The organism is Lentzea alba, from assembly GCF_047445655.1.
GTDB lineage: Bacteria > Actinomycetota > Actinomycetes > Mycobacteriales > Pseudonocardiaceae > Lentzea > Lentzea alba_A.
On the sequence record NZ_JAJAEG010000009.1, the window covers coordinates 110,287 to 225,319 of the forward strand.

Annotated in this window: 105 protein-coding genes, 2 pseudogenes and 1 riboswitch (2 of these 108 running past the window's edge); of the genes and pseudogenes, 49 read left to right on the plus strand and 58 right to left on the minus strand. The window is 68.6% G+C overall.

Going from position 1 to position 115,033, the window contains the following annotated elements; translation table 11 throughout:
- Positions 1–180 carry the final stretch of a VWA domain-containing protein gene (locus LFM09_RS16585; protein ID WP_414097338.1) on the plus strand. It extends 786 nt beyond the left edge of the window, so the window shows 180 of its 966 coding nt (coding positions 787–966); its start codon lies beyond the left edge, outside the window; the stop codon is at positions 178–180.
- A 135-nt stretch (positions 181–315) separates the two neighbouring features.
- Here LFM09_RS16585 and LFM09_RS16590 read toward each other — a convergent pair whose 3' ends face one another.
- The 3 genes from LFM09_RS16590 to LFM09_RS16600 are packed head-to-tail and all read right to left on the minus strand — an operon-like array spanning position 316 to position 3,140.
- Complete coding sequence (locus LFM09_RS16590; RefSeq protein WP_414097339.1) at positions 316–1,179, minus strand: TAXI family TRAP transporter solute-binding subunit; 864 nt, start codon at positions 1,177–1,179, stop codon at positions 316–318.
- The gene (locus LFM09_RS16595; RefSeq protein WP_414097340.1) at positions 1,176–2,480 is read right to left on the minus strand and encodes a sensor histidine kinase; all 1,305 of its coding nucleotides are present in this window, start codon (positions 2,478–2,480) and stop codon (positions 1,176–1,178) included. Before LFM09_RS16595 ends, LFM09_RS16590 begins: the two co-directional genes overlap by 4 nt.
- Positions 2,481–3,140, minus strand: a complete 660-nt coding sequence (locus LFM09_RS16600) for a response regulator transcription factor (RefSeq protein ID WP_414097341.1) — start codon at positions 3,138–3,140, stop codon at positions 2,481–2,483.
- 116 nt (positions 3,141–3,256) lie between these two features.
- Between LFM09_RS16600 and LFM09_RS16605 the strand changes: the two are divergent.
- Positions 3,257–4,546: pseudogene (locus LFM09_RS16605) on the plus strand (MFS transporter).
- Between the two features lie 52 nt (positions 4,547–4,598).
- Here the strand turns inward: LFM09_RS16605 and LFM09_RS16610 are convergent.
- From LFM09_RS16610 to LFM09_RS16630, 5 genes are read right to left on the minus strand one after another with little or no spacing between them, the layout of a single operon-like run.
- Positions 4,599–5,021, minus strand: coding sequence for a hypothetical protein (locus tag LFM09_RS16610; RefSeq protein WP_414097342.1), 423 nt, complete (start codon positions 5,019–5,021; stop codon positions 4,599–4,601).
- A 2-nt stretch (positions 5,022–5,023) separates the two neighbouring features.
- Complete coding sequence (locus LFM09_RS16615) at positions 5,024–5,446, minus strand: hypothetical protein (protein WP_414097343.1); 423 nt, start codon at positions 5,444–5,446, stop codon at positions 5,024–5,026.
- 2 nt (positions 5,447–5,448) lie between these two features.
- Positions 5,449–5,853 (minus strand): hypothetical protein, encoded by a 405-nt coding sequence (locus LFM09_RS16620; RefSeq protein WP_414097344.1) that lies wholly within the window; start codon positions 5,851–5,853, stop codon positions 5,449–5,451.
- A gap of 1 nt (position 5,854) precedes the next feature.
- A complete protein-coding gene (locus tag LFM09_RS16625; RefSeq protein ID WP_414097345.1) occupies positions 5,855–6,274 on the minus strand; it encodes a hypothetical protein in 420 nt (139 codons plus the stop codon).
- A gap of 39 nt (positions 6,275–6,313) precedes the next feature.
- Positions 6,314–8,890, minus strand: a complete 2,577-nt coding sequence (locus LFM09_RS16630; RefSeq protein WP_414097346.1) for an FAD-binding and (Fe-S)-binding domain-containing protein — start codon at positions 8,888–8,890, stop codon at positions 6,314–6,316.
- Positions 8,891–8,998: 108 nt separating this feature from the next.
- Between LFM09_RS16630 and fabG the strand changes: the two genes are divergently transcribed.
- From fabG to LFM09_RS16655, 5 genes are all read left to right on the plus strand, one after another.
- Positions 8,999–9,703: a 3-oxoacyl-ACP reductase FabG gene (gene fabG, locus LFM09_RS16635; protein ID WP_414097347.1), complete on the plus strand. Its 705-nt coding sequence runs from the start codon at positions 8,999–9,001 to the stop codon at positions 9,701–9,703.
- Positions 9,704–9,734: 31 nt separating this feature from the next.
- A complete protein-coding gene (fabI, locus tag LFM09_RS16640) occupies positions 9,735–10,502 on the plus strand; it encodes an enoyl-ACP reductase FabI (protein ID WP_414097348.1) in 768 nt (255 codons plus the stop codon).
- A 135-nt stretch (positions 10,503–10,637) separates the two neighbouring features.
- The gene (locus tag LFM09_RS16645) at positions 10,638–11,663 is read left to right on the plus strand and encodes a ferrochelatase (protein ID WP_414097349.1); all 1,026 of its coding nucleotides are present in this window, start codon (positions 10,638–10,640) and stop codon (positions 11,661–11,663) included.
- A gap of 34 nt (positions 11,664–11,697) precedes the next feature.
- The gene (locus tag LFM09_RS16650) at positions 11,698–12,420 is read left to right on the plus strand and encodes an ABC transporter ATP-binding protein (RefSeq protein WP_414097350.1); all 723 of its coding nucleotides are present in this window, start codon (positions 11,698–11,700) and stop codon (positions 12,418–12,420) included.
- The gene (locus tag LFM09_RS16655; protein WP_414097351.1) at positions 12,417–13,151 is read left to right on the plus strand and encodes an ABC transporter permease; all 735 of its coding nucleotides are present in this window, start codon (positions 12,417–12,419) and stop codon (positions 13,149–13,151) included. Before LFM09_RS16650 ends, LFM09_RS16655 begins: the two co-directional genes overlap by 4 nt.
- On the opposite strand, the gene LFM09_RS16660 is transcribed toward LFM09_RS16655, so the two are convergent.
- Both LFM09_RS16660 and LFM09_RS16665 read right to left on the minus strand, forming a co-directional pair.
- On the minus strand, positions 13,148–13,945 hold the full coding sequence (locus tag LFM09_RS16660; RefSeq protein WP_414097352.1) for a hypothetical protein: 798 nt from the start codon (positions 13,943–13,945) through the stop codon (positions 13,148–13,150). The two genes, LFM09_RS16655 and LFM09_RS16660, sit on opposite strands and share 4 nt — an antisense overlap.
- Positions 13,946–14,005: 60 nt before the next feature.
- Positions 14,006–14,428, minus strand: a complete 423-nt coding sequence (locus LFM09_RS16665) for a hypothetical protein (RefSeq protein WP_414097353.1) — start codon at positions 14,426–14,428, stop codon at positions 14,006–14,008.
- A gap of 142 nt (positions 14,429–14,570) precedes the next feature.
- On the opposite strand from LFM09_RS16665, the gene LFM09_RS16670 reads away from it, so the two are divergent.
- From LFM09_RS16670 to LFM09_RS16685, 4 genes are all read left to right on the plus strand, one after another.
- Positions 14,571–16,664 carry a N,N-dimethylformamidase beta subunit family domain-containing protein gene (locus LFM09_RS16670; protein WP_414097354.1) on the plus strand — a complete coding sequence of 698 codons (2,094 nt, stop codon included), beginning with the start codon at positions 14,571–14,573 and terminating at the stop codon, positions 16,662–16,664.
- A 55-nt stretch (positions 16,665–16,719) separates the two neighbouring features.
- Positions 16,720–18,111 (plus strand): ATP-binding protein, encoded by a 1,392-nt coding sequence (locus tag LFM09_RS16675; protein ID WP_414097355.1) that lies wholly within the window; start codon positions 16,720–16,722, stop codon positions 18,109–18,111.
- Complete coding sequence (locus LFM09_RS16680) at positions 18,108–20,036, plus strand: vWA domain-containing protein (protein WP_414097356.1); 1,929 nt, start codon at positions 18,108–18,110, stop codon at positions 20,034–20,036. Before LFM09_RS16675 ends, LFM09_RS16680 begins: the two co-directional genes overlap by 4 nt.
- Before the next feature lie 366 nt (positions 20,037–20,402).
- On the plus strand, positions 20,403–20,765 hold the full coding sequence (locus LFM09_RS16685) for a hypothetical protein (RefSeq protein ID WP_414097357.1): 363 nt from the start codon (positions 20,403–20,405) through the stop codon (positions 20,763–20,765).
- Here the strand turns inward: LFM09_RS16685 and LFM09_RS16690 are convergent.
- On the minus strand, positions 20,753–21,289 hold the full coding sequence (locus tag LFM09_RS16690; protein ID WP_414097358.1) for a DUF4240 domain-containing protein: 537 nt from the start codon (positions 21,287–21,289) through the stop codon (positions 20,753–20,755). The two genes, LFM09_RS16685 and LFM09_RS16690, sit on opposite strands and share 13 nt — an antisense overlap.
- Before the next feature lie 75 nt (positions 21,290–21,364).
- On the opposite strand from LFM09_RS16690, the gene LFM09_RS16695 reads away from it, so the two are divergent.
- From LFM09_RS16695 to LFM09_RS16705, 3 genes are all read left to right on the plus strand, one after another.
- A complete protein-coding gene (locus LFM09_RS16695; protein WP_414097359.1) occupies positions 21,365–22,177 on the plus strand; it encodes an SCO6745 family protein in 813 nt (270 codons plus the stop codon).
- An 81-nt stretch (positions 22,178–22,258) separates the two neighbouring features.
- A complete protein-coding gene (locus tag LFM09_RS16700) occupies positions 22,259–26,575 on the plus strand; it encodes an amino acid adenylation domain-containing protein (RefSeq protein ID WP_414097360.1) in 4,317 nt (1,438 codons plus the stop codon).
- Positions 26,568–28,328: a beta-ketoacyl synthase N-terminal-like domain-containing protein gene (locus LFM09_RS16705; RefSeq protein ID WP_414097361.1), complete on the plus strand. Its 1,761-nt coding sequence runs from the start codon at positions 26,568–26,570 to the stop codon at positions 28,326–28,328. Before LFM09_RS16700 ends, LFM09_RS16705 begins: the two co-directional genes overlap by 8 nt.
- Here the strand turns inward: LFM09_RS16705 and LFM09_RS16710 are convergent.
- Complete coding sequence (locus LFM09_RS16710; protein WP_414097362.1) at positions 28,252–29,667, minus strand: flavin-containing monooxygenase; 1,416 nt, start codon at positions 29,665–29,667, stop codon at positions 28,252–28,254. The two genes, LFM09_RS16705 and LFM09_RS16710, sit on opposite strands and share 77 nt — an antisense overlap.
- A gap of 49 nt (positions 29,668–29,716) precedes the next feature.
- On the opposite strand from LFM09_RS16710, the gene LFM09_RS16715 reads away from it, so the two are divergent.
- The gene (locus LFM09_RS16715; protein ID WP_414097363.1) at positions 29,717–30,310 is read left to right on the plus strand and encodes a TetR/AcrR family transcriptional regulator; all 594 of its coding nucleotides are present in this window, start codon (positions 29,717–29,719) and stop codon (positions 30,308–30,310) included.
- Between the two features lie 52 nt (positions 30,311–30,362).
- Here LFM09_RS16715 and ctaD read toward each other — a convergent pair whose 3' ends face one another.
- From ctaD to LFM09_RS16730, 3 genes are read right to left on the minus strand one after another with little or no spacing between them, the layout of a single operon-like run.
- Complete coding sequence (gene ctaD / locus LFM09_RS16720; RefSeq protein WP_414097364.1) at positions 30,363–32,126, minus strand: cytochrome c oxidase subunit I; 1,764 nt, start codon at positions 32,124–32,126, stop codon at positions 30,363–30,365.
- Between the two features lie 37 nt (positions 32,127–32,163).
- Positions 32,164–33,489, minus strand: a complete 1,326-nt coding sequence (locus tag LFM09_RS16725; protein ID WP_414097365.1) for an esterase/lipase family protein — start codon at positions 33,487–33,489, stop codon at positions 32,164–32,166.
- Positions 33,490–37,407, minus strand: a complete 3,918-nt coding sequence (locus tag LFM09_RS16730; RefSeq protein ID WP_414097366.1) for a caspase family protein — start codon at positions 37,405–37,407, stop codon at positions 33,490–33,492.
- Positions 37,408–37,578: 171 nt separating this feature from the next.
- Between LFM09_RS16730 and LFM09_RS16735 the strand changes: the two genes are divergently transcribed.
- A complete protein-coding gene (locus LFM09_RS16735; protein ID WP_414097367.1) occupies positions 37,579–38,433 on the plus strand; it encodes a hypothetical protein in 855 nt (284 codons plus the stop codon).
- Between the two features lie 118 nt (positions 38,434–38,551).
- On the opposite strand, the gene LFM09_RS16740 is transcribed toward LFM09_RS16735, so the two are convergent.
- Positions 38,552–39,511, minus strand: a complete 960-nt coding sequence (locus LFM09_RS16740) for a slipin family protein (protein WP_414097368.1) — start codon at positions 39,509–39,511, stop codon at positions 38,552–38,554.
- A 62-nt stretch (positions 39,512–39,573) separates the two neighbouring features.
- Positions 39,574–43,836, minus strand: a complete 4,263-nt coding sequence (locus LFM09_RS16745; protein ID WP_414097369.1) for a glycoside hydrolase family 2 TIM barrel-domain containing protein — start codon at positions 43,834–43,836, stop codon at positions 39,574–39,576.
- A gap of 135 nt (positions 43,837–43,971) precedes the next feature.
- Here LFM09_RS16745 and mshC point away from each other — a divergent pair, with 135 nt between their 5' ends.
- Positions 43,972–45,210 (plus strand): cysteine--1-D-myo-inosityl 2-amino-2-deoxy-alpha-D-glucopyranoside ligase, encoded by a 1,239-nt coding sequence (gene mshC, locus LFM09_RS16750; RefSeq protein ID WP_414097370.1) that lies wholly within the window; start codon positions 43,972–43,974, stop codon positions 45,208–45,210.
- Here mshC and LFM09_RS16755 read toward each other — a convergent pair.
- The 5 genes from LFM09_RS16755 to LFM09_RS16775 are packed head-to-tail and all read right to left on the minus strand — an operon-like array spanning position 45,207 to position 47,455.
- On the minus strand, positions 45,207–45,698 hold the full coding sequence (locus LFM09_RS16755; protein WP_414097371.1) for a hypothetical protein: 492 nt from the start codon (positions 45,696–45,698) through the stop codon (positions 45,207–45,209). The genes mshC and LFM09_RS16755 overlap by 4 nt on opposite strands.
- 10 nt (positions 45,699–45,708) lie before the next feature.
- Positions 45,709–45,951: an ATP-dependent Clp protease adaptor ClpS gene (locus tag LFM09_RS16760; protein WP_414097372.1), complete on the minus strand. Its 243-nt coding sequence runs from the start codon at positions 45,949–45,951 to the stop codon at positions 45,709–45,711.
- Between the two features lie 7 nt (positions 45,952–45,958).
- A complete protein-coding gene (locus LFM09_RS16765; RefSeq protein WP_414097373.1) occupies positions 45,959–46,705 on the minus strand; it encodes an ATP-dependent Clp protease adaptor ClpS in 747 nt (248 codons plus the stop codon).
- A gap of 16 nt (positions 46,706–46,721) precedes the next feature.
- Entirely contained in the window at positions 46,722–47,216 is a 495-nt protein-coding gene (locus LFM09_RS16770; RefSeq protein ID WP_414097374.1) for a hypothetical protein, read from the minus strand.
- Entirely contained in the window at positions 47,213–47,455 is a 243-nt protein-coding gene (locus LFM09_RS16775; protein WP_414097375.1) for an ATP-dependent Clp protease adaptor ClpS, read from the minus strand. The genes LFM09_RS16770 and LFM09_RS16775 overlap by 4 nt, the downstream gene beginning before the upstream one ends.
- Positions 47,456–47,488: 33 nt before the next feature.
- Here LFM09_RS16775 and LFM09_RS16780 point away from each other — a divergent pair, with 33 nt between their 5' ends.
- Entirely contained in the window at positions 47,489–48,568 is a 1,080-nt protein-coding gene (locus LFM09_RS16780) for a hypothetical protein (protein WP_414097376.1), read from the plus strand.
- 21 nt (positions 48,569–48,589) lie between these two features.
- Here LFM09_RS16780 and LFM09_RS16785 read toward each other — a convergent pair whose 3' ends face one another.
- Together LFM09_RS16785 and LFM09_RS16790 are read right to left on the minus strand one after the other, a co-directional pair.
- Positions 48,590–48,982 (minus strand): hypothetical protein, encoded by a 393-nt coding sequence (locus tag LFM09_RS16785; protein WP_414097377.1) that lies wholly within the window; start codon positions 48,980–48,982, stop codon positions 48,590–48,592.
- A gap of 156 nt (positions 48,983–49,138) precedes the next feature.
- Positions 49,139–50,935, minus strand: coding sequence for a S8 family serine peptidase (locus LFM09_RS16790; RefSeq protein ID WP_414097378.1), 1,797 nt, complete (start codon positions 50,933–50,935; stop codon positions 49,139–49,141).
- 410 nt (positions 50,936–51,345) lie between these two features.
- On the opposite strand from LFM09_RS16790, the gene LFM09_RS16795 reads away from it, so the two are divergent.
- The 3 genes from LFM09_RS16795 (at position 51,346) to LFM09_RS16805 (ending at position 54,526) form a co-directional block, all read left to right on the plus strand.
- Positions 51,346–52,446 (plus strand): S1 family peptidase, encoded by a 1,101-nt coding sequence (locus LFM09_RS16795; RefSeq protein WP_414097379.1) that lies wholly within the window; start codon positions 51,346–51,348, stop codon positions 52,444–52,446.
- A 163-nt stretch (positions 52,447–52,609) separates the two neighbouring features.
- Entirely contained in the window at positions 52,610–54,121 is a 1,512-nt protein-coding gene (locus LFM09_RS16800; RefSeq protein WP_414097380.1) for a DUF4185 domain-containing protein, read from the plus strand.
- Positions 54,122–54,154: 33 nt separating this feature from the next.
- Positions 54,155–54,526, plus strand: a complete 372-nt coding sequence (locus LFM09_RS16805; protein ID WP_414097381.1) for a peptidase inhibitor family I36 protein — start codon at positions 54,155–54,157, stop codon at positions 54,524–54,526.
- Between the two features lie 46 nt (positions 54,527–54,572).
- Here the strand turns inward: LFM09_RS16805 and LFM09_RS16810 are convergent, their stop codons facing one another.
- A complete protein-coding gene (locus LFM09_RS16810) occupies positions 54,573–55,067 on the minus strand; it encodes a GbsR/MarR family transcriptional regulator (protein ID WP_414097382.1) in 495 nt (164 codons plus the stop codon).
- A gap of 83 nt (positions 55,068–55,150) precedes the next feature.
- Here LFM09_RS16810 and LFM09_RS16815 point away from each other — a divergent pair, with 83 nt between their 5' ends.
- Together LFM09_RS16815 and LFM09_RS16820 are read left to right on the plus strand one after the other, a co-directional pair.
- Positions 55,151–56,038 (plus strand): ATP-binding cassette domain-containing protein, encoded by an 888-nt coding sequence (locus LFM09_RS16815; protein WP_414097383.1) that lies wholly within the window; start codon positions 55,151–55,153, stop codon positions 56,036–56,038.
- Positions 56,035–57,618: an ABC transporter permease gene (locus tag LFM09_RS16820; protein ID WP_414097384.1), complete on the plus strand. Its 1,584-nt coding sequence runs from the start codon at positions 56,035–56,037 to the stop codon at positions 57,616–57,618. The genes LFM09_RS16815 and LFM09_RS16820 overlap by 4 nt, the downstream gene beginning before the upstream one ends.
- Here LFM09_RS16820 and LFM09_RS16825 read toward each other — a convergent pair.
- From LFM09_RS16825 to LFM09_RS16835, 3 genes are all read right to left on the minus strand, one after another.
- Complete coding sequence (locus LFM09_RS16825; RefSeq protein WP_414097385.1) at positions 57,548–58,708, minus strand: MFS transporter; 1,161 nt, start codon at positions 58,706–58,708, stop codon at positions 57,548–57,550. The two genes, LFM09_RS16820 and LFM09_RS16825, sit on opposite strands and share 71 nt — an antisense overlap.
- A 145-nt stretch (positions 58,709–58,853) precedes the next feature.
- On the minus strand, positions 58,854–59,234 hold the full coding sequence (locus tag LFM09_RS16830; protein ID WP_414097386.1) for a hypothetical protein: 381 nt from the start codon (positions 59,232–59,234) through the stop codon (positions 58,854–58,856).
- Positions 59,235–59,571: 337 nt separating this feature from the next.
- Entirely contained in the window at positions 59,572–60,474 is a 903-nt protein-coding gene (locus tag LFM09_RS16835; protein ID WP_414097387.1) for a PAC2 family protein, read from the minus strand.
- A gap of 48 nt (positions 60,475–60,522) precedes the next feature.
- Here LFM09_RS16835 and metH point away from each other — a divergent pair, with 48 nt between their 5' ends.
- On the plus strand, positions 60,523–64,062 hold the full coding sequence (gene metH / locus LFM09_RS16840; RefSeq protein ID WP_414097388.1) for a methionine synthase: 3,540 nt from the start codon (positions 60,523–60,525) through the stop codon (positions 64,060–64,062).
- On the plus strand, positions 64,055–64,711 hold the full coding sequence (locus tag LFM09_RS16845) for an HAD family hydrolase (protein ID WP_414097389.1): 657 nt from the start codon (positions 64,055–64,057) through the stop codon (positions 64,709–64,711). Before metH ends, LFM09_RS16845 begins: the two co-directional genes overlap by 8 nt.
- Here LFM09_RS16845 and LFM09_RS16850 read toward each other — a convergent pair.
- A complete protein-coding gene (locus LFM09_RS16850; protein ID WP_414097390.1) occupies positions 64,708–65,040 on the minus strand; it encodes a CU044_2847 family protein in 333 nt (110 codons plus the stop codon). The two genes, LFM09_RS16845 and LFM09_RS16850, sit on opposite strands and share 4 nt — an antisense overlap.
- 156 nt (positions 65,041–65,196) lie before the next feature.
- Here LFM09_RS16850 and LFM09_RS16855 point away from each other — a divergent pair, with 156 nt between their 5' ends.
- Both LFM09_RS16855 and LFM09_RS16860 read left to right on the plus strand, forming a co-directional pair.
- A complete protein-coding gene (locus LFM09_RS16855; RefSeq protein ID WP_414097391.1) occupies positions 65,197–66,708 on the plus strand; it encodes a S1 family peptidase in 1,512 nt (503 codons plus the stop codon).
- A 10-nt stretch (positions 66,709–66,718) separates the two neighbouring features.
- Positions 66,719–68,290: a hypothetical protein gene (locus LFM09_RS16860; protein WP_414097392.1), complete on the plus strand. Its 1,572-nt coding sequence runs from the start codon at positions 66,719–66,721 to the stop codon at positions 68,288–68,290.
- Between the two features lie 8 nt (positions 68,291–68,298).
- Here the strand turns inward: LFM09_RS16860 and LFM09_RS16865 are convergent, their stop codons facing one another.
- The 7 genes from LFM09_RS16865 to LFM09_RS16895 form a co-directional block, all read right to left on the minus strand.
- Positions 68,299–69,357 (minus strand): hypothetical protein, encoded by a 1,059-nt coding sequence (locus tag LFM09_RS16865; RefSeq protein WP_414097393.1) that lies wholly within the window; start codon positions 69,355–69,357, stop codon positions 68,299–68,301.
- Positions 69,354–69,830 (minus strand): hypothetical protein, encoded by a 477-nt coding sequence (locus LFM09_RS16870; RefSeq protein ID WP_414097394.1) that lies wholly within the window; start codon positions 69,828–69,830, stop codon positions 69,354–69,356. Before LFM09_RS16870 ends, LFM09_RS16865 begins: the two co-directional genes overlap by 4 nt.
- Positions 69,830–71,266, minus strand: a complete 1,437-nt coding sequence (locus LFM09_RS16875; protein ID WP_414097395.1) for a WXG100 family type VII secretion target — start codon at positions 71,264–71,266, stop codon at positions 69,830–69,832. Before LFM09_RS16875 ends, LFM09_RS16870 begins: the two co-directional genes overlap by 1 nt.
- Positions 71,263–71,724, minus strand: coding sequence for a YbaB/EbfC family nucleoid-associated protein (locus LFM09_RS16880; protein WP_414097396.1), 462 nt, complete (start codon positions 71,722–71,724; stop codon positions 71,263–71,265). The genes LFM09_RS16875 and LFM09_RS16880 overlap by 4 nt, the downstream gene beginning before the upstream one ends.
- 60 nt (positions 71,725–71,784) lie before the next feature.
- Complete coding sequence (locus LFM09_RS16885) at positions 71,785–72,540, minus strand: CbtA family protein (protein WP_414097397.1); 756 nt, start codon at positions 72,538–72,540, stop codon at positions 71,785–71,787.
- A gap of 21 nt (positions 72,541–72,561) precedes the next feature.
- Positions 72,562–72,750 carry a CbtB domain-containing protein gene (locus tag LFM09_RS16890; RefSeq protein WP_414097398.1) on the minus strand — a complete coding sequence of 63 codons (189 nt, stop codon included), beginning with the start codon at positions 72,748–72,750 and terminating at the stop codon, positions 72,562–72,564.
- A 53-nt stretch (positions 72,751–72,803) separates the two neighbouring features.
- Positions 72,804–72,938: riboswitch (cobalamin riboswitch) on the minus strand.
- Positions 72,939–73,008: 70 nt separating this feature from the next.
- Positions 73,009–73,659 carry a (2Fe-2S)-binding protein gene (locus tag LFM09_RS16895; RefSeq protein ID WP_414097399.1) on the minus strand — a complete coding sequence of 217 codons (651 nt, stop codon included), beginning with the start codon at positions 73,657–73,659 and terminating at the stop codon, positions 73,009–73,011.
- 108 nt (positions 73,660–73,767) lie between these two features.
- On the opposite strand from LFM09_RS16895, the gene LFM09_RS16900 reads away from it, so the two are divergent.
- From LFM09_RS16900 to LFM09_RS16910, 3 genes are read left to right on the plus strand one after another with little or no spacing between them, the layout of a single operon-like run.
- Positions 73,768–74,031 (plus strand): phosphoribosyl-ATP diphosphatase, encoded by a 264-nt coding sequence (locus tag LFM09_RS16900; RefSeq protein WP_112261573.1) that lies wholly within the window; start codon positions 73,768–73,770, stop codon positions 74,029–74,031.
- Between the two features lie 14 nt (positions 74,032–74,045).
- A complete protein-coding gene (hisG, locus tag LFM09_RS16905) occupies positions 74,046–74,906 on the plus strand; it encodes an ATP phosphoribosyltransferase (protein ID WP_414097400.1) in 861 nt (286 codons plus the stop codon).
- Entirely contained in the window at positions 74,903–75,214 is a 312-nt protein-coding gene (locus LFM09_RS16910) for an antibiotic biosynthesis monooxygenase family protein (RefSeq protein WP_414097401.1), read from the plus strand. Before hisG ends, LFM09_RS16910 begins: the two co-directional genes overlap by 4 nt.
- Here LFM09_RS16910 and LFM09_RS16915 read toward each other — a convergent pair.
- Entirely contained in the window at positions 75,175–75,792 is a 618-nt protein-coding gene (locus tag LFM09_RS16915; RefSeq protein ID WP_414097402.1) for a phosphoribosyltransferase, read from the minus strand. The genes LFM09_RS16910 and LFM09_RS16915 overlap by 40 nt on opposite strands.
- Entirely contained in the window at positions 75,789–76,184 is a 396-nt protein-coding gene (locus tag LFM09_RS16920; protein ID WP_414097403.1) for a DUF4345 domain-containing protein, read from the minus strand. The genes LFM09_RS16915 and LFM09_RS16920 overlap by 4 nt, the downstream gene beginning before the upstream one ends.
- Positions 76,185–76,251: 67 nt before the next feature.
- On the opposite strand from LFM09_RS16920, the gene LFM09_RS16925 reads away from it, so the two are divergent.
- The gene (locus LFM09_RS16925) at positions 76,252–76,809 is read left to right on the plus strand and encodes a TetR/AcrR family transcriptional regulator (RefSeq protein WP_414097404.1); all 558 of its coding nucleotides are present in this window, start codon (positions 76,252–76,254) and stop codon (positions 76,807–76,809) included.
- Between the two features lie 228 nt (positions 76,810–77,037).
- On the opposite strand, the gene LFM09_RS16930 is transcribed toward LFM09_RS16925, so the two are convergent.
- Entirely contained in the window at positions 77,038–77,802 is a 765-nt protein-coding gene (locus LFM09_RS16930) for a thioesterase family protein (protein ID WP_414097535.1), read from the minus strand.
- Positions 77,799–78,656, minus strand: a complete 858-nt coding sequence (locus LFM09_RS16935) for a RecB family exonuclease (RefSeq protein ID WP_414097405.1) — start codon at positions 78,654–78,656, stop codon at positions 77,799–77,801. The genes LFM09_RS16930 and LFM09_RS16935 overlap by 4 nt, the downstream gene beginning before the upstream one ends.
- Before the next feature lie 175 nt (positions 78,657–78,831).
- Here LFM09_RS16935 and LFM09_RS16940 point away from each other — a divergent pair, with 175 nt between their 5' ends.
- The 3 genes from LFM09_RS16940 to LFM09_RS16950 all read left to right on the plus strand — a co-directional run bounded on the left by LFM09_RS16940 (position 78,832) and on the right by LFM09_RS16950 (position 81,187).
- Positions 78,832–79,950: a site-2 protease family protein gene (locus LFM09_RS16940; RefSeq protein WP_414097406.1), complete on the plus strand. Its 1,119-nt coding sequence runs from the start codon at positions 78,832–78,834 to the stop codon at positions 79,948–79,950.
- A 15-nt stretch (positions 79,951–79,965) separates the two neighbouring features.
- Positions 79,966–80,790, plus strand: a complete 825-nt coding sequence (locus LFM09_RS16945) for a tRNA (adenine-N1)-methyltransferase (protein ID WP_414097536.1) — start codon at positions 79,966–79,968, stop codon at positions 80,788–80,790.
- Positions 80,791–80,893: 103 nt separating this feature from the next.
- Positions 80,894–81,187, plus strand: coding sequence for a hypothetical protein (locus tag LFM09_RS16950; protein WP_414097407.1), 294 nt, complete (start codon positions 80,894–80,896; stop codon positions 81,185–81,187).
- A gap of 60 nt (positions 81,188–81,247) precedes the next feature.
- Here LFM09_RS16950 and LFM09_RS16955 read toward each other — a convergent pair whose 3' ends face one another.
- Positions 81,248–82,120, minus strand: coding sequence for a hypothetical protein (locus LFM09_RS16955; protein WP_414097408.1), 873 nt, complete (start codon positions 82,118–82,120; stop codon positions 81,248–81,250).
- Positions 82,121–82,834: 714 nt separating this feature from the next.
- Between LFM09_RS16955 and arc the strand changes: the two genes are divergently transcribed.
- Together arc and LFM09_RS16965 are read left to right on the plus strand one after the other, a co-directional pair.
- Positions 82,835–84,631, plus strand: a complete 1,797-nt coding sequence (gene arc / locus LFM09_RS16960; protein WP_414097409.1) for a proteasome ATPase — start codon at positions 82,835–82,837, stop codon at positions 84,629–84,631.
- 201 nt (positions 84,632–84,832) lie between these two features.
- Positions 84,833–85,336: a hypothetical protein gene (locus tag LFM09_RS16965; protein WP_414097410.1), complete on the plus strand. Its 504-nt coding sequence runs from the start codon at positions 84,833–84,835 to the stop codon at positions 85,334–85,336.
- Here LFM09_RS16965 and LFM09_RS16970 read toward each other — a convergent pair.
- Positions 85,333–85,962, minus strand: coding sequence for a response regulator (locus tag LFM09_RS16970; RefSeq protein ID WP_414097411.1), 630 nt, complete (start codon positions 85,960–85,962; stop codon positions 85,333–85,335). The two genes, LFM09_RS16965 and LFM09_RS16970, sit on opposite strands and share 4 nt — an antisense overlap.
- Positions 85,959–87,026, minus strand: a complete 1,068-nt coding sequence (locus tag LFM09_RS16975; RefSeq protein ID WP_414097412.1) for a sensor histidine kinase — start codon at positions 87,024–87,026, stop codon at positions 85,959–85,961. Before LFM09_RS16975 ends, LFM09_RS16970 begins: the two co-directional genes overlap by 4 nt.
- A 111-nt stretch (positions 87,027–87,137) precedes the next feature.
- Here LFM09_RS16975 and LFM09_RS16980 point away from each other — a divergent pair.
- The 5 genes and pseudogenes from LFM09_RS16980 to LFM09_RS17000 form a co-directional block, all read left to right on the plus strand.
- Positions 87,138–87,779, plus strand: a pseudogene (locus LFM09_RS16980) (ABC transporter ATP-binding protein); the annotation flags it as partial.
- 56 nt (positions 87,780–87,835) lie between these two features.
- On the plus strand, positions 87,836–88,591 hold the full coding sequence (locus LFM09_RS16985; RefSeq protein WP_414097413.1) for an ABC transporter permease: 756 nt from the start codon (positions 87,836–87,838) through the stop codon (positions 88,589–88,591).
- Positions 88,592–88,688: 97 nt separating this feature from the next.
- A complete protein-coding gene (locus LFM09_RS16990) occupies positions 88,689–89,738 on the plus strand; it encodes a glycoside hydrolase family 5 protein (RefSeq protein ID WP_414097414.1) in 1,050 nt (349 codons plus the stop codon).
- A gap of 162 nt (positions 89,739–89,900) precedes the next feature.
- Positions 89,901–90,929, plus strand: coding sequence for a glycoside hydrolase family 5 protein (locus LFM09_RS16995; RefSeq protein ID WP_414097415.1), 1,029 nt, complete (start codon positions 89,901–89,903; stop codon positions 90,927–90,929).
- 15 nt (positions 90,930–90,944) lie between these two features.
- On the plus strand, positions 90,945–91,820 hold the full coding sequence (locus LFM09_RS17000) for an aldo/keto reductase (protein WP_414097416.1): 876 nt from the start codon (positions 90,945–90,947) through the stop codon (positions 91,818–91,820).
- On the opposite strand, the gene LFM09_RS17005 is transcribed toward LFM09_RS17000, so the two are convergent.
- Positions 91,807–92,301, minus strand: coding sequence for an NUDIX hydrolase (locus tag LFM09_RS17005; protein WP_414097417.1), 495 nt, complete (start codon positions 92,299–92,301; stop codon positions 91,807–91,809). The two genes, LFM09_RS17000 and LFM09_RS17005, sit on opposite strands and share 14 nt — an antisense overlap.
- A 107-nt stretch (positions 92,302–92,408) precedes the next feature.
- Between LFM09_RS17005 and LFM09_RS17010 the strand changes: the two genes are divergently transcribed.
- From LFM09_RS17010 to prcA, 5 genes are all read left to right on the plus strand, one after another.
- Complete coding sequence (locus LFM09_RS17010) at positions 92,409–94,817, plus strand: FtsX-like permease family protein (protein WP_414097418.1); 2,409 nt, start codon at positions 92,409–92,411, stop codon at positions 94,815–94,817.
- A gap of 73 nt (positions 94,818–94,890) precedes the next feature.
- Positions 94,891–96,384: a depupylase/deamidase Dop gene (gene dop, locus LFM09_RS17015; RefSeq protein ID WP_414097419.1), complete on the plus strand. Its 1,494-nt coding sequence runs from the start codon at positions 94,891–94,893 to the stop codon at positions 96,382–96,384.
- Between the two features lie 79 nt (positions 96,385–96,463).
- Positions 96,464–96,658: a ubiquitin-like protein Pup gene (locus tag LFM09_RS17020; protein ID WP_065920406.1), complete on the plus strand. Its 195-nt coding sequence runs from the start codon at positions 96,464–96,466 to the stop codon at positions 96,656–96,658.
- A gap of 48 nt (positions 96,659–96,706) precedes the next feature.
- On the plus strand, positions 96,707–97,555 hold the full coding sequence (gene prcB / locus LFM09_RS17025; RefSeq protein WP_414097420.1) for a proteasome subunit beta: 849 nt from the start codon (positions 96,707–96,709) through the stop codon (positions 97,553–97,555).
- A 35-nt stretch (positions 97,556–97,590) separates the two neighbouring features.
- The gene (gene prcA, locus LFM09_RS17030) at positions 97,591–98,358 is read left to right on the plus strand and encodes a proteasome subunit alpha (protein ID WP_414097421.1); all 768 of its coding nucleotides are present in this window, start codon (positions 97,591–97,593) and stop codon (positions 98,356–98,358) included.
- Between the two features lie 316 nt (positions 98,359–98,674).
- Here the strand turns inward: prcA and LFM09_RS17035 are convergent, their stop codons facing one another.
- Genes LFM09_RS17035 through LFM09_RS17050 form a run of 4 tightly spaced genes read right to left on the minus strand, consistent with a single transcriptional unit; the run spans position 98,675 to position 103,752 of the window.
- Positions 98,675–99,862, minus strand: coding sequence for a GNAT family N-acetyltransferase (locus LFM09_RS17035; protein ID WP_414097422.1), 1,188 nt, complete (start codon positions 99,860–99,862; stop codon positions 98,675–98,677).
- A gap of 10 nt (positions 99,863–99,872) precedes the next feature.
- The gene (locus LFM09_RS17040; protein ID WP_414097423.1) at positions 99,873–102,509 is read right to left on the minus strand and encodes an FtsX-like permease family protein; all 2,637 of its coding nucleotides are present in this window, start codon (positions 102,507–102,509) and stop codon (positions 99,873–99,875) included.
- Complete coding sequence (locus LFM09_RS17045) at positions 102,506–103,210, minus strand: ABC transporter ATP-binding protein (protein WP_414097424.1); 705 nt, start codon at positions 103,208–103,210, stop codon at positions 102,506–102,508. The genes LFM09_RS17040 and LFM09_RS17045 overlap by 4 nt, the downstream gene beginning before the upstream one ends.
- A complete protein-coding gene (locus LFM09_RS17050) occupies positions 103,207–103,752 on the minus strand; it encodes a PadR family transcriptional regulator (RefSeq protein WP_414097425.1) in 546 nt (181 codons plus the stop codon). The genes LFM09_RS17045 and LFM09_RS17050 overlap by 4 nt, the downstream gene beginning before the upstream one ends.
- A 46-nt stretch (positions 103,753–103,798) precedes the next feature.
- On the opposite strand from LFM09_RS17050, the gene LFM09_RS17055 reads away from it, so the two are divergent.
- Complete coding sequence (locus tag LFM09_RS17055) at positions 103,799–104,494, plus strand: GNAT family N-acetyltransferase (protein WP_414097426.1); 696 nt, start codon at positions 103,799–103,801, stop codon at positions 104,492–104,494.
- On the opposite strand, the gene LFM09_RS17060 is transcribed toward LFM09_RS17055, so the two are convergent.
- Positions 104,484–105,092: a maleylpyruvate isomerase family mycothiol-dependent enzyme gene (locus tag LFM09_RS17060; protein ID WP_414097427.1), complete on the minus strand. Its 609-nt coding sequence runs from the start codon at positions 105,090–105,092 to the stop codon at positions 104,484–104,486. The genes LFM09_RS17055 and LFM09_RS17060 overlap by 11 nt on opposite strands.
- 79 nt (positions 105,093–105,171) lie before the next feature.
- Between LFM09_RS17060 and LFM09_RS17065 the strand changes: the two genes are divergently transcribed.
- Entirely contained in the window at positions 105,172–105,591 is a 420-nt protein-coding gene (locus tag LFM09_RS17065) for a MarR family winged helix-turn-helix transcriptional regulator (protein WP_414097428.1), read from the plus strand.
- Between the two features lie 14 nt (positions 105,592–105,605).
- Positions 105,606–106,424 (plus strand): hypothetical protein, encoded by an 819-nt coding sequence (locus tag LFM09_RS17070; RefSeq protein ID WP_414097429.1) that lies wholly within the window; start codon positions 105,606–105,608, stop codon positions 106,422–106,424.
- A 153-nt stretch (positions 106,425–106,577) separates the two neighbouring features.
- Here the strand turns inward: LFM09_RS17070 and LFM09_RS17075 are convergent, their stop codons facing one another.
- From LFM09_RS17075 to LFM09_RS17115, 9 genes are all read right to left on the minus strand, one after another.
- Positions 106,578–107,015 carry an NUDIX hydrolase gene (locus tag LFM09_RS17075; RefSeq protein ID WP_414097430.1) on the minus strand — a complete coding sequence of 146 codons (438 nt, stop codon included), beginning with the start codon at positions 107,013–107,015 and terminating at the stop codon, positions 106,578–106,580.
- Positions 107,015–108,538 (minus strand): FAD-dependent oxidoreductase, encoded by a 1,524-nt coding sequence (locus tag LFM09_RS17080; protein WP_414097431.1) that lies wholly within the window; start codon positions 108,536–108,538, stop codon positions 107,015–107,017. The genes LFM09_RS17075 and LFM09_RS17080 overlap by 1 nt, the downstream gene beginning before the upstream one ends.
- A complete protein-coding gene (glpK, locus tag LFM09_RS17085; RefSeq protein ID WP_414097432.1) occupies positions 108,531–110,015 on the minus strand; it encodes a glycerol kinase GlpK in 1,485 nt (494 codons plus the stop codon). Before glpK ends, LFM09_RS17080 begins: the two co-directional genes overlap by 8 nt.
- Positions 110,016–110,069: 54 nt before the next feature.
- Complete coding sequence (locus tag LFM09_RS17090) at positions 110,070–110,825, minus strand: IclR family transcriptional regulator (RefSeq protein WP_414097433.1); 756 nt, start codon at positions 110,823–110,825, stop codon at positions 110,070–110,072.
- A gap of 43 nt (positions 110,826–110,868) precedes the next feature.
- Positions 110,869–111,390: a dCTP deaminase gene (dcd, locus tag LFM09_RS17095; protein WP_414097434.1), complete on the minus strand. Its 522-nt coding sequence runs from the start codon at positions 111,388–111,390 to the stop codon at positions 110,869–110,871.
- 25 nt (positions 111,391–111,415) lie between these two features.
- A complete protein-coding gene (locus LFM09_RS17100) occupies positions 111,416–111,931 on the minus strand; it encodes a dCTP deaminase domain-containing protein (RefSeq protein WP_414097435.1) in 516 nt (171 codons plus the stop codon).
- Complete coding sequence (locus LFM09_RS17105) at positions 111,928–112,497, minus strand: hypothetical protein (RefSeq protein WP_414097436.1); 570 nt, start codon at positions 112,495–112,497, stop codon at positions 111,928–111,930. The genes LFM09_RS17100 and LFM09_RS17105 overlap by 4 nt, the downstream gene beginning before the upstream one ends.
- Positions 112,498–112,516: 19 nt before the next feature.
- Positions 112,517–114,406 (minus strand): hypothetical protein, encoded by a 1,890-nt coding sequence (locus tag LFM09_RS17110; RefSeq protein WP_414097437.1) that lies wholly within the window; start codon positions 114,404–114,406, stop codon positions 112,517–112,519.
- A 124-nt stretch (positions 114,407–114,530) separates the two neighbouring features.
- Positions 114,531–115,033, minus strand: partial view of a bifunctional phosphatase PAP2/diacylglycerol kinase family protein gene (locus LFM09_RS17115; RefSeq protein WP_414097537.1) — the 3' portion only. Its footprint extends 862 nt past the window's final position; 503 of the gene's 1,365 nt are visible here — the last part of the coding sequence; its start codon lies beyond the right edge, outside the window; its stop codon occupies positions 114,531–114,533.

The following is a 115,033-nucleotide window of genomic DNA, read 5'->3' on the forward strand; positions in this document are numbered from 1 at the left end:
GGTGAATTCTTCAAGGCGGCTTCCGCCGAGGAGCTGCGTCGCGTGTACGACACGCTCGGCGAGCAGATCGGCTACGAGAAGAAGCAGGCGGACGCGTCCAAGCCCTGGCTGCTGCTCGGGACCTTGACCGCGATGTTCGCCGCGGCCGGAGCGCTGATCCTGGGTCAACGCCTGCCGTAGCGCAGCTCCACGACGCCGTTTCCGAACGCCCTGGTGCTCTTGAACGCCAGGGCGTTCGGCTTCTTGAAGAACGGCGTGCCCGCGCCGATCGCGACCGGGTTGACGGACAGGCGGACCTCGTCGATCAGGTGATGATCATCCGTGCAGCCTCCGGTACTCCGTTGCCGCGCCGGGATGCAGTGGCACCTTGCCCGTGTCGATGAGGCTGCGCACGTCGAGGTACTGGGTGCCGAGCGCCTGGTCCGGCACGAGCTGCGCGGCCTTGGCGATGAGCAGGCGCACGACGGCGCCCGCGTACTCGGTGCTCAGGTCGGGGCGGCACACCAGCAGGTTCGGGGTGCCGATCGTGGGGATGTCGACCTGGGAGCCGTACACGCCCATGCGGACGTCCACGCGCTCGTAGACCTTGCCGTAGTCCTGGCGCAGCCTCGGGAGGAACGTGTCGAGCGGCAGCAGCCTGATGCCGCTCGCCTTGTTGAGCTCGGGGGTGGGGACGCCGCCGGACCACAGCAGCGCCGCGATCTCGCCTTTCTTCAGGGCGTCGATGGCGTTGCGCAGCGGGTAGTGCTCTTCCTGAACGCCCAGCGCGAGCCGTTCGCCCTGGAGTGCGGCGCCGGACCCGGCCGCGCCCAGGGACACGGGTTTGCCGATCAGGTCGGCCGGGGTCCGGTAGGGCGAGGAGTCGAGGACGACCAGCTGCAGGTAGTTCTCGTAGACGCGGCCCAGGGCGACCAGGCCGGACTCCAGGTGGGCGCTGTCGCTCAGCGTCAGGGCGAGGTCGGCGGTGCCTTCGCGGAGGTGTTTGAGGTTGTCGGCACTGCCGCCGGTCTCGATCGGGGTGATGGTCAGGGGGCTGGGGGAGAGGCGGGAGAGGAGGGCGGCGAAGTCGTTGTAGAAACCGCCGGGTTCGCCGCCGGCGATCCGGATCGTGCCGCTCGGCTCGCTCGTCCCGCACGCGGTCAACGCGAGCAGACCTACGAGGAAGGTTCGCCGCCTCATAGCAGCGGCTCCTTCGGCAGTTCCACGGTGACCACCAGCCCGCCGTCCGTGTGCAGCTTCAGCTTTCCGTCATGCGTCGTCACGATCCGATCCGCGATCGCCAGCCCCAGCCCGGTCCCGCGCTGGGAGTCGTCGCCGCGCCAGAACCGTTCGGTCGCGTGTTTGATGTCCTTTTTGGACAAACCGGGCCCGTTGTCCCGCACCGTCAGCGTCGCCCGGTCGCACACCACCGTGACCTGCGACCCGCCGTACTTGATGGCGTTGTCCAGCAACACGTCCAGCACCTGCGCCAGATCCGACACCGCACACCGCACCAGTCCCGGCGCGCGGTCCTCGACCGTGATCGTCACCCCGGCCGAACTCGCCGCCGCACGCCACGCGTCGACCCGGTCATGCGCCACCACTTGCAGGTCAGCTAGTTCAGGCTCGACACCGCCCGCCGCGCGTTCGGTCGCGGTGCTCTCCGCCGAGGCCAGCGCCAGGAGTCCGTCCAGCAGCGACTCCAGTCGTTCGACCTCGGTCAGCAGCGAGCCGTTGGACGGCAGCATGTCCACCCGGAGCCGCAGCGCCGCCATCGGGTTGCGCAGCTGGTGGGAGGCGTCGGCGATCAGGCGTCGTTGCTGGTCGGCGGCCTCAGCCACGGCGTCCGACATGCGGTTGAACGACTCGGACAACGCCCGCAGCTCGGCCGGCCCCGCGGTGTCGGCGACGTGCGTGCGCCGCTGCCCCTCCGCGACCGCCCGGACACCCCGGTCGAGCTCCTTGAGAGGCCGCAGCAGCCACCGCGCCACCACCAACGCGAGCAGCACGCACGCACACGCCGCCAGCAGGGCTCCTGCCAGCACGAACGCCCACCGCCGTGCGACGTCCAACGCGGCAACCTCAGTGGACGCTCGCAGCACGACAGCGCCCGCGACCTTCGTTCCGGTGCCGACAGGACGGGCGAACAGGACATCGCCGCCGCTCCACGGCATCACGGTCGGCACAGGTGCGGCGGGCTGGTTGCGCAGCGCGGCATCGATCTGCGTGGAGACGTCGGCGACCGTCATCCCGGCCTCGACGACGGGCGCGCCGGCCGCGTTGACGACCACGACCTCCTCGCCGTAGATCTCGTTGTACCGCAACGCCTCGGACACCACGACGTCGGCGGGCAGGGTGGCGAAGCGGTCGAGGTCCGCGGTGCGGCTGATCACGAACTGCTGGGTGCGCTCGGACGCCGTGCTCATCAGCAGCGGCAGCGCGAACGCGGTGACCGCCGACAGTGAGAACAGCAGCAGCACCAACAGAAGCCGTTGCCGCATCTATTCACCGAGCCGGTAGCCGAAACCGCGGATCGTGTGCAGCAGCCCCGGCCGGTCGAGCTTCGCCCGCAGCTGCGTGAGATGGACGTCCAACGTCCGGGACACCGCGACGAAGGCGTTGCCCCACACCTCGTCCATCAACTGCTGCCGGCTCACCGCCGTGCCAGGCCTGCGCGCCAGCACCGCCAGCACGTCGAACTCCTTGGTCGTCAACGAGATCTCGCGCCCGCCGACCACGACCTGACGGCTCTGCAGGTCTATCTCCACGTCGGAGACCCGCACGACGTCGTCCGGTTCCTGCGACCGGGCCGCGCTGCGCCGGGCGACCGCGTCGATGCGCGCCAGCAACTCGGCCAGCCGCACCGGCTTGACCAGGTAGTCGTCCGCTCCCAGCCGCAGCCCGCGCACCACGGTCCGCTCGTCGCCGCGCGCGGTCAGCACCAGCACCGGCACCGGGTCGATCTTGCGGAGCTTGCGCAGCACCTCCAGGCCGTCCTGATCGGGCAGGCCGAGGTCGAGCAGCACCACGTCCGCGTCCCGATGCGCGATCAACGCGTCGGCGCCCCTGCGCACACGGGTGGGCCGGTGGCCGTTCGCCCGCAGCGCTTCCACCAGGGCGTCGGCGACACCGTCGTCGTCTTCGACCAACAGCACCCGCATTTGAGAAGTATCGCCCCATAAGGTCGTTTCGTGCGCGAGGCGACGCGCTTAAGTGACTGTAAAGAACCTACAGCCCAGGTTGTGAGGGGTGTCCGTCCGCCGAGATCGTGTCGGCCATGACAGTCGTTCAGGAAAAACGCGCCGAGCGCCGAGTGGTGGCGAACGTGCTGCGCGGATCAGTCGGAAACTTGATCGAGTGGTACGACTGGTACGCCTACACCGCGTTCAGCATCTACTTCGCGGCCGCGTTCTTCCCCAAGGGCGACCAGACCGCGCAGCTGCTCAACACCGCCGCCGTGTTCGCCGTCGGCTTCCTGATGCGACCGCTGGGCGGCTGGTTGCTCGGCCGCTACGCCGATCGCCACGGCCGCCGCGCCGCGTTGACCCTCTCGGTCACGCTGATGGCGTTCGGTTCGTTGATCATCGCGTTGACCCCGTCGTACGCCACGATCGGCGTGGCCGCGCCGATTCTGCTGGTCCTGGCGCGGTTGTTGCAGGGGCTGTCGGTCGGTGGTGAGTACGCGACCTCGGCGACCTATCTGTCCGAAGTGGCCTGACCGGCGCGTCGCGGTTTCTACTCGAGTTTCCAGTACGTGACGCTGACGGCCGGTCAGCTGGTCGCGCTGGGCGTGCAGATCGTGCTGCAGCAGTTCCTGTCCAAGCCCGAGATGACGGAGTGGGGCTGGCGGATCGCGTTCGTCATCGGGGCGACCGGCGCGATCGTCGTGATGTGGCTGCGCCGCGGGATGGACGAGTCGGAGAACTTCGAGAAGCAGAAGGAAAACCCCGAAAAGGGCACCTTCAAGGCGTTGCTCAAGCACCCCAAGGAATGTCTGCTCGTCGTCGGCCTGACGTTGGGTGGCACGGTCGCGTTCTACACGTACACGACCTATCTGCAGAAGTTCATGGTGAACACCAGCAAGATCGACGCCGCGACCGTCAGCTGGATCAACTTCGGCGCGCTGCTGGTGTTCGTGGTGCTGCAACCGATCGCGGGCGCGCTGTCCGACCGGATCGGCCGCCGTCCACTGCTGCTCGGGTTCGATGTGCTCGGCACGCTGGCAACCGTGCCGCTGCTGTCGACGCTGGCTCGCACCTCTGAAGCGTTCCCGGCGTTCCTGCTCATGCTGGGCGGCCTGGTGATCGTCACCGGTTACACGTCGATCAACGCGATCGTGAAGGCCGAGCTGTTCCCGACGAACATCCGCGCGCTGGGCGTCGGCCTGCCGTACGCGCTGACCGTGGCGATCTTCGGCGGCACCGCGGAGTACGTGGCGCTGTGGTTCAAGCAGGCCGGCATGGAGTCGGTGTTCTTCTACTACGTCGCCGGGTGCGTGCTGATCTCGTTGCTGGTCTACGGGTTCATGCGCGAGACCTCCAAAGACTCGGTCCTGGACAAGGACTGATGAGCCACGCGGAGGGCGGTCTTGCGGCGACTGCCCTCCGCCTTCTTCAGGACTAGCAGCGTTCGTCGGTCCAGTCGCCGGCGCTGAAGGTGGAGTTCCAGACCCCACCGCCCGCCCTGGTGCACTCCTTCAGCGTGTCCGCGCCGGAAGACCACAGCTCCTGCTTGTTCCAGGTCTTCACGTAGTCGACGGAACTCTCGCTGATCCGGGTCGAGACGCCCGCGCTGATCTCGAACGGCTCCTTGTGCTTGGCCAGCCACGTGTCCCAGACCCAGACGTAGGCCCAGTTCTTGTTGCAGCCCTTGAACTGCTTGACCGACGCGACGGTCTCCGTGCGCCACTTGAGGATCTTCGTCGACCCGATCTGGGTGACGCCGCTCGGGCACTTCGGGTTGTACTCGGCCTGCGCCGTACCGGTGAAGGTCACGGCGATGGCGGCGGCCGCCAGCACGGTGGCACCGATCTTCTTCAGCATGATCAGCACCTCACGTCGGTGCTGTCGTGCACGCTGTAGTTCTGCGAGAAGACGTTGCCGGCGGCGTAGGTGCAGTACTTCAGCGTGTTCGCGCCGTTCGACCAGGCCTCCTGCGTGCGGCCGTCGACTCCGGCGTAGTCGGCCGCTTCGGAGCCGGTGCTGGTCCAGATCGCCACGCGGATGTGGAAGGTCTCCTTGTGCTTGGCCATCCACGAGTCCCAGACGTACACGTAGGCCCAGTTCTTGTTGCACCCCTTGAACTGCTTGAGCGACGCGACGGTCTCGGCGCCCTTCTTGAGGTAGGTCGTCGACCCGATCTGCGTCACCCCGGTCTTGCACTTGGGGTTGTACTCGGCCTGCGCCGTGCCGGTGAACGTCATGGCGATCGCGGCGGCGGCGAGCACTGCTGCGCTCAGCTTCTTCATGTTCAGCAACGCTCCTCGGTGAAGCCGGCGTGCCCGCCGGAGACGGTTCCGTAGACCTGGGTGCAGACGTTCAGCGTCCTCGCGCCCCGGGACCACACTTCCTGCTGGCCACGCGCACCGCTGTCGGTGTCGATCCCGCCGTCGCCGGTGGTGACGGCCACCGTGGCGACGAAGTTGGGGTGGTCGGCCTTCCACGAGTCCCAGACGTAGATGTAGCCCCAGTTCTTGTTGCAGCCCTTGAACTGCTTGACCGAGGCGACGGTCTTGGAGCCGCTCTTGAGGTACTTGGTGTCGCCGATCTTGGTGACGCCGGTCGAGCACCGGGGGTTCGTCTCGGCCTGCGCGGTGCCGGTGAACGTCACGGCGATCGCGGCGGCGGCGAGGACGGTCGCGGTCAGCTTCCCCATGTCAGCAGCGCTCCTCGGTCTCGACGCCGCCGCCGTAGTTCTCCGCCTGGATGGAGCCGTATCCCTTGGTGCACTTGTCCAGCGTCTTCGTGCCCTCGGACCACAGCGCCTGCTTGTTCTCGGCACGGGTGTAGCCGCTCGGGAACTCGGCGCCGCGGACCTGGACACCGGCGAAGATGCTGTAGCGCTTGTGGTCGGCGCGCCACGAGTCCCAGACGTAGATGTAGCCCCAGTTCTTGTTGCAGCCCACGAACTGCTTGACCGACGCGATGGTCCTGCTGCCGCTCTTGATGTACTTCGTGGCGCCGATCTGCGAGACGCCGGTGGAGCACGACGGGTTCGTCTCGGCTTGCGCCGTCCCCGTGAAGGTCACGGCCAGTGCCGCGGCCGCCAGCACGACGGCACCAATCTTCTTCTGCATGCCCACGACCCTGGACCGGGCCGGTTAGGCAGCGGTAAATCACACGTCGTCGACCAGGGTTGCGAGCACGGTGGCCAGGTGGACCGGCCTGCGGTCGGTCGTGTGCCGGATCTGCGTGCGGCAGCTGAAGCCGTCCGCGATGACCAGCGCGTTCTCGTTGTCCCGCAGGGCAGGGAGCAGGTCCTGCTCGGCGCACGCGATCGACACGTCGTAGTGGCCCTGCTCGAACCCGAAGTTGCCGGCGAGGCCGCAGCAGCCCTCGACGATCTTCGGCCGCAACCCCGCCTTGGTCATCGCCTCGCGGTCCGGTTCGAAGCCGAGCTCCGCGTACTGGTGGCAGTGGGTCTGCACGACCGCCTCCCGCGCGCCTTCCAGTTCCGGCAGCTTCGGCGCGACGTAAGACGCGAAAGTGCGGGTGGCGTCGGCGAGAGCTTTCACGGCTGGATCGTGCGAGAGCTTCGGGGCCTCGGTCTTGAGGAACGCCGTGCAGCTCGGTTCCAGGCCGATCACCGGTACACCCTTGCTGGTCCACGGAAGGAGCGCGCGTGCGGTGCGTTCGATCACCCGGCGGGCCTTCGGCAGCTGCCCGGTCGAGTGCCACGTCAGTCCACAGCAGACGTTCACGGACGGGATCTCGACGCGGTTTCCCAGGTGTTTCAGCACGTTCGCGGCGTCGAGGCCGATGCCCGGCTCGAAGAAGTTCGTGAACGTGTCGGGGAACAGCAGCACCGGATCGCCCTTGCCGAGCGGGTGCAGCTGACGGACCAGGGGAGTGGTCGGCGTGGGCAACGACCGTTCCGGCGTGATCCCGGCGAACCGGCTCAGCTTGGCGGTGAACCTGTTGACCAGCCCGTACTTCAGCCACGTCGGCAGCCAGCCCATGGCGTAGTGCGACCGCGGCCGGAGGCGTCCTTTGTAGTGCTCGTGCAGGAACTCCGCCTTGTAGCTCGCCATGTCGACGTCGACAGGGCAGTCGCGTTTGCAGCCTTTGCAACCCAGGCAGAGGTCAAGCGCCTCGGCCACCTCCGAAGACCGCCAGCCGTCCTTGATCACGTCACCGTTGAGCATCTCGAACAGCAGGTGCGCACGCCCACGCGTCGAGTGCTTCTCTTCTTCAGTAACCCGATAGCTCGGGCACATCACGCCGCCCTTGGTGTTCAGGCATTTGCCGACACCGACGCACCGCCGTGTGTCGGCCGCGAACTCCGCCCGCGTCGGGATCTTCGGTGGCGCGACGAGGATCCGCAGGTCGTCGTCGAGCTTCAGCGGTTCGACGATCCGGCCGGGGTTGAGCAGGTTGCGCGGGTCGAACGCGTGCTTGAACTCCTGGAAAGCGTTCAGCGCCTCGGGCGGGTACATCCGGCTGAGCAGCTCGGAGCGCGCCTGCCCGTCGCCGTGCTCGCCGGACAACGAGCCACCGTGGCTCACCACGAGATCGGCCGCGTCCTCCAGGAACGCGCGATGGCCTGAGGCGAGGTCGAAGTCGATGCGGACGTGCAAGCAGCCCTCGCCGTAGTGGCCGTAGGTGATGCCACGCCGCCCGTACCGCGCCAGCAGCTGGTCGAACTCGCGCAGGTAGGTGCCGAGCTGTTCGGGTGGAACCGCCGCGTCCTCCCAGCCCGACCACGCCTCACCGCCGTCGGGCATCCTCGTGGCCAGCCCCGCGCCGTCCTCGCGGATCCGCCACAGCGCCCGCTGCTGCGCGGGGTCGTGGATGATCATCGAGTTCTTGCTGATCCGCGCGACCCGCTCGGGGTGGTCCTCGACCTCCACGAACAGCCAGCTGCGGCCTTCCGGCAGGTCAGGGCGCACGCGAACGTTGCGGACCAGAGCCTCGTCGATGCCCTCGACCGCGAGTGCGTCCTCGATCTGGGTGACCTGGTCGGCGGCGTCGTAGGTGTCCGCGAAGCCGAGCACGACCAGGATGCGGCGCTCCGGGCGCCTGACCAGCTTCAGCTCGGCACCCAGCAGCACGACGCAGGTGCCCTCGGTGCCGACCAGCTGCTGCGTCAACGTCGGTGCGTCCAGCGCGTAGCCGCTGACCCGGCGGCTGAGCTGCGGAAACCACGCCGGGTCGTGTTCCGGCAGGGTCAGCTGAGGCGGGCTCGTGGTGTCGAACGTGCGGCCGTCCGCCATGAGCACGCGCAGATTGGCGACGTTCTCGCTGGTCTTACCCCACTTCACCGAGTGCGCGCCGCACGCGTTGTTGCCGATCATCCCGCCGATGGTGCAGCGCGAGTGTGTGGACGGATCCGGCCCGAAGATGTACTCACCGGCTTGGGAGTTCACGCGGTCGAGCACCGCGCCGGGCTGCACGAACGCGCGGTCGCCGGAGATCTCGATCTCGTTCAGGTACCGGCTGAAGTCGATCACCAGGCCGGTGCCGCACGCGTTGCCCGCGATGGACGTCCCGGCGCCGCGGCTGGTGATCGGCACGCCGTGTTCCGCAGCCAGCCCAACGGCCGTGACCACCGCGTCTGTCGTGCGTGGACGGACGATCACGCGCGGCACGTGGCGGTAGTTCGACGCGTCCGCCGAGTAGAGGGCCCGGCTCGCCGGGTCGTCGAGGACGTCGCCGTCCACGGCACGACGGAGTTGATCGAGAAACGCCCGCATCACCCGATCATGCCTGTCCGGATGTGACATGGCTCCGCCGATGCCGGACTACCTGCCGGTAGCCGATAGCCTCAGCCGGTCAACCAGCGGCGATTGCAGGGAGAGCTAGTGAGTAGGTCCGTTCTGGTCACCGGAGGCAACCGCGGTATCGGCCTCGCCATCGCGCAGGCGTTCGCGGCGCAGGGCGACAAGGTCGCCGTCACCCACCGCGGGTCCGGCGCTCCCGAAGGCCTGCTCGGCGTGAAGTGCGACGTCACGAACTCGGAGGAGATCGACGCCGCGTTCACCGAGGTCGAGGCCGCGCACGGCCCCGTCGAGGTGCTGGTCTGCAACGCCGGCATCACCCAGGACACGCTGCTGCTGCGCATGAGCGAGGAGCAGTTCACCCAGGTCGTCGACGCGAACCTGACCGGCGCGTTCCGGTTCGCCCAGCGCGCCTCCCGCGGCATGCTGCGCAAGAAGTTCGGCCGCATCGTCTTCATCTCGTCCGTCGTGGGCTTCACCGGTGGCGCCGGCCAGGTCAACTACGCCGCGTCCAAGGCCGGCATGGTCGGCATGGCGCGCTCGATCGCGCTGGAGCTGGGTTCGCGCAACATCACCGCGAACGTCATCACGCCCGGTTTCATCACCACCGACATGACCGCGGAGCTGCCCGAGGCCGTCCGCGAGGCCGCGCTCAAGCAGATCCCGGCCGCTCGCTACGGTGCTGCCGAGGAGATCGCCCGCGCGGCCACTTTCCTCGCCGCCAACGAGGCCGGTTACATCAACGGTGCCGTGCTGCCGGTCGACGGCGGCCTCGGCATGGGCCACTGAAGTTTCCGTTACTGGGAAAGGGTTGGATCAAGTGACCGGACTTCTCGAAGGCAAGCGGCTGCTGATCACCGGTGTGATCACCGACGCGTCGATCGCCTTCCACGTCGCACGTGTCGCCCAGGAGCAGGGCGCGGAGGTCGTGCTGACCGGGTTCGGCCGGATGAGCCTCGTGCAGCGCATCGCCCAGCGCCTGCCCAAGCCCGCGCCCGTGGTCGAGCTCGACGTGCAGAACCAGGAGCACCTCGACACGCTGGCCGAGCGCGTCGGTGAGCACGTCGACGGCCTCGACGGCGTCGTGCACGCCATCGGCTTCGCCCCGCAGAGCTGCCTCGGCGCGCCGTTCATGGACGCGCCGTGGGAGGACGTCTCGGTCGCGATGCACGTGTCGGCGTACTCGTACAAGGCGCTGGTCCAGGCCGTCCGCCCGATGCTGTCGCACGGCTCGTCGGTCGTCGGCCTCGACTTCGACGCCCGCCAGGCGTGGCCCGCCTACAACTGGATGGGCGCGGCGAAGGCGGCGTTCGAGTCGATCAACCGGTACATGGCGCGCGAGCTCGGCCCGGACGGCATCCGCGTGAACCTGATCTCGGCCGGCCCGGTCCGCACCATGGCCGCGAAGTCGATCCCGGGCTTCGTCGAGCTGGAGAAGATGTGGGGCGAGAAGGCTCCTCTCTCGTGGGACGTCGACGACCCGACGCCGGTCGCGAAGTCGGTTTGCGGTCTGCTGTCCGACTGGTTCCCGGCTACCACGGGCTCGATGGTGTTCGTCGACGGCGGGGTGCACTTCCTCGGTCTTTAGTTGCGGCGGTCGCCGACCTCTACCGTGCCTTTCGGCGCTCAGCAGGGCACTTCGCGACGCGATGCACCCGTCTGAACGTCGAAACGCAGGGCAGGGGGTCGGCGACCACCGCACTGGCCGTGATTGGATGGGGCGGTGAGTTTCGACGCGCTGCTGTGGCTGTCTTTTGGCGGCCCGGAGGGTCCTGAGGACGTCCGCCCCTTCCTGGAGAACGTTGTTCGCGGACGTGGCGTGCCGCCGGAGCGACTGGACGAGGTCGAGGCCCACTACCAGCACTTCGGCGGCGTGTCGCCGATCAACCGCCTGAACCACGAGGCCATGGACGCGGTGCGCGCCCGTGGTTTCGAGCTGCCGATCTACTTCGGCAACCGCAACTGGCATCCGATGGTCGAGGACACCGTTGCGCAGATGAAGGCGGACGGTGTTCGGCGCGCACTTGTGTTCCCGACGAGTGCCTATGGCGGCTATTCCGCGTGCCGGCAGTACGACGAGGACATCGTTCGCGCTCTGCAGGCGGTTCCGGACGGCCCCGAACTGGTGAAGCTGCGCCAGTTCTTCGACCACCCGCTGTTCATCGCGGCTTTCGCGGACGGTGTTCGTGCCGCGGCTGCGTCTTTGTCCGGTTCGTACCGGCTCGTCTTCACCGCGCACTCGGTGCCGGTGTCCGCCGACAAGGCCGCCGGCCCGCCCGCCGAGGGTGGCTACCGGTACTCGCGCCAGGTCGTCGAGGCTTCCCGGCTGGTCGCTGCTGAGCTGGGTGTCACCGAGTACGACGTGGTGTGGCAGTCGCGTTCTGGTCCGCCGCAGATCCCGTGGCTGGAGCCGGACATCGTCGACCACATCGACGCGTTGCACGCCAAGGGCGTCACCGGTGTCGTGGTGTGCCCGATCGGGTTCGTGTCCGACCACCTCGAGGTGGTGTGGGACCTCGACACCGAGGCCCGTGACCGCGCCGCCGAGCTCGGCATGGAGTTCGCCCGCGCCACCACCCCGAACGGCGACCCGCGCTTCGCCGAGCTCGTCGTCGAGCTGGTCGCGGAGCACACCGAGGGCGTTGCTCCCCGGAAGCTGTCGTCGTTCGTGGCCGCTGGCTGCACGGTGAACGGTGCGCCGTGCGCGCCGCTGTGTTGCGAACCGGTCAAGAGGCCCGTCCGCAGCTAGACTTTCATTTTTCAACGGGCGAAGAATTGGTCGCATGACCAGTTCCGCGGCCGTTGAGGTCACCGGGCTCCGGGTCCGCCGGGGCAAGCGTCTGGTCCTGCGGGACGTGAGCTGCGCGATCCCGCAGGGCAGTGTCACCGGGCTGCTCGGCCCGTCCGGCTGCGGCAAGACGACCCTGATGCGCTCGGTCGTCGGCGTGCAGATCGTGGAGTCCGGCTCTGTCACGGTGCTCGGCGCGCCGGCCGGGAGCCCTGGGCTGCGCAACCGCATCGGGTACGCCACTCAGAACCCGGCCGTCTACGGAGATCTTTCCGTCGTCGAGAACCTGCGCTACTTCTGCGCCGTGCTGCGCGCTCCGAGGTCCGACGTTCAGCGCGTGATCGACGAGGTCGGGCTGGGCGGCCACGAGTCGCAGCTCGTGTCGTCGTTGTCGGGAGGCGAACTGTCCCGGACGAGCCTGGCCGTGGCGTTGCTCGGCAAGCCCGAACTGCTGGTGCTCGACGAGCCGACAGTGGGGTTGGACCCGTTGCTGCGCGACGAGCTGTGGACGTTGTTCCGCACGTTGGCCTCGCGCGGCGTCACGTTGTTGGTGTCCAGCCACGTAATGGACGAGGCCGCACGCTGCTCACGTCTCCTGCTGATGCGCGACGGCGAACTGCTCGCCGACTCCGCGCCCGAAGCGTTGCTGGCCCGGACGGGCACCGGCGACCTGGAGCAGGCGTTCCTGCACCTGGTCCGGGCGAAGGAGGCGGCGTGAACACCTCCATCCTGCTCGCCACGACCGCGCGCATCCTGAACCAGTTCCGCCACGACCACCGCACCGTCGCCCTGATGATCTTCATGCCGACGCTGCTGCTCATCCTGCTGCGCTTCGTCTTCAACTCCGAACAGGCCTTCAGCCGTGCCGCACCCGCACTGCTCGCGGTCTTCCCGTTCGCGATCATGTTCATCGTCACGTCGATCACGACGCTGCGCGAACGCACCACGGCGACCTTGGAACGTCTCATGACGATGCCGATCGCCAAGCTGGACCTGCTCTTCGGCTACGCGCTGGCGTTCGGTCTCGTCGCCCTGGTCCAGGTGCTGGTCGCGGTCGGCGTCTCGTTGAGCTGGCTCGGGCTGTCGATCGACGGCTCGGTGTGGCTGCTCGTGGTGATCGCGGGCCTGGACGCGTTGCTGGGCACGGCTTTGGGCCTGTTCGCGAGCGCCTTCGCCCGCACGGAGTTCCAGGCCGTGCAGTTCATGCCGTTGTTCGTGATGCCGCAGGTGTTGTTGTGCGGGTTGTTCTCGCCGCGTGAGGAGATGACGCCCGTGCTGGAGTGGCTGTCGAACGTCATGCCGCTGTCGTACGCGGTGGACGCGCTGACCGCGGTGACGACGTCGAGCGACATCACCGCGGAACTCGTGCGCGACCTCGCGGTCGTGGCGGCGTGCGGACTGCTGGCGTTGGTACTGGGCGCCGTGACGTTGAGGAGGCGCACGCCTTAGTGGCGGCCGGCTCCGCTGTCCGCCAGCACCCGCACGGCCTCGTCCACAGCAGCACAACGCGCCCGCCGCACCGCCTCCGCCACCGGCTTGAGCGCCTCGGTCCGCGCCGACATGGCCGACGCCGACATCGCCCCACCGGGCGAGTCGAACCGGGCCACCGACACGATCGCGTCCACCTCGGCGGCGCGCTGCAGCACGCGCAGCGCCCGCGGCGGCATCGCGTCGGGCCACGGCAGCGTGGAGTTCGACGCCGCGAGCTCGGCGATCTCCTTGCGCACGTTCGGGCGGTGCTTGGCCACGTCCAGCGACGCGAGAGCAGCGGTCGCCTCGCGCAGTGCCGCGCCCAGGCCGTGCTCGGCCTCGCCGATCGGGATGTGCTCCAGGCCGTTGGACGACGGCAGGTCGAACACGGTCCACCGCATCACGCCGTCCGCCACGATCTTCGGCACCAGGCCGACGTGCACGGACGGGATCACGAGCGCCTCGCCCGAGCGCAGCGCGCACGTCGCGAGCGGGCCCTTGCCGCCGAGTCCGCGCACGTCGCCGGGTACCGGTAGCACCAGCCTCGCCGAAGTGGCACCCGCGCGCCGCAGGGCGGCCAGCAGCAGGGCGGGCCCCACGGGGGCCTCGTCGGGACCGGGGAGGTCGAGCGCCGTGGCGGTGCCGTCGTCGTCGGCCACCACCTCGTGTTGCTCGGCCCACGTGTGCAGGGCGTCGAGGACGTCGTCGGAGGCGGCCAGACCGTGCAGCCATCCCGACGTCCACACGACCAGCGTGGCACTCGCACAGGACACGGGACGAGATTACGTGGCCTCGCCCGGAACGCCCCACCCGGTGTGCCCGATCCGAGACACCTAGTTCGCCGGACCGATGTGCTGTTCGAGCAGGCCGCGGAACGACGCGCGGTCCTCATCGGACGCGAACGCCCGGTGCGGCACCGACAGCGACGCCGCGCCCTCGTCCAGCGTCTCCAGCACGAAGCCCTGCCGCGTCTCGGTCCAGCCCGGCAGCTCCTGCCAGACGATCTCCTCGCGCACCGAGGAACCCACGGCCATCCGGAACGACTGGTCGTCCGCGCTGCCCATCACGGTCCGGCTGATCATCTCGTCGGACGAGAAGCGCCACCACACCGCCACCGGCTCCATGAACCCGATCACCAGCGCGGACAGCAGCCCGAACCCGGCGACGAGCACGTTGCCGTCGAGGAGGAACAGCAGCAGCGAGAACACGCCGAACGCGAGCGCGAACCACGGGGCCCACCGGAACATCGGCACCATCGCGCGCAGGCTGGCTCGCCAATCCGCTGGTGAGGGCGCCCACCTGAAATCAACACAGTTGCTCATAACGCCCCGCATTCTGCTGCACGACGACGCCATGCATCTGGGGGATGACGAAAAGAGAACACTTCCGCGCAGAACCGTGCTGAAAGGAACCGCGGCGGCGGTGGTGTTGGCCGCGGCCGGCCAGGGAACCGCGCAGGCCGCACCACTCGAAGACCCCGAGCAACGCCTGCTGCAGATCGTGCCCGGCGGCAACGGCGTGATCTACGCGCTGTACGCCGACGGCCGGCTGAAGTGGTTCAAGCACCTCGGCCGCGACAACGGCACGTACAGCTGGGCGGACGGCAACGGCCGGGAGATCGGCTCCGGCTGGCAGATCCACACCACGGTGCTCGCCTCACAGGACGGCCAGGTCTTCGGCTTCTGCGGTGATGGCACGCTCTGGTGGCACAAGTGGGTTCTCACGAACGCCGCCACGGGCGCGGGCTACTGGGCGCCGGGCACGAACAACATCATCCACCGCGGCTTCGGCCAGTACTCGTACGTCTTCGGCGGCTGGGACGGCATCTTCTACGCCGTCGACGCGCGCGGCGACATGTACTGGTTCCGCTACCTCGCCGGTGACGGGTCGAACGGCCCCGGCGCGTGGGCGCACAACGGCGTCGGGCAGAGGATCGCGAGCGGGCAGCGCCAGTACGACGGCTACTTCGCCGACCAGAACGGCGTGATCTACGGCCAGCGGCACGGCGCGGTGCTGGACTGGTTCCGCTACCTCGCGGGCGACGGGTCGAACGGCCCCGGCGCGTGGGCGAACAACGGCGCGGCGGTCCAGATCGGCAGCGGGTTCGACTGGGGCGGGTGCACCGAGCGGTTCGCGGAGAACGGCGTCGTCTACGTCGTGTGGGTCAACCGGGACCACACGCAGCCTGATCACCAGCTGGCCTGGTACAGGCTCAAGAACCACCTGGTCGTCGACCGGGCTCCCGGCGACGTCGAGTGGGTCGACGGCAAAGGCGTGCTGGTCGGCACCGGCTTCACCGTCACCAGGGCGGCGAACCTGCAGGGCTACGCGAGCTGGTCGGTCGGGGCGGGGGAGCAGCTCCCGGTCAGGGTGTCGACGACGTTCGACAGCTACCGGGCGAGCGTGCTGCGGCTGACCGGGCCGATCGAGCAGGGTGGCGCGCACGAGGTGTGGGCGCCACGGACGTTCGCCGGTCGCAGGCAGCTGCTGCGGCAGGGCTACCGGGCCGACGGCTGCAACTGGCAGACCGACTTCAGCGTGCCGACTGATTCCTGGCAGTCGGGGTTCCACGTCGTGAAGCTCGAAGGCGCGCACGGCCTGCGGCAGTACATCCCGTTCGTGGTGAAGCCTTCACGGCCGTTGCAGAAGGTCGCGTTGTTGCTGCCGTACCTGACGCACAACGCCTACAACCACTGGGGCGGCCACTTCCAGTACAGCTGGGACGAACGGGCCGGGCGCCGCCAGATCACCACGCGCCGCCCGTTCGCGAACGCCTGCGTCGAGGCGCCGGGGTTCATCGACGTCCGGTTCTACGGCGACCTGCTGCTCATGAAGTGGTTCGCGGACAACCAGATCGCCTACGACACCTACCAGGACCTCGACCTGCACAACCCGTCGTGGCTCTCGCAGTACAAGGTGCTTGTACTGGCCACGCACCCCGAGTACTGGACGCCGGAGATGCGCGAGGCCTTGGAGACGTACCTCGCCAACGGCGGTCGTGTCGTCTACACCGGCGGCAACGGCATGTACGAGCGCGTCGACCACAACGCCGCGGGCGGGTTCGTGCTGCACCGCCGCGAGAACGGCACCCGGTATCTGTGGCGTGAGCAGGGCCGTCCCGAGTCGCAGGTGCTCGGCGTGGCGTACGACAGCTACTCCTACATGGACATGCATCCGTACCAGGTGGACGCCGACCACCCGTTCCTGGCGGGCACCGGGCTCGGGATCGGTGACACCTTCGGGCACACCGGGTACAACTTCGCGGCCAGCGGCTGGGAGGTCGACACGCGCACCGCCGCCGGCCCCGAGGCGCCGGGCGTGGTGCGGTTCGCTCACGGCGTACAGGACCACGGCGCGGAGATGTGCGTGCTGCCCAAGCCGAACGGTGGCTGGGTGTTCAGCGCGAGTTCCTTGTGTTTCAACGGTGCTCTCGCCGATGACGCGCGGATGTCGCGGATGCTGCTCAACGTGCTGAACGCGGGTGTGGCCTAGCTGCTGGAGTCGCTCCACGTCGACGGGCCAGGTTTCGGTGCGTAGCGTCGGCTGCGTGACCCAGAACCTGGCCCGCACGGCGGGCGAACTGCGCGCCGCCGGGCACCTGCCGCGCGGCGTCAAGACCGAGATCAGGGAGAACCTCCTCGCGGCCCTGCGTGAGGGAAGAAACCCGTGGCCCGGCATCGTCGGTTTCGACCGCACGGTGCTCCCGCAGCTGGAACGCGCGCTGCTGGCCGGCCACGACGTGGTCCTGCTCGGCGAGCGCGGTCAGGGCAAGACCCGGCTCCTGCGCACCCTGGTGACCCTGCTCGACGAGTGGACGCCGGTCATCGAGGGCTCTGAGCTGGGCGAACACCCGCTCGACCCGATCACGCCCGAGTCGCGCCGACGTGCTTCGGAACTCGGCGACGACCTGCCGGTGGTGTGGCGGCACCGCGACGAGCGCTATGCCGAGAAGCTCGCGACGCCCGACACCTCCGTCGGTGACCTGGTCGGCGACGTCGACCCGGTGAAGGTGGCCTCGGGGTTGTCGCTCGGTGACCCGGAGACGATCCACTACGGCCTGCTCCCGCGCGCCCACCGCGGCATCATCGCCATCAACGAGCTGCCGGACCTGGCCGAACGCATCCAGGTCGCGCTGCTGAACGTCATGGAGGAGCGCGACATCCAGGTCCGCGGCTACACGCTGCGGCTGCCGCTGGACGTGCTGCTCGTGGCCACCGCGAACCCCGAGGACTACACGAACCGCGGCCGCATCATCACGCCGTTGAAGGACCGCTTCGGCGCCGAGGTGCGCACGCACTACCCGTTGGAGATCGACGCCGAGGTCGACCTGGTCCGCCAGGAAGCCGATCTCGTCGCCGAGGTCGGCGACCACCTGCTGGAGATCATCGCGCGGTTCGTGCGTCATCTGCGCGAGTCGTCGTCCATCGACCAACGTTCGGGCGTCTCGGCCCGGTTCGCGGTCGCGGCGGCGGAAACCGTTGCGGCGTCGGCACTTCGCCGCTCCGCGCTGATCGGCGAGTCGCCGGCCATCGCCCGTCCGATCGACCTGGAGTCGGTGCCGGACGTGCTGCGCGGCAAGCTGGAGTTCGAGGCGGGGGAGGAGGGCCGCGAGGACGAGGTCCTGGTCCACCTGCTGCGCCGCTCGATCGCCGACACGGCGCGCGCTCGCCTGGCCGGCTTGAACTTGCGCGCGCTGGCCGAGGTCGTGTCCGACGGCCACCCGGTCGCGACCGGCGACCGCGTGCACGCCGGCGACATCCTCGCCGCGCTGCCGGAGCTCCCGATCCTGCACGAGGTGGCGGCGCGGTTGGGCGCGGGCCCCAAGGACCCGGTGGGCCGCATCGCGTCGGCCGTGGAACTGGCGCTGGAGTCGCTGTACCTGACTCGCCACCTGTCGAAGGACAACTCCTCCGACGACGACCGATCGGTGTACGGATGAGATACCGCTACGGACGCTGGGGCGGCGGCGCGGACCCGTTGGCGCCGCCCGTCGACCTGCGGGCGGCCGTCGACGAGCTCGGCCGCGAGATCATGGAGGGAGCCTCGCCCTCCTCGGCTCTGCGCGAACTGCTCCGTCGCGGCGTCGACGGCACGCGTGGTCTCGACGACCTGACCTCGCGGCTGTGGCAGCGCCGTGCCTCCATCCAGCGCCGTCATCGCCTCGACGGCACGCTGTCCGAGGTACGCCGGTTGCTGGACGAGGCTTTGGAGGCGGAACGGCGGGCGTTGTTCCCGGATCCGTCCGACGACGCGCGCTTCCGCGAGGCTCAGCTCGACGCGCTGCCGCAGGGGACCGCCGCGGCCGTGCAGGAGCTGTCGTCCTACGACTGGCGTTCCGCCGATGCGCGTTCCGCCTTCGAACAGATCCGTGAGCTGCTCGGCAGGGAACTGCTCGACCAGCGCTTCCAGGGCATGAAGGAAGCGCTGTCCAATGTGGACTCCGAGGACGTCCGCCGGATCCAGCGCATGCTGCGCGACCTGAACACGTTGCTGGAGGCGCACGCTGCCGGTTCGCCCGAGACACCGCGGCTGTTCGACGAGTTCATGCGCAAGCACGGCGAGTTCTTCCCGGAGAACCCTCGCAACGTCGACGAGCTCATCGACGCGCTGGCCGCCCGTTCGGCTGCCGCGCAACGCATGATGAACTCGATGACCGACGCTCAACGCGCCGAGCTTTCCGCACTGTCGCAGCAGGCCTTCGGTGGCATCGGCTCACAGTTGTCCACTTTGGACTCACTGTTGCAGCGTCTGCGTCCTGGCGAGGACTGGACGTCGTCGGCCAGGTTCCGCGGGCAGGACCCGCTGGGACTGGGCGAGGGCGCGCAGGCGATGGCCGACCTGGCCGAGCTGGACGCGTTGGCCGAGCAGCTGTCGCAGTCCTATCCGGGGGCGCGGCTGGAGGACATCGACCTGGAGGCGTTGGAACGTCAGCTGGGTTCGTCGGCCTCGGTCGACGCTCGTCGGTTGGCCGAGCTGGAGCGGGCGCTGCGCCAGCAGAACATCGTGGAGCGGGCTCCGGACGGGTCGTTGCGGCTGACGCCCAAGGCGCTGCGGCGGCTCGGGGAGACGGCGCTGCGCGGGGTCGTGGACCAGCTGCGGACGTCGCAGGGTTCGCGGGAGACCGTGTCCGCCGGGGCGGCCGGTGAGCTGATCGGGTCGACGCGGCCCTGGCAGTTCGGCGACACCGAGCCCTGGGACGTGCCGCGGACGCTGCGCAACTCGGTGCTGCGGTCCGGGACCATGTCGATGGACGTGGTGGACCTGGAGGTGTCCGAGACCGAGCACCGCTCCCGGGCTGCCGTGGCGTTGTGCGTGGACACCTCGTGGTCGATGGTGCAGGACGGGCGTTGGGTGCCCATGAAGCGCACGGCACTGGCTCTGCATCACCTCGTGCGCACCCGGTTCCGGACCGATGCGCTGCAGCTGGTGACGTTCGGGCGTTATGCCGAGGCCGTGGACATCGGCCAGCTGACGGCCCTTGAGGGTGTCTGGGAGCAGGGGACCAACCTGCACCACGCGTTGTTGCTGGCCGGGCGGCACGTTCGGCGACATCCGGACGCGCAGCCGGTGGTGCTGGTCGTGACCGATGGCGAGCCGACGGCACATCTGGAGCCGGAGGGGGACGCGGAGTTCAACTATCCGCCGCTGCCCCGGACGTTGACCAAGACGTTGAACGAGGTCGACGCGCTGGCCCGGCTCGGGGCGACCATCTCGGTGTTCAAGCTCGGGGACGATCCCCGGCTGGCCGCGTTCGTCGACATCGTCGCCCGGCGGGGTGGTGGCCGGGTGGTGTCGCCGGACGAGGACGGGCTGGGTGCCGCGGTGGTGAGCGACTACCTGAGGTCACGGCGCCAGCGCCGCTGACCGTCGTGGCCTCGACAGCGTTGCGATAGGCGGCGGACCGGTGGGGGCGATCGCCGGTTCGTCCTCGCGCTTGGCCTGGCTGGGTGTCGGCGGCTGGTTTGCGGTGGCGGTTGTGGGTTGGTTTTGGCGCCGTGGCCTGGCTGGGTGTCAGCGGCCGGCTTGCGGTGACGGTCGCTGGTTCGTCCTCGGCGCCGCGGCCTGGCTGGGTGCCGGCGGCCGGCTTGCGGTGACGGTTGTGGGTTGGTTTTTGGTGCTGTGGCCTGGCTGCATGCCGGCGGCCGGCCTGCGGGGACGGTCGCCGGTTCGGCTTCAGCGCCGTGACCTCGCTGCATTGCCAACGGCCGAGCCCGCGAGGACGATCGCGGCGTGACCTTCCGCCGGTTCGTCCTCGCCACCGTGCTGAGCGGCGTGCCGTCGACCGCCCACTCCCTCGCGATCGGCGACGACCCGCTGCGAGCGACCAGGGCCGTCGGGGCGATGGTCGGCGGCGGTGCCGGCGCGGGTGTGGCGGTGCACCTGGTCGTGTCGGCGTTCTGGGCCTTCGTGCTGGGTCGCTTGCGGGTGCGGGGCGTGCTCGCCGGTGCGGTGGCGGGGTTGCTCATCGCCGCCCTGGACCTGGAGGTCATCGGGCGGCGCCAGGCCGCGCTGCAGGCGTTGCCGAAGGTGCCGCAGTGGCTGGATCACGTGGTGTTCGGCGTGCTGGTGGCCGGCAGCCGTCAGACCTCGTAGAGCGCCGACAGCCGGGGTAACCGGGTCGCGAGCTCGGCCGAGTCGTCGAAGTCGAAGTCCCAGTCGGGGTCCAGGTCCGGGTAGCGGATCGTGAAGGCGTCCTCGGGCAGCTTCATGCCGGTGGCGGCCTGGTGCGCGTCCCAGGCGATCGACAGCGCCGCCTCGCACTCGAACTCGTAGCCGTCCTCCGCGGCCTCACGGACAGCGGAAAGCGACGCCAGCGAATCCGGGGACTCGACGGCGGCGAGGTACACCTCGGCACCCTGGGTCAGCAGCCAGCCGCGGAAGTAGTCGAAGCCGTCGTCCGAGCAGCCGCCGTTGATCAGGTACGCCGCCGCCCACAGCGGGTTGCGGTAGGACAACGCCATCAAGTCCCACAGCACCTGCTGGGCCGCGACGATCTCGGCGGGAGGGAAGCTCGCCAGCAGCGTCGTGGCGGCGGAGGCCACGGCGCAGCAGTCGGACGGGTCGGAGACGCTCGCCCGAGCGTCGGCGATCAGCTTCCAGAAGGTGTTCGAGTCCACGTCACCGAGCTTGACAGAGGGGTCTGACAATTTTCGGGCCTGACGAACCTCGCTGCGAAGTTCTAGGTTGAGAACATGATCAGGACTCTGTGGCGTTCACTCGAAGCCGTGCACGCGATGATCTACTTCGCTCCCGCGGCGGATCGCAGGTACGCGGAAGCGGGCCTGGACCGCGCCGGTGGGTACTTCGCGTCACGGGCGGCGGCGCTCGGCAACGTCGGCGCCGAGGTCGTGATCTCGACGTTCTACAACTTCAACCCGCAGCTGGTCCGGGCTCGCATCCCGCAGGCGTGGGAGAAGATCACCCCGCAGAAGATGCTCGAACTCCGTCTCGAAGCCGCGGACGAATCCCTCAAACCCGTTCTGCCCGACGACCTCAAGGAGATCACCGAGCTCGCCAAACGAGCCGCCGAACGGTCGAAGGAGATGCTGCACGGCCGCACGCTCTTCGCCGCGCACGCGAGCCTGCCGTGGCCCGAGGAGACGCACCTGCAGCTCTGGCACGCCCAGACCCTGCTGAGGGAGTTCCGCGGCGACGGGCACCTCGCCGCACTGCTCCGGCACAACATCACCGGCATCGAGGCGCTCGTCCTGCACGCCGCGGAGGGCGACTACCCGGCCGAGACGCTGCGGCGCACCCGCGGGTGGCCTGAGGAGAAGTGGGCGGAGACCGTGGAGGACCTCCAGAGCCGCGGTCTGGTCAACGACGAGCAAGCGCTTTCCGAGAAGGGCTGGGAGCTGCGCCGGCGGATCGAGGACGAGACGGACGACATGAACGCGCCGGCCTACGACGTGTTGTCGGAGCAGGAGAAGCAGCGCTACGTCGAGCTGGCCGCGCCGTTGAGCAAGGCGGTCGTCGACTCCGGTCTGCTACCCGGTCGTCGCTGACCGGTCATCCGCTCGTCGCAACTGCGCTACCACTGGTCGTTCGGCTCGAACCGGGCCGGACGGGGGCACGTGCAGTGAGCGATGAATACGCTGCCTCGGCTGTTCGCCGCCTCCGCCGCCGTTGATCCGGACGCCATCGTACTGGTCCAAGGGGCCACGAGGGTGTCCTACCGCGAGCTCGACGAACGAGCGAACTCCTTGGCGCACAGGATGATCGCGCGGGGTGTCCGGCCCGGCGACCTCATCGTCGTCGACACCCCGCGCTCGATCGAGTACGTCGTCGAGATCCTGAGTGTGCTCAAGGCGGGCGCGGCTTATGTGCCGATCGACCGCGGCTGGCCGCAGGCGCGCAAAGACTTCGTGCGCAACGATGCTTGTGCCGCAAAAACTACGCGCGAAGTTGCCTGCGTCATGTACACCTCCGGCTCCACCGGGCAGCCGAAGGGCGTCATGATCAGCCACGCCGGCATCGCGGCGATGGCGAAGCAGGACTTCTGGCACCACCACAGGAAAGTGCTCGCGCTCGCCTCCACCGCGTTCGACGCCTCGACCTACGAGATCTGGGTCCCGCTGCTCAACGGCGGCCAGGTCGTGTTCCCCGGCCAGGTCGACATCGCCACGATCGAGCACGAGATCCAACGCAACGGCATCACCGCCGCCTTCCTCACCGCCGCGCTGTTCCACCTCGTCGCCCAGGAACGCCCGCAGGCGCTCAACGGCCTCAAGGAGGTCTGGTCCGGTGGCGACGTCGTCAGACCCGAGGCCGCGCAACGGGTTCTCGACGCCTGCCCCGGCGTCGAGGTCTACAACGCCTACGGCCCCACCGAGAACACCGTCTTCGTCAGCCGCCACAAGGTCACCGACACCAGCGGTCCGCTCCCGATCGGCCTGCCCTTTCCGGGCGTGGAAACGAGAATCGAAGACGGCGAGCTGCTGATCAGAGGCCGGCAGCTCGCGCTCGGCTACCACAACCGCACGACCGACAAGTTCCAGAACGGCTGGTACCGCACCGGCGACCGCGTCACCCAGCGCCAAGACGGCACGCTGGAGTTCCACGGTCGCGTCGACCGCCAGGTCAAGATCCGCGGCCACCGCGTCGAGCTCGAAGAAGTCGAAGCCGCCCTGCGAGACCACACCGACGACTGCACGGTGATCGCGAACAACGGCCGGCTGATCGCTTACGTGGTCAGCGACAACCGCAACCTCCGCGAGCAACTCGCCAAAACCCTGCCGGACCACCTCATCCCGTCAGAGTTCGTGCACCTCAACGATCTCCCGCGCAACCACGCCGACAAGATCGACCGCGCGGCGCTGAAAACCCCCACCGAACAGATCCTCTGCGATCTCACGAAAGACATCCTCGGCCGAGAGGTGGCTCCAGACACCAGGTTCATCACCCACGGCGACAGCATCACCGCCATCCAGCTGGTCAGCCGAGCCCGCGCGAAGGGCCTCCAGCTCACCGTCCGCGACGTGCTCGACAACGACATCCGCACGCTCGCCGCAAACGCCACCACGGCGCAGATGTCAAGCCACACCGACGACTTCGGTGACGAACTGCCGCTGACCCCGCTCCAGGAAGGCCTCTACTTCCACGCGTTGATCGAGCCGAGAAGCTACCTCGTCCAGCTCGTCTTCCACCTCAAGCACAAGATCGACGCCGCCAGGCTGCACTGGGCCGCCCGCATGGTCGTCACCCGCAACCCCGCTCTGCGCGCCGGCTTCCGCCCCGGCCCGGTCCAGTTCATCGACCAGCACGTGGTCGTCCCCTGGCAGGAGGCCGACGACGACCCGGACGCGTTCCTGGCGCTGGACAGCGAGATCCGCTTCGACGTCGCCACCCCGCCGTTGCTGCGCTTCACCCTCCTGCAGGGCAACGTCCTGGTGCTGACCTACCACCACCTGCTGTTCGACGGCTGGTCGGTCCCGGTGCTGCTGCGCGACCTCTTCGGCCTGTACCACAACGAAGAACTCCCGCCACCGCTCCCGTTCCACCACCACCTGGCGTGGCTGCGCGCCCAACCCAAGACCGACGCCTGGCAGAAGTACCTCCACGGCCTGGACGAACCCACCCTGATCGCCACGGGTCCAGGAACCCGCCCTCACGCCTGCCTCGAAGGATCTCTGCCGGCAACCGAACGGATCGCCGGAGTCACCCTCAACACAGTCGTCCAAACCGCGTGGGCTCTCCTGCTGGCCACGATGACCGGCAAGAAGGACGTCGTCTTCGGTGCCACGGTGGCCGGTCGGTCCGCTGAGGTGGAAGGCGTCGAGAACATCGTCGGCGCCCTGATCAACACCGTCCCGGTCCGGATCACCCTCAGGGCCGACGAAACCGCGGGTGAACTCCTGCGCCGCGTCCAGGACGAACAGCACGGCCTCATCGCGCACCACCACGTGGGTCTCGCCGAGATCCAGCGCGAAGCAGGTCTCGGCCAGCTCTTCGACACCGTCACCACTCTGGAGGCCTGGCCGGAGTCCACTGTGGATGACGTGACCCGCGTCGAGAGCCTCGACGCGCCGCACTACCCGTTGTCCCTGGCGGTGAAGCGCGACCTCACCGTGAAGCTCAACTACCGCCCGGACCTCTTCCGCCACGACGACATCCGCACGATCCTGCGCCGCCTCAACCGCATCGTCGAAGCGCTCAGCGCTAACACGAAGATCGGCGAGATCGACGCCCTGGATCCCGAGGAGCACCTGCTCCTCGAAACGTGGAACGCCACCGAGACCGAGGTCGCTTGCGAAACCCTCCCGGAACTGTTCGCCGCCCAGGCAACGAGAACACCGCAAGCGGCCGCGATCTCCTACCGCGGCAACAACATCACCTACGCCGACCTGCACGACCAGGTCGAGCAACTCGCGCAGCGCCTGCACGACCGGGGCATCATGAACGGCGACCGCGTGGCCCTGCGGATGCACCGCTCACCCGAGCTGATCATCGCGATGCTCGCCGTCAGCCGGGCCGGCGCCGCGTACGTCCCGATCGACCCCGACTACCCGAGCAACCGGATCGCCCAGATGCTCCACGACGCCGAACCCAAGCTGACCCTGGACTCCCTGCCGGACTCCTGCGCCAGCAGCAAGGAAATCCCGCTTCCGCACTTGAACGACACCGCGTACGTGATCTACACGTCCGGCTCCACCGGCCGGCCGAAGGGCGTGGAGGTGACCCACCGCGGCATCGCCAGTCTCGTTGCCGCCCAACGTCGTGCCCTGCACATCACCCCGAACTCGCGCATCCTGCAGTGGTCGTCGCCGAGCTTCGACGCCGCGTTCTGGGAGATGACCAGCGCGCTGCTGACCGGCGCCACCCTCGTCGTCGCCGACGCCGACGACCTCAGGCCGGGCGATCCGCTCAGTGATCTCCTCCACCAGCAGGAGATCACCCACATCACGCTGCCGCCCTCGGTCCTCGCGGCGCTGCCGGGCAACGCCATCCCGCCGCAGACCACGATCACGGCAGCGGGGGAGTCCTGCTCGCCGGACCTCGCCGCCCGCTGGTCGAGAGGCAGGAGGTTCGTCAACGCCTACGGCCCCACCGAGTCCACGGTCTGTGCCACCATCAGCGACCCGATCACCGGCCCGGACGCGCCGATCGGCCGTCCGATCGAGAACACGAAGATCCACGTCCTGGACGCCCTGGGTAGACCGGTTCCGCCTGGCGTCACCGGCGAACTGCACATCAGCGGAGCCGGCGTCGCCAAGGGCTACCTGCACGGCGAACGCTTCACCACCTACCGGACCGGCGATCTCGCCAGCTGGCGGCACGACGGCGTCCTGGAACACCTGGGCCGCGCCGACGACCAGATCAAGCTGCGCGGCCACCGCGTCGAACCCGCCGAGATCGAGCAGGCCCTCAACCGGCACGACGACGTCCGCACCAGCGCGGTCGTCTCCACCGGCACCAGCCTCGTCGCGTTCGTCGTGCCGCACAACGAGATCCGTCCAGCGGCGCTGAGAGCGCACCTGCAGGCGACCCTCCCGCGGTACATGGTCCCGTTGATCGAAACGATCGACCAACTCCCGTTGACCCCCAACGGGAAGCTCGACCGCCGCGCACTGATCCGCCGCCGCCGGCTCGACCTCGCCGGGCTCGACGCCCCGACGACGCCGGTGCAGCACCACGTCTGCGCGGTCTACGCGGAGGTGCTCGGGCGCGACCGCATCGGCGTGCACGACGACTTCTTCGCGCTCGGTGGCGACTCGTTGTTGCTCATCAGGCTGCAGAACCTGTTGGCGGACAGGCTTCACCGCCACGTACCGATCGCCGACCTCTACACCTGCCGCACGCCCGCGACGCTCGCCGCCCACCTCGAACGCGGCCCCGACACCGCCGCCACCGACCGCGCCGCCCGGATGCGGGCCGCCAGAGTTCGAAGGGGTTCCCGTGGATAGTTCCGACATCGCGATCATCGGGATGGCTCTGCGTGTTCCCGGCGCGGACACTCCGGAGTCGTTCTGGCAGTTGATCCTCACCGGCTTGCGGCACCGGGTGCTCGACGGGATCGAGGACTTCGACGCCGACTTCTTCGACTGTGCGGCAGAAGCGACTTTTCTCGACCCGCAGCACCGCTTGTTCCTCGAATGCGCTTATCACGCCGTGGAACGCGCGGGTTACGTCGATCAGGAGGTCGTCACGGGTCTTTACGGCTCCGCGAACCTCAGCCGGTATCTGCTCGACCACGTGTATCCGCGGCTGTCGTCGACGGAGGCGTTGCTGGGCAACATTCCCGACGGGTTCGCGGCCCGCGTCGCGTACGAGCTGGACCTGCAGGGCCCGGTCATGAACGTCCAGGCCGCCTGCGCGTCGTCGCTCGTCGCCGTGCATCTCGCGTGCCAGGACCTGCTCAGCCACCAGTGCGATCTCGCGCTGGCTGGTGGCGCGTCGATCGTGCCCGGTGCCGAGGGAAACGGTGCCGGAGTCGTTGTGCTGAAACGACTTGATGAGGCCGTCCGCGATAGCGACCACGTTCACGCCGTGATCAGGGGAAGTGCTGTGGCGAACGACGGGCGGCGCCGCCGGACGCCGAACGGCATCGGCACCGCGGGTGCGCGCACCGCCGCCGTGACGGCACTCGCGATCGCTGGCGTCGATCCCGTTGACGTCGGCTACCTCGAACCTCACGCGCTCGACGATGAACTCGAAGTGGCCACCCTGCGGGACGTCTACGGGGATGTCCACCTCGGTTCGGTCAAACCGCTCATCGGGCACCTCGTCCAGGCTGCCGGGGTTGTCGGGCTCATCGGTGCCGCTCTCGTCGTCGAGCACGGCCGCGTTCCGGGTGAGCTCTTTGGCGCCCGACATGCCGGCGTCGCTGCATCAGGTTCTGGTGGGGTGCACGCGCACGTCGTGCTCGGTCAGGCGCCGTCGCGTCCGGAGACGCCCAGAACGGGCTGGCATCTCCTGCAGGTCTCCGCTCGGACGGAGAGGGCACTCGCCGAAAGTGTTCATCAAATGAGCACTTTCTGGCCGGACCCAAAAGACCCACCGCCCCCTTTTTTCGACGTCGCGCACACGCTCCGCCATGGTCGTCGCGACTTCCGCACCCGTGCCTTCGCAGTCGTTCAGGACGGTGCGTCCGTCGCGTTCACCGGGCCGTTCGAGGTGGTCGACAACGCCGCCGTCGTGTTGCGTTTCAGCGGTCCGGACACCGCACGTGACATCGCGACTGCCCGCGGCCTGCTCACCACCGGCATCACCCCGGCTCTGGTGCTCGGTCTCGGCCTCGGTGAGTACGCGGCCGCCGCTGTCGCCGGTGTGCTGACCGACGAGGAAGCCATCTCCTTGGTGACTCGGCGCCGGTGCCCTGAGCGCTATGCGAAGCAGATCGCGAACGCGGTACCGCGGGCTCCTCAGATCCCGCTGCTGTCCGGCGCGACGGGCGCGCTGCTGACCGAACTGGACGTCACCGACAGCCGGCACTGGCTCGCTCTGGCGGAGGACCTGTGCCCGGCCGTTCCCGAACTGCCCGGCAACGCGGTCACGGTCGACATCTCGCAGGACTGTGGCGAACGCGGCGTGCTTATCGCGTTGGGCACGCTCTGGGCCCGCGGCGTGCCGCTGCCGGACTTCAGGCCCGGGCGGAGGGTTCCGCTGCCGGGCTATCCGTTCCAGCGTCAACGTCACTGGCTTGAGCCGCTTCGATGAAGTAGTCGTCGGGGTCGAACGCGCGGATGCGGCGCATCATCCGGACCGTCGACCACGGCCACATCGTCGAGTTCCGCCCGTTCTCGTCGAGGTAGTAGGAGGTGCAGCCGCCGGCGTTGTAGACGGTGCGCTGCAACGCCACCTGCACCGACGAGTTGTACGCCGCCTGCACCGTCGGCCGCACGTCCGCCACGGGCCAGTCGCGGTCCCGCAACGCGGTCAAAGCCGAGGCGATGTACCGCAGCTGCGTCTCGATGATCGTGAACGCGGACGAGTGCCCGGTGCCGAGATTGGGGCCCAGCAACAGGAACAGGTTCGGGAACCCGTGGACGGAAGTCCCCAGGTAGGCCTGCGGGCTCCCGCGCCACACGTCCGCCAGCGACTTGCCCTCGACGTGGACCTTCGACGCGATCGGCGGGTCGCTGAAGTGGAAACCGGTACCGAAGATGATCGTGTCGACCTTCAGCTCCACCCCGTCCGCGCCGATGATCCCGTCCGCCGTGAAGCCCTGAACCGCGTGCGGCACGACCTCGACGTTCGGCTGTGCCAACGCGGGGTAGTAGGTGTTCGACATCAGCAACCGCTTGCACCCCAACACGAAGTCGGGTGTCAACGCCGCTCGCAGTGCCGGATCCTTGATGGTTCGCAGGTGCAGCAACCCGAGCCGTTGCACGACCTTCATCACCGCCGGATGCCGGAACCCGAAGCTGAACAGCTCCAGCAACCCGAACACGACCGACCGCGGCAGCTTCACCGACGGCTTCGGCAACACCCACGCGGCCGTGCGCTGGAACAGGTACAGCTGATCGACGCCGGGCTGGATCTCCGGCACGAACTGCACCGCCGAAGCACCCGTGCCGACCACTGCGACCCGTCGTCCGGAGAAGTCCCGCCACCGCGCGGAGTGGAAGATCTCGCCCTCGAAAACCGAGGCGTCCAACGGAATCTTCGGCTCGTGCCACGGCCCGGTCGCAGACACGATCGCCCGCGCGGACAGCACTCCGGACGTGGTCGTGACCTGCCACCGCGAGCCGTCCCAGGTCGCGTCCAGCATCTCGGTGTCGTACTGCGGCACGACGCCGTGCGCGGCCGCCGTCTCCCGCAGGTACGTCAGGATCTCCGGCTGCCCGGAGAACGCCGCACTCCACCGCCGGGGCGCGAACGAGTACGAGTACAGCGCCGAGGGGATGTCGCACGCGCACCCCGGATAGACGTTGTCGCGCCAGGTCCCGCCGAGTTCCGGCGCCTTCTCGATGACGTGCGCGTCGAATCCGAGTTCGCGCAGCCGGATGGCCGCACCGATGCCCGCTGGTCCCGCCCCGATCACGAGTACATCCACATACCGACGGTATTTCGATCCCATCGGGATGTCAACGTATGCTGACCGGATGGCCAGGTTGACCCGTGCGGAGAGCCAAGCCCGCACCAGGACGTTGCTGTCCGAGACCGCGCAGAAGCTGTTCCTGCGCGACGGCTACCACGCCACGTCACTGGAGAAGGTCGCTGAGGCGGCGGGCTTCTCCAAGGGCGCGGTGTACTCGAACTTCGGCAGCAAGGACGAGCTCTGCCTGGTGGTCCTGGACGCCCTCTACGCCGAGCGCATCACCCGGATCGTCGAGGTCTTCGCGACCGGGACGACGATCGAGGAACGCATCGAAGCGTTCGCGGCCTATGCCGAGAACATGATCGGAGACGCCCCGCGCACCCAGTTCGAGGTCGAGTTCGCCCTCCAGGCGCGCAAGGACCCGGACCTGCGCCGGGAACTGGCCCGCCGGGCGAACTCCGTCGTGGAGGCGCTCAAGGGCCTCATCGACCACCAGTCCGGCGAACTCGGGTTCACGCCGGTGCTGCCGAGCGAGGACGTGGCGCGCGCCCTGCTGAGCCTCGGCGTGGGGCTGGGCGTGCAGCGGTTCGTGGACGGTGAGCCCTCGATCAGCGTCCTCACCGACACCATGCGGGTGCTGCTGGGCGTCCGGCCCTGATCACCACACGGTGCAGCTGTTCGTTGCGGTGCAGCTGTTCGTTGCGGTGAAGCTATTCGGTCGGTTCCTCGCGATCCGTTGACGCGAGCGCCTTCTCCGTCGCCCCGTCCTTGCCGACCCGGTGCTTCCCGGGATGCACCAACGAGAAGTGCGCCTCATCGCGCATCCGCTCGACCATGTGCGGGTAGTGCAGCTCGAACGCCGGCCGCTCCGACCGGATGCGCGGCAGCTCCTTGAAGTTGTGCCGCGGCGGAGGAGAGGTCGTGGCCCACTCCAGCGAGTTGCCGTAGCCCCACGGGTCGTCCTGCGGTGCCGGGTCGCCGTAGCGGTAGGACCTGAAGACGTTCCACACGAACGGGAGCACGGAGGCGCCGAGCAGGAACGAGCTGATCGTGGAGATCATGTTCAGCGTCGTGAAGCCGTCGGAGGCGAGGTAGTCGGCGTAGCGGCGCGGCATGCCCTCGTTGCCCAGCCAGTGCTGCACCAGGAACGTGCCGTGGAAGCCGATGAACGTCGTCCAGAAGTGCAGCTTGCCCAGCGGTTCGTTGAGCATCCGGCCGGTCATCTTCGGGAACCAGAAGTAGATGCCGGCGTAGGTGGCGAACACGATCGTGCCGAACAGCACGTAGTGGAAGTGCGCGACCACGAAGTACGTGTCGGACACGTGGAAGTCGACGGCGGGCGCGGCGAGCAGGATGCCCGTGAGGCCGCCGAAGAGGAACGTCACCAGGAACCCGACGCTGAAGAGCATCGGGGTCTCGAACGTCAGCTGGCCCTTCCACATCGTGCCGATCCAGTTGAAGAACTTGATACCGGTCGGCACGGCGATGAGGAACGTCATCAGGGAGAAGAACGGCAGCAGCACGGCACCCGTGGCGTACATGTGGTGCGCCCACACGGCCACGGACAGCATCGCGATCGCCAGCGTCGCGAACACGAGTCCCTTGTAACCGAACAGCGGTTTGCGGCTGAACACCGGGAAGATCTCGGTCACGATTCCGAAGAACGGCAAGGCGACGATGTACACCTCGGGATGGCCGAAGAACCAGAAGAGGTGCTGCCACAGGATCACGCCGCCGTTGGCCGGGTCGAACACGTGAGCGCCGAGGTGCCGGTCGGCCGCGAGACCCATCAACGCCGCGGTGAGGATCGGGAACGCCAGCAGGATCAGCACGGACGTCACCAGGATGTTCCAGGTGAAGATCGGCATCCGGAACATCGTCATGCCCGGCGCCCGCAGCGTCACGACCGTCGTGGTCATGTTGACCGCGCCGAGGATCGTGCCCAGACCGGAGACCGCCAGACCCATGATCCACAGGTCGGCGCCGACGCCCGGCGAGTGCACCGCGTTGGACAGCGGCGTGTAGGCGAACCAGCCGAAGTCGGCCGCGCCGCCCGGCGTCACGAAGCCGGCGAGCACGGTGATGCCGCCGAAGAGGTACAGCCAGTACGAGAAGGCGTTCAGGCGCGGGAACGCGACGTCCGGCGAGCCGATCTGCAGCGGGAGGATGAAGTTCGCGAAGCCGAACAGGATCGGCGTCGCGTACAGCAGCAGCATAATCGTGCCGTGCATGGTGAACAGCTGGTTGAACTGCTCGTTCGACAGGTACTGCAGGCCCGGCCGCGCCAGTTCGCCGCGCATCAGCAGCGCCATCACGCCGCCGATCATGAAGAACGCGAACGACGTGGTCAGGTACATGATCCCGATCTGTTTGGGATCTGTGGTCTTGAACAGCGAGAGGAAGTACGACCCCTTCGGCCGGGCGCGCGCTGCACCCGGATGTGGGACGACCGGCGTCGGCTTGATCGTGGTCATCTCGCCTCCTCGCGACAGAGGATTATCGTCCTCCCGGTCAGACCACGGGGCAATCCATGACGAGCGCCGCCGACGTCACCGGCACCACCGAAGCACCCGTCGCGATGCCGCTGACCTGCACGTAGTACGCGCCGGGGGCCAATCCGTCGAATTTGATCGTCATGGTCTCGGAGATCGCCGGGCTGCGCGATTCGACCTGTCTGCCGTTTTCGTCGAGCAGTGCCACCTTCAACGCCCGCGGGGTCGTGTCCTTCAGCTCGACGGTGACCTCCAGGTCCTCCCCTGCGAGCACCAGGTCGGGCACGACGACCTGCGGTTCCGTCGACGTCACGTTGCGCGGGATGATCTTCTTCGCGGTCAGGAACGACTCCACCGCGTCCAGCACCGCCGCGTTGTCCTGCAGCGACGTGTGCTGCTCGGTCACGCGGTGCAGCGTGTTCGACGACAGGGCCAGCCCCTTGCGCGCGGCCCCGACCATCGGCACGGTCGCGTCGCCGTACAGCTCCTCACCCTCGTACGTGCGGTAGCAGGTCACCTTGCCGTCGGCGATGCGTGCGGTCGTGGCGGTCGGCTGCTTGCCGCCGAGGATCGCGTAGGTCTGGTCGGCGAACGAGTCGGTCAGCGCCCCGTGGAACGCCGCCGCGTCCTCGACCATCTTGGTGTCCAGCTCGGGCAGCGTGGTCTCGGTGGTCTTGACCAGGCCTGATGGGCCCTCGATGCAGGCGTACTCGGGCAGCAGCTGGTGCAGCGAGGGCAACGAGCGGGCGAACTCGGTGAGGTCGATCGCGAGCGGTCCGAGGCCCTTGCGGACGCCGTTGACCAGCTGTTCCAACGCCGACGCGGCGCCGCGGTAGGGCGTGCCCATCGTGATCAGCTTCGACGTGCGCTCGGCCATCCCGCACTGCTCGATGCACCACCGCGCGACCAGCCCGCCCATCGAGTGGCACACGAAGCTGACCTCGGCGTCCGGGCCGAGCCTGTCCAGCTTCTCGTCGACCTCACGGGCGAGCCGTGCGCCGTTGTATCGGTTCGAGAGGCGCCAGTCGTAGGCGAAGAGCAGCAGGTTGCCCTTCTCGACGGTGTAGCCGAGCGAGTTCATCCTCTTCGTCACCCGGTCGTAGCCCTTGAGCGGCGTCCAGATGCCCGGGATGACGTGCAGGTCGCTCATCAGCGCCACGGGCTCGATGCCGTCCTGCGGGTGTTCGTCGCCGATGCCGGCCGGGAGCTTGAGCCGCTGCAGGCTGCGGCCCAGCGACAGCACGGCTCTCAACGCGGCCTTGCCGGACACCTCCCAGACCATGCCGTCGGAGTCCTTGAGCGTGCTGCCGAGAATGCCGGGCACGACGACGACCAGGTGGTTCATCTAGGTCTCCGCTCTCTGGGATTCCTCTGCGAGTGCGCGGATGAGGGTGAGCAGCTTCGGGTTCGCGGGCACCAGGTAGGTCAGCTCGTGGATCCACGCCAGGCGCTGGCCGGTCGGCGGCAGCGCGAGCCGCCCGTCACCGGCCCTGACCCGTGCGACGACCTTGTAGAGCGCGGCCAGCGGGTGCGGCTCCAGCGCCGTCACCGCCTGGGTGAGCGCCTGCGGTGAGGCGCCCGCGGCCAGGCCGCGCAGGATCTCCGTGGTGCTCGCCGGGTTCTCCTGCGCGTCCAGCACGAGGTCGAGCACGTCCGCGTCCTCATCGGCCAGCAACAGCAACGCGTGCACGGGCCGGTTGTCGCGGACGTTCTTCAGGACTTCCTTGTCCAGCAACTCTTCGCGCCGCGCCGCCAGCAGTTCGCGGCGTCGTGCCGCGGTGGCGTCGACGAACTCGTCCGCGAGGCTGGCCAGCAGCCACGGGCGGTAGGCGTGCTGGACGCCCTGCTGCTGCGCGGTCGTGCGGCGCGACTGGATGACCCGAGCCTCGATCAGGCTCGTGCCGTACAGCGCCTCGGTGACCGCCACGTCCGCGTCCGTCGAGAGCAGCTCTGGGTGGTCGAGCAGGATGGCCCGCTCCTCGACGTACGAACGCGCGAACACCCACCTGCGGGCGGTCTTCAGGAGCGTGCGGTCCACGGCCAGCCAGTCCGGGGTGGTGTCCCACGGCCACGGGCCCGAGTCGTAGTGGCGGCGGGCGATGTCGTGCACGTCGTGGATCGCCTGGCGGGACTGGCCGACGTGGGTCAGCGCCTGGCACAGCCACTTCGCCGCCGCCGGGTCGCCGGCCTTCGTCGCCGCTGCCCGCAGCATCAGCAGCGTCGCGAGGTGGGGGCCGTTGAACCGGGTCGTCACGCGTTCCCAGGTCTCGTCGACGATCTCGGGCTGCTTGAGGCCTGCGCAGATCGTGTCGAGCGTGAACAGGGCGGCGGCCAGCGTCGACAGCCGGTCGTTGTTCTCCGGCAGCAGGCACACCTCGACGGCCCGCAGCCCGGTCGCCAGCGCTTCCCTGGGCTTGTCCGCGTCCCGTTGGCGGCGCATCAGGTTGTGCAGCGCCTGGGCGTGGATGCGCAGGCCGTCCGCGAGGTCCGCGGCCTGGCGCGCGGCGTTGAGCGCCTCGTCCCTGCGGTTGATCATGCTGAACGCGACGCTCAGGCTCAGCGCGGCGTCGGCGAGCTGCGGCCGGAACGCGGCGTGCCGGCCGAGCGTGCCGCTGATGTCCGCGGCCTGCTGGGTGGCGCGGTCGGCGTCGGACAGCCTGCCCAGCGCCATGTAGTCGCGGCTCAGCTCGACCAGCGCGGTGACCAGGTCCGCGAGGAACACCGGGTTGGTCTGGGCGAGCGAGAAGTACAGCTCGACGGCCTGCTTGGAGCGCTGCATGGCCTCGTAGCGGCGGCCGGTCTCGCTGCAGCGGGCGGCCAGACAGGTCATGGCGCGCGCGAGCGGGGCATCGGTGCCCACGGCTGCTACGGCGTCTCTCGCCGTGGACAGTGCCTCGTGCCTGCGGCCCAGCATCGCGTAGACCTCGCTCAGGTCCACCAACGCGCCACTCAGGTGCGCTGCGTAGGTTGGGTTGTCACCGCCGTGCGTCGTGGTCTTCGCGATGCGTTGCGCGAGTCGTTTGTGGGTGAGGGTTTCGGCGGTCGTCGGCGTCGACGCGACCAGTTCGCGGTACCGGACCGCGGCTTCCTCAGCGGGCGCGACGGCCTGTTGCAACCGTCCGGCCTCGCGGAATCGCTTGCCCAGCTTGTTCAGCACGAAAGCCAGGTCCGCCAAGTACATCCGGGTCGTCGGCACCAGCGCACGGAAGTGTTCGGAGGCCTCTTCGAGCGGCGCGATGGCCTCGTCGCCGTGATTCCAGTGGATCAGCTCGTTCGCCGCCGTGGTGGCCGCGAGAGCGATGTCCGGCAACAACATCCGGTTCATCGTGGCGAGCTCGCGCAGGCCGTCCAACGCCTTCGTGCCCGCGTGTCCGCAGTGCCGCCACGCGTACTTCCACAGGTAGCCCGGCACGTTCGGCGGCACTCCGCCCTCGATCCGCTGCCGGTACAACCGGATCAGCGCGCACGCGACCTTCTCCGCGCCTGGCGCGAACACCGCGTCGCGGCTCGGTGCGAAAGGTGCTCGGAGGTGGTCGGCGAACGTCTGGTGCGTCAGCTTGAAGACGGCCGTGCCTTCCTCGCCGTCCTGCACGACGTGCCGGCCGAGTTCGGTGAGCACGGCCGTGATGTCGTCACGGCCGAACTTCTCGCCGGACAACGCCTCCGCGACCGCGATCCACTCGGCCTCGGGGAAGCCCGCGCCGTAGCTCCACGTCAACGCGGTCAGCAGTGCCCTGGCGGCGGGGACCTTCGCGAGCTCGCGGTCGAACGCCGCGTCCAGGGAGAGCTTGAGGTCGGCGCTGATCTTCGCGTCTGCGAGAACCTGGTCGGTGATCATCCACGCGGTCAGGAACGGCAGCTCCGCCAGTTCGTCCACAGTGGACTGCGGAGCGGCGCTGCCGAGCCTGGCCAGCACGTACTCGCGGACGTCCTGTTCGCTGTCCGCCTCGTCGAGGTTCAGCACCTCCACCGGCGACAGCTCGGTCAGCAGCGGCGCGCCACCGGCCACCCGATGTGCCTGCCGGGTCGAGACGATCACGACCGCGTAAGCGGCGAGCTTGGTCAGCAGCGAGGTGGCGATCGAGAACGACTCGCCGCGCGCCTCGTCGAGGCCGTCGACCACCAGCACCGGCGGCTTGGCGAGCGTGCTGACCACACCGACCAGCTCGGCGGCACCCCTGCGCGGCCCGTCCGGTTCCGGAATGAGGCCCGCCCCGACGAGCTGGCGGCTGAGCAGGTCGGCGACGCGGTCGGCGTCCATCGCGCGGGCGTGCACGGCGGCGTTCACCGCGCCGGGTCCGGGATCGGCGTGCCGGAACGGCGGCCCGGTGGTCAGCAGCAGGTCGCGCTCGGCGTCGTTGGACAGGCTCACGACCCGGCCGACGACCGCGGACTTGCCGGTGCCCGGCGAGCCCGTGACCACCCGCAGGCCAGCGACCCCGGACTTCACCCAGCTCACGACCTTGTCGACCTGGGTGGTGCGCCCGGTGAACCACGACCGGTTGTCCGCCGAGTCGCCGCCGCGCGCCGCCAGCAGCAGGTGCTTCACGACCGTGTTCGCGGCGTAGAGGGGGTTCGGCAGCATCGGCTGTGCGGAGCCGTACTGCATGAAGCGCGGCCGCTGAACGTCGCTGTCCCACGCGTTCAGCAGCGCCGTCCCGATCGCGCCGCCGTCTATGAGCGCCGTGCGGTCACTCCACCTGCGTGCGTCCTCATCGGCCGTGGGCCCAGTACGCAGCAGCTTGCGCAGCTTGCCGCCGAACAGTCCGTCACGTGCCGTCTCGACGCTGCTGCACGACACGAGCACGCCCGCCCAGTGCACCTGCCCGGCCAGCAACTCCTCCTGGACAGCGGCGACCGTGCGAACGGCCTCGTCGAGCTGGGCACCGGAGTAGCAGGCGTCGATGATGATCAGCACCTGATGCGCGCCCGACGCGGCACACCACAGCGCGAACTCGTGCAGCATGATGCCGTCGATCACGCCGTCGTTGTCCCTGGCCAGCAGCCTCAGGTTGCCCGCGACGGGAATGGCGTGCCCGCTCCACAACGCCACCAGCGCACCGCCGTCCTGCGGCTGGCGTCGGAGCGCCTTCATGTGGTCGCGGATCTCGGCCTCGGTCGGGTCGGCCAGCGGCTCGCCCTCGTACCCCTTGAGCAGCGCGCGCAACTCCCGCACGTCGCTCACGGCGTGCTGCAGCGGCTGCACCAGCTCGTACGAGCCGACACCGATGCCGACGAACCTGCCCCTGACCCTTTCCTGCATAAGCCACTACCCCCTGTCCGGACGTCGTTCCGGGGAGTGAGGCGTTACGCGGGTTAACTCACATGGCCGAACCTCCGGGCGGATCCTCGCGCGCGTGCCGGGGTCAAGCCGGCGCGCGCCCCTTGAGCCGGGCTCCGGTGGGTGGTTTGGGACCGGGCCTGGGTGGGTCCTGTGCCGGGGGCCTGGCACGTGGCGTGGGACCGGGCCTGGGTGGGCTCTGATCCCGAGGCCCGGCGCGTGGCGTGGGACCGGGCCTGGGTGGGCTCTGATCCCGAGGCCCGGCGCGTGGCGTGGGACCGGGCCTGGGTGGGCTCTGATCCCGAGGCCCGGCGCGTGGCGTGGGACCGGGCCTGGGTGGGCTCTGATCCCGAGGCCCGGCGCGTGGCGTGGGACCGGGCCTGGGTGGGCTCTGATCCCGAGGCCCGGCGCGTGGCGTGGGACCGGGCCTGGGTGGGCTCTGATCCCGAGGCCCGGCGCGTGGCGTGGGACCGGGCCTGGGTGGGCTCTGATCCCGAGGCCCGGCGCGTGGCGTGGGACCGGGCCTGGGTGGGCTCTGATCCCGAGGCCCGGCGCGTGGCGTGGGACCGGGCCTGGGTGGGCTCTGATCCCGAGGCCCGGCGCGTGGCGTGGGACCGGGCCTGGGTGGGCTCTGATCCCGAGGCCCGGCGCGTGGCGTGGGACCGGGCCTGGGTGGGCTCTGATCCCGAGGCCCGGCGCGTGGCGTGGGACCGGGCCTGGGTGGGCTCTGATCCCGAGGCCCGGCGCGTGGCGTGGGACCGGGCCTGGGTGGGCTCTGATCCCGAGGCCCGGCGCGTGGCGTGGGACCGGGCCTGGGTGGGCTCTGATCCCGAGGCCCGGCGCGTGGCGTGGGACCGGGCCTGGGTGGGCTCTGATCCCGAGGCCCGGCGCGTGGCGTGGGACCGGGCCTGGGTGGGCTCTGATCCCGAGGCCCGGCGCGTGGCGTGGGACCGGGCCTGGGTGGGCTCTGATCCCGAGGCCCGGCGCGTGGCGTGGGACCAGGCCTGAGTGGGCCCTGAGCCCGAGGCCTGGGCGTGGCTTGGCGCAATGCCTGGGGCGAGCCCAGGCCGATTCCTTGGGCCGAGTCCCTTGGGGAGAGCCTGGAGCGAGTCCTCTGGAGCGAGTCCTAAGGCCGATCCTGGGGCGAGGTCTGGGCCGTACCGTTCGGCACTGCCTCCTCGGCCGCATCCCTGGGTAGAGCCTGGGGCGGGACCTGGGCCGAGTCGTCGGGTAAGGCCTGGCGTGAGTCCTGGGGCAACGCCTGAGTCGAGTCCTGGCGCACAGCCTTGGACGAACCCGCCGACTCACCCTCCTGCGACTTGGTCAGCTCCAGGTTCGTGTTCTTCTCCAGGAACCGGAGCAGCTCCACCGGGAACGGCAGCACCAGCGTCGAGTTCTTCTCCGCGGCCACCTCCACGATGGTCTGCAGCAGCCGCAGCTGGAGCGCGCCGGGCGTGGCCTCCATGGTTCCCGCGGCCTCCGACAGCTTCTTGGACGCCTGCAGCTCGCCGTCTGCCGTGATGATGCGCGCGCGGCGTTCGCGTTCGGCCTCCGCCTGCCGGGACATCGAGCGCTTCATGCTCTCCGGCAGCGCCACGTCCTTGATCTCGACGCGGTCTATGTCGATGCCCCACGCCAGCGCGGGGGTGTCGATCATCAGTTCCAGGCCCTGGTTGAGGTGCTCGCGGTTGGACAGCAGGTCGTCCAGCTCGCTCTTGCCGATGATCGACCGCAGCGACGTCTGGGCCACCTGCAGCATCGCGAAGCGGTAGTCCTCGACGTTGATGACGGCCTTTGCCGCGTCCTGCACCTTGAAGTACACGACGGCGTCGACGCGCACCGTCACGTTGTCGCGCGTGATGCCGTCCTGGGCCGGCACGGGCAGGGTGACGATCTGGAGGTTGACCTTCCGGAGTTGGTCCACCCCCGGGATCAGCATCGTCAGCCCTGGCCCGCGCACGCCCTGCTGGAGCTTGCCGAACCGGAACACCAGTCCCTGTTCGAACTGCTTGATCACCCTGGCGCTCATCGCGAGGCCCAGGCCTCCGATCGCGACCAGCCCGCCGAGGATTTCGAAGAAGATCATGAGACCCCGCCCTTCACCGGCGAATGCCCTTGATCCCCAACGGTACGCCTCGGGTCTGACAATTATCGGCAGCTCAGCACGGGGTTCGCCCAGTCAGCGTGGTCCCAGGCGTTGCCGTCGCCACCGTCTGTGATCCGGAACGTCAGCAGCGTTGCTCCGGACGTGTCCACGGTGATCGGCAGCGCTGCGCTCCGGCCTGTCAGCGTTGGGCTTTCGTAGACGCGCTGACCGTCCCGGAGGACCTCGAACCGGACGCTGCCGTTGCCGTTCGTCTCGTCGTCGACACCGATCGTGGCGGTCAACGCCGAGCACTTGCCGCCGGTGTAGACCTGGAACTCCGACTCGGCGTGCGCGCCAACGCCCCTGGAGAACTCGACGCCGCGGATGCGGAGAGGGTTGCCGTCACCGCCGGCGTTCTCGCCGTTGCTGCGGTCGCGTTCGATCGGGCCCCAGCCGTTGCGCTCGTTGAGGAACGGCAGCGCGGAGACCGCCGCCTCTCCGGTCGGCGCGGGCGGGGTGGCGGTGAAGTCCTTGGTCAGCGAGGTCGTCGCCTTTCCTGCGGTGACCTCGACGAACACCGGCCGGGTGCCGGTTTCACCGCCCTCACGCTTGATCGTCAACCGAGCGGAGCCGCCGGTGAGGTCGACCGCGGAGGGAGACACGGACCAGTTCTCCGGAGCGGTGAGCCTCGCCGTGATGGTGCCCGGACACGGCCGCACAACCACCAGTTCGGCCTCCACCTGCTCACCCGGCTCCAGCGCGGTGTCGGTGGCCCGAAGCTCGACCTCGGGAGCGCAGTCCACCCGGTTGCCGAGCTTGCCCGTCGCGGCTTCGGCGGGCGTGAGCGGGCGCAGCAGCACGGAGTAGGCGTACTCGTTGCCCGCCTCCACCTGGTACTGCGGCAGCGGCTCGTGGAAGGTCTCGCTGACGCCCGTCACGCGATGAGAGGCGTGCAGGGTGGTCCAGCCGTCGTTCTTCTTGAGCGCGAACGGGTACGGCGCCCGGTCCAGGTCGTCGTAGCGGGACACCCGGACGTCCAGGTCGCCCGCGACGAGCAGGCCCGCGCGGCCGTTGGACAGCGTCGCCCAGCGCGTGTCGGCGTGGTTGCCGAAGTCCTGCGGCTTGTAGTAGTCGTTGAACTCGCGGTCCACAGTGGACTGGTACACGCCGACCGGGTTGCCGGCCTTGCGGTCGTCGTAGTTCTCGCCGGGGCCGCGGCCGTACCAGGTGAACCTGCCGAAGTCGTCCGGCACCTTCAGCGTGAAGCCGATGCCGGGCAGGTAGGTCAGGTCGCGCATCCGGTCGCGTGCGGCGACCCGGTGGCCCACGTGGATCTCGCCGTCACCGGTGATCCGGTAGGTGAAGGTCTGGCCGAACGACGAGTTGGCGACGGCCTGAGCGGTCGACCGCGCGGTGATGACCGTGTCGGCGCCGTTCTGAACAACGGTGACGCTCGACGGCGTGGTCCTGAGCCGGTCCAGGCCGTTGCGGTACCAGGAGCCGTCCTCGCTCATGAACTCGTTGGACAGCGGCGCGCGCCAGGCGTCCAGCTCCGGGCCCGTCTTCAGCAACTCCGTGCCGCGCACGCGCATCGACGTCAGCGTGCCGGAGGACTTGCTGACGACGTAGCGGAAGTCCTTGCCGGACACCACGATCTCGTTGTCGTTCTGGGTGGTCGTGAGCTTGCCGGGTGGTCCAGGGACGTGCAGGCCGGCGATCTGCGTGCCGCCCACCGGGAATTGGGAGATGCCGACGTCGTTGCCCTGCCGGTCGATGGCGCGGACGGTCAGCCAGCGTTCGGTGTCCGCGCGAAAGTCCGGCAACGTGATCGTGCCCGGCTGGAGCTTGCCGCGGTGCTGGGCGATCGTGCGGCCGTTGTCCTGGACCTGCCAGCGCAGTTCCAGGTCGTCGGTGCCGGTGAACTGGCGTTCGCTGACGGTGGTGAGCCTGTTGTCGTTGTAGGAGAACCGGATGGGGGAGTGGACGGCCATCAGCTCGGTGGCCTCCGGCTGTGGCCTGCGGTCCGCCCACACCACGCCGTCGACGCCGCCGGTGCCCGCGCCGTAGGACTCCTTGCGGCCCTTGTCCTCCAGCTTCTCGAAGTCGAGTGCCAGGACGGCGGTCTGCTTCGGGTCGGCGCCGAGCTCGGCGTCGGTCAGAGCGCGGTGGTAGATCCGGACCTGGTCGATCGTGCCGTGCGCCATGCGGTGCTCGACGTTCTCCTGCATGGTCTCGGCGTTGCGGCCGAGGTTGACCGGCCAGTGCGACCAGTCGATCGTGCCGGTGTGGGCGGTCGATCCCACCTCGCGACCGTCGATCAGCAGCCGCAGCCGGGTGCCGTCGAACGTGCCGGTGACGCGGTGCCAGTTGCCGTACCAGTCGGCCGGCACCTGTACCTGGACCGTGCGCCAGGTGCCGCTGTAGATGTGGAACTCGAGGGTGTTCTGGTCGGCCATCTTCAGCGCGTACTGGCGGTTGCCCTTGGAGATGACGGTGAAGTCGCCGGTCCACGCGGCGGGTTTGACCTGGGCGTCCAAGGTCAGGCCGGTGCTCACCTCGTCGAGTTTGCGGTCGCGGTAGACCTCCACGAAGTCGTCGAGTCCGCTCAGCTCCAGGGCTTTGCCGTGCGGTCCGTCCACGTGCGACGGCTTGCCGGACAGCCAGGAGAGAATGCCGTTGGCGTCATCGGGGGTGGTGTACAACGGCAGCGCGATGTTCTGCTCGGCCCAGTCCCAGATGAAGCCGCCCTGCACCTGCGGATAGGCGCGCACGACGTCCCAGAACTCCTTGAAGTTGCCGAGACTGTTGCCCATCGCGTGCGCGTACTCGCCCATGATGATCGGCTTGGTGGTCGTCTTGGCCTTGGCTTCGAGGCTCGCGGGGGAGGGGTAGCGCGGGCCGGCGACGTCGGCGAAGGGCGCGTCGCCGTCCGGGACGTTCGGCTGGTGGTAGAGCGGGCGGGTGTCGTTCTTCCTGGCGTAGTCGGCCATCGTGTAGTGGGCCTTGCCCAGGCCGGCCTCGTTGCCGGTGTCCCACATGATCACGCTGGGGTGGTTCTTGTCGCGCTGCATCATCGCGACGAACCGGTCCTGGAACGCGTCCTGCCACTCCGGCCGTTCGGCGAGGCAGTTGTTCGGGCAGCCGTCGTGGTGGTGGGTCTCGATGTCGACCTCGTCAGCGATCATCAGGCCGTTGCGGTCGGCCAGCTCGTAGAAGTACGGGTCGCTCGGGTAGTGCGACGTGCGGACCGAGTTGATGTTGAACCGCTTCATCAGCTGGACGTCTTTTTCCTGGTCAGCGCGGGTGACGTAGCGGCTGCCGTGGGCCGAGGTCTCCGCTCGGTTGGTGCCGCGGAACAGCACGCGCTTGCCGTTGATCTTCAGCTGCTTGTCGGCGATCTCGATCTCGCGGAACCCGACGGGCTGCCTGCCGGTCTGGATCACGTGGCCGTTGTCCAGGAGCTCGACGCGCAGCTCGTAGACGTTCGGTGTCTCGTCCGTCCACTTCAGCGGGTTCGCGACCTTGCCGTCTTGAACGGCAACCTCACGGCCCTGCGGGTCGAACAGCCTGGTCCGGACGGTGTGGCCCTCCTGCGGGCCGCCGATCTTGATGTCGGCGGTGAGCGTGGCGTCGCGGTACTGCGCGTCCAGATCGGTCTTGATCGTGACGTCTGCGAGGTACGTCCTGGGCGTCGAGTAGAGCCAGACCTCGCGGAAGATGCCGGAGAACCGCCACTGGTCGTAGTCCTCCAGGTGGGAGCCGGAGCCCCAGCGGTGGACCTGGACCTTCAGGGTGTTGCGGCCGGCCTTGAGCTTGCTGGTGACGTCGAACTCGGCGGGCGTGTAGCCGCCCTGGTCGTAGCCTACGTACGTGCCGTTGATCCACACGAAGAATCCGCTGGTCACGCCCTCGAACCGGAGGAGCGTGCGGTCCCAGTCCGCCGGCACGTCGAACGTCTTCTCGTAGACGCCGGTGGGGTTGACGTCGCGCGGGATGCGCGGTGGGTCGTCCGGGTACATCTCGGTGGGGATGTTGCGGAACATCGGGTGGTCGAGGAAGTCGGTCTGCCAGGTGTGCGGGACCTGGACCGTGCGCCAGTCCTTGATCTCCGGGGTGACGTCCTCGGGCTTGTCGAACATCCGGATGCGCCACTCGCCGTTGAGGCTCAGGCGTCGTTCGGGCTTCAGATCGGGGTGCGGCGGCTCCTGGTTCTCGCCCGTCATCCGGGGGTTCTCCAGGTACGCCAGGGGATCGAGCTCTTGTGCTGCGGCGGTTGCGGGGGACAGGGACAGGGCTATCAACGTGGCAACAACGGCACGAAGCATGCCCTTGGACGCTAGGGAGGCCCTGACAACGTCGTCAACGAATGTCCGATCTTTCTGTCCGGACCCGCTACGGGGTGGTGGTCCCAACAGCCGGAAAGTGCACTCCGTACGGCGGCACGCGTTAGTGTCGGATGCATGCAGACCTGGTCATCGATTCCTGTGCCGCGGGTTCCGGGGGACCCCCGCCCGCTGCGGCTGTTCGACACGGCTACGGGTGAAGTGCGCCCGACGGCTCCAGGAGACACCGCCAGGTTGTACGTCTGCGGGATCACGCCGTACGACGCGACGCACCTCGGCCACGCCGCCACCTATCTGGCGTTCGACCTCGTGCAACGCGTGTGGCTCGACAACGGCCACAACGTGCACTACGTCCAGAACGTCACCGATGTCGACGACCCGCTCCTGGAGCGCGCCGAACGCGACCAGGACGACTGGGTCGTGCTCGCCATGCGTGAGACGGCGCTGTTCCGCGAGGACATGGAGGCCCTGCGCGTCCTGCCGCCGCAGGACTACGTCGGCATCGTCGAGGCGATCCCCGAGATCGTCGAGGTGATCGTCAAGCTGGTCAACGACGGCCACGCCTACCGCGTCGACGACCCCGAGTACCCGGACATCTACTTCGCGCACAACGCGACCGGCCACTTCGGCTACGAGTCGAACTACGACGCGGAGACGATGACCAAGCTGCTCGCCGAGCGCGGCGGCGACCCGGAGCGCCCCGGCAAGAAGCACCCGCTCGACGCCCTGCTGTGGCGCGTGAAGCGGCCCGGCGAGCCGTCGTGGCAGTCCGAGCTGGGCGAGGGCCGGCCCGGCTGGCACATCGAGTGCAGCGCCATCGCCCACAACCGCCTCGGCATGGGCTTCGACGTCCAGGGCGGCGGCTCGGACCTGATCTACCCGCACCACGAGTACTCCGCCGCGCACGCCGAGGCGCAGACCGGCCAGCACCCGTTCGCTCGCCACTACGTGCACGCGGGCATGATCGGCCTCGACGGCGAGAAGATGTCGAAGTCGCGCGGCAACCTGGTCTTCGTCTCCAAGCTGCGCTCGCAGAAGGTCGACCCGAACGCCATCCGCCTGGCCCTGCTCGCCGGCCACTACCGCACGGACCGCGCCTGGACCCAGTCCCTGCTCGACGAGGCGCTGGAGCGGCTGGCGAAATGGCGCAAGGCAGCCGAGCTGTCGTCGGGACCGTCCGCTGTGGACACCGTGACGCGGTTGCGCGACCACCTGGGCAACGACCTCGACACGCCCAAGGCGCTGGCCGCGATCGACGCGTGGGCCGACGAGGCGTTGGCGCACGGCGGTTCGGACAACCACGGCCCGTCGCAGATCCGCACCGCTGTGGACGCGCTGTTGGGCGTCGACCTCTAGTTGGGCCAGCCGGTGACGGCTTTCGGTTCGAGCGCCACGATCAGGTGCTCCTGAACCACTTTGGTCCACACGACGACCATCTGGTCAGGTGCGCGCGTTGCCAGGTGCAGCGCGCGCACCAGCGCCATGGTCGTGTGCCAGTCCTCGAGTTCGTCGAACGGCACCAGCAGCGGTGTCGGTTCCTGCAGACGCTGGGCGACCCGGTGCGCGGGCGCCGGGTCGGTCAGCACCTCCCGGAACCGCGCCCGGAAGTCGTCGGAGGCCGCTCGCGAACCGCAGGCGTCGGGGAACATCCGCCGCCGTACGTCTTCGGGCTTCATGGCGCGCAGGAGCCGCTTGTGTCCCGGTAGCGTCTCCTCGCGCTCGAGGAACGCGACGAGCTGGCTCACCAGGTGGGCGAGCGTGGTGGCGGCGTTCTCGGTCATCCGCACCAGGACGCCGTCACCCGCCGCCACCGCGTCGAAGTAGTCGTGGCCCTCAGCCATCATTCGGCAGCCATCATTCGGCCTCGAGTTTCGCGTTCAGGCCCTGCCGCTGCAGAGCGACCACGGCGGCCTCGGCCTCCGCGCGATCAGTGTGCAGAGCGGCCGCCCCGGTCCCCGTCAGGTGGACGTCCTCCGTGACGAAGCGCGCCTGATCCTCGGTCATGGCGTAGTGACTCCGCAGCGCGCGGTAGACGATCGCAAACGTGTTGTGGTCGTCGTTGCGCACGACGACCTTCCATCGGCCCCCAGAACTCACCGGCAGATTATGCGCTCTCCGCCGCGAGCTTCTCGGTCCAGGCAGCCGCCGATTCCGGATCCAGCGCCACCACGAGCTCCCGGACCGCGGAGAACAACATCGCGCCTTCGCGCTTCGCCTTGCGCAGCAACAGGAAGTACGCGCGGGCCTGACCCAGCGCCACGATCCACTCGTCGGCCTCGGCGGGCGTGAGCACCCACGGCCCGGGGTACGCGAGCCGGTCGGCCACGCGATCGACGAGCTTGCGGTCGACCAGCACCTTCCGATGCCGCCGGCGGAACAGCGCCGACCGCCACCGCGACCCGGCGGCGTCCGGGAAGATCCGGCGCAGCACCGTCTTCCGCGTCGCCACCCACAGCGGCCAGCGCATCCCGAACACCACGGAACCGGGCAGGTACCGGTAGCCCCGCTCCATCGACCAGAGCACCTTGAGGAAGAGGTCGACGAACTCGTCCGTCATCTCCACCCGCACCCCGCCGTCGACCGGCCGGATCTCCATGCGGGGCTCGGTCACCGGGGCCGGGTGGAAGCTCGCCAGGAGCCCGTAACGCACCAGCTGCACCGTGAACGCCTCGGCCGTCTGCCGGTCGTAGGTGCCGATCGCCGCGATGCCGCTCTGGTGGATCGCCAGCGTCTGTTGACGAGCCGCGTCGGAGTCCAGCCGGCAGACCTTGCGCAGCAGGTGGTGGACGACGGCGAACGAGTTCAGGTCGTCGTTGCGCACGACGACCTGCCATCTCTCCCCGGGATTCATCGGCAGAGCATGCGGACTACTCCGCAGGCTGGTGGTGCTCGGGGCAGCCGTCGGCCACCTCCGGGTCGGCCAGCGACACGATCTGGCACTGGAAGGCGGTGAACGTCGCGACCTCCGCCGGCGTCGCACCCTTGCGCACCCGGTAGAGCGCCCGCAGCTGCCCCATCACCATCACCCAGTCGTCGACCTCGTCCAGCGGGAGCACCCAGGGCATCGGCTGCCGGAACCGCGCCCGCAGCCGTTTCGCGGGCCGGGGGTCGCCGAGCACCCGCCGGTGCCGGTTGCGGAACAGCGACGAGCTCAGCCACGACGGGCCGGCGTTCGGGAACATCTGCCGCATCAGCAGCGGCCGGCCGAAGAACCGGTACCGGAACTTCAGCGCGCGCGACACCCAGCCGCGGCCCAGCTGCAGCTCCAGCTCTTCGAGCAGCCCCGAGATCGGCTTCGCGAGCTCGTCGGTCATGTGCACCTCGATGCCGCCGTCCACGGCCTTGGCGGTGAACGGGCTCATCGCACCCGCCCGAACTTCGCGTGCAGTCCGAACCGAACCAGCCGCAGCGTGATGGCCTCGGCCGTGGCGCGGTCATAGGTGCCGGCCACCGCGCGGCCGTTGTCGTGGACCTGGGCCGTGAGTGCGCGCGCCGTGTCGGCGTCGTGGCCGCAGACCTTCTTCAGCAGGTGCCGGACCACCGAGAAGGTGTTGTGGTCGTCGTTGTGCACGACGACCTGCCATCTGTCCCCATCGCTCACCGGCCGAGTATGAGCGAAGGCCACAATGGACCGGTGATGGAGGCGGCACGGCGCGACCTGACGCGCATGCGGGAGTCGACGGCGGCGTGGCGGGAGCTGCGGTACTCGGCGCTGCCCGACGGCCAGGACGAGCACGAGGTCCGGCGCGCGAAGGTGTTGTGGGCGTTGCAGTACGACCGCAGAACCGAGGATCTGCCGCTGCTCAGGTTCCTGGCCGAGCAGGAGGCGTTGTGCCGCCGGCACGCACCGTTCCAGGGCCTGGGTTCACAGGCCGAGCTGGTGGGCTTCCTGCTCGCCGAGCACCGGCAGGTCGAGGACGTCTGGCGGCAGCACGCGATCAAGCGCGCCAACTTCGACACCTGGTGCGGCTACGACCGCGAGCACCTGTTCGCCGCCGGCGTCGAAGCCACCGTCGCGTACGTGCAGGACCACCCCGACCGCGACGACGTGCTGGAGCTCGTGGTCGACGAGGACGACCTGGAGCCGTGGGCGGAGAGCAGGCGGGAGTGGTTTCCCGAGGACCCGGCCGACGAAGACCCGCTGACCTGGGTCGAACGCGCCTTGCTGGCGGGGGAGCGGGAGCTGGCCCGCGCGGAGCTCGACCGGTGGGCGGCAGACCGGCCGCGCGACCTGCGAACCCTGGACGCACTGCACCACCACCTGACGGAGCTCGGGGCGTTCGCCGAGGCGGCACGGGCCCAGCGCGACGCTCTGGCGTTCGTGGAGGGCGACCGTGACCGCGCACCGGCGTGGCTGACTCTGGCCGGCCTCGAACGCCAGGCGGGGGAGCACCGTGCCGCGTGGGAGGCGTTGCGGGAGTGCCGCACGGCCCTGGACGGGGTGGAGGGCTGGCAGGAGATCGGGCTCGGGCTCCGGTACGTGGAGGAGCTGTTCCTGCTGTCCGGGCAGGCGGAACGGGAGCTGGCGGGCGAGGTGTTCGCGCAGGCGCACCGGGAGGCCGAAGGGGTCGACCTGTCGCTGGTGATCTGCCAGGCCGCGGTGGCGGCGGCGGGCCACGTCGGCGACGAGATCGCGGTGAGGCGGTACGAGAAGCTCCGGGACGCCGAGCAGGAGCGCATCTCGTCGGGCGGCTACGACTACGACGAGGACTGACGCGAAACCGCGCCTTCGGGGTCAGGCCAGGCTGAACACGTAAGTCGCCAGCACGATGCCGGAGGTCGCTTCCCGCGATCCGTTCGTGTACCACCGCTCCGTGGTCGTGGTGGTCTGAGGGATGAAAGTCGTCGAGACGGTCTCGAACTTCCAGCCTTCGGCCACGATCTCGTTCAGCATCTGCGTGTGGTTGTTGCTCTTCCTCGTCACGGTGGCCATACCGAGGCTGGAGCGCGCCGATGTGCTCTCGAGGTCGATCGAGATCTGGAAGAGTCTCGCCCCCTCCTCCTTGGCGGTGCGTGCTTGCCCCGCGGGTGAAGCAGCGAAGCGTGCGGCGGCTGCCTCGGCTGCCCTGCGCTCGTCAGAGGCCTTCTTCGCGGCGATCTCCTCTGGCGACTTGCTGAAAAGGGCCACGCGACTCTCCCCGGTTCTGGTGCGGTCTCGGTGTGCGCAGCGGGCTTGTCGGGCGACCTTCAGGTCTCGTTACAAGCTGATCCGGGCGAGGACTGACGCGAAACCGCCCCCGAGGCGGAAGCACCGGGGGTGGTTCGCGATCTACAACCGATCAGCTCAGACGTCGAGCGTCCAGTTGTTCAACGTGCCGCTGTCCAGGAACGCCGCGTCGCGCACGCGCAGCGTCCAGGTGCCGTTGGCAGCCTCACCGGAGAGGTTCTTGGTGTAGGTCTCGTTGATGTTGTCGGCCGAGCCACCGCTGCGGTTGTGCAGGTTCACGACGGTGCCGTCGGGTGCGACCAGGTCGACCACGAGGTCGCCCTTGTAGGTGTGCGTGATCGAGACCTTGATCGACGCCGTGGCCGACGCGTTGCCCGCGCAGCCGGAGATGACGATCGTGCTGGTCACGGTCTGCAGGTCACCGATGGTGACCGGGGTGGAGTTGGTCTTGGCGTCACAGCCGCCACCAACCGCGTTGACGACCCAGGAGAAGGTCGCCGAGCCGGTCTTGCCGGCCGCGTCGGTCACCGTCGCGGTCACCGAGGAGGTGCCCGCCGTGGTCGGCGTGCCGGAGATGGCGCCAGAGGAGGACGCCGACAGGCCGGCCGGGAGACCGCTCACGGACCACGTGTACGGCGCGGTGCCGCCGGTGGCCGCGAGCTGCAACGACGCCGGCGAGCCGACCGTGGAGGTCTGCGTGCCGGGGTTCGTCACCGAGGGGTTGCCCGGCTGCGAGGTGCCGAAGAGCGTGTAGAGCAGCTTGTTCGGCGAGTTCGCACCGGGGTTGGTGATCTTGTTCGGGGTCGAGGCGGCGTTCAGGCCCGCCCAGACCGCGGCCGGGGCGTCGCTCGGGTGGGTGGCCAGCCACAGGGCAGCGGCACCCGCGACGTGCGGGGAGGCCATCGACGTGCCAGAGATGGTGTTGGTCGACGTGTCGTTGGTGATCCACGCCGACGTGATGCCCTCACCCGGAGCGAAGATGTCCGTGCAGCTGCCGTAGTTGGAGAACGAGGCACGCGCGTCGGTGCGGGTCGACGCGTTGACCGTGATCGCGTTGGGCACGCGTGCAGGCGAGGTGCTGCAGGCGTCGGTGTTCGAGTTTCCGGACGCGACCGCGTAGGTCACACCGGACGCGATGGAGTTCGTGACCGCGGTGTCCAGGGCGGCGGCAGCGCCACCACCGAGGGACATGTTCGCGACCGCGGGCTTCACCGCGTTCTGGGTCACCCAGTTGACGCCGTCGACGACGCCCTGGATCGTGCCGGAGCCCTGGCAGTTCAGGACCTTCACCGCGACGACCTTGGCGGCCTTCGCGATGCCGTACTCCGCGCCCGCGACGGTGCCGGCGACGTGCGTGCCGTGGCCGTTGCAGTCGCTGTTGTTGCCGTCACCGGAGGTGTTCGTGCCCCACGTGGCGCGGCCGCCGAACGTGGCGTGCGTGGTGCGCACACCCGTGTCGACGATGTACGCCGTGACGTTCGACGCCGTGGTGTCGTACTGGTAGCTGTTGCTCAGCGGCAGGTCCCGCTGGTCAACGCGGTCCAGACCCCACGACGGCGGGTTCTGCTGGACGTCGGAGATCTTGACCTCGGCGTCCTGCTCGACGAACGCGACCTTCGGGTCCGCGGCGAGGCGGGCGGCCTGCTTGGCCGTCATCTTCACCGAGAAGCCGTTGAGCGCGTGCTGCCAGACCTTGCCGACCTGGCCGCCGTAACGGCTCGCCAGTTCCGGTGCGGCGGCCCTCGACGCCGATCCGGCCTTGAGCGAGACGATGTAGCTGTCCTTCACGACGCCGGCGCGGTCGGCGCCGAGAATCGTGCCCACGTTTTCTTGAGCTGAAGCAGCGGGAACCACAGCGGCGGCCAGACAGACGGCAGCGGCGGCGGCGAGTCCCGTACCCAAGACTCTTCGCATGGCAGGGTTCTCCCTCGTGCAGGGAACAGGGTGTCCTGCACGCTAGCCCTAAACCGCAGGTCAGAGGGATACGCCGTCGAGTGCGAACTGTTGACAGATTTGACATTGCGTGTCAATGCGAATGGTTGCTCTGCGTCACGGAAATAGGCTGAGAGAACGCATTTGGTTTCCCTATACCAACCCGAATGCCGAGAGGTCCACCCGTCGATCGGCCCTACCGGTCGGTAGGCAGCACGACATAGCGTCACCCAGACGGAGGAACGAACTGATCGGGCAGTTCGACCGCCTGGGGACGCCATTGCTTCCGGTGTCGTGCAAGCTGTGTTGCAGCACAGCCGATCTCCTCATCGCGGTTGCCCGGTCCGGCGTTACACCGGCCCTGCAGAACCGAAAACTGAGGAGAAATGCCTATGAAGCGCATGGCTGTCGCGGCAGTCGCCGTGCTGGCGGGTGCACTCGCGACGACGGTCTCCCCTGCCGCCGTCGCCGCGCCCGAACCGTCAGCGGACCTGCTCGCCGCGATGCAGCGCGACCTCGGACTGAACCCCCAGCAGGCGACTGAGCGGTTGCGTCAGGAAAGCGCGGCCGCGGTCCTGCAGCGCGTTGCAGAGGGTTTCGCCGGCGACAGCTTCGGCGGCGCGTGGTTCGACGCGTCGCTCGGCAAGCTCGTCGTGGGCGTGACCGACTCGGCCAAGACCGACCGGCTGCGCAGGCTCGGTGCCGAGCCGCGGGTCGTGCCGAACAAGGCCAGCGATCTCGACCGGGCGAAGGCCAAGCTGGACGCCGAGAAGGCTCCGGCCGAGGTCACCGGCTGGTTCGTCGACACTCGCGCGAACACCGTCACGGTCACCGTGAAGCGCGGTCAGGCCGAGGTCGCGAAGTCGTTCGCGGAGAAGGCGGGCACGCTCGCCAAGGTCGTCGAGACCGACGAGGCGCCCCGCCTGTTCAAGGACATCCGCGGCGGTGACGCGTACTACATCAACAACGCGGGTCGCTGCTCTGTCGGCTTCGCGGTCGAGGGCGGTTTCGTCACCGCCGGGCACTGCGGTTCCAAGGGCGACTCGGTGGCCGGCGTCGACCGCTCGGACCTGGGCGAGTTCGCGGACTCGTCCTTCCCGGGCAACGACTACGGCTGGGTCAGGGCCAACTCGGCGTGGACGCCCACGGCCAAGGTGAACCACTACGGCGGTGCTGATGTCATCGTCTCCGGTCATACCGAGGCCGCGGTCGGCGCGTCGATCTGCCGTTCCGGCTCGACCACGGGCTGGCACTGCGGCGAGGTCGGGGCCAAGAACCAGACGGTGAACTACCAGGAGGGCTCGGTCAGCGGTCTGACGCGCACGAACGTGTGCGCGGAGCCCGGTGACTCGGGTGGTTCGTGGGTCAGCGGCACGCAGGCGCAGGGCGTCACCTCGGGTGGCTCCGGCAACTGCTCCAGCGGCGGCACGACCTTCTTCCAGCCGGTCAACGAGATCCTGTCGACGTACAACCTGACGCTCACCACGGGCTGACGCACCGCCAAGACGCCCGTGAGCGGCCATTCGGGCCGCTCACGGGCGTCTTGCGTGTTCAGATGATCGTTCTTCAGCGGTTCTTTACGTATGCCACCGGGTCGAACGTGAACAAACGATCCGCTGTACCCAGGAGGTGGACCCAAACGAACTGGGGGTAGCGGTGGCTCGACACGGAACGGCGCTGGTGATCGCAGTGCTCGCCGTCGCGTTCATGCGGCCGGCGACGGCCGAGGCGGTGCCCGACGGCGAGGTCGTGTCGCTCCTCGCGGGCCAGGGCCCCGGCGACGTGAACCAGACCGCCTCCCGGTTCGCGGTGCACGCCACCGATCTCGGCGTGATGTGGCGCGACAGCCGCGGACGGGTGGCCATCGCGTTCGGCGACACCTACGGCGAGGGCTGGGGCGGGCACGGAGCCGGTCCCGAGACCGCTGACTGGCGGTTCAACACGCTCGCGCATTCGAGTGACACGAACCTGGCCGACGGGCTGCGCATCGACTCGATGATCACCGACCGGCCGGGTCACGCGGCCCAGATCCTGCCGGGCGACCCGGCGGTGCGTGAGGTGACGGTGATCCCGACCGCCGGCGTCAGCGTCGGCTCGCGGGACTACCTGCACTACATGTCCGTGCGCAGCTGGGAACAGGCCGGGCAGTGGACGACCAACTACGCCGGCCTCGCGTACTCCGACGACGGCGGGCTCACCTGGGTCAAACCGGCGAACCTGAGGTGGGCGAACGAGGGCGGCGGCAGCGCGTTCCAGCTGGGCGCGTTCGTCAGGCACGGCGGGTGGCTCTACCTGTTCGGCACGCCCAACGGCCGGCTGGGCGCGGCGAGCGTCGCCCGCGTCCCGGAAGCGTCCGCGGCCGATCTCACCGCCTACCGCTACTGGACCGGCCGTGCCTGGGAGCCGGGCGCCGGGCGCGCGGTCCCGGTGACGGCGGGCCAGGTCGGTGAGCTGTCGGTGCAGTACAACCAGGCGGTCGGTCGCTGGGTGGCGCTGCACCTGGACGAGAGCCGCGCCGCGATCGTGTTGCGCACCGCGCCGAACCCCACCGGTCCGTGGAGCGCGGGCACGGTCGTCGTCGACGGTGCGCACCACCCCGGCCTCTACGGGGCGTTCCTGCATCCCGACAGTGCGACGAGCCGTGAGCTGCACTTCGCGATGTCGCGCTGGGATCCGTACCACGTCGAGCTCGTGCGGCTGCCGCTCGGCCAGTTCGACGTGAACGCCGTGCAGGAGGGCGGGTTCGAGCGCGCCACCAGCGCCTGGCAGGTCACCGGGAACGCCGGGTTCGACCGCGGCCTCGGCCTGGCACGCAGCGGCACTGCCAACGGCTGGGTGCGCAACACCATCGGCTGGAACGACCTGCACCAACCCGTCGTGCTCACGCCCGGAGTGCGCTACCGGCTCACCGGCTGGCTGCGCAGTTCCGGCACCACGACCGACGGCTACTTCGGTGTCCGGCTGCCGGGCGGCAGGGGAGTCGTGGCCGAGCAGAAGTACGGCTCACTGCCGGGTTACACCCGCCTCACCGTCGAGTTCACCGCCACCGAGGCACGCGCCGAGGTGTTCGCCGGGCTCTGGGCGATGGCAGGGCGGGACACCTGGACGCAGGTCGACGACCTGCTCCTCGAACCCCTCAGCTCCGCGGGCGAACTCCGCGGGCGCTGAAGGTCCACAGGGAAAACACTGGGAGGAAAAGCCATGCGTACCAACATGATCGCAGGTCTCGGCGCCGCGCTCGCGCTGACCGGCGCGATGACTGCGGGTGTCACCACGGCCTCCGCCGCTCCGCTGCCCGCCTGGGAGTGCAACGCCGGCACGTTCTGCCTCTACGACGGCGACAACGGCGTCGGGCGGTTCTACACGGCGACCGGCGGCTGCTGGTTCATCAACATCGGCCTCGAGGGACACGGGGACAAGGCGAACTCGGCCTACAACCGCACCGGCCGGAGGGTGAACATCGCCAACTGGAACGGGTCTGCGTGGGAGCACCTGGCCGGCGTCCCGGCAGGAGGCCTGATCAACCTCGGCGCCAACCGGAACAGGGCGGACGCGATCCACTCGATCTGCTAGTCGTGCCGTGAGTGGTTGTGGCCGCTGCGGCGGCCACAACCACCACTCACGAACGCTCTTCGAGCCACTTCTGGCGGTGGTTGCGCCACCGGTCCAGCATCGACCCCATCTCGCTGTGGCAGAACCGGAAGAACTCGCGCGTCTCGTCCAGCCGCAAGCCCGCGTCGGTGTCCGGGCCGAGCGTGTCGACGCCCTCGCTGAGCACCTCGTCGATCATCACCAGCATCTGGTCCTTGCGGAACGTCGCCTCGTACCAGACGTTGTCGCGCATCCGGTACACGTCGCGGCGGGATCCCGGCTCACGTTCGCGCGTGACGATCTGGACCGTGGTCAGGTAGCGCACCGCGCCCGACACCGCCGCTGGACTGATCTGCAGCAGGTCGGCGATCTCGGCCGCAGTGAGCCGCCCGGAGTCCGTCGTCAGCAACGCCGCGAGAATGCGTGCCGGCATGCGCGCCATGCCGGTGTCCGCCAGAATTCCGCCGAACCGTTCGACGAACTGGCTCACCGCCTGCTGGTCACGCTGGGTAGCTCTCGTCACCGCGGCATCATCCCCTTCCGTCAGTCGATCGGGCAAAATTTACGTACTTCACGAAGTTGTGAAAGAAGTGTAGCTTACCGGCCATGACATCTGCGATATCCGTGTCGGGCCTGGTCAAGACCTTCGGCCCGACGCGTGCACTGGATGACCTGAACCTGGACGTCCAGACCGGTGAGGTGCACGGCTTTCTCGGCCCGAACGGTGCCGGCAAGTCGACGACGATCCGGATCCTCCTCGGCCTGCTGCGTGCCGACTCCGGCACCGCGCGGCTGCTCGGCGGCGACCCGTGGAAGGACACCGCAACCCTCCACCGCCGCCTCGCCTACGTCCCCGGCGACGTCAACCTCTGGCCCAACCTGACCGGTGGCGAGGTCATCGACCTGCTCGGACGGCTCCGCGGCGGCCTCAACAAGGCTCGCCGCGAGGAGCTCCTGGAGCGCTTCGAACTGGACCCGCGCAAGAAGGGCCGCACCTACTCCAAGGGCAACCGGCAGAAGGTCGCCCTCGTCGCCGCGCTGTCGAGCGACGTCGAGCTGCTCATCCTGGACGAGCCGACCTCGGGCCTCGACCCGTTGATGGAGGCCGTGTTCCAGGACTGCATCAACGACGAACGCGAGCGCGGCCGCACCGTGCTGCTGTCCAGCCACATCCTCGCCGAGGTCGAGGCGCTGTGCGATCGGGTGAGCATCATCCGCAACGGCCACATCGTCGAGACCGGCACGCTGTCCGAGCTGCGGCACCTGACCCGCACGTCGATCTCCGCCGAGCTCGCCGGCCCGCCGAACGGGCTCACGTCGATGGCGGGCGTGCACGACCTGGTGGCCGAGGGCAACCGCGTCAAGTTCGAGGTCGACTCGGACAAGCTCGACCCGGTGCTCAAGCAGCTGGTGTCCTCGGGCGTGCGCACGCTCACGAGCCAGCCGCCGACGCTGGAGGAGCTCTTCCTGCGGCACTACGAGGACGCGAAATGATCGGCACCCGGCATCTCGTCCGGCTCGCCCTCAGGCGTGACCGGATCCTGCTGCCCATCTGGGTGTTGTTCCTGGTGGGCGTCACGTACTCGACGACGACCGCACTCGAAGAGCTGTACGGAACAGCCGAGTCGCGCGCACTGCTCGGCGTCACCGCGAACGCGAACTCCGCGTTCCTCGCGATGCTCGGTCCGTTGCACGACTGGTCGTCGCTGGGCGGCCTGGTCGTGTGGCGGTGGGGCGTCTTCTCCGGCCTGTTCATCGCGATCATGGCCATGCTCGTCGTCACGAGGCACACGCGCGCAGAAGAAGAAGCGGGTCGCACGGAGCTCATAGCGGCAACGGTCGTCGGACGGCACGCACCGCTGGCCGCCGCGGTCATCGTCGCGGGCGGCACGAGCCTGCTGATCGGTGTGCTGCAGGCGCTGGTGTTGATCGGCAAGGACCTCGATCCCGCGGGCGCCTTCGCGTTCGGCCTGTCCACGGCCTCCGTCGGGCTGGTCTTCACCGGAGTCGGCGCGTTCACCGCGCAACTGAGCGAGAACTCGCGCGTGTCGAACGCGATCGCGGGCGGGTTCCTGGGTGTGACCTACCTGTTCCGCGCCGCGGGGGACGCGGCGGGGTCGTCCGGCCCGGAGTGGCTGACCTGGCTGTCACCCATCGGCTGGACCGAGCACGTGCGGTCGTTCGCGGACAACAGGTTCTGGGTGCTCGGCATCTCGCTCGCCTTCTCCGTCGCACTGGTCGGAATCTCGGCCTACATCGTGACCCGCCGCGACGTGGGGCTCGGTCTGCTGGCCGCACGGCTCGGCCCGCCGCACGGCACGATCAGCAGTCCGTTCGGGCTCGCGTGGCGACTGCAGAAGGGTTCGCTGATCGGCTGGTCCATCGCGCTGTTCGCGGTCGGCGTGATCTACGGCAGCGTCGCGCAGGCGGTCGGGCAGATGGTGCAGGACAACCCGACGCTCGGGCAGATCGTGAGCAAGATCGGCGGCGCCGACGCGATGGTGGACGCCTTCTTCGCCACCGTCACCCAGCTGATGGGTCTGATCGCGTCGATCTACCTGGTCCAGGCGGTGCTGCGGCTGCGGTCGGAGGAGACCTCGTTCCGCGCGGAGCCGATCCTGGCCACGCCGGTGTCGCGGTGGGGCTGGGTGGCGTCGCACGCGGTGTTCGCCCTGGTCGGCGGCGCTGTCGTGCTGGCGGCGTCCGGTCTCGGCCTGGGGCTGGTCTACGGCGTGCAGACCGACGACCTCGGCACGGTCGTGCCGCAGATGCTCGGCGCGGCACTGGCGCAGCTCCCGGCCGCCTGGGTGGTCGCGGGCGTGGCGCTGCTGCTGTTCGGGCTGTTCCCGCAGCTCACCGGCGTGAGCTGGGCCGTGGTGTCGGCAGCGCTGGTGCTCACGTTGCTCGGCCCGGCCCTGCAGCTCGACCAGTGGGTCATCGACGCCTCGCCGTTCAGCCACGTCCCGAAGTACCCGGACATCACCTTCGGGCCGCTCGCGTGGCTCAGCCTGGTGGCCGTGGTGCTTCTGGCTGCGGGGTTCGCCGGGTTCCGGCGCCGCGACCTGACCACGTGATGATCGCGGGCACCGTGATCAGCAGTGCTGCCGGGACGAGGAAACCCAGCAGCGGATGTGCCTGGTAGAGCGGGACGAACGCCAGCGGGGCCGCGGCGGCGCCCATGAAGCGCAGTGACTGCACGACACTGACGCTGCCGCCCCTGTTGGCTTTTTCGCTCTGCAACACCAACGCGTTGACGCTCACCAGCACACCCTGCGCGGCGGCCCCGGTCAGCGCCCACGCGAGCACCGCGATCGCCGCGAACGGCGTCGTGCCCACCGCCGCGACGAGCCCACCGCCGAGCACCGCGCCGACGACCACGGTCGTCGCGGCACCGAACCGGTCGATGGCCTTGCCGACGTGGCGCGCGGTCAGGAAGCCGACGATGCCGAACCCGGTGAGCAGCAGCCCGCGTTCACCGGCGCCGAGCCCGAACACGTCGTCCAGCCGGAACGCCACGAGGAACGACAACCCGCCCAGACATCCCCAGCCGATGAAGGCGACGAACGCCGGCCGCAGCGTGCTGGGCACGAAAGCGCTTCGGAGGCTCGCGTTGCGCTCCGGTTCCGCGTCCGTCTGCGGCACACCCAGGATCGCGAGTCCCACGGCCACCACCGAGATCACCACGAACGCCAGCCGCCAGTCGATCTCGGCGGTGAGCCCGCCGACGAGCGGCGCGGACGTCTGCCCGGCCGCCTGCATCGACCCGAACAGCCCCAGCGCCCGCCCGAGCTTCTCCTTCGGCGTCGACGCGGCGATCACGGCCAGCAGCACCGGCGTGGTGAACGAGTTCGCCGCGCCCTGCAACGCCCGCGAGGCCAGCAGCACCTCGAACGTCCACGAGGACGCCGCCAGCGCGGACGTGACGGCGTAAGCGATGTAGGCGATGCGGACAGTCCGTTGTGGACCCCAGCGTTGCGCGAACGTGCCGGATGCGAGCATCAGCACCGCGAACGGCACGAGGTAGTAAGTCAGCGTCGAGGCTGCTTGTCCCGGCGACTTGCCGAAGCTGTCACCGATCTCGGGCAGGATCGACGTCGTGATGGCGCCGCCGAACGGCCCGATCAAGGCCCCGGCGTACAACCCGGCGCGTGCCAAGCGGCCCACAGACACCTCCGCCGCTCACCCTAGTGGGCGAGCGGCGAAAATGGTTGTTGAGGCTAAGTTTTAGTTCAGGTCGCCTGGATCATGGTTGGTGCTGCCGGTCGCCGTGTGCACGACGACCTTCATGCCGCCGTCGGCCAGGCCGCCCTCAGATCCGGGTCACCAGGCCGTTCACCAGCCCGTACCGGTGCCCGCGGTGATCACCTGGCCCGTTGCGCAGGTGGATCTCCACCCGCGTGACGCCCGTGCCCATCCGGCCGGCGACGCGGGAGTACACCTCGTCGCCGTCACCGCTGGAGTTCCACGTCTCGGTCTTGGCCTGGGTGGCTTCGAGCGGCGGCACCGGGCCGTCGGTGAGGCCCTGGCAGTGGAACACCTCGGCACCGACGACCATGCACTCGGCGAGCCCGTTGCCCTTCTTCATGACCAGGATCGTGGCGATGCCGCGGGTGTCGGCGAGCACGATGTCCGCAGGCGACGGCGCGGTTGCCTGCCAGGACTCGGCACACGCGTTGGCCTGCGGCAGCACCTGCTCGTTTCCCGGCTGACCCGGGGTGGCGGTTCACTTCGCGAACGCCTCGTCGGTGGCGCCGGCACCAGGCCGATCCCGGCGATCATGGCCGCCGCGAGCGCGGCACCGGCGATGACCCGCTCGACGTGCGCCGTGGACCGGAACCACTCCACGTGGCTGGGCTCGCGGTCACGGGCGGGTCCCGGAACCTCTCCTCCAGGGCGTTGCGCTCATGTCGTCCTCTCGCGCGTGGTTCTTGCACCTCCTACCTGTCCGGTTGGGACGGACCTGTCACACCTGAAGCCAAAAATCCCCGCGGGCACGAAGCCCACGGGGATTTACGACGTCCGAAGCCTTACGGGCGAGGACCGGTCGACGGCCAGCCCGGCCCGCGGCCACGTCGCCGCAGGTACCGCTCGAACTCCGCGGCGATGTCGTCGCCGGAGGCCTCGGTGATCTGGATGGCGGCGTCGCCGCGCTCCTCCAGCGCCCGCACGTAGTTGCGCACGTCCTCGTCCTCGTCGGCCATCTCGGTGACGGTGCGCTCCCACTCCTCGGCCTGCTCCGGCAGCGCGCCGAGCGGGACCTCGATGTCGAGGACCTCCTCCACCCGGTGCAGCAGCGCGAGCGTGGCCTTGGGGGAGGGCGGCTGCGAGACGTAGTGCGGCACGGCGGCCCAGAACGAGATCGCCGGGACACCCGCCTGCACGCACGCGTCCTGGAACACGCCGACGATGCCGGTCGGGCCCTCGTACTTCGAGTGCTCCAGGCCGAACTTCTCGGCGGCGTCCTGGTCGTACGCGGTGCCGGTGACCGGCACGGGACGGGTGTGGGGCGTGTCCATCAGCAGGGCGCCCAGCGTCACCACGGTCGTCACCCCGAGGGCGTCGATGTGGCCCAGCAGCTCGGCGGCGAACTTGCGCCAGCGCATGTTCGGCTCGATGCCGTGCACGAGGATCACGTCGACCGGGGAGCCTGGAGGCCGGCAGACCGAGAGTCGCGTGGTCGGCCAGTCGACCCTTCGGGTGACGCCGTCCACCATGCGGACTGTGGGTCGCGTCACCTGGAAGTCGTAGTAGTCGTCCGGGTCGATCTCGGCGAGCGGCGTGGCGTCCCAGGTGAGTTGCAGGTGTTCGATGGCGGTGCTGGCGGCATCGCCGGCGTCGTTCCATCCTTCGAACGCGCAGACCATGATCGGACTCGTGAGCGGTTTGCGCGGGTTCGAGGGGGTCGGGGATTCCTGGGACGGATCGTTCACGGCGCCAGACTACGGCCTCACCTATCTAACTCATCGTAGGCTTGGCCCATGCGTGATCGCGGAGAGTCGCCGTTCCTGGAAGCGCTGGTGAACCGGGTTGTCGTCGCTGACGGCGCCATGGGCACGATGCTCCAGGCCGCTGACCTCTCTCTTGACGACTTCAACGGTCTAGAGGGCTGCAACGAGATCCTCAACGAGACACGCCCCGACGTCGTGAAGGCCGTGCACCGCGGTTATCTCGAAGTCGGTGTGGACGCGGTGGAGACGAACACGTTCGGCGCGAACCTCGCAAACCTGGCCGAGTACGACATCCCGGACCAGATCTTCCACCTGTCCGAACGCGGTGCCGCGCTGGCGCGTGAGGTCGCAGACGAGTTCAGCACTTCCGATCAGCCGCGGTTCGTGCTCGGGTCAGTGGGTCCCGGCACCAAGCTTCCGACGCTCGGCCACGCGCCGTACGCCACGTTGCGCGACGCGTACCAGGAGCAGTGCAAGGGCCTGCTGGTCGGCGGCGTGGACGCGATCATCGTCGAGACCTCGCAGGACCTGCTGCAGACCAAGGCTTCGATCATCGGTGCCAAGCGGGCGATGAGTGCGGAAGGGCGGTCCGTTCCGATCATCGCCCAGGTGACCGTCGAGACGACCGGCACGATGCTGCTGGGTTCGGAGATCGGCGCCGCGCTGACCGCGTTGGAACCGCTGGGCATCGACCTGATCGGCCTCAACTGCGCGACCGGTCCGGCCGAGATGAGCGAACACCTGCGCACGCTCGCCAAGCACGCGCGCATCCCGTTGTCGGTGATGCCGAACGCCGGCCTGCCCGAACTGGGGCCCAACGGCGCTGTCTACCCGTTGTCGCCGGAGGAGTTGGCTGCGGCGCTGGCGGGGTTCGTCACCGAGTTCGGCGCGCGGCTCGTCGGTGGTTGCTGCGGCACGACCGCGGAGCACCTGCGCCAGGTGGCCGAGGCGGTGCGCGACCTCGGGCCTTCTTCGAGGCGTCCGCGACCGGAGCCCGGTGTGTCCTCTTTGTACCAAGCTGTCCCGTTCAAACAGGACGCTTCGGTGCTGATGATCGGCGAGCGCACGAACGCCAACGGCTCCAAGGCGTTCCGCGAGGCGATGCTCGCCGAGAAGTGGGAGGACTGCATCGAGATCGCGCGCGACCAGACGCGCGAGGGTGCCCACCTGATCGACCTCTGCATCGACTACGTCGGCCGCGACGGCGAGGCGGACATGCGCGCGCTGGCCTCCCGTCTGGCCACCGCGTCGACGCTGCCGATCATGCTGGACTCGACCGAGCCCGGCGTGCTCCAGGCCGGGCTGGAGTGTCTCGGGGGCCGCTGCGCCGTCAACTCGGTGAACTACGAGGACGGCGACGGCCCCGACTCCCGCTTCCAGAAGATCATGCGGCTCGTCTCCGAGCACGGCGCGGCCGTGGTGGCGCTGTGCATCGACGAGGAGGGGCAGGCCCGCACGGCCGAGTGGAAGGTCCGCGTCGCCACCCGGCTGATCGAGGACCTGACCTCCAACTGGGGCATGCGGGTCAACGACATCATCGTCGACTGCCTGACGTTCCCGATCTCCACCGGCCAGGAGGAAGTGCGCCGCGACGCCATCGAGACGATCGAGGCGATCCGCGAGCTCAAGCGCCGTTTCCCGGATGTGCAAACGACTCTGGGCCTGTCGAACGTCTCCTTCGGACTCAACCCGGCGGCGCGCCAGGTGCTGAACTCCGTGTTCCTGCACGAGTGCGTGCAGGCCGGCCTCGACACCGCGATCGTGCACGCGTCCAAGATCGTGCCGATGGCCCGCATCCCCGACGAGCAGCGTGCTGTCGCGCTGGATCTGGTCTACGACCGCCGGCGTGAGGGTTACGACCCGCTGCAGAAGCTCATGGAGCTGTTCGAGGGCGTCACCACGAAGTCTTCCTCCGCCTCCCGCGCGGAGGAACTGGCCGCTTTGCCGTTGTTCGAACGGCTGGAGCGTCGGATCGTGGACGGCGAGCGCAACGGGCTTGAGGCCGATCTCGACGCTGCCCTGGACGAGCGGCCGGCGTTGCAGATCATCAACGACACGTTGCTGGCGGGCATGAAGACCGTCGGCGAGCTGTTCGGGTCCGGGCAGATGCAGCTGCCGTTCGTGTTGCAGTCCGCCGAGGTGATGAAGACCGCCGTCGCGCACCTCGAACCGCACATGGAACGGTCCGACGACGGCGGCAAGGGGCGGATCGTGCTCGCCACGGTCAAGGGCGATGTCCACGACATCGGCAAGAACCTCGTCGACATCATCCTGTCCAACAACGGCTACGAGGTCGTGAACATCGGCATCAAGCAGCCGATCAACGCCATCCTCGAAGCTGCGGAGGAGCACCGGGCGGATGCGATCGGCATGTCCGGGCTGCTGGTCAAGTCGACCGTGATCATGAAGGAGAACCTCGAGGAGATGAACTCCCGAGGGGTTGCGGCGCGGTGGCCGGTGCTGCTCGGCGGTGCGGCGTTGACGCGTGCGTACGTGGAGAACGACCTGACCGAGATGTACTTTGGCGATGTTCGCTATGCCCGCGACGCCTTTGAGGGGCTGCGGCTGATGGACGCGATCATGGCGGCCAAGCGCGGTGAGGCTCCTCTGGTGGATGAGGAAGCTCAGGCCAAGGCTGCGGAGCGCAAGGCCCGTCGCGAACGATCGCTGCGCATCGCGGCTGCGCGCAAAGCTGCTGTGGTGGAAGAGGAAACGGTCGCCGGCCGCTCCGACGTCGCCACCGACAACCCGATTCCGACGCCGCCGTTCTGGGGTAGCCGGGTGGTGAAGGGCATCCCGGTCGCGGACTACTCGGCCTTGCTGGATGAGCGGGCTACGTTCATGGGGCAGTGGGGGCTCAAGGGTTCGCGTGGGGGTGGGCCCACCTACGACGAACTGGTTGAGACCGAGGGGCGGCCTCGGCTGCGTTACTGGATGGAACGCCTTGCCACGGAAGGGGTTCTTGCCCACGCAGCGGTCGTTTACGGCTACTTCCCGTGTGTTTCCGACGGTGATGATCTGGTGATTCTGGAAGAGCCGGCGGTGGGTTCGGCTGAGCGCTTCCGGTTCACGTTCCCGCGGCAGAAGCGGGATCGGCGGTTGTGCCTGTCGGACTTCTGGCGTGCGAAGGGCTCTGGCGAGGTCGACGTCATCGCGTTCCATCTTGTGACGATGGGGCAGCCGATTGCTGACTACGCCAACGAGTTGTTCGGCAAGAACGCCTATCGGGAGTACCTGGAGGTTCACGGGCTGGGGGTTCAGCTGACCGAGGCGTTGGCTGAGTACTGGCACATGCGGGTTCGGGAGGAGCTTGTGTGGCCTTCTGGTGGCACCGTGGCTGCGGAAGACCCGAGCGATGTCGAGGAGTTCTTCAAGCTCGGGTATCGGGGTGCTCGTTACTCGTTCGGGTACGGGGCCTGTCCTGAGATGGAGGACCGGAAGCGCATCGTTGAGCTGCTGGAGCCTTCGCGGATTGGCGTGGAGTTGTCCGACGAGCTGCAGTTGCATCCTGAACAGTCCACTGACGCCTTTGTGGCGCACCATCCGGAGGCGAAGTACTTCAATGTCTGACCTGCACGCTGTCCTGTGGGACATGGACGGCACGCTGCTGGACTCTGAGAAGTTGTGGGACATCCCGCTTTACGAGTACGCGGAGAAGCTGGGCGGGGTTCTCTCGCTGGAGACCCGTGAACGCATGGTCGGTACCAACGTGCCTACGACTATGCGGCTGTTGTTTGCTGATGTTGGTGTTGAGCCTGCGGATGCGGATCTGCTTGACGGGGCTGCGTGGATTTCGCGGCGTACCGAGGAGGTCTTTCGGGCTGGGTTGCCGTGGCGTCCTGGTGCTCAGGAGGCCTTGCGGGCGGTGCGTGAGTCGGGGGTGCCGATGGCGCTTGTGACGTCTACCGAGCGGTCGTTGACCGAGGTTGCGTTGGACACGATTGGGCGGGAGCTGTTCGACGTCACGGTGTGTGGGGATGAGGTGGACGGGCTCAACAAGCCGTTGCCGGAGCCGTATCTGAAGGCTGCTCGGCTGCTCGGCGTCGACGCGACCCGCTGCGTGGCCATCGAGGACTCGCCGACCGGTGTGGCCGCTGCGGTGGCGGCCGGATGCACTGTGTTGGTGGTGCCGTGCGACGTCGAGGTGGAGGCGGGGGAGCGGCGGATCTTCCGCGACTCGCTGGTGGGTGTGGACCTGGACGTGCTGAAGGCCCTCTAGTCCTGTTCGGGGGCGTCGTAGGTCAGCTTCACCTTGAGGGTCGACTCGGCGTGGCCGCTCACCACGACCACGTTGCCCTTGATCGAGTAGCCGAGACCGAACTCGACCTCCAGCTTGTCCGGCCGCACCGAGCGGGCGGCGAGCTTCCCCGCGGTGTCCGCGGTGGCGATCGCCGCTCCGACGATCACCTCGCGGGCCATCTCGAAGGCGTCGAGCAGACGCCTGCCCGCCTCGTTCAAGGCCGAGGTGTCCTCGGTCCACTGCTCGCCGATGGTCTCCACGAGCACTTCGACGTCACCGATCCTCATCGGAACGAGCCGGCCTGCCATCCCGTCCTCCTTCGTCGCTGTCTGATCGCTCGACCGTGGATCCCGTGTTACCGCAACAATTCCACGCACTTTGGAATCTGACTGTCCACATGGGACTCGCGTAACGCCGGACACCGCTCGGGGCGATGGGCAGGCAGATCCGCGACGGGAGGCCAGATGCCAGGTGACGATCGGATTCCGCCGTATCTCGGTCGGATCCTGACCAGGTCGGGGGCGTCCGCGGGCACCTGCTTCCAGGTGGCTCCCGGCGTCCTGGTGACCGCGTGGCACGTCCTGCGCGACGTCCAGGCCGGTGAGGTCGGCTCGTTCGTCGACGTGGACGCGCTGGCTGGCGGGCATCGAGTCCTGCGCGCCGAGGTGATCGCGATCGACGAGAGTCGGGACCTCGCGGTGCTGCGCAGGGAGGAAGCGCTGGCAGGCACGACAGCGGCCGTCTCGCCGACCGACCAGGTGCCGCCGGGCACGAAGATCGTCGTGACCGGCGTCGCGAGGGTCGACGACCCAGGTCATGAGTACGGGTTCCTCGCGACGACCGGCGACTGGCGTGGCGAGCTCACCAGGAACGACGTGCCACAGAGTTACTTCACCTCGGACTCGGTCGCGGTGGGGATGAGCGGTGCGCCGGTGCGCCGTGCGGCCGATGACGTTGTGGTCGGCGTGGTGCGAGCTCGGTACAACAGCGACAACTGGCTGCGGCACTCCGTGTGGACGGCGAGGGTCGAGGACTTCCTCGCGCTGTTGCCGGCAGATCATCGGGTGAAGGTCGCCGGTCAGCCGAAGGCACGCGTCACGAAGAGGATTGCCGTGCTGCTGGCAACGGCCGCGTTGCTGCTGACCGTGTCGGCGACCGCAGGCGTCGTGCAACTCACCCGGCAACCGGTGCACACGGGCACAACGGGCACAACGGCCGCACCCACCACGACTCCGATCGCCGTCCACAAGGGAGTCCAGCCGATGCCGGCGGACTCGCCCGCGGTGGCGGTGATCGGAACCGAACGCGTGCAGCGCCGCAGTAACGGAGCGTCGGCGTTCTCGGTGCCCGCGAAGGTCGACATGACCGACGCACAGCTGGCCACGTTCAACATCGACGTTGTCGAGAACAGCCAGGGACAGGCCTCCTGGTACGACAGCAACGGTGGCGTCCCGATCGGGTTCGGCCTGACGAAGGTGACCTTGATGAGCAAGGACACCGCCACAGTCCGCATCACCGACATCGAGGTGCTCAAGGAGTGCGTGTCGCCGATCGCGGGCACGTACTTCAGCGGATTCACCCAAGGTGGCCCGTCCGGTGTGGTGCACCTCGGCTTCGACCTGGACGAGCCAAGCCCCACCGTGCAGGAGATGGTGTTGCTGGACAGGGAAGTCCCGAAGCTGGTCGGCGAGAGCTACTTCACCGACAAGTCGATCGAGCTGCGCCCCGGTGACCAGCAGGACCTGGTGCTGGCCGCGCTCAGCCAGTCCCGTCACTGCAAGTTCCGCCTGCGGCTGATCATCGCGACCGCGGCCGGTTCCTACTCGCTCGACATCGACGACAACGGCAAGCCGTTCGAGGTCACCGGCAAGGCCACTCCGACGGTGCAGGGTGCGCCGTTCTCCGGCTATCAGGCCACGTACCTGCGCACCTACAACACCTGGTCTCGCGTCGACCCCCGCACCTACCGCCCCTAGCGAGGCTGTCATGACTGTGAAGAAGCTCGTGGCCGTGCTGGCGGGACTGTGCCTCGTAGCGGCGGTCGTGACGGCGCTCGTCCTGAAGCAGGGAGTCGAACGGCCGCCCGAGGCCGCGTCACCACCGACCACCACCTCGGCACCGACATCCAGCACACCGGTGGGAAACGGGCGAGCCGACTACCTCTACTTCACCGAGACCCACCTCTTCGTCATGCGTGGAGAGCAGGTCATCACGCGGCTGCGACGGTTCTTCGGTGGTGGAGACGCTTTGGAGAACAAGGTCGTGTGGACGAACAGCGGGGACCACATCGCGTTGTTCTCCGATGCCGACATGCGCGTGGAGTCGAACGAGGAGACCGAGCTGATCGTCATCGACGCGCGGACGGGCGAACAGCGGCGCTTTCCGTGCCGCCTGTGCTCGGACATCGCCGCCGTCGGTCCGGACAGCGTCCTGGTCAACATCGGCTCGGAGAACTCGGCGGTGGATCGTTTCCAGACCATCGACCTGCGCACGGGGGCGAGGCAGGACGACACGCGGTTTCCTCCAGCGCTCGATGCGCCGAACTCGCGGAAGTTCCTCGTCAGCACCCGCAGGCATGTGATCACCATGCAGTACGACGGCAGGGGGAAGGTCAGCCTGGTGCTGGTGGAGTCAGGTGCTGTGGCGGGCAAGCAGATCGCGGCGCACAGCGCCAACTACTACACGCCGGTCGCGCCTTACGAGAACGGCGAGGGCGAGAAGTACGCGCTGGCCGTCGCCGAGGGCAGCGGGTGTGGCGGGAGGTCCTCGATCAGCGTGCTGGACGCCGATGGCAACGCCACCAGTACGGACACGTCCGCCATGATGCCGCCGGGAGCCGGTAGCGGGTTCTACGTGACCGATGTGTGGTGGACGCCGAAGGGTGAGTTGCGCGCGACCGCTACCTCGTGGACCTGCACCGACCTCAAGGCGAACAACAACGGCACTCAAACCGTGCGCGACGCGGGCGGGCTGTGGGCGCTGGAGAACGGCAAGTGGGCCAAGAGCGGCACAAGCCCTGTGACGATGGTGCGTGATCTCGGCAATGGCACCGTCGCGGAGCTCACCGTCCCGAGCTGCATCGGACAGATCGACCCGAACGCGGACTGCACTGCTGGACCACTCGCGCTCCATCGCGACAGCAACCGCACAGTGGTCGCCGAGAAGGCGATGTTCGTCTCCACGCCGCCGATCAGCGTTCCGTCACCACAGCCCTCGACCAGTTCGGCCGCCGCCGCCACGCCTCCGGCATCCTTCGCCGGCACATGGTCGCAGCACGCGGGCGGACTCACCATCGCCCCGGACGGGAAGGTGACGATGAACTACCAGTCCACGGCGACGGTGATGCCGACGTTCCCGGAGCTCACGATGCGGATCACCGAGGTGGTCGACGGACGCGCCACCGCGACTGTGCTCACCAGCTCCGACACCGCGATGCCCAGCGGCGCGAGCGTGGTGTTCGAACGGAAGTTCCCCGGACTTGTGATGAGCGGGCCGTCCGGCCTGGTGCTCCGCTGGTGTGACGCCGCGACCCGTGCGGCAGGCGAGTGCGGGGCGTGAACGAACCACTAGCTCCAACACTCGCGCGGCACGAGTGTTGGTGATGTTGGTGCCCACTCAGGGATCGGTGGCAAAGCCCGTCCTGCAGGGGTGTCCACTGGGCGTGTGGATGAGAGGTTTCGCCACGTCCGCCGCTCGGCTCCGAGGTCGCTGGACAACGGGAAGCGCATCCCCACGCCCTGCCGCAGTCGCACGGCGTCAGCGAGTTCGGCGGCCCTTGGCGTGCACACGATCCACTCCTGCACCGGGCCCCAGAGCCACAGCGCGGGACCGTCCAGCAGTTCTGTGCGCACCTCGGTCTGGCCGTCTGCGGCGCACCAGCGGACCGGGCTGTGCGTGCCGCGCAGTGTTCCGGCGCGCACCACGTGCCAAGCGGCCAGTGGCTCGCTCAGCGACGACGTGGGTGCCGCGTCGGTCACCACGCCGGGCGATGCCGGGTCGAAGCCCAGGAACGTGCGTCGCACCGACACCGAGAACCGCACTCCGTTCGACAAGGTCTCCGAGACCACCGGCAGCGACTCGGGATGGGGAACGGAAGTGGGTAGGACAGGCTCGTTGGCGGGCCACCCCGGTGACAAAGGGCCGATCGGTGCAGGGGTGGAGGAGTGCCACTTGCCGATGTCGGGCTCGATGGGTGCGCCTGGCAGGACGGCTGGTTCGTGGCCGTCGGGTCCGGCGGCGCGGAGTCGTGGGTTGATCTCCCAGACCAGGGAGGACGCCACGCCGCCGTAGCGGGCGACTCGGTGTCTGCGGCGGTCGATCTCGGCAGCCAGGCCGAGGGGATCAGCGGTGGGAATGATGATGTCGTAGGCCGCGCGGATCCACACGGCTGGGCCTGCTGGTAGTTCGAACTTCAGCGGGTGGCTCGACGAGTGGTCGGGCGTGCGGTACTTGAGGGGTTTGAGGAGGACGCCGGGTTCCACCTTCAGGACGCCTGCCAGCGGTACGCCGATCACGTCGGTGGCCACGCGTGCGCCGGAGATCAGCCTTGTGAAGAGCACTCGGTCTTGCTCTACCACCACGGCGGCCTCGTCGGACAGCGGTACGACGATTGGCGCGTCGTTCATCGGCGCAACTCCGGTGGCAGCAAAGGGATCAGGGTGTTCAGGTAGTTCGCGGCTGTCATGTCGTGGCCGATGCCCACCCGGCGCACGGTGATCCGGCCGCCGCCTAGTTCAAGGCCGCCGGTCGACTCGCTGGGGGCGGCGGTCAGTGCTGGCGTCAGGTGTCGGACGAACGCCAGGTCGTCGCAGAACACCAGGAACTGGTCATCGAACGAAGGGACACCGAGCGCTACCGCGCCTGCGTTCTCGTCGTGGGTGATGCGGCGGTAGTCGTCGGTTGCGCGGGTGGCGACTCGTAGCGGTGGGCACGGGCCCAAGGGTGTGCTGACCGAGACGAAGGCTTCCTCGCGGGCTTTTTGGTCGCCGCCAACGGATTCCAGGCCTACTACGCGGACCTCTGTGCGGACGGTGAACGTGCGGCCGCCGATGGAGGACGTCTCCTCGGTGGGCTTGAAGCGCTTGGGGCGCCACCACATCAGATGTCCAGCTCCTGGTCGGTCTTGGTCGCCTCCTGGTCGGCGCCGCGCTGGTCGTACGTGACGGTCTTGTAGATGCCGTTGGCGTAGCCGGCCACCTTGTTCGCGATCTTGACCGGGTCGGTGTACTTCATGCCGTCCGGGCCGGACTTGTCCAGGCCCAGGACCTTGTCGGCGTTCTTTTCGACGGCTTCGGAGAACGCCTTGCCCAGCGAGTCGGGTTTCTTGGAGGCGCCTTCGACGAACGCCTTGCCGATCTTGGAGCGGCCGATCACGTCTCGGATCTTCTTCAGGACGTCCATGATCTTTTGGATGATCGAGCGGACCTTGTTGACCTCGTTGCCCGCCTTGGCGGTCGAGATGCCGGCTTCGACGGGGGTGGCGGCGGCTGCGGCTACCTCGGAGGCGCCGCAGGTGGGGATGGCGGCCAGCTGGGCGGCGATCCAGGTGACTACCAGCCACTCGATCAGGTCGCTCAGGATGCCCTTGATGATGTCTTCGGCCACCTGCATGAACATGGAGCTGGCCTGCAGTACCGAGGCGACGTTGCCCGCCGTGGAGGCGGTGCCCTCGATGCCGTGGTGGAAGCTGCCGAGTTTCTCGGCTGCTTTGTCGCCTGCCTGGGACTTCCAGCTCTGCAGACCGTCGCGGAGGTGGTCGTCGAAGGTGCGGGCGAGGTCCTCGGTTTGTCTTGCGATGTCGTTGAACGCGCCGGCGGCCTTGCTGGTGGCGGCCGGGTCGCCGGAGACGAGGTCGACGGCTTGTTTGAGAGGCGCTACTACGTCCAGGAGCCAGCCGAGGCCCTTGGAGATGAGGAAGTTCAGCGGGTCGGCGATGGCGCCGGCCAGCTTCATGCCTTCCTGCATGAAGTTGTTCATGTCGGAGATGACGCTGATGGTGTCTTTTGCGATCGCGGCGCCGTCGCCGGACTTGATGGAGTCGCCTAGTTTGGTGGCGTCCTTCATGAGTGAGTAGCTGCTGCCGCCGAACGGGACGGATTTTGCTGCTTGCTTGCCGACGTTGCTGCCGGAGAACTGGGCGCCGTAGCTGGTGCCCAGTGCGCCGAGGTTGCCGGTTGCGTTGCCGCCGGAGACCATCGGGGGTGCGGAGGCGGTGTCCAGTCCTGTTTGGACGATTTTGCCGAACGCGTCGACGGTTGTCTTCTCGTTGTCCGCGTAGGTTTGCGCGGTGGCGGTTAGGGCGCCGTCGATCTTGCCGAAACCCTCGGTCATCTTGCCGAAGTGGCCGTGCAGGTCGCCCAGCAGCGCGTCGTACTGCTCGTACATGCCCAGCAGGTGCCCTAGTGCGCCCCAGCTGATGGCTGGGACGGAGGCGGTGGTGGCTGTGTCGTTGAGCTTTGTCGAGGTGGCGGACAGGGCGCCCACGTTCTTGGCGCACTGCGCGATCTCGTCCGGGTGCACGATGAAGTCGGTCACCAGCGGTCATCCCCGCGGAAGATGGTGCCGGTGTCCTCGTCGTCGTCCACGGGCGGGCGTGGGCGGGTGGGTTCGGCGGCGGGGTGGCCGAAGATCTCCTGCTGGGTCTTCATGACGCGCTCGGCGATCGGGAGGTCCGTGTGGCCCTGGACGATCTCGGCCTGCTGGCGTGCGGCGGCCGCCACGGCCTGTTGCAGGGTCGACATCACGGCTTGGGAGAGTTGGGTGGCCGAGAGGCGCTTGGCGTCCTCGGTGAAACGGATTTCCTTGATGGAACCGGACAAACCCGCGACGACTGTGATGGAGCGGTCGGGGGACTGGGCGCTCGCTTCGACGGCTCTGAGCTCGGTGCCCATCGCGTCGTAACCGGCGGCGCGGGCGTCGGCCGCTCGGTTCGCCTGCTCGAAGAACTCGAGCTTCTGGCGCATCTGTTCGAGCAACTCAGCGCTGTCAGGCATGCACCGAACGTACCAATGCCGGTTGGGTGGGGTGGTCGCACCGGCGACCACCCCACACCATCAGGCGACAGCGGCCTTCGTGGCGGCCTTGGTCTTGCGCGTCGCGGGGTCGATCAGCAGGCCGAACACCACGCCGAGACCGACGTAGAGCGTGGCGAGCTGGGCGAGCGAGCTGAGGCGGAACTGCCACAGCACGTTCACCGGCATGTCGGCCGGAATCGTGTCCGGCGGCGCGGGGAACGCCAGCAGCACCACCGCGACGGCCGCGGCCACCGCGAGCAGCACCGCGGTGACCCGCACCGGCTGCGACCGGGTCGCGAGCCGTTCGGCGAGCCAGCTGGCGCCCCACACGATCGCGAGACCGGCCACGACCACGCCCAGGTAGAGCGCGGTCCGGTAGTTCACCGTCTCCGGGTCGCCGACGGCCGGCGGGTTGGCGGGGTACTTGATCCACGGCAGCAGCGCCACGGCACCGAACACCGCGGCACCGAACGCGAAGCTGCGGCTGAACGGCGTGCGGTCGGTGAACCAGCGCTTCGACAGCGCGTAGGCCGTGGCGAACACCAGGCCGACCGCGATGCCGACGATCACCACGCCGAGCATGCCGCCCGCGATCTGCGCGGCGCGGCTGACCAGCTCTTCTTCGCCGTGCGAGTGGCCGGCGGACTCACCGGCGGGCTCCCGGGCCTCCTCGACCGCGAGCGCGGCGCGAATGGGGATCTCGGTCACCAGCAGCTGCACCAGCGCGGAGGCGACACCGGCGATGCCGCCGGCCGCTACTCCGCGCAGCGCAAGGGACTTGTACGTCGTCGTCATGTGCTTGAGCTGCGGATCAGATCAGTGGCACGGGACGCCGAGCGCGTGGCGGCCGTCGTGGAAGAACTCGTGCAGCAGCTCCGAGCTCGCACCGAGCGCGAGGCCGTTCTCCTGCAGGACCAGGTAGGTGACGATCAGGCCGAGCAATGCGACGGCGAAGGCCCACTTGGGCACCTGAACGGCGGACAGATTTGCTGCGGGGCTCGTCATGACGGGCTCCTCCATACCTCGTGGAAGGTCAACTCTCCTTGCGGCGCCGCAGCCGGTCTCCTGACTCCCGGATCAACGCTGCCCCCGCGTCTTCCCAGCGCCCTTTCGGGTGCCAGTGACGTGCTCGGCGGGGATCGCTTCCCGGTCACAGTGGCGAGGACCGCGCCGGATTTTCACCGGCTTCCCGTCACTGCGGCGCGTGCACCGTAAGTTGAGCGGCCCGTTAAGCACAACCGGCCATAAGAGTTGTTGCGTTCCTCACTTCACGAGTGGACAGTCTCCGCACTTCCCACCAGCGGCTACCCGGTAGTAAAGGCAGCAGGACCGACGCCGGAACGTGACCTCGCCAGGGAACGGGATGAATTCTCCTGCTTGTTCGAACGGCGGTGCGCTCATCAGCTCGGTGCCGCGTTGTTCGGCTTCCTCGGCCGTGAGCATGCGTGCGCGGACAACCATTTTCAGCGCTCCCGCGATGTTCGACATCGCGTTGCCCCACAACAATCCGCGCGCCACCGGCGTGACCCGCTGGATCGCTTTCACCACGGGTTCGAGCGCCTCAGGGACCGGTGGGCCCAGCCGCGGCAGGTCGATGCGGACGCTCAGGCCGTTCGCGATGTCGTAGTGCCACCACAGGTTTTCCGGCCGCACGTCGATCGGGATGTTGGCCGCGGTGAGAGGGCTGAGCAGCCGGGCGGTGTAGCTGAGGAAGAACAGGCTCGCCGCGACGCGTGGTTCTTCCGCTTTGTACCGGGTCGCGATGGCGTCGATGGTGGTTTTGAGCGCCGGTCCGTCGAGAAGTGCCGTTCCGGGCAGCCACGTTTCATCCGGACGGCCCACGTCGAGCGCGAAGAACGGGTTGATGCCGCGCACTCGGCGCAACGCTTCCAGAACTTCCGCGAACTCGGACACGGAAGTTCACGCTACCGGGTGTCCATGCAGGACAGATCACGTCCAGGGCGTGGGACAGAACTGACCGCGGTGTGGACGGGGGTCTGCGGGATGGGAGGATGTCGTGCCGTGAAGACCTTCGACTCCCTGTTCGCCGAACTGACCGAACGAGCCGCCACCAAGCCGGCAGGTTCCGGCACCGTCGCAGCGCTCGAGGCCGGCGTCCATGCGCAGGGCAAGAAGGTGCTGGAGGAGGCGGGCGAGGTCTGGATCGCCGCCGAGTACGAGTCCGACGAGAAGCTCGCCGAAGAGATCTCGCAGCTGCTGTACCGCCTCCAGGTGCTCATGCTGGGCCGCGGCCTGACCCTTGACGACGTCTACAAGTACCTCTGACGGAGACCTCACACATGCTGCGCGTAGCAGTCCCGAACAAGGGCGCGCTCGCCGAACGCGCCTCCGCCATGCTGACCGAGGCGGGTTACCGGCAGCGGCACGAGCCGCGCGACCTGACCGTGCTCGACCCGAACAACGACGTCGAGTTCTTCTTCTTGCGCCCCAAGGACATCGCGATCTACGTGGCGTCCGGTGACCTCGACCTCGGCATCACCGGCCGCGACCTGGCCGCCGACTCGGGCGCCGACGACAACGGCTCCTCCGTCCAGGAGCTCCTGGCGCTGGGCTTCGGCTCGTCGACCTTCCGCTACGCCGGGCCTCGCGGCACCGACTGGAAGGTCTCCGACCTCGAGGGCAAGCGCCTCGCCACCGCGTACCCGAAGCTGGTCAACCGCGATCTCAAGGCCCGCGGGATCACCGCTCACGTGATCCGGCTCGACGGCGCTGTGGAGATCTCGATCCAGCTGGGCGTGGCCGATCTGATCGCTGACGTGGTGGGCTCCGGGCGGACTCTCCGGCAGCACGACCTCGTGCCGTTCGGTGAGCCGATCTGCGAGTCCGAGGCCGTGCTGGTGCACCGTTCCGGCTCCGAGCTGACCGCCGCCAAGAAGCAGCTGACGGCCCGCTTGCAGGGTGTCGTGTTCGCGCAGCAGTACCTGATGCTCGACTACGACTGCCCGCGCTCGATCCTGGACGACGCCATCGCGTTGACCCCGGGCCTGGAGTCGCCGACCGTGGCGCCGCTGGCCGACGACAACTGGGTGGCCGTGCGGGCGATGGTGTCCCGCAAGGAGGCGAACCAGGTGATGGACGAGCTGGCCGCGATCGGTGCCAAGGCCGTGCTGGCCTCGGACATCAGGTTCTGCCGGCTGTGATCCTGGAACACGCCGTCCTGGACGTCGTGCCGGGCCAGGAGACCGACTTCGAGTGGGCGTTCGGCGAGGCGCGGGAGCTGATCTCCGCCTCGCCGGGCTTCCTCGGCCTGGAACTCCTGCGCTCCTTCGAGACCCCGTCGCGCTACCTGCTGCTGGTGCGCTGGGAGTCCGTCGAGGCGCACACCGCGGGCTTCCGGCAGGGGCCGACGTATGCGCGGTGGTCCGCTCTGCTGCACAAGTTCTACTCGCCGTTCCCGGTGGTCGAGCACTACTCGAGTGCCTTGAGCACCTCGTCGTCCGTGGTCTGATCGAACCGCTCGTACCACCGGCTGACCGCGCCGAAGTTGCGCGGGACGAGGACGGCGATGATCGGCGTCCGGAAGGTGTCCAGCGACTGCTTCGCGGCCACCGGGACCGCGAGGACGAGCTTGTGCGGTTCGTGCCTGGCGACCCACTGCAACGCGGCCCTGGCCGTGACACCCGTGGCCAGCCCGTCGTCGACCACGATCACGTCGCGGTCCTCGATCTGCAGCGGCGGCCTGTCCTTGCGGTAGAGGCTGGTCCTGCGCGCGGCTTCGGCACGTTCTCGGTCGCAGGTCTGTGCGAGCTGCTCCTCGGTCAGGTTGAGCGCTCGCAGCACCGCCGGGTCGTAGACGGGCTCGCTGTCCGCCGTGACCGCTCCAACGCCGTACTCGGGGTGGCCCGGGGCGCCGATCTTGCGCGCCACCACCACGTCCAGCTCGGCGTCGAGCTGGTCCGCCACCACTCTGGCGACCGGGACGCCGCCGCGGGGGAGGGCGAGGATCAGCGGGTCCTGCCAGGGTTGATCGGCGAGTCGCGCGGCCAGTGCGCGGCCCGCTTCTTGCCGGTTCGCGAACCTCTTCACAGTCCGCTAGACGTTACGCGTCTCTCGTCGGCGGAGGCGAGCCAGAAGAACACCGGCGGCAGCACGACTTCGAGGACGATCAGCGGGATCTGGAACCAGTGCGGCTGCCCGTGCACGGCCAGCGACAGCAGCCGTCCCACCGCGGACAGCGCGAACACGCCCGCCAGCCACCTGATGGCGTTGGCCGGGACCGGTTTCTGCCTGGCCGCCCAGATCCACGCCAGCCCGTAGCCGAGGAAGATCGCGTTGTAGAAGCGCTCGCGGCTGTCGACCGTCGCACCCGCGCCGGCCTCGCCCGGCACGGAGTCGATGCCGAGCGCGACGTGATAAGCGCCGATCAACGCACATGCCACGCCCATCGCCCACGCGAGTGTTTTCAGCGTCGTGGCCATACCCCACCCCCTTGGTGGACACGTGTCTACTCCGCCCGGTAGACACGTGTCAACTAAGCTCCCGGCTGTGAGGTTGACTCCTGAATCACGTCGCTCGCAGCTGATCGACGTGGGTGCTGCGCTGTTCGCTGCAAAGCCCTACGACGACGTGCTGATGGAGGAGGTCGCCGCGCGCGCAGGCATCTCACGCGCGTTGCTGTACCGGCACTTCTCCAACAAACGGGACCTGTTCGCTGCCGTGCACGAGCACGCCACCGCTGCGCTGCTGGCCGACGTCGAGGATCTGGGCACCGGCACGCTAGCCGAGCAGATCGCGGTCGGCCTCGACGCGCACTTCGACTACTTCGAGGTCAACCGCAACATCGTGCTGGCGGCGAACCGCGTGCTGGCCCAGGACCCGGTGGTGCAGAGGGTGATCACGGGCGGGTTCGCCGGGTTGCAACGCCGGCTGCTCGACGCGGCGGGGACGGACGGCCCGCTCGCCGCGGCCGCGGTGCTGGCGTGGCTGGAGTTCGTGCGCGTGATGTGTGTGGAGTGGTTGGCGCACAATGCTTTTGACCGGGTGGAGCTGCGTGACCTGTGCGTGCGGGCGTTGCTGGGCGCGCTGGAGATCAATCCTCGGTGAAGCGGAGCGTCCGCTCGGCGCTGTCGTGCCAAGATCGCCTCTTGGGCCTCGCTTGCTTGCGTGTCGGCGTCGTCGCCGACCTGCTCCACCGCGTGTGCCCCTGGATCGGCGTCGCTCAGCGCGCCGTGAGGGCTCGGCTGAGATCATCGCGCAGGAGAGCCGGAGGGCGATGCTCCCGGCCGCTGGTTCTCGTTCTGCGCCAAGCTCTCCGGTTGTCCGTCCGGCCTGTCAGCGCTCGCGCACGAACAGCGCCTGCGCAGTGCTGCCCACCGGCCCTTCCACGTCGTGAACGGTGCTGGTCGCCAGCCCGACCCCGTCCGGTCCGATCGTGGTCCGCGCGTCCATGCCGACCCACTCGCCGACGGGCTGGCGGTGCAGGTGCACGGTCAGGTCGGTGTTGATGGCGTACCACTTGCGAATGTCCACTCTGGACGAAACGCCGCTGGCCGAGTCCACCACGGAGAAGACGCGCTCCAGCGGCGTCGGCTCGGAGCCTTCGACCACGGCCACGCGCGGGCGGGCCCACACCTGCGCGTCGCCGGGCGTGAAGATGCCGCCGGACACCGAAAGCCACTCCACCGCGGCGAGATAGCCGCCCGACCAGAAGTCCGGGATCGCCATCGGCACGGCGGAAGAGGGCGGCGCCATCGCGGCACCAACGCCGCCGGCCACCGCGGTCGTGTCCGAGCCGACGATGTGCCAGGCGCGTGCGGTCAGCGCGACGCGGCCCTCGTGCGACAGGGAGGCCGACAGCAGCTCCACCGAGCGGCCGGGGCGTTCGACCGAAGTGGACACCGTCAGGTCCGCCACCGGGACGGGGCCGAAGACCTCGAAGGTCACGCGGGACAGCGTTGGCCTGCGGGCGAGCAGGGAGCGCACCAGCAGAGCGGAGGGCGGGCCCAGGTGCTGGCTGTCCGGGCCCCACGGGCCGACGGTGTGCGGTGTGGAGCGGAAGACGTCGTCGCCCAGGGGCAGGTAGAAGGCGTCCATCAGTCGCGGTCCTGGAGGGGTTCGGTGTCGTCGGGCTCCGGCCAGCCGGGGTAGGGCGGCGGCGTGCCGTCGAAGGCGGGGCAGAAGGCCTTGTGGTCGCAGTAGTCGCACAGGCGGCTCGGCGACGGGCGGAAGTCGCCGGTCGGGGCGGCGCGCATGATGGCCTGCCAGATCGCTTCGAGGGTGCGTTCGAAGCGGGACAGTTCCGACTCGTCCGGCGTGTAGGCCAGGGCCTGGCGGTCGGCGAGGTACATCAGGCGCAGCTGGCGGGGGACGACGCCGCGCAGGCGCCACAGCACCAGCGCGTAGAACTTCATCTGGAACAACGCCTTCGCCTCGCCCACCTCGCGGGGCGCTGCGCCGGTTTTGTAGTCCACGACGCGAATTTCACCCGTTGGGGCCACGTCCACGCGGTCGATGTAGCCGCGCAGCAGCACGCCGGACGGCAGTTCGGACTCGACCAGCAGCTCGCGCGACTCCGGTTCCAGGCGCCGCGGGTCCTCCAGGCCGAAGTACCCGTCGAGCAGGGCGGTCGCGGACTCCAGCCACTCGGTTTCCTCTGCACCGCCCTGTTCTTCGAAGAGCGTGGCGAACTCCGGGCGTTCGGACTTCACGCGCTCCCAGGCGGGCGTGATCATCGTGCGAGCACGCGCGGGCACGCGTTCGGCGGCGGGCAGGGCGAAGAGGTCTTCGAGCACCGCGTGCACCACCGTGCCGCGCACCTGCGCCTTCGTCGGCCTCTCCGGCAACCGGTCGACCGCGCGGAACCGGTAGAGCAGCGGGCACTGCTTGAAGTCCCCTGCCCGGGACGGCGACAGCGCGGGCCTGCGCAACGTGGTGCTCATGGTTCGCACCATAGGACAGAGGTCTGACAATTCTGCGTTTGCCCACTGCACCGCCGTCCCCGAAGTCGACGAGGGCCATGATCGCGAGCCTCACGGTCTTGACCGCTGCCCTCGTCGACTTCGGGGAGAGCGCCACCGTCCCGCGCGGTACACCGCGAGATCACACCGGCGGCTCTACAGTGCACCCGTGGCCGCGCGGATCAGCGAGAAGGAGGGCGGCCTGCTGCTTTTCCGGGTGGCGGGCATCCCGGTGCTGCTCGCGCCGTCGTGGTGGATCGGTTCGGCCATCGTGGTCGCGTTCTACGCACCGCTCGTCGACGATCTCGCGCCCGGCACGTCGCCGGGCATCGGGCTGTTGCTCGCGGCGCTCTTCGCGATCTTCCTCGGTCTCTCGGTCCTCGCCCACGAGCTGGGCCACTGCGTCGCGGCGCTGAGACTCGGCCTGCCGGTGCGGCGGCTGCGCCTCTACCTGCTGGGCGGCCTGTCCGAGATCATGCGCACGCCCGGCAAGCCCAGTCATGAGGGAGTGGTCGCCGGCGCGGGACCGGCCGTGTCGATCGCGCTCGCGGTGATCTTCGGTCTCGGCGGGCTCGCGATGGAGCCCGGTGGCGTGGTGTGGCTGCTGGTCTTCCAGATCGCGGGCGCGAACCTCGTCGTCGCCGTGTTCAACCTCCTGCCGGGGCTTCCGCTGGACGGTGGCCGGATCGTGCGCGCCGGCGTGTGGGCCGCTACCGGGCAACGTGCGACGGGTACGCGTGTGGCCGTGGTCGGTGGCTTCGCCGTGGCCATCGCACTGGTCGCGTGGGCGCTCTACGGCATCGCTGAAGGCACCGAAGACCGTTGGCTGCGTTTCGGCGTGTGCGTGCTGACGGCGTGGGTCGTCGTCGCTGGTGCACGAGGTGAGCTGGCCAGCGAACGGCGCCGCACCTGGCCCGAAGGCGTCACGCTCAACGACCTGATCCGCCCGGTGCTCCAGCTCCCGGCCGAAAGCCCCGTCGCGGACGCCCTCAGCACGTCGGCCGGCCGCGGTGTGGTGCTGGTCAGGGCGGACGGCGTCGCGGCCGGTCTGCTCGACACGGAGGCGGCCGAGAAGCTCGCCGCCGCGAGTCCCTTCGCCCCCGCGGAACAGGCCGCGGAGCCGATCCGGCCGGAGACCGTGCTGCTGGCCGACGAGCCAGGCGAGGAGATCGTCGAACGCGTCCAGCACACCGCCGCGTGGCAGTTCCTGGTCGTCGACCTGGAGGGCCGGCCGGCGGGTGTGCTGCGCAGGGAGGACCTGCGTGCGGCCATTGAGAAGGGCGTTTGACACCATTGCGCGGTGATTAGCGCAAGTGGACCGTTCCAGCCGGGTGACCGGGTTCAGCTGACCGACCCCAAGGGGCGGCACTACACGGTCGTTCTCGAAGCCGGCAAGGAGTACCACACCCACCGCGGCGCCATCCCGCACGACCTGCTCATCGGGCAGCCGGAAGGCTCCGTCGTGCAGTCCGTGGGCGGCACGAACTTCCTGGCGCTGCGCCCGCTGCTGCCGGACTACGTGCTGTCGATGCCGCGTGGCGCGCAGGTGATCTACCCCAAGGACGCCGCGCAGATCGTCATGTACGGCGACATCTTCCCCGGCGCGCGCGTTCTGGAGGCAGGCGCGGGTTCCGGCGCGCTGTCGTGCTCACTGCTGCGCGCGGTGGGGGAGAAGGGCAGCGTCCAGTCGTACGAGGTGCGCGACGACCACGCGGTCCACGCGATCCGCAACGTCGAGCAGTTCTTCGGCGAGCGCCCCGGCAACTGGTCGATCACCGTCGACGACGTGAAGAACCACGAGGGCGAGGTCGACCGGGTCATCCTCGACATGCTCTCGCCGTGGGAGGTGCTGCCCACGATCGCGAAGAACCTCATCCCCGGCGGCGTCCTGGTCGTTTACGTCGCCACCACCACGCAGCTGTCCGTGGTCACGGAGGCGCTGCGGGAGATGACGTGCTGGACCGAGCCCCACGCGTGGGAGACGCTCGTCCGCCCGTGGCACGTCGTCGGGCTCGCGGTGCGGCCGGAGCACCGGATGATCGCGCACACGGCGTTCCTGCTGACCACGCGCAAGCTCGCGGACGGGGTGACGGCACCGAAGCCGCAGCGCAGGCCGAGCAAGGGCTGATCTCTGTCCGATTCCGGACAGAGATCATCGTTTGGGGCCGACCCCACCGGCAGACCCAGTTGGATCATGACTGAGGTTTGACGTTCAAGTCCTGGGGGTTGATTTGCGCAAGTTCATGATCGCGGTCGTTGCGGTGGGTGCGACGGTGCTGCCGGCTCCGGCGGCGCACGCCGTTCCGGGTTGTTCCGCGGCGCACGAGGAGTACAACCAGGTCAAGCAGCTCGGCTGGGGCAAGTCGACGTGCAGCGAGGGCATCCAGCGGGTGCGGGTGACCTGTCACGACATGATGGGCGGCGTCGTCTACACCATCTACGGTCCTTGGGCCGGTCCCAACGAGGCGTCTGTCGCGTACTGCGACCCGTTCGGCCGGGCGCTCAGCGCCGCCGCGTCCTTCTGACGCACAACGCAAAAGGGCTCCGCACTTCGGTGAAGTGCGGAGCCCTTTTGCGTTCAGGCTTTACTTGGTCGGATCACCGAGCTTCTCGATGCCGCAGACCTTCCAGTCGCCGCTTTCCTTGACCAGCTTGTAGATGATGTACGACCCGACGGTGCCGGTGCCGCCGGCGGGGTCGGGAATGCCGGTGTAGTCGGCGCGGAACGTACCGGTGTCCCCGGTCGTCTTGACCTCGCCCGCCTTGACCGTGAACTGCGGCATGGGCTTGGGCGCCGGAGCGTTCGGCACCTTCTTCTGCGCCTCTTCGGCGTCCTTGATCATCTGAGCGCAGACGTACTTCTCGACCGTGCTCAGGTCCTGCTGCTTGCCCGCCCGGCCGGCCACCTGGCTCGCCTTGGCGTAGTCCTCGGCCAGCTCCTCGGCGTCGGAGTCGCCGCCGCTGGACGAGCCCTTCGACGGCGTCGTCGGCTTCGAGCCGTTCGTCGGCTGGTTCGTGTTCGTCGACGCCGAGTTCGAGCTGCTGGGCTTGTCGTCACCGGAGAGCAGCACCGCTGCCGTGACGCCACCACCGACGAGCACCAGCACACCGACGACGACGCCGATGATCAGGCCGGTGTTGCTCTTCTTGGGAGGCGGGCCGCCGAAGCCGCCGGGACCGCCGTAGCCGGGCTGCTGGCCGTAACCGGGGGGAGGCTGCTGGCCGCCGTAGCCCTGCTGCGGGAAGCCGCCGCTCTGCGGGCCCTGCTGGCCGAACGGGTCCTGCTGCGGCTGGCCGTACTGACCCGGCTGCTGCTGGCCGTACCCCGGAGGCTGCTGGCCGTATCCGGGCGGCGGCTGCTGGCCGTAACCCGGCTGCTGCGGCGGCTGCTGCCCGTACGGACCACCGGGCTGCGGCTGCTGCCCGTAAGGGCCGGGCTGCTGCGGCGGGTAGGTCATCTGAAACTCCCCCGATGCGGATGAGGTGATCTTTCGGTGGACATTGTGGCCGTTCGCGGACTAACTCGCGGCGGAATGCACCTATCGACACGCACGTGTGGTTGTGCACACCATGTGCAGTTGCCATCTGCCAGCGCGAAGGCCGCGTCTGATAACGATTGCGGCAACTCCACCGGGAATCGAGCGCGATGCACTGCGCTGTCGGGGTGGTCCGCCGGTCGCGCCGGAGAAACCACCCGGTTGGCCGCACGCCCTCCGGTCGCACTGGAGCCGCGGCAGAGCGGGTCCTCCGAGGAGCACGAACGAGGTGGGTTGCGGTGCGTGACCACCGATCGGATCAACCAGTGGTCCACCTGGTGGGACGACGGCAAGTTGCCGCCCGTCGCCGGGCCGCGAGCCGTACCAGGTGTGTTCGCGGTCGTCCAAGAGTGGTCGCGGAGCGTGGGGACCGGCTGGTCCCACGGGTGCTCCCATGACCCTCTCCTCGGACTTCTCGCAGGTCGATCGGCGTGTCGCCGGGCGAAACGCCGGTCGCGGTTTCTGGGACGCACCGTAGCGGGTCGGCGGTCGCGGCTGACACCGAGATGGAGCAGTTGACCTCTCTTGGCGGCCGGACCGTTGCGTCACACGAGCGAAGATGATGTTGTGAGTGCACGATTTTGTCGGTGATCGCCGGTACCGTAATCGGTACGAACACGGGAGGAGGGTGCCGACATGCAGCACGGTCATCCCGGCAGCCAACCCGATGAGGGTGGCGAGCTGAACCAGGGCAACAATTCTGCTGAGCTGACAGCGCAGATCAGGTTCCTCGAGGACGAGATCGCGTCGTTGCGTCGCAAGCTGACCGAGTCCCCGCGCCACGTGCGGTTGCTCGAGCAGCGCTTGGCTGAGGCGACAGAGCGCGTCAGCCAGCTGACCGAGCGAAACACGAAGCTCATAGACACCCTCCGCGAAGCACGAAGCCAACTGCTCGCGCTGCGTGAGGAGGTCGACCGGCTGGCCCAACCCCCCAGCGGGTACGGCGTCTTCATGGCGCGTTTCGACGACGGGACGGTGGACGTCTTCACGTCCGGCCGCCGGATGCGGGTCGCCGTGTCCCCGGCGGTCGAGCCGGAGAAGCTGTCGTTCGGCCAGTCGGTGCGCCTCAACGAAGCGCTGACCGTCGTCGAGGCCGGCGGTTTCGAGCGGTCGGGTGAGGTCTGCGCACTGCGGGAGGTGCTCTCCGAAGAGGGAGAGGACCAGATCGCCCGCGCGCTGGTCGTCGGCCACGCGGACGAGGAGAGGGTGGTCTGGCTCGCCCAGCCCCTGCTCGACTCGCCGCTCAAGCCCGGCGACTCGTTGCTGGTCGACTCGAAGGCGGGTTTCGCCTACGAGCGGGTCCCCAAGGCCGAGGTCGAGGACCTCGTGCTCGAAGAGGTCCCGGACATCGACTACAACGACATCGGCGGCCTGTCCCGGCAGATCGAGCAGATCCGCGACGCCGTGGAACTGCCCTTCCTGCACGCGGACCTCTTCCGCGAGTACGAGCTGCGCCCGCCCAAGGGCGTGCTGCTCTACGGCCCTCCCGGCTGCGGCAAGACGCTCATCGCCAAGGCGGTGGCGAACTCCCTGGCCAAGAAGGTGCGGGAGCTCCGCGGCGAGACCGACAAGCAGGCCAAGTCCTACTTCCTCAACATCAAGGGCCCCGAGCTCCTCAACAAGTTCGTCGGTGAGACCGAGCGGCACATCCGCCTGATCTTCCAGCGTGCTCGTGAGAAGGCGTCAGAGGGCACCCCGGTGATCGTGTTCTTCGACGAGATGGACTCGATCTTCCGCACCCGCGGCTCCGGTGTGTCGTCCGACGTCGAGACGACGATCGTGCCCCAGCTCCTCAGCGAGATCGACGGCGTCGAGGGCCTGGAGAACGTCATCGTCATCGGCGCCTCCAACCGCGAGGACATGATCGACCCGGCGATCCTCCGCCCCGGCCGACTCGACGTGAAGATCAAGATCGAGCGACCGGACGCCGAGGGCGCGAAGGACATCTTCAACAAGTACCTGACGCCCAACCTCCCGCTGCACGCCGACGACCTCGCCGAGTTCGGCGGGGACCCGAAGGCCTGCATCGAGGGCATGGTGCAGCACACCGTGGAGCGCATGTACGAGGAGTCCGAGGAGAACCGCTTCCTGGAGGTCACCTACGCGAACGGTGACAAGGAGGTCCTGTACTTCCGGGACTTCAACTCCGGCGCGATGATCCAGAACATCGTCGACAGGGCCAAGAAGGCAGCGATCAAGTCGCTGCTGGACACCAAGCAGCCCGGCCTCTCGGTCCGGCACCTGCAGGCCGCCATCGTCGACGAGTTCGCCGAGAACGAGGACCTGCCGAACACGACGAACCCGGACGACTGGGCACGCATCTCGGGCAAGAAGGGCGAGCGGATCGTCTACATCCGCACGCTCGTCACCGGGAAGAACCAGGAGACCGGGCGCGCGATCGACACGGCCACGAACACCGGCACGTACCTGTAAGACCCCGAGCAGTTCAACACTGCATCGAACCGCCCCCGCCGGCTTCCGGCGGGGGCGGTTCGCGTTCCGGGGCGTTACACATTTCGAACCCGCCGATCGACTGATCAAGACAACGTCCTGTGTGGACGATGTAGTGGGGGTGACAGACAAGAGAGAGATCGCGACATGCGGTCGGTTCGGCGATGAAGAGGTACCGCAGTCGTGGACGTTTTGAAGTACATCCTTCCTGCGGTGTTGACAGGTGTCGTGACCTTGGTGGTCACGGTGTGGACGGTCCGGCGCAATCACGTCCAGGCGGAGAAGACGGGAAGGAGGGCTCGGACGTGGGAGTTGCGCAAGGATGATCACGCGAGTGCTCAGCGTCTTCTGGACTGGTTCGACCAGGCTTGTGCCGAGGTCAGCCGCAAGCCCCGCACCGCCGCGGAACTCGAGGACCTCGGCCTCCCGCAGAAGATGCTGGAGCTGAGCCAGACGGCGCGGAAGCTGTCCGTCGACTCCAAGGCGAGGAAGACCCTGCACGACCTGCACGCGCATCTGGTGTGCATCGAGAGCAACCCGCTTCCCGAAGGCGTTCGCACCGGCGGCCAGGTGGACGTCGAAGCAGCTGTCCAGGCCGCCTGCGCGCAGGGGCGTGAAGCCGCACACGCGTTGGACTACATCGCGGTCGCTCGTGAGGCCATCACCAGCGAGTGGGGTCCTGACTAGCTCACCAGGCCGGATTCGTAGGCCGCGATCACCAGCTGCGCCCGGTCGCGGGCGTGCAGCTTCGCCAGCAGGTTCCCGATGTGCGTCTTCACCGTGCCGGTGCTGACGTGCAGCGCAGCCATGATCTCCGCGTTGGACAGCCCACGCGCGATCAGCAGCAGGACTTCCTTCTCCCGTTCGGTCAGCCGTTCCAGCCCCGACACCACCGGCGACGACGGCTGCCGGACGAACTCCGAGATCAGCCGGCGCGTGACGGACGGCGACAGCAGCGACTCGCCCGCCGCCACCACCCTGATCGCCGCCAGCAGCTCGGCCGGAGGAGTGTCCTTCAGCAGGAAGCCCGAGGCCCCGGCCCGCAACGCGCCGAAGACGTACTCGTCGAGGTCGAACGTCGTCAGCACCAGCACGCGAGGCCCGGACAGCAGCCGGGTCGCCTCGATGCCGTCCATCTCCGGCATGCGGATGTCCATCAGCACGACGTCTGGTGCCAAAGAAGAAGCGAGCGACACGGCCTCAGCGCCGGTGCCGGCCTCTCCCACCACGGTCAGGTCCGGTTCGCTGTCGACCAGCAGGCGGAAGCTGGCGCGCAGCAACGCCTGGTCGTCGACGATCAGCACGCGGGTCATCGGTACGGCAGCTCCGCCACGACCCGGAAGCCGCCGTCAGGGCCGGGGCCGGCGCTGAACGTGCCGCCGTAGACGGCGACGCGTTCGCGCATCCCGATCAAACCGTGTCCCACGCCCAACTCCCGCACCCCCGGACCGTCGTCGACCACCTCGATGTGCACCGCCCCATCGCGAACCTCGACCACCGCGGTGCACGACGCCGGCGCCGCGTGCTTCACCACGTTCGTCAGAGCCTCCTGCACGATCCGGTACGCCGACAGCCCGACCCCCTCGGGCACAACGGAGTCACCGCGTACGTCCAACGTGACGCGCACCCCCGCCAGTGAGGCGCGGTCGGCCAGCGACGCCAAGCCTTCCAAGCCCGGCGACGGTGCCAGCGAGGCGTCGGAGCGCAGCACGCCGAGCAGGCTGCGCATCTCGGTCAGCGCCGCGCGGCTCGTCTCCGAGATCACCTGCAGCGCCTCGTAAGCGTGTTCGGGTGAGCGCACGTGTGCGGCGTTGCCCGCCTGCACCGCGATCAGGGACAGGTTGTGCGCCACCACGTCGTGCAGCTCGCGCGCGATGTGCATGCGTTCGTCCACCAACGCTTGCGAAGCCCGTTGCGCTGCCTCACGCGCGAGGAACGAGCGCCGCATCCGGGTCGTGTAGCCGATCACCCACACGGCGCCGAGAGCGGCTGTGGAGGCGAGGATGTTCTCCCACTCGCCGCCCGAGACGCCGGCGATCGCGATCACGCTCACCACGACCCCGGTCATCGACCACGCGGGGGAGCGGTCGACCGCCGCGCTGTAGAGCACGAAGCACACCGCGGCCACGGGCGCGCCCAGTGCCTGCGTCGGCAGCACCTGGAGCATGATCGCCGCCACCGTGGCCGCCAGGACGACGGTCAGCGCGTTCATCGGCCAGAACCGGCGCACCGTGATGGGCAGGGCGACCGCCGCGGCGCACGCGATGACCACCCACCACGGCCAGTCGCTGCGTTCCTCGACGCCGTAGCCGACCAGGAAGCCGATCACCGCCGCGGCGGTGACGTCGACCAGGTAGAGGTGAAGTCTGGTGAGCACGAACCAGACGTTAACGATCAGAAGGACCCGGCGCCTCGGACCACGGTCCGATTCCGGAGTTCGGCCCGAGGTCCGATCCGCGGCGAACAGAAACCGCCGACTCTCTTCCGCATGATCGAGGTGCGGAACCTGACGAAGAGATACGGCGACACGACGGCGGTCGACGACCTGTCGTTCACCGTCCGGCCGGGGCTGGTGACGGGCTTCCTGGGGCCCAACGGCGCCGGCAAGTCCACGACGATGCGCATGATCGTCGGACTCGACCGGCCCACCGAGGGCGAGGCGCTGGTCGGCAACAAACGCTACGCGGAGCTCGACCAGCCGCTCAGGCACGTCGGCACGCTGCTCGACCCGGCGGCCGTGCACCACGGGCGAAAGGCGCTGGACCACCTGCGCTGGCTCGCGGCGAGCAACGGGATCAGCCAGAAGCGCGCGGAAGAGCTCATCGAGCAGGTCGGCCTGGGCGGCGTGCGGCACAAGCGGATCAAGGCTCTGTCGCTCGGCATGAAGCAACGGCTCGGCGTCGCGGCGGCACTGCTGGGCGACCCGCAGGTGCTGATGTTCGACGAACCCGTCAACGGCCTGGACCCGGAAGGCGTGCGGTGGATCCGCGACCTGATGCGCGGCCTGGCGAACGAGGGCCGCACGGTCTTCGTCTCCAGCCACCTGATGAGCGAGATGGCGCTCACCGCCGACCACGTCGTGATCGTCGCGAGAGGACAGCTCATCCAAGAGACACCGATGGAGGCGTTGACCCGCAACGGTTCCCTGGAGGACGCCTACCTCGACCTCACCGCAGGGAGGGGACTGTGAAGAACGCACTCGCAGCGGAGTGGCTGAAGCTCAAAACCGTCAGGGCGCCGTACGGCCTCGTCGGGGCCATCGGCCTGATGGTGGCGTGCGGCGCGCTGCTCTCGTGGCTGATCGTCCAGGACTACGACACGTCACCGGCGGCGGAACAGGCGCGGTTCGCCTCCGCCGACGCCAGCGTGGTGATCAATCCGGTCCTGCAGTTCTGCGTCGCCGCGCTCGGTGCCCTGGTCGCCACCTCCGACCCGAGGCTCACCGCGCTGACCGCCGTGCCGAACCGGAAACGCTTGCTGGCGGCGAAAACCGGGCTCGTCGCCACCACGGCCGTGGTGGTCGGCACGGTCGCGCTCGCCCTGAGCATCGGCGCGAGCTGGCTGATCATGGGCGACCGGCCGCCGCCCATCGCGCCCTGGGACGGGCTCACAGACGTGCTCCCGTGGGCGGGCGCGGCGGTGTTGTCGATCCTGGTGACTGGTCTGATCGGTCTCGGCCTGGGCCTGGCGCTGCGGTCGACGGCGGTGGCGATCGTGGTGGTCGGCGTCCTGCTGTGGGGCCTGCCGGCGATCACGCCGATGCTGCCCGAACCGTGGAACGTGGACGCCTCGGCGGTGATGGTTCCGTACCTGGTCTACGAGGTGGCGGGGATCGTCGAGGACCCGCCGCTGAATCCATCGGCCGCCGTTGCATGTTTGATCGTTTACGTACTGGTGACGCTGGGTACCGGAACTGTGACTCTTCTCAGTCGAGACGCTTGACGCACTCTTGGGGCGGCCCTAAGGTCATCTATACCTTTAATCGGTAAGGAAACTTACCTAACTAATCCGCCGCCAGCAGTCCGAGAGGAGACGCTGAATGGCTTGGCAGAAGTCTGTGGTGGCGCTCGCCGCGGCAGTCGTGCTCCCGCTCACCGGTGTGATGGCAGGGAGTTCAGTCGCTGCCGCACCCGAGGGTGACGTCTCCGCGTCCGCGTTGCCGCTGGGCTCGTCCGCGGCGGTCAACGGCCAGTTGAAGGTCTGTGGTGTGAAGCTCTGCAACCAGGCGGGCCAGCAGGTCCAGCTGCGGGGCATGAGCACCCACGGCATCCAGTGGTTCTCCCAGTGCATCAAGACCGCGTCCCTGGACGCGCTCGCGACCGACTGGAAGGCCGACGTTCTGCGCATCTCGATGTACATCCAGGAGGGTGGTTACGAGACCAACCCCCGGAAGTTCACCGACATGGTGCACGGCTACATCGAGGAAGCCACCAAGCGCGGCATGTACGCGCTGGTCGACTGGCACCAGCTCTCGCCGGGCGACCCGAACCACAACACGGCCCGTGCCAAGACGTTCTTCAAGGAGATCGCGCAGCGGCACAAGAACAAGACGAACATCATCTACGACATCGCGAACGAGCCCAACGGCGTCTCGTGGTCGCGGGTGAAGTCCTACGCGGAGGCCGTCATCCCGACGATCCGCGCGGAGGACCCGGACAGCCTGATCCTCGTCGGCACGCACGGCTGGTCGACGTTCGGTCTGTCCGACGGCAAGGACATCAACGAGGTGAGCCGGAACAAGGTCAACGCCTCGAACCTGATGTACACCTTCCACTTCTACGCGAAGTCGCACCGCGACAGCTACCTCAACGCGTTGAAGACGGTCTCGAGCCAGGTGCCGGTCTTCGTCACCGAGTTCGGCTCGCAGGAGGCCTCCGGTGACGGTCCCAACGACTTCACCATGGCGAACAAGTTCATCACGTTCATGAACCAGGCGAAGATCTCCTGGACGAACTGGAACTTCTCCGACGACCACCGCACGGGTGCGGTGTTCAAGGGTGGTACCTGCTCCGGCAACAGCTTCGCCGGCGAGGGTCCGCTGAAGGACGCCGGCAAGTGGGTTCGCAACCACATCAGGGCAAACCGCTAGACCGACCCCGGCGGGTCACAGGAACGGCGGTCCCTCGGGGCCGCCGTTCCTCGTTGTGCCACTTGCCTCTTCGGGCAGTTGTGGCGAGATTCGTTGACCGCTCTTCGTTGTCGTCCATACCTTTCACCTCAACGCCGCCCACGGTTCGAGAGGGGAAGCTGGATGGCTTGGCTGAAGTCTGTGGTGGCGTCCGCGGCAGCGGTGGTCGTGCTCCCGTTGACGTCGGTGCCGACCGCCGGTGCCGCGATGCCGGCGGGCTCACCCGCGGCGGTAAACGGGCAGCTGAAGGTCTGCGGTGTGCAGCTGTGCAACAAGAACGGGAAAGCCGTCCAGTTGCGCGGCATGAGCACACACGGAATCCAGTGGTTCAACGGCTGTAACAAGTCCCAGTGGTGGGACGCCCTGCAGAACGACTGGAAGGCCGACATCGTCCGCGTCGCGATGTACGTCGCCGCGAACGAGGGCGGGTACGAGACGAACCCGCGCAAGTTCACCGACCTGATGCACAGCTACATCGAGGAGGCCACCAGGCGCGGCCTCTACGTGCTGGTCGACTGGCACCAGCTCGACCCCGGCGACCCGAACGTCCACACCGCCAAGGCGAAGACGTTCTTCAAGGAGATCGCCCAGCGGCACAAGGACAAGACGAACATCATCTACGACGTCGCCAACGAGCCGAACGGCACGTCGTGGTCGCGGGTCAAGTCCTACGCCGAGCAGATGGTCCCGGTCATCCGCGCGGAGGACTCGGACAGTCTGATCATCTCGGGCACGCACGGCTGGTCGACGTTCGGGCACTCCGACCGGGAAGACCCGTCGGTGGTGCTGAACAACAAGGTCAACGCCACGAACTTCATGTACTCGTTCCACTTCTACGCCAACGAACACCGCGACGACTACGTGTCGGTGCTGGACCGCGTGTCGAGCAAGGTCCCGGTGTTCGTCACGGAGTTCGGCACGCAGATGGCCTCGGGTGACGGCGCGAACGACTTCGCGATGTCGCAGAAGTTCATCGACCTGATGAAGCGCAAGAAGATCTCCTGGACGAACTGGAACTTCTCGGACGACCCGCGTTCCGGCGCGGTGTTCAAGCAGGGCACGTGCTCGGGCACGTCGTTCAGCGGCACGAGCAAGCTCAAGCCGGCCGGGGTCTGGGTGCGCGACATCGTGCGGTCGCAGGACGAGTGGTGATCTACCGTTGAGCGCATGGCTCAACTCGCGCTCGGTCTCGCCTCGCTCGGTCGTCCCGCCTACATCAACCTGGGACGCGAGGGCGCGCTGCCTGCTGTGCGCGACGTCGAGTCCATGCGCGCACAGTGTCACAGCGTCCTCGACACGGCCTCCGAGCTGGGAATTCGCTGGGTCGACGTGGCCCGGTCGTACGGGTTGTCCGAGCAGTTCCTGAGCGAGTGGCTGCCCGGCCACGACGTCACGGTCTCCAGCAAGTGGGGTTACGCCTACACCGCGGACTGGCGGCCGGACGCCGAGGTGCACGAGGTCAAGGAGCACTCGCTGGCCCGTTTCACCCAGCAGTGGCAGGAAACCCGGGCGTTGCTGCCCCGAGTCGATCTTTACCAGGTCCACTCGCTGACTGCGGACAGCCCGCTGTTCGACGACCGCGCGCTGCAGGAGGCGATGGTCGCGATCGGCGTCCCGCTCGGGTTCTCCACCTCTGGACCGCGGCAGGCCGACGCCATCCGCAAGGCGCTCGGTCTCGGCATCTTCCGGTCCGTCCAGTCCACTTGGAACGTTCTCGAAACGTCAGCGGGTGAGGTCTTGCGCGAGGCTCACGACGCCGGGTTGCGCGTGATCATCAAGGAGGGCGTCGCCAACGGGAGGCTCGTCGTCGAGCCACCGCAAGCGGTTGCGGCACAAGCGAAAGCGCTGGGCGTCGGTCCGGACGCGGTCGCGCTGGCCGCCATCGCGCAGCAGCCGTGGGTGGACGTCGTGCTGTCCGGTGCGGCGAGCCCGGAGCAGCTTCGGTCCAATGTGGACGCACTGAGGATCGAGGTCGACCTGCCGGAGCTGGCCGAGCCCGCCGAGCAGTACTGGAAGACGCGCGCCGGCCTCAGCTGGAACTGAGCCGCAGCCACTCCCTGCCGATCTCACGGCCGTCCGGGACGAGCGGCCAGTCCAGGTCCTCGATTTTCGCGCGCAGTTCGGCCAGGTCCATCCACCCGCCCCAGGCGACCTCCTCTGGCTGGTGGGTGAACGGGCCGTCGAAGTGCGTCTCGTAGATCCACGCGTGGTAGCGGGTCAGGTCGTCGACGTAGGTCGTCTGGAAGAGCGGCGTGAGCGGTGCCTCGACGCCGAGCTCCTCGCGCAGCTCGCGGGCGGCCGCCACGTCCGGGGTCTCGCCCGCGTCGATCACGCCGCCCGCGGCGTAGTCGTAGAGGCCGGGGAAGACGTCCTTGGTGTCGGTGCGGCGGTGCACGTAGATCCGTTCGCCGTCACCCGAGAACACCAGGGTGAGCACGCACCCGTGCCAGAGGTTCTCGGTGCGCATGCGTTCGCGGGTCACCTCGCCGATCACGTTCGCGTCCTCGTCGTAGAGGTTGATCATCCCCGTGTCCTCCTGTGGTCGTACGCGAGCTTGCTACCTCAGTCCGACGCCCGCTGATCGTCTCCCTTCCTACCTTCGTGAACGTCAGACGTCACCGAGGAGGATTCGTGTCCACTTCCCTGCGGCTCGGCGTCGCCGAGTTCCGCGCCCGGCCGGGCCGCGCGCTGCTGCCCGGCGTAGCGCTCGTCGTCGGCGTGGCCTGCCTGCTGGCCGCCCTGGTGCTGAGCGACGCGCTCACCAGGTCGGTCGACGAGGGCGCACCCCTCACACCGTCCACAGTGGAGCACGTGGTGGACGTGAAGGCCCAGCCGTTCGACCCGTCCGAGTCCGGCACCGCTGCCGAGGCGAACCGCCCGAAGCTGGACGCCGCGCTGCTCGCGAAGCTGTCCGCGGTCGGCAGGGCGGTGCCGGTGCAGGAGGGCAAGGCCGACCTGCTCGACACCAACGGCCGCGCGGGGGAGCACCGCGCCGAGGTGATGGTCCAGCAGCCCGACCTGGTGCGCTGGCCGCTGGCCGAGGGCAACCAGCCCGCCGCGGACGGCGAGATCGCCGTCGACAAGCTCACCGCGTACGAGCGCGGCATCAAGCCCGGTGACAAGGTCGAGCTCGCCGCGGCCGACGGGCGGCCGCTCGAGGTCACCGTCACCGGCATCATGAAGAAGGGCGGGCTCGACTCGCGGCCGATCCTGGTCGCCGGTCCAGACCTGGCCCGCAAGCTCGACCCGGAGCCGTTCACCAAGGAGGTCTGGGTCATCGGCGGTGCCCGTGACGCGGTCGCGAGCGCTGCCGGTGTGTCGTACGTCGTGTGGGACCCCGCCCCGGACGCCGACAAGATCGGCAACGACCTGACGTACATCCTGCTGCCGTTCAGCGTGCTCGCGCTGGCCACGGCCGTGTTCGTGGCGTCGGCGACGTTCCGTGCGGTCTACGCGCAACGTCAGCGCCAGACGGCGTTGCTGCGGTGCATCGGTGCCCAGCGCGGGCCGTTGGTGCGCAGGAGCCTGTTCGAGGCGTTGCTGACGGGTGCGCTGGCCGGTGTCGGCGGGGCGCTGCTCGGTGGGCCGATGGCGTGGCTGCTGGCCAGGACGTTCGACGTCACCGGCATCTCCGCGCTGTTCGGCGCGGTGGAGCTCAGCCCGGACCTGCTGCCGTCGCTCGGGTACGTGATCCTCGGAGTTGTTGTTGCCGCGCTGTTGAGCGTGATGGCCGCTGTCCGGCCCGCGATCAACGCCGCGCGCGTGTCGCCGCTCGCCGCGTTGCGTGAGGCGGAGAACGAGGTGCCACCTCGCTCGGTCCGCCGCCTGCGCTTGGTGTTCGGTGTGCTGTTCACCGGTGGTGCCGCGATGCTCGCGCTGCTGGCCATCGCCGCGAAGGGCACCGTGGCGGCTCCTTTGGCCGTGACGTTCTCCGCGATCGCCGCGGTGACCGGCCTGTTCTGGATCCTCGGCCCGGTCACGGTTCCGTTCATCGCGCGGTTGTTCGGCAAGATCGGTGGCACCCAGTGGAAGCTCGCCGGCGCCGAGGTGCGCAGGATGCCGCAGCGGTCGGCGTCGGTGGCGCTGCCGTTGCTGCTGGCCAGCTCGATGGTGACGTTCTTCCTGGTCGTGCTGGGTGGTGCGCAGGACATGGCGTCCGCGTACTCGAACGAGCAACGCCCAGACGCCACCGTGGTCGACGCCGGCGACCGGGCGCTGCCGAACATCTCGGTGCAGCAGCCGGAGGTCGCGGCGAGCGTCGTGCTCCACCGCGCCGAGAACGGTGCGGGCGTCGACCCCGAGCAGTTCAAGGCCTGGCTGAAGGCGCAGGGCGTGTCCGCGTCCGACCAGTTCGTGTCTGGTACCGCGGTCGTGCCGGAGCACTGGGCGGACAAGCCGTTCGTCGAGAACGACGGCAAGCAGTACAAGGTCGTCGGCACCGTGCCCGGCTCGCTGACCGGCTACACGCCGATCATCGGCGGCGTGACCTCCGGCCCGGCGGAGAAGGTGCTGGTCGCGCTGAAGCAGGGCGCGGATCCGGCGGCGTTCCGGGCGAGCCTGCAAGCGTCGTTGCCGAACAACCCGACGGTGATCGTGCAGACGGACGCCGACGAACGGGCGCAGACCGACCGGTACATGCACCTCGGCACCGTGCTGATGATGGTGCTGCTCGGGCTGTCCGTGGCGGTCGCCGTGACCGGTATCGGCACCGCCCTGACCATCTCGGTGCAGGAACGCCGCAAGGAGCTCGCGCTGCGCCGCGCCTTGGGCGTCACTCGGGGCGGACTGCAGGGCGGGGTCATGGCTGAAGCGATCATGTTGGCCCTGGTGGGTGTCATCGGCGGTGGCGTGCTCGGGTTCGTCTATGCGGAAATCGCCATCCTGGCCACTGGGATCGAGATGTCACTGCCAGGGATGCGGGTGGTGTTGCCGCTGGTCATCGGGGCCTTGGCGGTCGTCGTGCTCGCGGTGGTGGCCGCTTTCGGGCCTTCTCGCGGCGCTTCGAGGATTCGCCCTGCGGCAGGACTGGCATCCGGGTGAATAGGGTGAGGGTAGCTTCAACTCGGAAGCTCCCCTCACGCTGTTGTCAGGGGCAGGTCATAAGGTGTTGCGTATGCGGCGGATCATGGGAACCGAGGTCGAGTACGGCATCGCGGTGCCGGGCGACGCGACCGCGAACCCGGTGCTCACTTCGACACAGGTGGTTCTTGCGTACGCGGCGGCGGCGGACATACCGCGCGCCAGGCGTGCGCGGTGGGACTACGAGGTGGAGTCACCGCTGCGCGACGCGCGCGGGTTCGACCTGGGTTCGCCCGGCGGGCACCCCGCCGACTCCGACGTCGAGGACCTCGGCGCGGCGAACGTCATCCTCACCAACGGCGCGCGGCTCTACGTCGACCACGCGCACCCCGAGTACTCGGCTCCCGAGGTCACGAACGCGCGCGACGCGGTGATCTGGGACAAGGCGGGGGAGCGGGTGATGGAGGAGGCCGCGATCAAGGCCGCCTCCGTGCCCGGCCAGCCCCGCCTGCAGCTGTACAAGAACAACGTCGACGGCAAGGGCGCGTCGTACGGCACGCACGAGAACTACCTGATGCAGCGGTCGACGCCGTTCACCGCCGTCATCGCGGGCCTCACGCCGTTCTTCGTGTCGCGCCAGGTCGTGACCGGTTCCGGCCGGGTGGGCATCGGCCCGTCCGGTGAAGAGGCCGGCTACCAGCTCTCGCAGCGCGCGGACTACATCGAGGTCGAGGTCGGCCTCGAGACGACGTTGAAGCGCGGCATCATCAACACGCGCGACGAGCCGCACGCGGACGCGGACAAGTACCGCCGCCTGCACGTCATCATCGGCGACGCGAACCTGGCCGAGTACTCCACGTACCTCAAGGTCGGCACCACCTCGATCGTGCTCGACATGATCGAGGCCGGCCAGCGGTTCGACGACCTGCGCATGGTCGACCCGGTGCGGGCGGTGCACCAGATCAGCCACGACCCGACGCTGAAGACGAAGGTCGAGCTGACCGGCGGCCGCAAGTTCACCGGCCTCGACGTGCAGTTCGCCTACCACGAGCGCGCTTCGGCGTTCATCGAGAAGGAGGGCATCGGCGACCGCGACGTCCTTCGGGTGTGGGGCGAGGTGCTCGACGCGCTGGCCCGCGACCCCGCGGAGTGCGCGGACCGGCTCGACTGGGTCGCCAAGCTGCGGCTGCTGGAGGGCTACCGGCAGCGTGACGGCCTCGCGTGGGGCTCGGCGCGGCTCAACCTGGTCGACCTGCAGTACTCCGACGTCCGGCTGGACAAGGGCCTCTACAACCGCCTGGTCGCGCGCGGCTCGATGAAGCGCCTGGTCAGCGAGGAAGAGGTGCGCGCGGCCATCACCACGCCGCCTGAGGACACGCGTGCGTACTTCCGCGGCCGGTGCCTGGAGCGTTACCCGACCTCGGTCGCGGCTGCGTCGTGGGACTCGGTGATCTTTGATCTCGGTCGAGAATCCCTCGTGCGGATCCCCACGCTGGAACCGCTGCGCGGCACAAAAGCGCACGTCGGGGCACTTCTGGAGGCTTCTGACACCGCCGAGCAGCTGGTGGACGCGCTGACCCGCGGGTGATCGTCTACCCGAGTGGCTCAGGATTTTTGTCGGTGCCGCTGGGTAGTGTTCTTGTCAGGCGAGTTAGCGGGAGGCCGAGATGTCCCAGGAACAGAAGCAGCGCCAGGGTGGTGGCGACGGCGACGACGGCGCGGAAGACGCTGCCGGAGCTGGTCAGGAACGCCGCGAGAAGCTCGGCGAGGACGTGGACGCGATCCTCGACGAGATCGACGACGTGCTCGAGGAGAACGCGGAGGACTTCGTCCGCGCATACGTGCAGAAGGGTGGTCAGTAGGCCTTCGGGGGCCTGTTGACCACTTCGGGACGGGAGAACAACCAACACATGGACAACAGCTCGACCGGGCGTTACCCGGCCGCGGCGCTGCCTCCGGCGTATCTGACGCCAGGCTCGTCGTCGTTCACGGACTTCCTGCGGGCCCAGGCACCCGACTTGCTGCCGTCGGCCCGGAAGCTCCCGGAGGGGACCGTCCAGGCCCCGCACGGGACGACGATCGTCGCGGCCACCTACAAGGGCGGCGTCGTGATCGCCGGTGACCGGCGCGCGACGATGGGCAACGTCATCGCCCAGCGCGACATGAAGAAGGTCTTCGTGACCGACGACCACTCGGCCGTCGGCATCGCGGGCACGGCGGGCATCGCGATCGAGATCGTGCGCCTGTACGCGGTCGAACTGAGGCACTACGAGAAGATCGAGGGCGTCTCGCTGTCACTGGACGGCAAGGCGAACCGCCTCTCGGCGATGATCAGGGGCAACCTCGACGCGGCCATGGCCGGCCTCGCCGTGGTGCCCCTGTTCGCCGGCTACGACACGTCGGCCACCGACACCGAACGCGCGGGCCGGATCGTGTCCTACGACGTCACCGGCGGCCGCTACGAGGAGTCGCAGGGCTACCAGGCCGTCGGCTCGGGCTCGCTGTTCGCGAAGTCGGCGCTGAAGAAGCTCTACGACCCGGACGCGGACGTCGACGCAGCGATCCGCTCGGTCATCGAGGCGCTGTACGACGCGGCGGACGACGACTCGGCCACGGGCGGCCCGGACCCGGTCCGCCGCCTCTACCCGGTCGTGGTCACGATCAACGGCGCCGACGGTGCCGTCGAGGTACCGGAAGCCCAGATCGCCACGATCGCCGACGCGGTCGTCGAAGGTCGCCGGTCCCGTCCCGCAGGCTGAGTCCCGATCCCTTTCCGACGTCAGGAGCACCACCCATGACGATGCCGCTTTACGCATCGGCTGAGCAGGTGATGCGCGATCGCTCCGAGTACGCCCGCAAGGGCATCGCCAGGGGTCGCAGCGTCATCGTGCTGAAGTACGCCGACGGCATTCTGTTCGTCGCGGAGAACCCGTCCAGCACGCTGCACAAGGTCGCGGAGATCTACGACCGCATCGGCTTCGCGGCTGTGGGGCGGTACAGCGAGTTCGAGAACCTCCGGCAGGCGGGCATCCGGTTCGCTGATGTCCGGGGGTACCAGAACGACCCGCGTGACGTGACTTGCCGGTCTCTCGCGAACGTCTACGCCACCACGCTGGGCACCTACTTCACCGAGCAGATCAAGCCCTTTGAGGTGGAGATCTGCGTGGCTGAGGTTGGGCAGTCGTCTGAGTCGGACACGTTGTACCGGTTGACCTATGACGGGTCTGTTGTTGAGGAGCCGCAGTACATCGTCATGGGTGGCACTGTGGATGCTGCCAACTCGGCGCTGAAGGACTCGTTCGCTGACGGGCTTTCGTTGGCTGAGGCTGTTCCGGTTGCGGTTAAGGCGTTGTCCGCTGGGTCTGCCTCCACTGGGAACGGTGCGGCTGAGTTGTTGCCTGCCGGGAAGTTGGAGATCGCGGTTTTGGAGAGGCAGCGGCCTCGGCGGGCGTTTCGGCGGATTGCCGGGGCTGCTTTGGATGAGTTGCTGCCCTCGCCTACCAAGGGTGGGAAGCCTGTGGAGGACGTTGCGTTGCCTCCGGACGAGGGCGAGTCCAAGTAGGTTTGCGTTCAAGGCCCCTGGCTTCGCCGCCGGGGGCCTTTCGCGTGCGTTCCGTTGTTGTCTCCCCGGTGCGTTGGCGGCTGCCGGTTTGTTGTTCGTAGGTGGGCGCGTTGCGGGCGGATGGTCCCGTTGCTTTCTGGGGCGCCGCCCCAGACCCCGCCAATCTGATCAAAGACCGGCCAGCGCCGTCGGCGGGTTGATGGCACGCCTGTTGCTCAGGGCGGCTTGCTGTTGCGTTGTTTGGTTGCGTTGACGGGACCACCCCACCCGGCCCGTATGGGAAAGACGGCCCGTCTTCGCCATCGCTTGATGTGCGTCAGGCCTTGAAGTCGTGCAGGTTTGCTTGCGCCAGCGTTTGGTCGGCGTCGTAGGCCTCGAAGGTTGTCACCGGGCTGAATCCCAGTCGCAGTGCCAGTTTCAGCGAGCGCTCGTTTGCCGTCTGGGTCACCACGATTACCGGCTCGTCTGGGAGTTCGGCTGCTGCTGCGCGTAGTGCGGCGGTGGTGGCTTCGAAGGCCACGCCCTTGCCCCAGGTGTCGGGGTGCAGCAGGTAGCCGAGCTCCAGTTCGTTGCCGTGTTCGGTCACGTGGCCTGGGAGGTCGGCGGCGCGGCGCTTCAGTTCCAGCGTGCCCAGGACTTGGTCGGTTGTCCTGTCGGCGATGACGTAGGTGCCGGGGGCGGCGGTCAGTTTGGCCAGGCCCACTTCCTCGATGCGTTGCTCGATCGCCTCGCGGGTGCGTGGGCCTCCCAGGTGTGCCCAGACCTGCGGGTCGGTCTGCAGTTCGATCAGGCGCTCGCGGTCTGTGTCGCGCACCTTGCGGAGCAGGACTCGGTCGGACTCGATTTCGGTGGCGGAGAGCATGGGTGCCGGGGTTGCGATGCCGGCCAGGAGGTCGGCGAGTTCTGTTGGGCGGCTCAGTTGGGCGCAGTGGCCTGCGGGCAGTTCGATCGGGGTTACGCCGCCTAGGCGGTCGGCCACCACTTTGCGCATGAAGGCCGGGGTGAAGAAGCGGTCTTCTGTGCAGAGGATGAAGTGGGTTGGGATCGCGGGCATTGCGTCCAGGGGCCAGGGGTGTGCCATGGCGGTTTCGGACATGTCGCGTTCGCGCTTCTGCGACTCCTCGGCCAGGTGGGGTGGGACGTCGTGCCAGAACTGGTCTTCCAGGCCGCTGTCGGTGTAGCCGGCGTTGCTCCACCAGTCGTTCGGGGGTTCGCCCGGGGTGGGGAGCATTGCGGTTACGAAGATCAGGGCTTTGGCGTTGATCTCGGCCGCTACCAGTGGGGCGGTGAAGCCGCCGAAGGAGTGGCCTACTACTACGACGTCCTCTGTGGACGGGAGGGCGGCCACAACCGTGGCGGCCCAGTCCGTGAGGTTCTTTGATTCGTCTTCGGTGGGGAGGTCGGGCGCGACGACGGTGTGGCCCTTGGTTTGCAGAGCGTTTGCTACCAGGTGCCACGACCAGCCGACGTCGCCCGCCCCGTGCACTATCGCGAAGGTGGTCACCTTCGCGACTCTATTCGCGTCGTTCGATCGGTAGGCGGGAACGGGTGAAGAGGGCTGCGCCCAGCATCGCCACGGCTGGGACCACCAGCAGTGAGATGAGGACGTTCGGCCAGGGGATTGTGAGCGGGTTCAGTTCTGGTTGGGGCCAGTGGTTTTCGTAGCCGACGTTGAGGGCCGCTAGTAGGGCTAGCGCTGAGCCGACGCCTGCTGCTGTGCCCAGGAAGCCGCCTGTTCCGGCGATCACTCCTGCTTGGCTCAGGGACAGGAGTTTGCGGAGGCTGGGGGAGGCGCCTACTGCGGCCAAGGTGGTGAGGTCCTTGCGGCCGTCTGCTGCTGCCAGGCCGGTGGCCAGGGCTGTGGCTGCGAGGGTGATGATGCCTGCTACCAGGCCCAGGATGCCGAGAGCTTGCTGGTCGTCGGACTCTGTTGGGCGGTCCACGTGCACTTCGTACTCGCCGCCCAGGGCTGCGGTCAGGGCGTCCTGTTCGGATTCGGTGGGCATTCTGGTTGTGGTGGCGTACATGGTGAACGTGCTGACCTTGAAGCCCAGGGACTTGGCGGTTTCCTCGGTCATCAGGGCCAGAGGGGCCTTTTGGCGTTGCGGGGTTGCGTGGCCCGAGGCCGGGATGGTGGTTGATCGGGTGCCGGTGGCCAGCAGGACCTGGTTGTTGGAGACCAGGTTTGGGTCGTTGACGACGATTTTGCCGTCGCGCAGGGCGGTTTCGGCTGCTGGAACGTCGTCGGGTTGTAGGTGTAGCAGGGACTTGGCGGCTTCTGGGGGTACTACTGCCAGGAAGCCGTGCGGGGAGGTGAAGGTGCCGAAGTAGCGGTGTGCTCGGTTCACGCCGGTGCAGCGCTGGTCGGCGAGGGCGGATTTTTCTTCTGCTTCGGTGGGTTCGCGGAGGAGCACGTCCAGGGAGTAGGGACATTCGCGGTCCGCTGGTGGGCGGATGTGGGCGAAGCACGGGCCGCCGTCGCAGGCCAGGAGTTTGATCTCGTGGGTCTCGGCCGCCGGCATGGTGTTGCGGATGGCCGTGGCTACTGAGGGCGGGATGGTTGTGGTGTTGGACTTCGAGAGGTCGTCCAGGCGGTAGACGGAGACGTCGCCCATGTTGCCCGCGATCCGGGCTGCGTCCTGTTCTCCTTGGGAGGTAAGGATCACGCTGACGATCAGCGCGCCGATCACTGCCGCCATCACCGCGGAGATCGCCGGGGCGGCTGCGGTTCGGTTGCGGGAGGCGTCGCGCAGGGCGATGCGCAGGGCTACCGGGAGCCAGCGGCCCGCTTTGGCCAGCAAGCCGAGTAGCGCTGGGGTGCAGAGGACCAGGCCCACCTCGGCGAGGATCAGGGCGAGGAGGATGCCGACGACCTGCATGCTGATCGCGCTGAAGATGCCGGTGGTGATGCCTGCGGCTATGAGGATCAGGCCCAGGATCAGCCAGCGGCGGCGGGAGCGGGTGATTCCCCGGCGGCCTGCCAGGGCGGTGACCACGTCTTGGCGGGAGGAGATCCAGGCGGGGACCAGAGCTGAGAGGACGCCGGTGATCACGGCCAGCAGGGCCAGGCCCGCCAGGGCGGCGGGGAAGAAGCGTTGGGCGCCGAAGCGTTCTGTGAGGATCCATTCGACGAGCGGGCGGGTGGACACCGCTGCCAGCACGCCCAGGGCCACGCCTCCGAGGGCGGCCAGGACGCCCACGACCACGCCGTCGGCGAGGACGATGCGGCGGACGTGGGTGGGGGCGCCGCCCACCGCGGAGATCAGGGCCAGGTCGCGTTTGCGGCGGCGGGCGCCCACGGCCATGGCTGAGCCTGCCAGCAGGGACATTTCCAGCACGGCGAGGCCTGCTACCAGGACGAGGATGTCGGCGGTGAGCTCGCCGGAGTCGGGGAACTGCGGGTAGCTGTCGGCGGCGCTGGGCAGGTTGTGCAGGACGGTGCGGGACAGGACCGCGATGCCGGACTTGTTGAGCTCCTTGACCTTGGCCCAGTCGATCGGGGTGGTGGCCAGCCAGGAGCGGTCGGCCTGGTCGAAGGTGCCGGGGAGCGCCACCACCGTGGTGTCGTCCAGGCGGTTCGGGTCCTCGATCACGCCCACGACGGTGAACGTGCGGCCGTCTTCGGTCGTGAGGGAGCCGCCGAGCTGGGCGCCGGTTCGGGTCATCGCCTTGCGGGACAACGCGATTTCGGTGTTGGTGGTGGCCGGGCGGCCCTCCAGGACGGTGATCATGCCCTTGGTCAGCGGGTCGTTGAGGTCGAGCATCCGGACGCCGGCTCGGCCCACGCCCGCGGTGGTGCGGATGTTGACGCCGCTGCGTTCGACGGGGATGAGCTTTGTGCCTGGTAGCAAGGCTTTCAAGCGCTCTTCTGACGGGTCGGGGCCTTCGGCGTTGCCCAGCGGGATCGCGGAGTCCCTGGTCGGCTGTTGGATCACCGGGCCGCGGTAGGGCCAGCTGATCAGGGCTTCCGAGGTGCCCATGCGGCGGGCGGCGTCCTCGGTGGGAGTCAGGTTGGTCGAGTCGAAGACGACCGCGGTGAACGACAGGGCGGCCACCGGGACGAGGATCAGAGCTACGACGAGGGCCGAACGGCCACGGGATCTGCGGGCCTCGCGCCAGGCGATGCGCAGTGCTGCGCGCCATGCGTTCACGGGGTGCTCAGCAGTTCTTCTGGCTGGTCGCGCTGGGAGACGTCGACCACGACGCCGTCGCGCAGGAAGATGACGCGGTCGGCCCAGGCTGCGTGGCGGGCGTCGTGGGTGACGAGGACGGCGGCGGCTCCGGCGTCTACTTTGGACCGGAGGAGTCGCAGGACGGTTTCGCCGGTGCGGGAGTCGAGGGCGCCGGTCGGTTCGTCGGCGAGGACGAGGCGGCGTTCGCCGATGAGGGCTCGGGCGATGGCGACGCGTTGTTGCTGGCCGCCGGACATCTCGTCGGGGAAGCGGTCCGCGTAGCCGTTAAGGTCTACTTCGGACAGTGCCTTTTCGGCCTGCTGGCGGGACTTGCGCACGCCGTCGAGGTCGAGGGGGAGTGCGACGTTCTCGGCGGCGGTGAGGCTCGCGATGAGGTTGAGGTCCTGGAAGACGTAGCCGATGCGCTTGCGGCGCCAGGCGGCGAGTTGCTTGCGGGACAAGGATTGCAGGCAGGTGCCGTCGACCAGCACCTCGCCACTCGTGGGGCTGTCGAGGCCGCCGGCGAGGTTGAGAAGGGTGGACTTGCCGGAGCCGGACGGGCCCATCACCGCGACGAGTTCGCCGGGTTCGACTTGGAGCGAGATGCCGTCGAGGGCGTTGACCGCCGTCTCGCCGGTGCCGTGGACGCGGTGGACCTCGCGCAGCTCGAGGACGGTCATCTCGGCACCTCGACGTCCGTGGTCTCGGGCATTGGCTGCGGCTGGTAGCGGACCAGGCTTGCCTCGCAGTGGTCGAGCCAGCGCAGTTCGGCCTCGGCCTGGAAGATCATCGCGTCCAGCACCAGCAGCCACGGGAGGTCGCCGGGCTGGGTCTTCAGGCGCGTGTACTCCTGCAGGGTGCGCATGGTGGCGGTGCGCTGGGTCATGACGACCTTGGCGACGTCGACGCCCGGTGTGGTGATGGCCAGGGCGAGTTTGATCGCCACCTCGTCGCGCGGGCGGTCGCTGCGCTTCACCGGCGAGGCGAACCACTTCTTGAGCTCCGTGCGGCCCTGCGTGGTGATCTCGTAGGGGCGCTGGCCCTCGTTCTCGGGCAGTGCGGCGACCAGATCGTCACGCTCCAGGCGCGACAACGTCGTGTAGACCTGCCCGATGTTCAACGGCCACGTGCCTCCGGTGGCCGAGTCGAACGCCGCCCGCAGTTGGTAGCCGTACATCGGCCCGCGCTCCAGGAGCGCGAGCAAACCGTGTTTGACCGACATGCGTACTGAGTATGCATACCGAGTATGTTCCTGGCAACGGTGAGGGGTGCGTTCATGGGTGCGAGCAGGCCGGACATCGGGAACCCTGGTGGTGTCGGCGACGGTCGGCCTGAGCTGTTTGGGGGAAGACGTGGTCGGCGCCACGCCGGGACAGACCGGCCGACTGAGCCTGCTGGGGACGGTGAACCGGCCCGGGGTGACCGGCGTGCGGGTGGTGGTCCGCGACTACGAACCGGCGGACGAACCGTCGTGGCTGCGGTGCCGCGTTCTGGCGTTCCTGGCGACGAACCGCTACGACGACGTCTGGCCGGCCAAGCGCCGCGCCGACCTGGAACTGGTCGCGACAGACGGTGACGTGGTCATCGGGGTGCTCGACGTGTCGGTGCCCGGCGCGGAGGCCACGATCGAGACGGTCGCCGTGCACCCGGACCACCAGGGCCGGGGTGTTGCTCTTGCGTTGCTCACGGAAGCTTTGCCCCGCTTGGAGCGGTGCGGGGTGCAGGCGCTGGTCGCTTCGGTGAGCGAGCCGGCTTGGTTCGCGCGCAACGGGTTCGTGGAGACCTCACGGCACCTGCACGTGTATGCGTCCGTGGACGAGGTGGGCATGGTGCTGAGCGCGAGGCACGGACTGGTGCCGGCCGGGGCGCTGCTGCACGCCAGGATCGAGCGGGAAACCGAGATGCGCCAACGGTTCGAGCGTGTGCACGTGTGCCGCGGGATGGTGCGCCGGATCAGACCGTGATGCCGGTGAGCCGGGGGATGCTCGCGGTCCGCCCGGCCAGGAGCAGGACCAGTGCCTCGATCGGCCCACTGATCTCGGCGCCCTCGCCGACGGACCAGTCGGCGTCGGTGGCGACGAGCCGGTGTCCCGCCAGGCGGCGTCGCGCGTGGAACGGGAACCCGATCCGCCACAGGTCGTCCGCGGACACGACGGCGGCCTCGATCGGCATGTGTCGTTCGATGCCGAGTGGGAGCGCGATGTCCTGCGTGTGCACCATGACGTCCATCATCGCGTTCTTGACGCTCTGGCCGAGTGCGGTCTTGTGCACCCCGACGGCGCCGCGCAGTTCGGCGACGAGCTCTTCGGTCGGTCTGCGTGCCTCGGCGCGCGCGGTCTGGTCGATCACGCGGTTGAAGCTCCCGCGAGCCTTGACGTACTCGCGGATCACGCCGCCGACACCGATCCGGTATCCGACCGACAGGTGTGCGGCGACCTCGCGCACGGTCCAGCCCGCACACAGCGACGGGTACGTCCACTCCACGTCCGTCAGGCCCGCGAGCAGGTCGGCGGTCGCCGCGCGTTCGGCGTCGATCGTCTTCCACATCTGCGAGTCGTCCATGTCCGGCCTCCTCTTGATTTAGTTCGATGGACTGACTACTTTAATCAGAGGATCTGACTAAAACAAGGGGTCGAGTCGAGTGAACATCGGACTGCTGCTCTTCATCCCGAGCCGCGAGGTGGAGAACCGCATCCTGGCCGCGGTCACCGCGGCGGGGTTCGACGTCACGCAGGCGCAGGCGCGGGTGCTCATGCGCATCGGTCCGGAAGGCACGCGGCTGACCGTCCTCGCGGAGGCGGCCCAGGTGACCAAGCAGACCGCCGGGTTCCTCGTGGACCAGCTGGAGAAGGCCGGGTACGTGGAACGCGTGCCCGACCCGACGGACGGCCGGGCCCGGCTGGTGAGGGTGACCGCGAAGGCCATGGAGGCCGTGCCGGTCGCCGATGCCGAGATGGCCAGGATCGAGGCGGAATGGGAAGCGCACATCGGCAAGCGCCGCATGGGTCAGCTGCGCGAGGCCCTGGAACTGCTCGGCGAGATCACGGACCCGTACCGCTGACTTCGGTCGTGCCGGTGGCTTTCAGTCCGGTCGCGCTGACGACGGCGGCGGTCTACCGGGTGGTGTCGGCGCGGTCTTCTGTGTTCGTGAAGGTGCTGCGGCGGCCTCGGATTCCCGCTGACCTGGCAGACCTGGTCGGCGACTTCCCGTGGCGCGACGAGGCGGAGTTCCTGTTGTCGGACTTCGTGTTGCCGCCTGGGTTCCGGCGGCCGCGGGTGCTGCGGGTGGACGACCTCGGCGACCGGATCGGGCTGTGGCTGGAGGACGTGCGCTGTGCTTCGGGGGAGTGGGACCTGGCGCGGTTCCGGCGGGCGGCGCTCGGGCTGGGCCGGTGGGCCGGGCGGCGGTTCGGCGGCGCGCCGGGGCGGGCGTTGCGGGTGCTGTACGAAGGCCGACTGGTGCGGGAGGCGTTTTTGCGGCCGGACTGCTCGCCGCTTGCTGCTCGAGTGCCGTCGGTGCTGGCGCGGCTGGAGGCTTTGCCGCAGGCGACCGGGCACAACGACGCGTGCCCGCAGAACCTGCTGGTGCCCCTGGACGACCCGGAGTCGTTCGTGGCGATCGACGTCGGCTGGCAGTGCCCGAACCCGGTCGGCGCGGATCTCGGCCAGCTGCTCGTGGGGCTGGCGCAGGCGGGACGGATGGCGGTGTCCGAGTTGCCCGCGTTGCGGGAGGAGATCATCGACGCCTACCTGGAAGGGCTGCGGGTGGAGGGGCGTTCGGTGTCTCGGGAGCAGGTCGCGCTGGGGTGCGACGGGTCGCTGGCGTTGCGCAGCGCGTTCCACTCGGAGCCTGAGCTCGCCTCCTACCTGGTCGAACTCGGCATGGCGTGCTGACGGGTCACCCGAGCGGGTGAACGTTGTCCCGATTCACGCCTGGCGTCGTCTGTCAGATGTCCCGAAAACATGGTCATCTTCGCCGCGACAGAAGGAAGGAGCGAGCGGGTGGCGCACAGCGTTGCTGGTCGGGCGGGTGCTCGGGAGGGCGTGCTAGTCCCAGCCGTGCAGCCCGAAGGTGTGACCTGCCGAGTAGGCAGCGAGACCGGCGGCCGGGTACTCGATCAGGTCGGCGGGCGGCGCGTGGAGCGGGAACCACTGCACGGCTGAGCACTTCTCGGGCTCACGGTTGACGGGCTCGCCGCTCCAGCGGAGAGCCTCGAAGAACAGGCCGAGCCGTGGTTCGACACCGGATCTGTTGGCGTGCAACGTGTGCACGTGCCGCAGGTCGTCCGGTGCGATGCGGACGCCGACCTCCTCCTCGGCTTCCCGCACTGCCGCTGCGAGAACCGACTCGCCCGCGTCGAGCTTGCCCGACGGCAGGTGCCAGCGGCCGTCGAACAACGGGTTCGTGTCGCGGCGCCGGGTCAGGAGCACCCGGTCGCCGCGCACGAGCAGTACGTGGACGTCGATGAGGTGACGGTCTGCCATCAGGAGGCGAGCAGCTCCGACACCCGCGTGCGGACCTCGGGGGAGTCCAGCCCGCGGACCATCACGGTGGTGCGGCGGCGCAGGACGTCGTCCACTTCGGACGCCCACTCGGTGCGGCGGGCGTGTTCGACCTGGGCCCAGATGTCCGGGCCGTCCGGGTGGACGCGCTCCAGCAGGGCAGGGTTCTCCAGGCCGAGCGCGACGACCTCGTGCGACGTCGTGCCGTAGTGGGTGGCGAGGTGGCGCACCACGTCGTCGGGCAGGCCGTTCCACGCGGTGTGGAGGACGTCGCCGACCGTGTCGGGCTGGGCCGAGCCGGGCAGTGCCACGCCGTCGAGCGGGGCGTCGAAGGTGCGGCCCAGCTCGGAGTTCACGCGGGCCAGGACGGTGGCGCCGATCTTGCGGAACGTCGTCCACTTGCCGCCTGCCACGCTGATCATGCCGCCGGCGCCCGCGGTGATCACGGTTTCGCGCTTGGCGTGCGAGGTGTCGCCGGGGCCGCCGGGCAGGACGCGCAGGCCCGCGAAGGTGTAGGCGAGGTTCGCGCGGTCCAGGCCCGTGACGGCTACGCCCGCCTCGGACATGATCTGGTCGACGTCGGCGTCCGTGCAGGAAACGGCAGCCGGGTCGCCCTCGTACGCCTCGTCGGTGGTGCCCAGCAGCAGGTGGCCCTCCCACGGGATCGCGAACGACACGCGCACGTCGTCGACCGGGATCGTCAGCGCTGCCTTCCACTCGGAAGAAGTGCGCATCACCAGGTGCGAGCCCTTGGACAGGCGGATCGACGGGTCGGCGGCGGGGTCTTCCATGCGCCGCAACACGTCCAGCCACGGGCCGGTGGCGTTCACGACGACGCGGGCGTCCACGCCGAACTCGCCGAGCGAGTCGCGCAGGTCGACGCCGGAGACCCTGCCGGAGGTCTTGCGCAGGCCCACGACCGAGATGTGGTTGAGCAGCACGGCGCCGGCCTCGGCGGCGGCGCGGGCGGCGGTGATCGCCACGCGGCTGTCGTTCATCTGGTGGTCGTAGTACATCGCGGCGCCGCGCAGACCGTCGGCGCGCAGGTCAGGCACCCACTCGACTGCCCTGCGCGCCGACAGGACCTTCCCCATGCCGTCGCCGAAGCCCGACAGCGCGGAGTACAGCGTCACGCCCGCACCCAGCACGAAGCGGCTGTGCGGGCCTCCCTTGTAGACGGGGACGAGGAACGGCAGCGGGCGCACCAGGTGCGGGGCCAGGCGGTCGCCGAGCGCGCGGCGTTCCTTGTGGTTCTCGTGCACCATCGGCACCGCCGACGGGCCCATCGCCAGGTAGCGCAGGCCGCCGTGGACCAGCTTCGACGACGCGGACGAGGTGGCGCCCGCGAAGTCACCGCTCTCCACCAGCGCGACGCGAAGGCCGGAGCGGGCCGCGGCCCACGTGGTCGCGATGCCCAGGATGCCGCCGCCGATCACGACCACGTCGAACTTGCCGTGCTGCAGCTCTTCGCGAGCCCGTGCGCGTTGTGCAGAAAAGTCAGTCATCGTCCTCGTCCATCCACCCGACGGTCCGCTCGACCGCCTTCTTCCACTTCCGGTAGCCGCGAGCCCGCGCCGCCGGTTCCATCGACGGTTCCCACTCGGCCGCCTTGTGCCAGTTCGCTTTCAGCGCCTCGGTCGAAGGCCAGTAGCCCACCGCGAGACCGGCCGCGTACGCCGCGCCGAGGCACGTCGTCTCGGCCACGATCGGGCGCACCACCGGCACGTCGAGCACGTCCGACAGGAACTGCATGAGCAGGTTGTTGGCGGTCATGCCGCCGTCGACGCGCAACATGGTGAGGTCCTCGCCAGAATCAGAATTCGCAGCGTCGGCGTTCATCGCGTCCACGACCTCGCGCGTCTGCCACGCGGACGCCTCCAGCACGGCCCGTGCGAGGTGCCCGCGCGAGATGTAGCCCGTCAGGCCGGCGATCACGCCCCGCGCGTCGCTTCGCCAGTGCGGTGCGAACAACCCGGAGAACGCGGGCACGAAGTACGCGCCGCCGTTGTCGTCCACCGTGCGCGCCAGCGTCTCGATCTCCGCGGCCGACGAGATCAGGCCGACCTTGTCCCGGAACCACTGCACCAGCGCGCCGGTCACCGCGACCGCGCCTTCCAACGCGTACGCGGCGGGCTGGTCGCCGATCTTGTAGCCGACGGTGGTGAGCAGTCCGTTGGCCGACCGCACCGGCCGGTCGCCCGTGTTGATCAGCAGGAACGCGCCGGTGCCGTACGTGCACTTGCCTTCGCCCGGCGCGAAACACGTCTGCCCGAACAACGCCGCCTGCTGGTCACCCAGCGCCGACGCGACGGGCACGCCCTCGTACTCCCCGTAAACCTCGGAGGAGGAACGGATCTCGGGCAGCATCGACAGCGGAACGTCCATTGCGGACACCAGCTCGGGATCCCAGTCCAGGGTCTCCAGGTTCATCAGCATGGTGCGCGACGCGTTGGTCACGTCGGTGACGTGGCGCCCGGTCAGGTTCCAGATGAGCCAGGTGTCCATGGTGCCGAACAGGACCTCGCCGCGGGAGGCCCGCTCACGCAGCCCGTCGACGTTGTCGAGCAGCCACCGCAGCTTCGGCCCGGAGAAGTAGGTCGCGAGCGGCAGGCCGGAACGCTCGCGGAACCGGTCCTGGTCTCCCAAAGACTTGATCAACGCGTCCGTGCGCGTGTCCTGCCAGACGATCGCGTTGTGCACGGGCTCGCCGGTCTCGCGGTCCCACACCACCGTCGTCTCGCGCTGGTTCGTGATGCCGAACGCGGCGATGTCGGCGAACGAGAGAGACGCGTGGGCCAACGCGTCACGAACGACGGACTGCACGTTCGTCCAGATCTCGGTCGCGTCGTGCTCCACCCAGCCCGGCTTGGGGAAGATCTGCCGGTGCTCGCGCTGAGCGACCGACACGATCCCGCCGGAGGAGTCGAACACGATGCACCGGGACGACGTCGTGCCCTGGTCGATCGCCGCGATGTAGGCCACCGTGCACACCTCTCTGTGTTCACCATTCGACATTGTCGAACGCTGTCCACATTACTACCAGGAGAGGCCGCCAAGCTCCCTGGAAACGCTGCGAGCTGCCTCACGTACGTAGGACACGAGTTCGAGCCGCGGCGGCTGATCGGGTGACTCGCACAGCCGCTCGACGGGCCCGGAGATACCGACCGCACCCACGACGACTCCGCGCTTGTCCCGGATCGGGGCGGCGATCGACGCCTCTCCCTCGACGAGTTCGTGCAGGTCGTAGGCCCAGTCGCGCTCGCGGACCTCGTCCAGGGCGGTCTGCAGCTCGTAGGGGCCGAGGGTGTGCCGCGTGAACCGCTGCAACTCGCCGTCCGGCTGCTCCCCGAATGCCACCAGCGCCTTGCCGAGCGCGGTCGCGTGCCACGGCAACAGCGCGCCGGTGTCCAGCGCCTGCCGGCTGTTGTCCGGCCGGAACACGTGGTGCACGACCAGCACGTGCTTCCCGTGCATCACGCCGATGCGCACCGCCTCGCGCGCACGCATCGCCAACGTGTCCGACCAGTTCAACGCCTTCGCGCGCAGCTCGTTGCCGTCCAGGTACGAGGTGCCGATCTGGAACAGCGCCGCACCCAGGCGGTACTTGCCGCCCTCGACCTCCTGCTCGACGAACCCGACCTCCTGCAACGTCCGCAGGATGCCGTGCACCGTCGGTTTCGCCAGGTCCAGCGCGCGGGCGATCTCGCCGACGCTCAACTGGTGCGCGCCGCCGTGCGCGAGCAGCTTGAGAACCTCCGCCGCGCGCTGAATGGACTGAATAGGTCCGGGCACGCACGCCACTCTAGCTGCGCACGTTCGACAATGTCGAACACGCTTAGGCGTCGAAGTCCCGGAACGACTCGGAGCTGCGCGGGCCGGTCGCACCCTGGTACTTGCCGTCGTACAGCTCGATCTCACCCTCCGGCACCCAGAAGGTGACCTGCCCGATCCGCATGCCGGGGTACACGACCAGCGGCTGCACCGCGTGGAACTGCAGCGTCCAGTTGTTGTGCGACCCGATGTCGATCAGGTCGGCCGTCATGTTGACGAACAGGCCGAGCCGGCCGAGCGAGGACTTCCCGCGGATGATCGGCACGTAGTGGTCGCTGCCCATCCTCTCCACCGTGGAGCCGAGGTAGACCCGGTCCGGGGTCAGCGTGAAGCCGGACTCGCCGATCGCGACGGTGTCGACCTTGTTGGGCAGCCGGGCGTCGAGCTCGAGGTCCTGGTAGACGAGCAGCTCGGGGCCCAGCCGGAAGTCGTAGCTGTTCGGGTTGACCTGGTCGGGGTGGAACGGGTCGATCTCGATCCTGCCCAGACCCACCTGACGGGCGATCTCGCTGCCGGTAAGAATCACTGTGACCTCGTGAGCCGATGGGAGTTCAGGTCAAGCTCGTCGGGAGAGCGGGCATCGGGGCCATGGCGTCGCCGTACGCGCCACCGTACGCAGTCACGGCTCCTCGGCTGCGCCAGAAGCTGACCTGGCCCAGCCGCATCCCGGCGTAGACGCGCAACGGCTGGACGACCGCCAGTTCGAGCGTCCACCGGTGCACCGCCCCCTGGTGGCCGAGATCGGCCGTGACCTGGACGAAGAGCCCGAGCCTGCCGAGCGACGACCGGCCGATCAGGCTGGTGACGAAGGCGGTGCTGCCGATCACCTCGGCGGTGGTGGCGAGGTAGAGGCGCCCTGGGAGCAGCAGAAAGCCCTCTTCCGGGATCGTCGTCTCCGGCCAGGGCGCGTTCGTCTTCGCGTCGAGCGTCTCCCGCGGGGTGAAGCGGATCTCCGCGCCGAGGGAGTAGTTGTAGCTGTTCGGGTTCAGCCGTGCCGGGTCGAACGGGCTGATCGTGATCTCGCCCGCCTCGACCGCCTCGGCGATGGCCTTCCCGGTGAGGATCACGTCGGCAGGCCGTCGAGCAGGTTCCAGACCGCGGCGTCGAAGTCCTCCAGCGACCCGTTGTTGTCGATGATCAGGTCCGCGTCGGAGGACCGCAGCCCGGTCTCGGTCGGGTGGTTCGTCGCGCCCAGGCTCAGGTCGCCGCGCAGAACCCGCCGCCTCCTCGACGTCTCCGGATCGACGTCGATCAGGACCAGCTGGAAGAGCTCCTGCCTGAGGTAGCCGAAGTCGGCGGGCCGGGCGTCCGTGCACATGATCAGAGTCCCGTCCGAGTGGGGATGCTGGGAGCTGATCCGCTTCAGCTCCAGCAGGAAGTGCTCTTCCAGGACCGACGGGTTGATCTTGCGCAGGTGTGCGCCGAGGAAGTTGAGCAGTTCACCGTCCTGGACGCTCTCGTCGTCGAGCGGCCTGCCGGCGATCTCGTAGACGGCGGCCTGCGCGCGGTAGAGCGGGGTGGCCAGTGTGATCGTTTCGAGCCGGCGGTCACGCTCCGCGGCCCAGCGCCGGGCGGCTGCCGTGAACGTGCCTTTGCCTGCTCCCGGCAGACCCGCCAGGGCGATTCTGATCATTGGTGCCCGAACCCTTCGACTACTGGGAGGAGCGACTGTCCAGCGCCGCGAGCGCTGCTGTCACGGCCGCGTGGATCTCGCTCTCCGTCGCGTTCTCAAGTGCTTTTCCGGTGTAGGGCTGCCCGTTCATCCCCAGTTGTGACCACGGGATGTTGGTGACCTCGTGGTGCGGGTGGAGCGACATCGGAACCACGGGGTACAGGCTGGGGTTCGGGGTTCTCCTGTCGTGCATCGCCGTGATTTCGCGCATGATGTTGCCGTTGGGCTGACTGGTGCAACGGCCCTGGTAAGCGCGAGAAGCGATGATGATGCAGCAGTCCGTCTGCCACACGCCGTCGACGCTGTTCCGCTCGGTGGTTTCGCCGATGCCTTGGTTCGGTTCGAGAATCACGTAGTAACGGCGCCGGGCTTTGTGCAGGTGCCGCACTATTCGTTGCACGTGAACGGTGTCGTCCGCGCAGTACGAAACGAAGATCGAAGGTCCGGTGAAACCGTGCGTCTGGCGGGTGTCCACCGGGACGCCTCCCCATTCGCTCCGCTTCTTCGCGAGGAGCGCCGCCCGGAGACTTCCCTCGCGGTACGCCTTCTTCAGCGCCGCGAAATCCCGGCCGCGGTCGTGCTGCGGGTAGAACATCAACACGTCGCCGAGGATGGGCATCGTCACGCGCGGGCTGCGGACCACTTCGAAATACGGCCCGTTCATGTCGTTGATCGCGGCGAGCTCGGTCTCCCCGGTCGGCGCGGTCGTCTCGAACCGGATTCCGCTCGGCTTCGGTGTGCTCGCCTCGAACGCCTCGAAGAAGATCTCGTTCGGGATGGGCACCGCGCTGCCGTCCGCGGAGCTGGACTGGTTCGTCTCCCTCAGCCAGAAGTGCGCGTATGCGCTGGAAGCGGTGGTGAACTCGGTGAGGGCGATGAGCGTCTTCTTGTCCAGGCGTGCCTTGGACTGGCCCGACCTGACGCTGTTGATCTCGGCTTCCAGGCGCACGTCGTCGAGTTCCAGGAAGGATTCGATGCCCACGTGCTTGGTGGCGAGCATCGACGAGGCCTGGAACGCGTCGGGCAGCTTCCGGACGCCGTCGATGATGCTCCCGAGGAGCATGACCCGAAATCTGTTCTGGGGTGCGAAGTAGACGATCGAGTAGAGATGCGCTCGGGTGGCGAGGAAGTTGCCCAACGGAGCCGGGTCCGAGCAGATCGGGCCGTCGTCGTCATAGGAGAGGATCGCTGAGACGACGTCGTGCGACGTGCTGAGACCACCGACCGTGTGATGGGCGTCCCGGTGCACGTAGTCGATCCGGTCAGCGTCGATCTCGCCGTCGAGCATGTGCCGAAGCGGCAGGAACCTCTGTTTCCAGACGGGGTCCTTCCAGCTCTCGGCCGAGATCAGGAACGCGATGAACTCGATGTTGAGCGGGGCGAGGATCGCCTGGAGGTCGGTGTCGAGAAGACATCCCAGACTGAAGACCGGCTTCGACGGCCAGAGCGAGACGTCCTGCTCGATCTTGGCGCCCACCCAGTTGCGGAGGTCCTCGTCGGGCATGAAGTGCTCGACGGTCGCGTTCTGGTAAGGCAGCTCACCGATGTCCTGCAGGAGGGCGGCCACCAGTACGTGCTGATAGAGGAAATCTGCGGTGACGGTTTCCTCGAACGCTTCTTCGTACTGTTGCAGCAACTTCGTCCTGAAGTTCGAACGAGGGCCGCCCACCTGTTTCAACAGGTTTCGCATGACGTGCATCGTGCCGAGAGCGTGCGCGTATCTGCTGTGGTCGGCCGCGACGTAGCTCTGGGACGCGAAGCCCAGCTGTTTGATCCGGCGCAACCGCTGAATCGCCCGTGACTGGATCAGCTGGGCGATGATCGGCTGGCCGGAGTTGTACAGGTCCGAAATGTCGACCAGGCCGTGCACCGCATCACGTATTGAGGACTCGGGCTGTCCGGCGCCTCGATTCGGTGCATGGCTCATCAGTTCCCCCGCCGCTTGGAGCTCCTCCAACTACGTGACCACGTCGTCGGGCTTGGCGCCAGTGCTGTTACGGGCGGTAGATGCCGAGAGCCGCCGCCCGTGAACGGAACGAGAAGTGCGTTGCCCGCTCGCGCACCTCGCCGTCGGTCGCGATGGACACGGGCGCACCGTGCACCTCGACGTTCAACGAGGCGACCTCAAGGTGCCGGTACGTGCGCGAGTGCTCCAGCGCCCCGAGCAATGCGCCGAGGAAGAACCGCGTGCGCGAGAAGCGCCGGTCGGCCCGTACGTAGCGCACGTCGAGCAGTCCGTCGTCCAGGCGTGGGCGCATCGTCGGCGCGAAGCCCTTCGGCCGGTATGGGCCGTTGCCCACGAACAGCAGCCACACCAGGTGCTTGTCGCCGTCGATGGTCATCTCCAGCGGGCGGGCGCGCTGCAGCACGCGGGCCAGTGCGATCGCCGCCGCCGGCCACTTGCCCCAGCGCTTCTGCAGCTTCTCGCGGATCCGCACCATGTCCGGGTAGCCGCCGAGCGACGCCGTGTTCACGAACCACTGGCCGTTGACCTGCG

Bases quoted from the DNA above. Each gene is read 5' to 3' on its own strand.
- LFM09_RS16970 (WP_414097411.1), bottom strand. From the start codon at position 85,962: ATGACCCGCGTGCTGATCGTCGACGACCAGGCGTTGCTGCGCGCCAGC.
- LFM09_RS16745 (WP_414097369.1), bottom strand. From the start codon at position 43,836: ATGCTTCGTGCCGTTGTTGCCACGTTGATAGCCCTGTCCCTGTCCCCC.
- LFM09_RS16865 (WP_414097393.1), bottom strand. From the start codon at position 69,357: ATGAACGACGCGCCAATCGTCGTACCGCTGTCCGACGAGGCCGCCGTG.
- LFM09_RS17000 (WP_414097416.1), top strand. From the start codon at position 90,945: ATGGCTCAACTCGCGCTCGGTCTCGCCTCGCTCGGTCGTCCCGCCTAC.
- LFM09_RS16795 (WP_414097379.1), top strand. From the start codon at position 51,346: ATGAAGCGCATGGCTGTCGCGGCAGTCGCCGTGCTGGCGGGTGCACTC.
- ctaD (WP_414097364.1), bottom strand. From the start codon at position 32,126: ATGACCACGATCAAGCCGACGCCGGTCGTCCCACATCCGGGTGCAGCG.
- prcB (WP_414097420.1), top strand. From the start codon at position 96,707: ATGGACAACAGCTCGACCGGGCGTTACCCGGCCGCGGCGCTGCCTCCG.
- LFM09_RS16805 (WP_414097381.1), top strand. From the start codon at position 54,155: ATGCGTACCAACATGATCGCAGGTCTCGGCGCCGCGCTCGCGCTGACC.
- LFM09_RS16860 (WP_414097392.1), top strand. From the start codon at position 66,719: ATGACTGTGAAGAAGCTCGTGGCCGTGCTGGCGGGACTGTGCCTCGTA.
- LFM09_RS16890 (WP_414097398.1), bottom strand. From the start codon at position 72,750: ATGACGAGCCCCGCAGCAAATCTGTCCGCCGTTCAGGTGCCCAAGTGG.
- LFM09_RS16850 (WP_414097390.1), bottom strand. From the start codon at position 65,040: ATGGCAGGCCGGCTCGTTCCGATGAGGATCGGTGACGTCGAAGTGCTC.
- LFM09_RS16790 (WP_414097378.1), bottom strand. From the start codon at position 50,935: ATGCGAAGAGTCTTGGGTACGGGACTCGCCGCCGCCGCTGCCGTCTGT.
- LFM09_RS16955 (WP_414097408.1), bottom strand. From the start codon at position 82,120: ATGACCTACCCGCCGCAGCAGCCCGGCCCTTACGGGCAGCAGCCGCAG.
- arc (WP_414097409.1), top strand. From the start codon at position 82,835: ATGCAGCACGGTCATCCCGGCAGCCAACCCGATGAGGGTGGCGAGCTG.
- LFM09_RS17005 (WP_414097417.1), bottom strand. From the start codon at position 92,301: ATGATCAACCTCTACGACGAGGACGCGAACGTGATCGGCGAGGTGACC.
- LFM09_RS16995 (WP_414097415.1), top strand. From the start codon at position 89,901: ATGGCTTGGCTGAAGTCTGTGGTGGCGTCCGCGGCAGCGGTGGTCGTG.
- LFM09_RS16740 (WP_414097368.1), bottom strand. From the start codon at position 39,511: ATGATCTTCTTCGAAATCCTCGGCGGGCTGGTCGCGATCGGAGGCCTG.
- LFM09_RS16715 (WP_414097363.1), top strand. From the start codon at position 29,717: ATGGCCAGGTTGACCCGTGCGGAGAGCCAAGCCCGCACCAGGACGTTG.
- hisG (WP_414097400.1), top strand. From the start codon at position 74,046: ATGCTGCGCGTAGCAGTCCCGAACAAGGGCGCGCTCGCCGAACGCGCC.
- LFM09_RS17060 (WP_414097427.1), bottom strand. From the start codon at position 105,092: ATGGACGACTCGCAGATGTGGAAGACGATCGACGCCGAACGCGCGGCG.
- LFM09_RS16625 (WP_414097345.1), bottom strand. From the start codon at position 6,274: ATGCAGAAGAAGATTGGTGCCGTCGTGCTGGCGGCCGCGGCACTGGCC.
- LFM09_RS16600 (WP_414097341.1), bottom strand. From the start codon at position 3,140: ATGCGGGTGCTGTTGGTCGAAGACGACGACGGTGTCGCCGACGCCCTG.
- LFM09_RS16620 (WP_414097344.1), bottom strand. From the start codon at position 5,853: ATGGGGAAGCTGACCGCGACCGTCCTCGCCGCCGCCGCGATCGCCGTG.
- LFM09_RS17020 (WP_065920406.1), top strand. From the start codon at position 96,464: ATGTCCCAGGAACAGAAGCAGCGCCAGGGTGGTGGCGACGGCGACGAC.
- LFM09_RS16725 (WP_414097365.1), bottom strand. From the start codon at position 33,489: ATGAACCACCTGGTCGTCGTCGTGCCCGGCATTCTCGGCAGCACGCTC.
- LFM09_RS16855 (WP_414097391.1), top strand. From the start codon at position 65,197: ATGCCAGGTGACGATCGGATTCCGCCGTATCTCGGTCGGATCCTGACC.
- LFM09_RS16630 (WP_414097346.1), bottom strand. From the start codon at position 8,890: ATGCGGGCGTTTCTCGATCAACTCCGTCGTGCCGTGGACGGCGACGTC.
- mshC (WP_414097370.1), top strand. From the start codon at position 43,972: ATGCAGACCTGGTCATCGATTCCTGTGCCGCGGGTTCCGGGGGACCCC.
- LFM09_RS16885 (WP_414097397.1), bottom strand. From the start codon at position 72,540: ATGACGACGACGTACAAGTCCCTTGCGCTGCGCGGAGTAGCGGCCGGC.
- LFM09_RS17050 (WP_414097425.1), bottom strand. From the start codon at position 103,752: ATGTCGGTCAAACACGGTTTGCTCGCGCTCCTGGAGCGCGGGCCGATG.
- LFM09_RS16990 (WP_414097414.1), top strand. From the start codon at position 88,689: ATGGCTTGGCAGAAGTCTGTGGTGGCGCTCGCCGCGGCAGTCGTGCTC.
- LFM09_RS16820 (WP_414097384.1), top strand. From the start codon at position 56,035: ATGATCGGCACCCGGCATCTCGTCCGGCTCGCCCTCAGGCGTGACCGG.
- LFM09_RS17075 (WP_414097430.1), bottom strand. From the start codon at position 107,015: ATGGCAGACCGTCACCTCATCGACGTCCACGTACTGCTCGTGCGCGGC.
- LFM09_RS16815 (WP_414097383.1), top strand. From the start codon at position 55,151: ATGACATCTGCGATATCCGTGTCGGGCCTGGTCAAGACCTTCGGCCCG.
- LFM09_RS16650 (WP_414097350.1), top strand. From the start codon at position 11,698: ATGACCAGTTCCGCGGCCGTTGAGGTCACCGGGCTCCGGGTCCGCCGG.
- LFM09_RS16880 (WP_414097396.1), bottom strand. From the start codon at position 71,724: ATGCCTGACAGCGCTGAGTTGCTCGAACAGATGCGCCAGAAGCTCGAG.
- LFM09_RS16935 (WP_414097405.1), bottom strand. From the start codon at position 78,656: ATGGTGCGAACCATGAGCACCACGTTGCGCAGGCCCGCGCTGTCGCCG.
- LFM09_RS17045 (WP_414097424.1), bottom strand. From the start codon at position 103,210: ATGACCGTCCTCGAGCTGCGCGAGGTCCACCGCGTCCACGGCACCGGC.
- LFM09_RS17105 (WP_414097436.1), bottom strand. From the start codon at position 112,497: ATGATCAGAATCGCCCTGGCGGGTCTGCCGGGAGCAGGCAAAGGCACG.
- LFM09_RS17080 (WP_414097431.1), bottom strand. From the start codon at position 108,538: ATGACTGACTTTTCTGCACAACGCGCACGGGCTCGCGAAGAGCTGCAG.
- LFM09_RS16615 (WP_414097343.1), bottom strand. From the start codon at position 5,446: ATGAAGAAGCTGAGCGCAGCAGTGCTCGCCGCCGCCGCGATCGCCATG.
- LFM09_RS16590 (WP_414097339.1), bottom strand. From the start codon at position 1,179: ATGAGGCGGCGAACCTTCCTCGTAGGTCTGCTCGCGTTGACCGCGTGC.
- LFM09_RS16665 (WP_414097353.1), bottom strand. From the start codon at position 14,428: ATGGTGCCGATGTTCCGGTGGGCCCCGTGGTTCGCGCTCGCGTTCGGC.
- LFM09_RS16870 (WP_414097394.1), bottom strand. From the start codon at position 69,830: ATGTGGTGGCGCCCCAAGCGCTTCAAGCCCACCGAGGAGACGTCCTCC.
- LFM09_RS16700 (WP_414097360.1), top strand. From the start codon at position 22,259: ATGAATACGCTGCCTCGGCTGTTCGCCGCCTCCGCCGCCGTTGATCCG.
- LFM09_RS16755 (WP_414097371.1), bottom strand. From the start codon at position 45,698: ATGATGGCTGAGGGCCACGACTACTTCGACGCGGTGGCGGCGGGTGAC.
- LFM09_RS16695 (WP_414097359.1), top strand. From the start codon at position 21,365: ATGATCAGGACTCTGTGGCGTTCACTCGAAGCCGTGCACGCGATGATC.
- dop (WP_414097419.1), top strand. From the start codon at position 94,891: ATGCGGCGGATCATGGGAACCGAGGTCGAGTACGGCATCGCGGTGCCG.
- LFM09_RS16770 (WP_414097374.1), bottom strand. From the start codon at position 47,216: ATGAGCCCGTTCACCGCCAAGGCCGTGGACGGCGGCATCGAGGTGCAC.
- LFM09_RS16920 (WP_414097403.1), bottom strand. From the start codon at position 76,184: ATGGCCACGACGCTGAAAACACTCGCGTGGGCGATGGGCGTGGCATGT.
- LFM09_RS16845 (WP_414097389.1), top strand. From the start codon at position 64,055: ATGTCTGACCTGCACGCTGTCCTGTGGGACATGGACGGCACGCTGCTG.
- LFM09_RS16730 (WP_414097366.1), bottom strand. From the start codon at position 37,407: ATGCAGGAAAGGGTCAGGGGCAGGTTCGTCGGCATCGGTGTCGGCTCG.
- metH (WP_414097388.1), top strand. From the start codon at position 60,523: ATGCGTGATCGCGGAGAGTCGCCGTTCCTGGAAGCGCTGGTGAACCGG.
- LFM09_RS16610 (WP_414097342.1), bottom strand. From the start codon at position 5,021: ATGCTGAAGAAGATCGGTGCCACCGTGCTGGCGGCCGCCGCCATCGCC.
- prcA (WP_414097421.1), top strand. From the start codon at position 97,591: ATGACGATGCCGCTTTACGCATCGGCTGAGCAGGTGATGCGCGATCGC.
- LFM09_RS16765 (WP_414097373.1), bottom strand. From the start codon at position 46,705: ATGAATCCCGGGGAGAGATGGCAGGTCGTCGTGCGCAACGACGACCTG.
- LFM09_RS16595 (WP_414097340.1), bottom strand. From the start codon at position 2,480: ATGCGGCAACGGCTTCTGTTGGTGCTGCTGCTGTTCTCACTGTCGGCG.
- LFM09_RS16680 (WP_414097356.1), top strand. From the start codon at position 18,108: ATGAGATACCGCTACGGACGCTGGGGCGGCGGCGCGGACCCGTTGGCG.